This window comes from Candidatus Pseudothioglobus sp. Uisw_050_01 (assembly GCF_048085775.1).
Taxonomy (GTDB): Bacteria; Pseudomonadota; Gammaproteobacteria; order PS1; family Pseudothioglobaceae; genus Pseudothioglobus.
In genome coordinates this window covers 806,099-921,441 of record NZ_CP159804.1, presented here as the reverse complement: position 1 = coordinate 921,441, position 115,343 = coordinate 806,099, and the positions used below count along the sequence as shown (strand labels likewise).

Genomic DNA, 115,343 nt, shown 5'->3' with positions numbered 1-115,343 from the left:
TAGATAGTGGCTCGATAACTCTAGCCATTGGCCTCTTAGAAAGGGATTTATCGCCGCAAAGCTCAGAATCAAAGTCTTGAGCACTTAGAAGTCCAGACATTAAGCGAATAGACGTTCCAGAATTTCCTAAATTCAATGGTTTTGTGGGTTCTTTTAGTCCGTGCATTCCAACACCATTAATAATTACATTTGACCCTCGTCTATCAATCTGAACGCCCATTTCCTTAAAAGAGTTTAAAGTTGCAAGGCTGTCTTCTCCTTGAAGAAACCCAGATACCTTAGTTATTCCAGTTGCAATCGACCCAAGCATTATAGATCTGTGAGATATTGATTTATCACCAGGGACTTTAATAGACCCCTTTAGTGGTCTAGATTGTGAGGTTACAAAGCTAGCCATTGGTTAAATTACCCTATCCATGAATCACGAGTCTTTTTAGCACTAGTAAACAACAAATCTAATTCATCGCTATTTTCATTTTCAATCGCATCAACAAGGGAGTTCAATGTTTTTTGGTAGCCTCTGATGTGATCAATAATTTGATCTTTGTTTTGAATGCAGATATCTCTCCACATAACAGCATCACCCGAGGCTATCCTAGAAAAGTCTTTAAAGCCACCTGCAGCATATATTGATGCGCTAGGATTTTTACTAATTAGATAATTAACAAGAGAGAAAGCAAGCATATGGGGCAAGTGTGAGGTCATTCCAAGTAGTTCATCATGAGATTCAGGACTCATAAAATCAACATCTGCACCAGTACCCTCCCACATCTTCTGAATGAGATTTATTGAATCTGGGCTGCTAGTCTCAAGAGGCGTAATAATAACTTTCCTATTATTAAATAAATTGGATTCACTTGCTTCAAAACCACTTTTTTCCTTACCTGCAATTGGGTGTGCTGGAATAAAGTAACTTGAATAATCTCCTAGTGTCTGGCTCACTATTGAGGCAATATTAGTTTTAGTACTGCCAACATCAGAAATTACTATTTTGCTAGTTAGAAAAGGTTTTATTTCACTTAGAATCTCTTGAAAAGAGCCTACAGGGGTAGCAATAATTACAATATCTGAATCATTTATCGCATCTTTTAAGTTGGTTGAAAATTGATCAATAACGTTTGCTTTTTGAGCTTCTTCTAAGCGATTTAAGTCTCTCCCAAAGCCAAAGACTACTTTTGCTAAATTGTTCTCTTTTATTGCTTTGGCTAAAGAGCCTCCAATTAAGCCCACTCCAATTATTGTAATTTTATTAATCATAAAACTTTTTTTAATGCAATAAGCAGGTGATCGTTTTCATTTGAGGTTCCAATTGAAATTCTTAAATAACCTTTCATTTCAACTGGGCGCACAATAACGCCTTCTTTAAGGAGGTCATTGAAGATATTCATAGCATTATTAAATTCAACAGCAATAAAGTTAGCATGAGACGGAATGTAGTTGAGTTTCAAAGAGTCAAATCCACTCGTTAGCTGCTCATAACCATTAGTGTTTATTTCTACTGAGTCATTTAAATGCTTATCATCTGAAAGCGCTGCAATAGCGGCAACTTGAGCAGTATAGTTAACATTAAACGGCTCTCTTACGCGATTTATGAAATCTGCAATTAAAGGGCTACATACTGAGTAACCAACCCTCAGACCCGCTAAGCCATAAGCCTTAGAAAAGGAGCGAGTAATGATTAAGTTATCAAATTCCTTAAGCCACTCAATTGCAAGATCATCAACATTCAAGTACTCAAAATATGCCTGATCCAATACCACTGGGACATTATTAGGTACCTTTTGTAAGAAGGCATAAAGCTCATCATCACTTAAAAGAGTGCCCGTTGGGTTATTCGGATTTGCAACGAAAATAAGTTTTGTATTTTCACTTATTAAACTTAACATTGAATTTAAATCATGTCCATAATTCTTAGCTGGAGAAACTTTTGCAGTGGCTCCCAGGGCCTGAGTTACCAAAGGGTAAACAACAAAAGCATACTGAGAGAAAATTACCTCATCAGTTTTTTTGGATACAAATACTCTTGCAATGAGCTCTAAAAGCTCATTTGAACCATTACCTAATGAAATCATGTCTGGCATTACTGAAAGCTTTTCAGCGATAGCTTTTTTTAGCTCAAAGCAGTTACCATCAGGATAGCGATTAATACTTGATAAAGAGTTAAAAACGGCTTCTTTTACTGTTGCGCTAACGCCTAATGGGTTTTCATTTGAAGCAAGCTTTGTAATATTTTTAAGTCCCAATTCCCGAGCAAGCTCATCTATAGGCTTCCCACCTTGGTATGGACTCAATCCAAGGATTGACTCACAGGCATTCATAAAACTGCTACAGGATAAGAGCCTAAAATATCTAATTTAGAGACGCGTGATTTGACCTCTTGAATGGCTTTTTGAACATTTTTTTCGCTCTGATGCCCTTCTATGTCAATGAAGAACAAATATTCCCACTTTACTCCAGGTATTGGATGCCTCGCTAGCTGAAGCATGTTAATGTTATTGGCTTTGAATGGCTCCAATAAATCGAATAAAGCGCCTGACTCATGCTTTGTGACAACTAGGAGAGAAGTTTTATCGTTAACGCCAGCTGGAACTTCATCTTTACCAATAACAATAAAGCGAGTTACGTTGCCAGCATTGTCCTCTATATTTTTAGCAACCCTTTCAAGGCCATAAATATTAAGAGCAACCTTAGATGCAATTGCCGCAGCATTTGGCTCATCCTTTACCATTCTTGCGCCTAATGCATTTGATGCAACAGGCCTTAACTCAGTATGAGGATAGTGATTAGAGAGCCATCGATGACATTGGTCAAGTGCTTGTTGATGCGCGTAAATAATTTTAATTTCTTGAGACTGGTCTTGCATCATTAGGTGATGGGCAACTGCAATTTCTACTTCACCACAAATATTTAAATCATGACTATAGAGCATATCAAGAGACGTACCAATAACTCCATTTGAGGAGTTTTCTATTGGCACAACTCCATACTGCGCATTATCTGTCTCAACTTGATGAAAAATTTCATCAACTGTTCCGCAGTCCAGCGGAGACACTCCATGGCCAAAATGTTTAAGTGCTGCTTCTTGAGTAAACGTTCCCTCAGGACCTAAAAAGGCTATTTTTAGGGGCTGCTCAAGCGCCAAGCAGGCCGACATAATTTCTCTAAAAATAAGGGCAATATCCTTATCTTTAAGAAGGCTTTTGTTTCTTTGGATTACTTTACTTAATACCTCTGCTTCCCGCTCAGGTCTATAAAAAGCTGTTTGTGCATTCGATTCCTGTTTTACAAGTGCAACCTTAGCAGCTAAGTCCGCGCGCTGGGATATTAGAAGCTGAATTTTTTGATCCAGATCGTCGATATCATTTCTTAAATTTTCAAGTGAGTCACTTTTCATAATACAAGTTAAAAGATATTCCTTAGGGGGTATTTTACCTAAGACTATTCGGACATCAAAGTATTGTTTTTATTAAGTAATAAGAAAATAAAAAATAGTTATTGCAGTTTTATAAAAAATCGCTATAATTCAAAAACAATTTGCAATATGGAAGTTGGTTTAAATCCAACACTGCCCTCGCAACGGTAATTCTGATAAGGATAAGTCCGATACATAGCAAGTTTAGTTTTACTAAAAGCTACGATGGGTGGTGAGTTAATGTATTACATATCTTGTAATTCTTTTCTCTAAATCCCTCTTTTTATATATAAATTAAGGGGTCATAATGTTTTTTAAAAATCTAATTTTTGCTGCCTCAATGTCAGCAATCATAATCTCTAATCCAGCAAATGCAGTTATTGGGCCAATTAAAATTACTTTAAATCCAACAGAAATTTCATCGAATTACTTTAATGAGGATGACACTTCAGCGCCATTTGCATCTGAAATTTATACTGAAGATGATATTAAAAATTCCAAGTCAACTAACATCTATGATTTTTTAACTCAAAATACCTCTTTATCTCTTGCTCCATCAAGTGGAAATAGATTTTCTCAAAAGATTTCAGCACGTGGTTATGGCCTTACTGTAGGCTCTCATAACTTAGTTGTTACTCTCAATGGGAGAAGGCTCAATAATATCGATACCAGTGGCCCATCAATAAATATAATAAATATTAATGATGTTGAAAAAATTGAAATTACAAAGGGAAGTGGCTCAGTAGTTTATGGTGACAGTGCAATGGCAGGTGCAATTCATGTCTTTACTAAAAAGAACTTAGAAACTAAGGTATCTGTTGCAATGGGAAGTTCCGGCTTAGTTCAGACTTCTGCATCAGTTGGAATCAATGAAGAAAAAATTGATTTAAATTTGTCGATAGATAGGCTAAAACTTGGAGGTTACAGTGCTGCAGGTCCTGATGGCAATAAAGACAAAGGCAAACAAACTAACTCAAATATTAGTGTTAGATATACTACAGATGCTGGAACTGAAATCCAATTAGACTATCAAACAAACAAGTCAGATAATAGATACCCTAATGCTTTAACAAAAGCACAGTATGATGCAGACCCCTCTCAAAATGGAAACACTTCAAGAAACTATACACTTAGGGAGGTTGATTCGAATACAGCTACTTACTCCATTAAACGAGCTCTTACTGATAGCTTAACTCTTTCAAGAAGTACTTCGATCCTAAACAAAGATTCTCAAAATACATACTACTATTCAACAGGACCTAATAAATTAATCTATGATTCTATAAGTACGGACTATATTTTGAGCTATAAAAAAGGTGGCTTAAAAATTGATAGTGGTTTTACATCTTTTGATGGGTCACGAACTGCACCTGAAGCTACTACATATGTTCCAGCAAATACTACTTCAAAAATAAATACAGGTCTTTTTTCACAAATTCAGCTTACCAATAAAGATACAACATACTCTTTTGGAGCTCGCAAAGAGCTTGTAGAGTACGAATATAACCCTATTATAAAATCAACAACAGCTGGTAACTGGCTTCAGAGGTTTGATAAGCATCATTTAGAAGCATTTGATTTAGGTTTTAATACAAAACTAAATAAAAATACTGCAATTTTCTCAAACTATAATCAAGCCTTTCAAGCTCCATTAATTGATAGATTTTTTAATTATGATGGGGTATGGAATGGATTCATGAGTCCCTCTACAAGTAAAACTATAAATATAGGGGTAAACCACCTTACTGATAAATCCAAGACTAAAGTAACTTTGTATAGATCAAATATCAGTAATGAAATGTTCTACAATAACTCAACTGTTAAAAATACTAATTTAGATAAATCTCATAAGCAAGGACTTGAATTGCAAAACTTATTTGTAGTCAGTCCTAAGTGGTCAACTAATGTTAACTATGCCTATACAAATGCAATAATAGATAAAGAGGCAGATAATTCAGCATTTAATGGTAAAACCAATCCAATGACATCTAAGCATAATATTACTGCTTCAGTTATCTATGGTTTTAATGATAAAGCCAACATGACTTTAACACAAAAATATCGAAGTAAAGCCTTTGTAGAGGAGGACTATTTAAATACAAGCTCTCAAAAACAACAAGCTTATAATTCAACAAACTTTAACTTTTCTTATAACCCAAATGATGATCTTGAGTTTAAGTTTGATGTTGAGAATTTATTCAAAAATAGTTATGGTACTTGGGTTAGAGCTGATGCTATTTATCCAGGTAATTCTTCTAGAAACATAAAAGCGGAACTTTCTTATAAGTTCTAATATAGTATGATGATTTAAGGATATGAGCGATAAAACTTACAAAAATCGTATGCAGCGTAAGAAAGAGCATATTGATTCTAGAATCGAAGAGGCTAATATTGATAAAGGAATCATTGTTCTTTTGACTGGAAACGGTAAAGGCAAATCATCCTCAGCGATGGGAATGATTTGCAGAGCTCTTGGTTATGAAATGAAGGTTGCTCTCGTGCGTTTTTTAAAGGGTGAACAGCAGACAGGCGAAGATCTTTTTCTTGATAGTAACCCTAATGTTGTATCTGCCCATATGGAGAGTGGCTTTACTTGGAATACTCAAGACCAAGAGCTTGATAAAAAATTAGCTAATGAAACATGGTTAGAAGCTGAAAAGTTTCTAGCTGATTCAGAAATTAATCTTGTGGTTCTAGATGAAATAACCTACATGATTAATTACAAGTATCTTGATGAAAGATCAATCCTTAAGGCGCTTAGTAATAGGCCAGAGGGACAGCATGTTGTTATTACGGGAAGAGCTGCCAGTGAGGGCATTATTGAGGCCTCTGATACTGTAAGTGAAGTCAAAGATGTTAAGCACGCTTTTAGAGCTAATGTTAGAGCTCAAAAAGGCATAGATCTATAAAAGACTAACTGTTTTCTAATAAATACTGAATTGCTTGGTATAGATACCCAACCGTTACAACCTTCATTCCTTTAATCGGTTTTTTAGGCGCATTCCCTTTTGGAATAATTGCAACTTCAAAACCCTGCTTTTGAGCTTCTGATAACCTTTCCATTGAGTTATAGACTGGGCGAACCTCTCCAGTAAGGCCAACTTCTCCGAAAGCAATCCATTTACTTGGAATCACTTTATCTCTTAAACTTGAAACGATTGCAAGCATTACAACTAAATCCGAGGCAGTTTCACTAACCTTGATACCACCAACTACATTTATAAATACATCCTGATCAAATGTTGCAATTCCAGAGTGCTTATGAAGAATTGCCAGTTGGAGTGATAATCTATTTTGATCAAGCCCTACGCTGACTCTTTTTGGAGTTCCATTGGCTTGGTCCACTAACGCCTGTATCTCAACCAGTAAAGGTCTTGTAGCCTCTCTTGTAACCATTACCATTGAGCCAGAAGAAGGATTTTCTTGGTTCGATAGAAAAATTGAAGATGGGTTGCTGACTTGTTGAAGTCCCTTCTCACCCATTGCAAAGACGCTGATTTCATTTACAGCGCCAAACCTATTTTTAACGGCTCTGATTATTCTATAACGACCACCAGCATCCCCCTCAAAATATAAAACAGCGTCAACCATATGCTCTAAAATTCTTGGGCCTGCAAGCGCACCACCCTTTGTAACATGACCAATCATCAAAAGTATTGTGTTAGTTTGTTTGGCGTATTGAGTAAGCTGAGCAGCACAGTCTCTTACCTGTGTGACAGATCCAGGTGCAGAATTTGAAAGGTCGGTAACCATGGTTTGAATGGAGTCAATAACAATAACCTTAGGTCTTGTGTCTTTTGAAATCTTTATTATTTTCTCTAGATGGGTTTCACCTATAAATAGTATATCTTCCTTAATTCCTAGTCTAATAGCCCTATCACTAACCTGCTCAGCTGACTCTTCACCGCTGACATACAAAGTTGTACTTGACGCATTAATAGCTGCTATTGCCTGTAATATCAATGTTGACTTACCAATACCAGGGTCACCACCAATAAGAACTACAGAGCCATCTACTAATCCACCACCAAGCGTGCGATCAAGTTCACTGAGGCCTGTTGAGAGGCGATGATTATTTTGTGATTTAATTTCAGATAGGTTTTGAACCTTAGATGAAGGGAGGTCTTTGAGACTTTCAGGTTTAGAGGAGGTTGCCTGTGATATTACTACCTCTTCAAGTGTGTTCCATTCTTTACAATCTAAGCATTGACCTGCCCATTGATGATGCGAGGAGCCACATTCTCTGCAAACAAACTCAATTTTAGTTTTTGCCATCCTAGAATTATTTATTCATTAATTTATCAATTTCACTTTTAAAAGCTTCAATGTCTTGGAATTGACGATAAACTGAAGCAAATCTTATATATGCAACTTCATCGAGAGCCCTCAGTTCTTCCATTACCCACTCTCCAAGCATTGAAGAAGGAACCTCTCTGTCATTTTGAGCCATCAGTTTTCGTTGAATTTTTTGAATTGCAGTTTCAATTTTTGAAATTTCAACGGGCCGTTTTTCGAGAGCTTTTAGTAATCCAGAGCGAAGCTTATCTTCGCTAAATGATTGCCTGGATTCATCACTTTTAATGAGTCTTGGTAAATTTAAATCAACTGTTTCACGAGTAGAGTGTCTTTCACCACAAGCGATGCATTCCCTTCTTCGGCGGACTTGAGAGCCATCATCAAGTAATCTAGTATCTAGGACCTTGGTGTCATCAGATTGACAAAAAGGACATCTCATAGCGGTTACTTATAAACTGGAAATCTAGAACAAAGCTCTCCAACCTTTGCTCTTACTTCATCAATAACAGATTGATTTTCTAAATCATCACAAATGTCACAAATCCAGTTGGTGATGTCTTTGCACTCAGATTCACCAAAACCTCTTGTTGTTCCCGCAGGAGTTCCAACACGTATACCGCTGGTTACAAAAGGTGATTGAGGATCATTTGGAACGGAGTTCATATTTACTGTAATGTGTGCTTCACCTAGCGCATTATTAACTGCTTTTCCTGTTAGCCCTTGCTCTATAAAGCTTACTAAGAAAACATGATTATCGGTGCCGCCTGAAACAACGTCATAGCCTCTTTCAAGGAAAACGCTTGCCATGGCTCTAGCATTAATAACGACTTGTTTTTGATACGCTTTAAAGTCATCACTCATAGCTTCTTTAAAGGCAATCGCTTTAGCTGCAATGATGTGCATTAATGGACCACCCTGTATTCCTGGGAATATAGCAGAGTTAAGTTTTTTTTCAATTTCTGGATTTGCTCTAGCAACAATTAAGCCGCCACGTGGACCTCTCAAGGTTTTATGCGTCGTTGTAGTGCACACATCAGCAAATTCAATAGGTGATGGATAGTCACCCGTTGCTACTAAACCTGCAACATGAGCCATATCAACAAGAAGGTAAGCTCCTACCATGTCAGCGATTTCTCTAAAGCGAGCCCAATCAACAATCCTTGAGTATGCTGAAAAGCCAGCAATTACCATTTTTGGTTTATGGTCTAACGCTAAACGCTCAACTTGGTCGTAATCAATCTCACCAGTGGACTCATCTAGGCCATATTGAATAGCATTAAAATTTTTACCTGAAAAAGAAGGCGCAGCGCCATGCGTTAAGTGACCACCATGCGCCAGACTCATTCCCAATATAGTATCGCCTGGAACCAAAAGCGCTTGAAAGACTGCAGCATTTGCAGTTGAGCCAGAATGTGGCTGCACATTTGCATAGGCAGCTCCAAACAATTCTTTTGCTCTACTTATAGCTAAGGTTTCTGCAACATCGACGTGCTCACAGCCGCCGTAATATCGCTTACCAGGATAACCCTCAGCATATTTATTGGTCATTTGACAGCCCTGTGCAAACATGACATTCGGCGAAGTATAGTTTTCAGATGCGATTAATTCAATGTGCGCTTCCTGTCTTGCATTTTCAGCATTTATTGCATTTGCAATCTCAGGATCAACATCATTTAATGTTAGGTTTTTATCAAACATAATAGCTCCATAAAAGGAATCTTAAAACGTTAATTTTAACCACTTTATTTAGTAATATCCAAACTAAATTATTCTTTTTTTTTTAAAGATTATAGTATGTTTTTTATATAGCTTTATTATTTGAAATTAAGTTCAATTCTTGAGTAAATCATTGATATTTCTCAGTGGTAAAATTACCTTTTATATTTATTTTTTTAAACAATGAATGTGCTAGTTTTAGGTGCTGGAATTATTGGCACAACTTCCGCCTATTTCCTTGCTAAACAAGGACATAATGTTACTGTTATCGACAGGCAAAAGAGTGTGGCTATGGAAACAAGTCATGCTAACGCAGGTCAGCTATCGTATGCATTTTCATCACCTTGGGCAACACCAAGCTTACCACTGAGTTTGATTAAGTGGACTCTTGGCGGAACATCACCATTGGTTGTTAATCCAAACGTTAGCCTTGAAACGATTAAGTTTATGTATCGAACGTATAAAAATTGCAACTCTAATAGCTATGAAATTAATAAAAGCCGCATGCTTAGAATTGCAAACTATTCTCAAAAAACTTTAATCGATTTAGAGAGTGAATTTGATGTTAATTATGAGCAAAGAAAACAAGGATCACTTCAGTTATTTTGGAGTCCTAAGGATCTTGAAAAAGCAAAACAAGATATGGCAATCCTAAAGAAATTTAAGATTCAATATGAAGTGCTTGATGCACAAGGGTGTGTAGAGGCTGAGCCTGGACTTCAATATATTAGAAATAAACTTTATGGCGGCCTCCGATTCATCAATGATTACACAGGAAATTGTTATTTATTTACCAGTGAATTGTATAAAAAATGTCTAGAAATGGGCGTTAAATTTGAATTTAATACTCATATTGAATCTATTCAAATTAATAACAATAAAGTTTCTTCAGTTAAAACAAATCACGGTGAATTAACCGCAGATAATTATTCAGTTTCGCTTGGTAGTCACTCACCCAAAATTCTCTCCAGTGTGGGCATTGATATTCCTGTTTATCCAGTTAAAGGTTACTCCATTACCCTTCCAGTATTAAATGATACAGATGCCCCTCAGTCAACGATAATGGATGATAAGAATAAAGTTGGTATTACCAGACTGGGAAATACTATAAGAGTTGCTGGAATTGCACATTTGACAGACTATAATTCAAGTCTCAGGGAAAAGTCACTTCATTCTTTAAAAAAAGGCCTCAATAATCTTTTCCCTCATGCGGCAAAAGAAACTAATGATATTAACTTTTGGACAGGCTTTAGGCCTAGCACTCCTGACTCAACTCCTATTATTGGTGCAACGCCTTACTCAAACTTATATTTAAATACTGGTCATGGAACTCTAGGATGGACAATGTCTCTAGGCTCTGGCAAACTATTAGCAAACATAGTTTCGGGCAATGAGCCTGAAATATCATTAGAAGGAATTGACATGAGTCGCTACAAGTACTCTAATAAGACGAATTTAAATTATGGCTAGAAAGTGCACTGCAGTTATAAATCTTAGCGCAATTAAACAAAACTATCTTTATGCTAAATCCTTATCTGCTAACTCCTATGCAATTGCAGTTGTTAAGGCTAACGCCTATGGTCATGGCGCTGTTAAGGTTGCTAAATATCTAGAAGATTGTGCTGATTTTTTTGGCGTTGCGTGCATTGAAGAGGCTATTGAATTAAGGGCTTCTGGATTAAGCAAAACCCCGGTCTTGCTGATGGAAGGTATTTTTGAGTTATCGGAGCTTACCTTGGCAATTAAAAATAACTTAACAATAACAGTATGCAGTCCACTTCAACTTGAGTGGATTCTTAATGTCACAATAAATAAAAAGATTGATGTTTTTATTAAGCACGACTCTGGAATGGGAAGGCTTGGCTTTCAAGGTGCTCAATTTAAGGAGGCTATTAGCTCTCTAGAAAAAAGTAATAACATTAATAAGATAACCCTGATGACACATTTTTCTAGTGCTGACAACCTAGAGAGTAAGTCGACTTCAGAGCAAGTTATTGATTTTGAAAATGCTAGTGGTAATCATAATTATTCATTATCTTTAGCTAACTCGGCTGCTATTTTGGCCTGGGAATCAACTCATAAAGATTACACTCGTCCAGGTATTATGCTTTATGGCTCTTCTCCATTTAAAGATACATTACATCAAAAAAAGTTAGCTCCTGTGATGACTCTATCTTCTTCACTGATCTCTGTAAAAAGCTTTAAAGCAGGCCAATCAATTGGCTATGGTGAGCGCTTTATTTGCAAGAAAGATACACTGATAGGCGTTGTGGCTATTGGGTATGCAGATGGCTATCCCCGAAGCGCTAAAGATGGAACCCCTGTGTTCATTAATGGCTTGAGATGCTCAGTAGCAGGAAGAGTTTCGATGGACATGATGACCATTGATTTAAGTAATGCTTTAAATCCTCAAGTTGGCGATCGAGTTGAGCTCTTTGGTGAAAATATTCCTGTAGATGAGCTTGCAGAATGCTGCAATACCATTTCTTATGAAATATTTAGTAAAATTACCAATAGAGTTTATAAAACTTACGTCCAATAATTTTTCAATACTAATATAATGCATTTAATTCATTATTTTATTTCTTAAAAACCATGCTTTCACTTACCCAAATAAACACATTTAATAAAGATGGATACCTAGTAGTGGAAGATTTTATTAATCAAGAACAAAGAGAGCTTTTAATGAAGCGCGCTGAAAAACTTATTGATGATTTTCAGCCACCCTCTTCACATTCAGTTTTTACAACTGATGAACAGGAAAGAACGAGTGATGAATATTTTTTAAGTTCTGGGGATCAAATTCGATTTTTTTTTGAAGAAAAGGCAATCGATGACAATGGAAACTTTACCGTTCCCAAACAAAAATCTATTAATAAGATAGGCCATGCGCAGCATGAATTAGACCCTGTCTATAAAAAAGTAATCAATGAGCTTAATTTACCAGAAATTGGCTTACAGCTTGGAATCAAAAAACCTAGAAAGCTACAATCCATGCACATTTTTAAGCAGCCTAGTATTGGTGGGGAGGTTGGACTTCACCAAGATTCAACATTCTTATACACAAGCCCAATGAGCTGTATCGGTTTTTGGGTAGCCCTTGAGGATGCAAATAAAGAAAATGGCTGTTTACAAGCAATTACTGGAGGACACTCAATTCCACTTAAAAAACGCTTTAAATTGTCTTCTGGTGGAGGTACTGAGTTTGAAATTTTAGATGACAGTCCTTTTCCTGATAACGAGTTAGACATGCTTGAGGTTAAGGCTGGCACTCTAATTATCTTGCATGGTCAGCTTCCTCATTATAGTGCTGCAAATACATCAGAGCGATCTCGACAAGCGTTTAGCCTTCATTTAGTGGATCAAGATTGCCACTATGCAAAAGATAACTGGCTACAGTCTGAATTTTAAATTTAACGCCTAGATAAAACTTATGAATGATAGAAAAACAATTGATGTTCACAATCTTGAATTTATCCCATTTGATCGTTATGGCTCTCCCGTTCCAAAAATGAGTTGGCATATTATCAGTTATGACCAAGTATCAGGGCAAGGAAGCTATGTCTTAAAAATGGAGCCAGGCGCACAAACTGTCCCGCATACGCATATGGGTTTCGAGGAGTTTTTCATTGTGGAAGGAGAACTAATTGACTCAGACGGAGCAGTCTTTAATAAAGGTGAATTTGTTTCTTTTAAGCCTAGGAGTCAGCACTCTTCTTATTCTGAAAAAGGCGCCTTAATTATCGTTTTTCAAAGAGGTTTAAATATACCTTTGAAGGAGAAATAAATGCCAGTTGAAATTAGGAAAACGCTTTTACACGTTGAAAAAACTCTTATTGAAGGTAACAAAAAAGCAGACAAACCGCTTACTTTAATAGCAGCGATTGCTGTTATAAAAAATCCTTGGGTTGACCTGCAAAATGCCGGTAAATTTACAGAAGACCTCAAGCCAGGAATTCTAGATGTTGCGCCAGAGCTTGGTGAAATATTAACCGCCATGATTATTAAGGAAGCTGGCTCAGGTGATAAAGTAGAAGGGTATGGTAAATCAGCCGTAGTAGGACTTAAGGGTGAAATTGAGCATGCTTCTGCCATTATCCATACACTTCGATTTGGCAATTACTATCGTGAAGCTGTTGGAGCTCAATCTTACTTATCATTTTGCAATACAAGGGGCGGTGCAAATGCGCCAATCATGATTCCTTTAATGGATAAAAATGATGCCGGACGGCGCTCTCATTACTTGACAATTCAGCTCGCTATACCTGACGCTCCGGCAGATGATGAGTTGGTCATCGCGCTAGGCGCTTCAATCGGCGGTAGACCGCATCATAGAATAGGTGACCGCTATCAAGATTTGAAAGACTTAGGTCATGACGTAGACAACCCTGCAAACGTATAGACAAGAATTTATTAGCTTTCTGAATCTGATTGAGATTCTATAGCTTCCTCTGCAATCACTTCCATTGCAACCATACTTGGTCTTTGCGCCATAACTTGGAAGTCTGATTGATCCGACTCGTCAACATCTTCATTAATAAACATCATAACAAACACTGTTACCCCAATTACCAAGTGAACTAGGCTTAAGTACAATAAGAAGCCAATGCTATCAAATAAATTCAGGAAATAACTCATCGTGAAAGGTCCTAATGCCGCAAAGACACTAAAAACAAAAACAATTGTCCCGCTAGCACTGACCATTTGACTTGGCTTTAAGCGGTCATTAGTTTGAGCAACACCAAGTGAATAGAGTGGTAATGTGCTTGCACCAATCAATCCATTTAAAACTAAGAAAGTAGTTTTAGAAAAATCAAACATTACAAGAAGTACACAAACCCCTATAACTATTGAGCAGCAAAGTAGAATTACCTTTCTTCGATCAATCTTGTCAGATAACCAGCCAAGTGGCCACTGTGATAAGGCGCCAAAACCAATAAAAAGAGTCATAAAAAGTGCGGTCTCAGAAATACTTAAACCCGACTGAATTGCGTAAATTGTTCCAACACCAAAGAAGCCTGCAGAAGCGAGCCCAGAGATACCAATCGTTGCAACCCCTGAAGGTGAGGCTTTCCATAATGCCTTAAAACCTAAGGGTTCCTGCATCTCAACTTCAGGAGCTTTTATTTCAGTTAAAAGAATTGGGATTAGGGAGACTGAAAGCAAGATAGAGGCAAGTAGAAATAAATTTACACCTGCTGGGCTATCAATCACAAATAAGCCCTGACCCATTGCAAGGCCGCCCCAAACAACCATCATATGAATTGAAAATAGTTGCCCACGATTTTCATTAGAAGAAATTGAGTTGAGCCATCCCTCAACAATTATCATGATTCCAGCAACACAAAAACCTGACAAAAACCGAGCAACAAACCAGACGGGTGGCTCAATAAATAATAACTGTATTAGAATTGCAGTTGAGGCGATTGAAGCAAAAGCGGCGTAAGTTCGAATTTGGCCAGTCTTTTTGATTTGACCAGGAGATATCAAAGAGCTTGCAAAAGCGCCCAAAAAATAACCCGACATTACTAGGCCGGTTGTAAGAACAGAAAAACCTTCATAATCTGCCCTCCAGCTACTTAAAGTTCCCTGTAAGCCATTTCCCAAGCTAATAAATAATATTCCTAGGAATAATGGCCATATAGCGCGCATAACGATAGTCAACATAACAATTTCAGTTCCATTAGGGTATAAAAAAATCATTGATAAAAAAGAAACAGTTTATCATGACACTTTTTTTATAAAAAATGGATTTTAATGTATTTTTGCAGAGTGTTTTCACAATTATGGTAAAAAGTTTAAATGATTGATATTTCTGAAAAAATATGGACTATCTATATTCTTGAGTGCGGCGACAAAACACTCTATTGCGGAATTACAAATAATATAGAAAATCGTCTTAAACAGCACAATGGTGAAATTAAAGGTGGCGCTAAATACACCAGATCAAGACAGCCATTAGAATTAGTCTATCAAGAGAGTGCTATATCAAGAAGTGAAGCTTTAAAGAGAGAAATTGTAATTAAAAAAATGACAAGGAAAACTAAAACAGCTTTAATTCATTTAAATAAATCAAACTGAAGTTATTCTTGCAATATAGACAGATCGTTTAAGACCATCTGTGAGTGCGTTTTAGGATCTACTGATAAGTAAATTTTAGATAGTAACCCTTCAGGATTAATAATAAAGGTATTTCGCTTTGCGCTCTTAAAGCCAATAAAGCTATTAAGAGAGTCATAAGATTTTGCAACTATGCCCTCTTCATCTGAGAGCAGTGAAAAAGGTAAATTATTTTTGTCAGAAAAGCGTTTGTGAGATTCGACACTATCAAGACTTACACCAAATACAACAGACTTACTTGCAATAATCCTTTTAACCGCATCTCTAAAGTCACATGCCTGAGTGGTGCAGCCAGGCGTGTCATCTTTAGGATAAAAATAAAGAATTACCCATTTACCCTTATAGTCCGTCAATTGATGACTTTGACTATTCTGATCATCAAGAATAAAGTTTGGCGCTTTATCGCCTAATTCCAACGATGCATAAGAAGTGGAATAAAATGCTAATAAAAAAGATACAAGAAAAACTTTTTTGATAGATTTTATGAACATTATGAAATAGCCTTTGAATTTAGGTTGATTTTAATTAAAAAAAATAGATTTATTTATTTTTCTTAGAGTTACTTATAGCGCTTTGATACCATTTCATTGCTTTTAATAATTGCTTTTCATTGATATTATTCCTCTTACAATAAGATTTAGCAATATTTGCTAAGGATGGCTTTAAAGATAATTGTTTCTGTGTTTGATTCATAGTTAATCCAAGAAAAATGCTTTAGTTGACCGATAAGGAGTGACCTGTCAACTAAAGCGGATACCTCTTATGCCAAACGGAGAGAGAATGACAAAAGTTTTGAGGTTCTTTAAAAAACTTAAAATTCGTAAACATTGCCTTTAGCTATTAGAGACTTGCATAATGCTTATGTATAATCCATTAACAAATGAAGAGATTATTAGCATTATGTTTAGTTGCAATTTAAAGGGGTTGTAATTGCAACGGCTCTAATAAACTAAAAACAATATGCATATAATAATCACTACGTCAAACTTTCAAATGTTTAATAAATGGAGTTTTGATGAAGACTTTATGAAGTTTCTTTCAATTTTTTTGTTTTAAACTACAATAACTTTTTTATTAGAAATTATTATCACAAATGCAAACCATCTTAATAGTTGAGGACGATAAAACAATTGCTGAGAGTATTGCTTTTATCCTTGAGCAAGACTCTTTTAATTGCAAGTGGTTTGACAATGGTCAAGACGCGCTTGATTATATAAACAATAACGAAGTTGACCTAATTCTTCTTGACGTTGGTTTGCCTGATATGAGTGGATTTGACGTTCTTAGGAAGGTGCGTGAAAAATACAGCTTACCTGTTATTATTATTTCAGCAAGGGATGATGAGTCGGATCAGGTTCTTGGTCTTGAAGGTCTTGGAGCTAACGCTTACGTAACTAAACCATTAAGCCCAAGACTTGTTGTTGCTCATGTTCGTGCTCAGCTAAGAACCGGAAAATCAAACACTACTGCTGGAAGCTCAAAGTTTGGTATTAATCATGCTATGCAAAGAGTAGTTTTTAATGATACTGAGCTAACGCTTACTCCAGCAGAATTTAAAATTTTATCTCACCTTGTTAAAAACCCAAACAGAGTTCACTCCAGAGAGTTTTTAATGAGCATTATTTGGGACAGGCCACATGGCTCTGACATTAAAACAATTAATACTCATATTAAATCAATTCGCAAGAGGCTTCATGAGGTTGAGGAAAACAGCGATTTTATTGAAACCCATAGAGGAATTGGATATAGCCTAATTGAATGAGACACTTTAAGCTCAACATTGGTACCAAACTCTTTCTTCTCTACTTCATTATAAGTTCAACTTTACTTTGGGTCTTTGCTCATAGAACCGCCCTTGAATCAGCAAAATCAGTCATGGTTGAGGTTTCAAGCCTAATGAGCAGAGTAGCCTCTCAAAACAACAAAGATGGTGAAATTGATTTAGAAACCTTTGAAAGTTTGATTGTCAACTATTTACGCTCTCAAAGAAACACAATAGATCCCAACAGTAATCAAAAACTTGAAAACCTTGCAATCTATGTTACTGACAAGAATGGCCTCCTTGTATTAGATTCTAGAGGACTTATACTCGGCAAGGACATGAGAGCTCATAATGAAGTTAATTCAGCCCTAAGTGGTGGTCAAGACATCACCAGTGTTGCTGTTGAGAATGTTCCTGGGCCCAAAAAAGCTAGAGGAGTTGTCATTGATTACTTATACCAGTCAAGGTTTCTTAACGCTTCAAATCCAATTTATGGAAACAACGGTGAAATCCTAGGTGCGGTAGTTGTTGTAGCGCCTTTAATGGATTTATTAGATCAAAACTATCTCTTACAATTTATCTTTTATATTTTTCTAATTTCATTAATTTTTGGTGCTTTAGGTAGTTACAGGATTTCCAGAAATATCAGGCGCATAGAAAAATATACCACCAGTCTTTTTAGTGGTGAAGATGTGGTTGCTCCTGATCTTAACAATCAATTCAATAAACTTGCAAAAACTATTGAAAATGCACGAGCCGAGGTTGAGCTTAAGGACGATGTTGAGCAGTATATTGATACTCTGGCGCATGAATTAAGAACGCCTATAACAGGAATTCAGCTTACTGCTGAAAACTTACTCACGCCAATGAGTGACGAGCAAAGAAAAAGGTTCATTGAAAACATATTGGATTCAAATAAGCATATGGATCTTCTGGTTAATAGATTGCTCGATCTATCAAGAATTGAAAGACGGGAAACGCTTAAGGCCATTGAGCCACTGAACATTTTGCAGATCGTTAATAACGTTTTAAAGGCGCCTAGCCGCTCAAAAAATATCTCAGATAAAGATTTAAATATAGTTCTTGAGATCAACAATAAATCTCTAATTAAGGCTGAAAAAATATTACTAGAGCAAGCTATTGGAAATATTGTAAATAACGCTTTAGACTTTAGTCCAAAATCAGGAACAATTACGATTAAGTCCTCTGAAACTAATGCCGCCATTTCAATTATCGTTCTTGATGATGGGCCAGGAATACCACCTCATGTTCTCAGTAAGTTGTTTACTCGGTTTTTTTCTGTCTCTAGGCCAGATACAGGTGCTCGAGGAAACGGCCTAGGGCTTCGATTTGTTCGAAAAATAATGCAGCTTCATGGCGGCGAGGTAACCCTTCAGAACCGTTTTATTCAGCAAGGAGCAGAGGCAAAACTCAGGTTTCCTACTAATATTATGTAGCCTAGCTTATAGGTTTAGGCTTTCTGCTTAGTTTTTTACTCCAAAATTCGCGTTTTTTTGCCTGATTTGGTTTTTTTTGTTCATCTCTTTGGCCGTCACTATTTTTAGCAGTACTGCCCTGAGAATCATTTTTGTTTCTAGCTCTATTACGATTTCTATTTCTTCCTTGGGGCTTTTGATTACTTGGTTTCTTTGGTTTTTTGGATCTTACCGGAAGCAGTTCGCGCGACTTTGGAAGATCATGATTTGGCACAAAGCCATCAATTAACTCACGTTCTAGCTCTTTTTGAATGAGGCGCTCAATATCAAATAATTGTTTGGCTTCGTCTGCACTGACCAAAGAAATTGCTTCGCCGCCTCTTCCCGCCCTTCCAGTTCGGCCAATTCTATGGACATAGTCCTCTGGGACGCTCGGTAAGTCAAAATTAATCACGTGTGGGAGTTGATCAATATCAATGCCGCGCGCTGCAATATCAGTAGCCACAAGGACTCTCACTTTTCCAGCCTTAAAATCAGCTAATGCACGAGTTCTAGCACCCTGACTTTTGTTTCCATGAATTGCAGTTGCACTGATGTTTTTCTTTTCTAGGTTAGTAGCAATTCTATTAGCGCCATGCTTAGTTCTACTAAATACGAGAACTTGTTGCCACTCTCCCTTGTTGATTAAATGGGTTAAAAGTGCGGTTTTGCTAGACTTGTCTACTGGACAAATCCAGTGCTTTATTGCCTCAACTGTAGAGTTCCTGGGCGTAACCGAAATCTCAGCTGGTTCATGGACAAGACCCTTTGCAAGTCTGCGGATGTCCTCAGAAAAAGTTGCTGAAAACATTAATGTTTGGCGTTTTTTTGGTAATAATTTAATAATTCTTTTAATGTCATGAATAAACCCCATGTCAAGCATACGATCAGCTTCATCCAAAACCAATATCTCTAATTCATTAAAATTGACAGCATTTTGAGAATGAAGGTCGAGAAGTCTTCCAGGAGTTGCAACTAATATGTCAACCCCCTTTCGAAGCTTTTGCATTTGAGGGCCAATACCAACGCCTCCAAAAACGACTGTTGAGTTCAACGGCAGGTTCTGACCATAAGTTTTAACACTTTCAAGGATTTGTGCAGCAAGCTCTCGGGTTGGCGTTAATATAAGAGTGCGAGTGTGATTTGATGATGGTCTTTTACCATCTGAAAGGATTTGTAATATTGGCAGGGTAAAACCTGCAGTCTTTCCTGTACCGGTCTGAGCAGCAGCCATTAAGTCTTTTCCCTCTAAAACAATGGGGATAGATTTTTCCTGAATTGGCGTAGCGTCAGAGTAGCCTTGCGCTTCAATAGCATCAAGAAGTTGTGGTAATAGTCCTAGCGTTGAAAAATTCATCTGGTAGCATCAAAAAAAATATGGGTGTATTTTACGGGCTTAGTTGAGCCATAACTTGTAATCTCAAATATGAATGGAAATGCTAAGCAAAAAAGAAGACTATGTTTTACATTGAACCTTATGCTATTTAGTTATAATAAAATTGTATTTTCTTGCTCTAGACAAAGGTAATTTATATGGTATTATTCGCGAGTTTTGTAACGAAATTTAATCAACTATGAAAATAATTATTCCTATCAAGCGAGTCCTTGATCCCTATACGCAAGCCCGAGTTAACAAGCAAACTGAGCAAGTTGATCTTACCAATGCAAAGATGGCTATGAATCCTTTTTGTGAGATTGCAGTTGAAGAGGCCTTAACTCTAAAAGAAAGTGGCGCTGCAACCGAAACTATTGCGGTTAGTATTGGTACTGATAAAACTGTAGATACTCTTAGAACAGCTCTTGCAATGGGCGTTGATCGTGCAATCTTTATTAAAACTGAATCTGAACTTGATTTACAGCCGTTACATGTTGGTAAAATTTTGGCTAATATTATTAAGCGCGAAGAAGCCGAACTCATCATAATGGGTAAGCAAGCAGTTGATAATGATAATAACCAAACGGGTCAAATTCTATCAGGCCTTTTGGACTATTCTTTGGGTACTTTTATATCGCAATTCGATCTTAGCTCAGATGCCAGTAGTGTTGAAGTTAGTCGTGAAATTGATTCAGGAATTGAAACTAGAAAGCTTAATCTCCCAGCAATTGTAACGGTAGACTTAAGGCTAAATGAGCCTAGATATGCTTCACTCCCTAATATTATGAAGGCCAGATCCAAGCCCCTTGAGACAATTGAGCTAGATAGCCTTGGAATTGATACATCCCCGCGCATTAAAGTTATCAGTGTTGTGGAGTCAGGAACTAAAGATAGGGCCTCCAAGCAGATCAGTTCTGCTGAAGAGTTATTTTCAGAATTAAATCAAATGGGAGTTCTGTAATGTCAGCACTTATATTAATTGAACTCAACGGATCAGAAGTAAATGCATGTAGCAGAGCGGCTATTACTGCAGCCTCACAGCTTTCGGATAGCATTGACGCGCTGGTTCTAACGAACGACGCGTCAAACTCAGCATCTGTATCCAAGTTAGCTGGAATCAACTCAGTCAAAATGATTGTTGATGATGCGCTTGAGAATGCTAATGTAGAGGTAGCGAGCAAGCTAATTGCAGACGCAATGAGCGGGTATAAATATCTCGTTTCAGGCTCTTCAACTTACAGTAAAAATATTTTACCGCGCGTTGGTGCCCTTCTAGATGTTCAGCCAATATCAGACGTCTGTGAAATTAAGTCAAACAATACATTTGTGAGGCCCTTATACGCTGGAAACATAATGGCAACAGTAGAGTCTTCAGATGATACAATTATCATGACAGTTAGAGCAACTGCGTTTGAACATTCAGGCGATGGAGGTTCTGCTGAAGTTGAAGTATTGTCATCAACAATACCCGAGTCAAACTCAACCTTTATTTCACTCCAAGAATCTCAATCTGAACGCCCTGAGTTAACAACAGCAGCAAGAATTGTCTCTGGTGGTCGCGGACTTGGATCCAAAGAGAATTTTGCTCTGATTGAGCAATTAGCAGATAAACTTGATGCAGCAGTTGGCGCTTCAAGAGCTGCCGTAGATGCAGGCTTTATCTCTAACGATTATCAAGTTGGTCAAACTGGAAAAGTAGTTGCGCCTCAGCTATACTTAGCTGTAGGAATATCTGGCGCAATTCAACATCTTGCCGGCATGAAGGACTCACAGGTCATCGTTGTTATTAATAATGATCCTGATGCACCTATGTCTAGAATGGCAGATTTGGTATGGCAGACAGATCTATTTGGCGCTTTAAAAGAATTAAACGAATATCAAGTCTAGGAAGCTAGTTAATGGAAAGAGAGTCAATTGAATATGATGTAGTTGTTGTTGGTGGGGGTCCATCTGGACTAGCATCTGCTTGCAAACTCAAACAACTCAATCCTAATCTGTCGGTATGCCTACTTGAAAAAGGCGCCGAAATCGGCTCACACATTCTTTCTGGAGCAGTATTCGAGCCTAAAACCCTCTTTGATTTATTTCCAGAAGATGCCAAGGACTGCCCAACACTTAAGACCCCTGTAGCCAAAGACGATCTATACTGGCTTACTAACAATAACAAAAGTATAAAAATACCTTCTTGGTTAATGCCAAAAAGCCTTCACAACAAAGGAAATTACATAATATCACTTGGTGAGTTATGTCAATGGATCTCTGAGAAAGCAATGGAGCTTGGCGTTGATATCTTTCCAGGCTTTCCTGCCCAAAAATACCTTACTGATGAAAGTGGAAGAGTTATTGGTATTGCAACGGGTGATATGGGAATTGACAAAGAGGGAAATCAAAAAGGCACCTATACTCCTGGAATGGACATACTTGCTAAGCAGACAATTTTTGCAGAAGGTGCAAGAGGTCACCTAGGTAAGAAGTTGATAAAAGAGTTTAATCTTGATAAGGGAAGAACTCCTCAACATTTTGCTATAGGCTTCAAAGAAGTATGGGAAGTTGATAATGATAAGCATAGTCCCGGTGATGTTGTACATAGTATGGGATGGCCTCTTAAAGGTGGAACGTCTGGTGGTGGATTCCTCTATCACTTTGACGACAACAGAATCGCCGTTGGCTTAATTGTTGATCTCAATTATAGTAATCCAAGTCATAGCCCTTTTCAAGAATTCCAGCAATTTAAACAGCATCCATCCATTAAGCAATATCTTGAATCTGGCAAACGAGTTTCTTATGGTGCACGAGCAATCACCAAAGGCGGCATTAACTCCCTTGTAAAAATGGAGTTTGATGGAGGCATGATTGTTGGCTGTGATGCTGGAACTTTGAACCCAAGTAAGATTAAAGGTAGTCACTGTGCACTCCAATCTGGAATATTAGCCGCTGAGTATATTAATAAAGTGCTTTTAGAAGAAAACTGTGATTTTGATGACTTATTTAAAAGCAGCGCCCTTTACAAAGAGCTCTATGAATCTAGAAACTTTAGTGCCGCTATGCACAAATTTGGTTTTTATCTTGGCGCAGCTTATAACTTTATTGAATCAAATATTTTTCGAAATAAACTTCCGTTCACTATTAAAGATGAAAATAGGGATTGCGACTCATTAAGCCTTAGCAAGTCTTCGTCTATAAAAAAATATCCGGCTCCAGATAACATTTTGAGTTTTGATATTACCTCTTCTTTATTCTTGTCTGGAACGAATCATGAGGAAGACCAACCTGTTCATTTAAAGCTTACAGATGCGTCAATCCCCTTAGCTCACAATAAAAAACTCTATGATGAGCCAGCTCAGAGGTATTGCCCTGCAGGTGTCTATGAAATAATTGAAAAAGATGGTGAAGATTATTTCCAAATTAATGCGCAAAACTGCCTTCACTGCAAGACCTGCGACATTAAAGATCCTTCACAAAATATTAACTGGGTGCCTCCTGAAGGCGGTGGCGGGCCAAATTATATTGGAATGTAAGTTTAACTACATTGATTTGCAGTAATTACCACAGTGTTAACTATCTCATCCACGCTACAACCCCTAGATAAGTCATTAACTGGTTTTGCCAGCCCCTGAAGAATTGGGCCAATTGCTTTGGCTCCTGAAAATCTCTGAACCAGTTTATAGCCAATGTTTGCAGCATCAAGGTTTGGAAAAATTAAGACATTTGCAGGTGGTATAAATGAAGCCTCAGGATATTTAATTTTTAAGACCTCGTTATCTAGAGCAGCGTCAAGCTGAATGTTTCCAATTATTTGAGCACCTGCAAGCTTAGACTTTAAGTTATCAGTTGCATCTTTAACTTTATCAATCTCCGAGTGATTGGCACTTTGATTTGTTGAAAATGAAAGCATAGCCATCTTAGGCTCTTCCTTTAAAAACAATTTTGCCGCTTCATAGGCACTTTGGGCTATTTCTACAAGCTCTTCAGAGTTGGGATTAATATTCATTGCACAATCTGAAAAAATCATATTTTCACCATACATTTTGTGATTCTGATCAAACGCCATCAGAAATAAACTCGATACTAGTTTACTGCCTTTAGAAACGCCAATAATTCGAAGTGCATTACTAAGAACCTCTTGGCTTGGAGTTATAGCACCCGTGACAACGCCATCAACATCGCCCCTATGAAGGGCAATCATTGCAAATACAGTTGGGTTTGATATCATTTCAAGAGCAATCTCTAAAGTAACACCCTTGTGCTTTCTTATCTCAAACAAGGTTTGGGCATACTTGGCCTTCAAATCTTCGTTTTCACGGTTAATTGTTTCTATACCCAGAGAATGGTCTGAATTTATGTCAAAAAGCACAATTTGAGCAATTTTTTGACTCGAAAGAATTTGAGCCGCCTCTAAGACTCTAGAGTCACTAGATTCGGGTAATAAGATTCGTGGAAATTTAGCTTTAGCTTTGCTGGATAAATCTTCTAATAGCGCCATCATATTGCCTTAATTAAGTTCATCATAGTTTACCCGAAAATGCCTTAATTCAATTAAGGCTTAAACTCTAAAACTTAATACTCAATTAGGTATGACTATAGTGACTTGCGATTTTAAGACGTTGAATTTTTCCAGATGGACCTTTAGGTAATGGCTTATCAACAAAAATTATTTGACTAGGCGTCTTATATTCTCCAAGATCTGCTGTACAAAGTGCAAGTAATTCTTCCTCATTAACAAATAAATTATCTTTCAAAAAAACACAAGCTGAAATTTCTTCACCATAGTTTTCATCTTTTATGCCAAATGTACATGCCTCCAATACGGCATTATGTTTATAAAGCGTGTCATCAATCTCTCTAGGTGATATGTTTTCTCCACCTTTAATAATTAACTCCTTCTTTCTGCCAGTTATAAAAAAGAAACCATCCTCATCTTCAACACCAAGGTCGCCAGTCAAAAAATAACCATCTTTATTAAAAGCCTCTGCTGTTGCCTCTTCGTTCTTAAAATACTCTAAAAGAACGTTATCGCCTTTGATAACTAGTTCACCAATGTTTCCAAAAGCTAGGTAATTTCCAGAATCATCTATAATTTTAACTTCATTGCCATAAGGCCTTCCTGCAGAGCCATGCTTATATTGATCCATAGGATTTGAAAGGATTTGAGCTGACGTTTCAGTGAGGCCCATTGTTTCAATAATTTTAACATTAAATACTTTTTCAAACTTTTTATGGACTTCAGGAGAAAGAGGTGCTGATGCAGACCTACCAAAGCGTAGATTTTTAAGATTCAATGAACTAATATCAAAATTGTCATTAAGTAAATAATTAATAATCGTAGGAACAACACTAAACCAAGTGCATTTATATTTGTCAATAATATTCCAAAAATTAGTAACACTAAACTTGCTAACAATAACAACGCAGCTATTACTTACTAGGGCGCTTGCAATGGACACCATTTCAGCGTTAATATGGTAAAGAGGCAGCACGCAAAAAGATACATCATCTTTATTAATTTCATGCGCTAAAGCGGTATTTTTACCTCCAGCTAAAACATTTTTATGGGAAAGAAGAACCCCTTTTGGTACGCCAGTTGTTCCTGATGTGTATATCAATACTGCTGGCGCATCTGACAATAAAGTCTTAGTACTTGGATTAACAATTTTATGGTTATTAATTTCTAAGTCATTCGCTTTTTCATGGCAAGTTACTTGGACATTTGAGGCTTCAAGAATATCACTGAACTTATCAATATAGATCTTAGAGGCTAGTATTAGCTTGCACTCTGAGTGTTCTATTGTGTACTTAATTTGTTTAGCTCCTGCCAACACATTTAATGGCACAATTGTTATGCCGTGATACATTGCCGCAATAAAAAGAAGTGAAGATGCATAGCCGTTATCAAGCATAAACCCAACTTTATCACGCGTATGAATATTGTTTTTCTGAAAAAAGATACCTAGCTTCAAAATATCTTTTTTAAGCTGACCATATGAAATATGAAGGTCTAAATCTGCATCAATCAAATAGTTTTTATTTGGCGTAGTTTCTGCAAATTGATCAACCAGCTCTGGAATAGTAGAAGGCGTTAATGAATATTTTTCCCAGTAACTAAAAAAGATATCATCTTCCGAGGGCTCATTAACCTTAATGGTTTTAACTATTTTGGTTATATTTAGGTAGTGCTTATAATTTAAGTTTTCATCTGTAATATTATTACCCCATGTTCCGCAGCCCATTGATAATGAAAATGGAAGCCCATTATCAAAGTTACCACCAGTTGCAAAACAATGCGCTTGATTTACTATAACTCTACAAACAGGCAACTCATTTCCAAGTCTAAGAATATTATCTTTATTTTCACTATGTATACTGCAAGAATGTCCCTTGCCTTGATTGTCAAGAATGGTAGTAGTAATTTCAACGGCATGATCAAAATTTTTGGCTCTATAAACTGCCAAAACGGGTGAGAGTTTTTCCATTGAAAATGGGTAATCATTGCCAACATTTTCTTCTTCAACCATAAGAAACTTAGAATTCATATGTTTATCGTTAAGCCCTGCTAAAGAAGCAATTTCATTAGATTTTTTTGCAATTATATTTCGGTTTATGACGCCTTTTTTACTCCACATGTTTTTTTCAAGGACGGCTTTTTCCTTTGAATTTAACAATGAGCCACCCTCTTTTTCAAGGGATTTAATTAGTGCCTCATATACACTATCTAGAACAATAATACTGTTCTCTGAAGAGCAACTTGTTGCATTATCAAAAGTCTTTGAAGTCATAATTTTGTGAGATGCATCATTTAAATTAGCGCTATCATCTACTATGGCAGGAACGTTACCAACTCCAACACCAAACGTTGGGGTGCCACTTTGTAATGCTCTTTGTATATTATTTTGTGATCCAGTTGCCACAATTAAATCAACAAGTTTTGATAATTCGCTCGTATCATCTTTGCTGATTGGTTCAGGCAATGATTGAACGATATTTTTAGGTGCTCCAATACGCTGAAGGGCTTTTTGCATTAGCTCAACTACACTAGTGCAAACCAATGCACCTTTTGGTGATGGTGCCAATATGACTGCATTTCTGCATTTAAGTGCATTAATTACTTTATTTAAAGGGGTTGCAATAGGGTTTGTTGAGGGCACAATTGCGCCAACCACGCCAACTGGCCTTGCAATCTCAGTTAGGCCTTTTTTAATATCTTGATTTATAACTCCAACGGTTTTGACACCTTTTAGATCTCTGAGGAGTCCAATAGTTTTTCTTCGATTTTTTCTCATCTTGTCTTCAACATTTCCAAGACCAGTATGTTTTACTGCCATCTCAGAAAGTTTTTGATTATTTTCAGGCTGAATTACTTCCCAGGCAACTGCCAGAATTAATTCATCAATCTGCTCTTGAGAATAATCATTAATAATAGATTGTGCTTTTCTTGCCTCAATGACAATACTTGCTATTGATGATTTTTGTTTAATAGTCATTACTTATTTATATGAATTATAAGAATTTACTGGAGAGCTTTAATAGTCCTCCAGTAAAAAATATTTCAGCAAATTTTACTTTACTTGAGACCCGCTAGGAGCTCAGTAAGATATGCCTGTCTTTCATTCCACATGGCGATGACTTCGTCTCTAGACATCACTCTTGATGGCGAGTTAGTAGACTTCATTTTTCCTTGTGTTTTCTTTTCATTAAACATTGCAGGAACTTTGCTCGCAAGGTAATCCACAACATCTTGAGGTGTTCCAGAAGGGACCATTAACCCACGGAAGTTAACACTTGAATCGTCAACATCAACACCGCTTTCCATAAGCGTAGGAACGTCTGGCAAGTAGTCATGTCTCGTTAAGTCAGCAACAGCTAATATCTTTAGATCAGCTGCACTTCTTGCAGAGTCAGATAGATTATTAAAGCCAGCAACTGTCTCTCCAGCTTTAACCATTCTTAGAGCATCTACTCCACCCGAAGCAGGAATATAAGTTAGATTTGCACCAGATGCTTTTGCGAACTGCAAGAAAGCGATGTGGTGTCCAACAAATTTTCCAGCGCCACTAATTGTAACAGCGCCTGGATTTGCTTCAGCGTGAGCAAGCAACTCTCCTACCGTGTTAAATGGACTATCTTTACCAACAATCAAGACTGCAGGATCTGCACCCCAATTTCCAATTGGCTCAAGGTTATTGATATTGTACTTAGTATCAAATACAATTGACTGCGCTATAAAGTGTGGAACATTATAAGCACCAAGCATATAGCCGTCTTGTGAAGCTTCACTTGCAAACCAATTCCAACCTGTTCTTCCTCCAGCACCTGGCTTATTTAGGATATAGATTGGCTGGCCAATAAGGTCCGCCTTTCCTGAGGCTAATGTTGCAATTCTAGCTTGGAAATCTGTTGCTCCACCAGGTCCATAAGCTACCATTACGCCAATTGGCTTTTCAGGATAATCAGCCTGAGCTGGCAATAACATCATCGATGCTACAGCTAACAAGGCCACTTTAGTTATATTAATAATTTTCATTTTTTCTCCTTTTTTATTAAAACAAACCTTCTGGTGTATGAACTTTTAAAAGAAGTGTAAACAATCCATATAGTGCAAAAGTAAACATAAATGCGACACCCAATTTTATGAGTAACACACGCCAAAAGTCTTTTGATTCCATAGGCTTGGTGTAGTACATTACAAGCGTAAAGAATACGATCATTGAGGCTAAGTAGAAGCCCAGTATTTTTAGTAGTAAGATAAATGCTGAAGCGATTGCTATGCCTGGCATTAAATCTTTAAAATTAGTTGATTTGTCAGCCTCACCCTTCTCAAACCAAAGCATTATCGTTAAGATAGCAATAGTTGCTGATATAAGCCTTGGAAATAGATAGTTCTCTGAATCACCTAAAATAAATGATGAATAAACTAGAAAGGCACCAACTAGTGTAACAATAACAGTTGATAGTTTGACTTGACTATTCATGCTTTAATTTTTTTAGATTTTCGACTGGAATATACTCCATACACAATCGAAGCAATACAAAGCGATATTAGAACAATATTGATTGTTCCTGATGTAAAGTGTTGAAAAGAGCTTCCCTTAGCATTTCCTATAAGGTTACCGAGTAGAAATTTTTCCTCTGTCATTGTTCCCAGTATTAAACCTAATACAACTGGAACTGGACTGAATCCAGCTTTACTTCCAAAATACATCAGAGTTCCTAATATAAACATAATCAAAACATCAGAATAGTTATTTTGGATACTATAAGTTCCAAATACAGCAAGTAATAAAATTCCAACTGCCATATAGTTATCAGGCACTTTCATAATCCATTTACTATGTCTACTAAGAAATAAACCAATAATCAACATTAGAATTTGTGCGATTATTAGTGAATCAATAAAAGTCCATATAACTTCAGGATTTTTAGTAAATATATCGTGGCCTGGGAATATCCCATGAATTAATAATCCACCAAGAAGAACTGCAGCAGTAGGACTACCTGGAATACTTAAAGTAAGAAGTGGAATTAGAGAGGGGCCAACCATAGAATTGTTAGCACTTTCAGCAGCAATAATTGCTTCAGGCTCGCCTTTTCCATAGTTCTCCCTATTTGCGCTTACCTTTTTAGATTGGTCATAAGCAACAATACCTGCAATCTGACCACCTGCACCTGGAATAATTCCAATTACCGAGCCAATAATAGATCCAATCGATAAAGCTTTAAGTTTGCTAAAAACAAGTTTAAAAGATTGGGTTAATGTTGAATCACCTGTTGCCGAAAAAACTTGGTTCTTTTTAGCGTAAAAATTCTCTAAAAGATTCCAGACTTGAGGCATTGCAAATAAACCGATTAACCCAACAACAATATGAACTCCACTTTCAAGATGATCTGTAAAAACAAATCTTTCAACTGCATTTGTAGGGTGCTCTCCAATTGTTGCAAGCATTAATCCAAATAGTCCTGATAACAAGCCTTTAATGACTGATTTTGAGTCCAGAGTTGCAATAATTGTGATACCTAGAATTGCCACCCAAAACATTTCTGTAGACATAAACTTTAATGACAATGCAGCAAGTGGTGGAGTAAAAAATATGAGAATAAATACTCCAAAAATACCACCAACAAATGAGCTAATAAAGCAGTAATGTAAGGCATTCTTAGCTTTACCGTTCTGCGCCATTTTATGACCATCCAATGCAGTTGCAATGTTTGCAGGGGCTCCAGGAACGTTGACTAGTATTGCGCTAATTGCACCTCCAGCAACGGTTGCTGTGTACATAGCGCCAAGTAATATAAGCCCACTTTCGGGTTTCATATGAAATGTAAATGGGATAAGAAGTGCCACAGACATTGTTGGACTTAGCCCTGGAAGTGCCCCAAGGATAATACCAGCAAAAGTCCCTCCTACCAGAAGAGCAATATGATAAACAGTGAAGACATTATCAAAGTAGTTTAAAAATTCCATTATGTAGCCAATTTAATAAAAACATATATTTATTCATATATATGTCTAATGAAACTCATATATATGTGTAAAACATCGTACACGGCACATATATAAAAGTCAACAAAAAATATTTAATGCTAAAAAGTACAAAACTAAATGAGTATACTGATTGCTCTATTGTCATCACAATTTAACAAAAAGTTAGTCTTATTAAAATGAATAAAAAGCTATACCAAACTGTTATAGATTATATAAATAGTCAAATAAACAGTGGTGACCTGACCATTGGTGATTTAATTCCATCTGAGTCGCAACTTTCAAAATTACTTAACGTAAGCATTGGTACTGTCAGAAAAGCTATTGATAAACTTGAACACAATAAAGTTCTTTACCGTCATCATGGCAAGGGAACTTATATATCTGACTATGGATTTGATAACAGTATTTTTAATTTCTTTAGTTATGGAAACCAGACTGGATCATCAATTCGAATTTACAAAACTACCCCTATTAGAAAAAAAGTTAAAGCGACCTCTGAGATCTCATTTCAATTAGGTATAAATCAGGGTGATGATGTTATTTATTTAGAAAGAAGGGGATATATTGATAAAAAAAATCCTATAATTATTGAAAAATCTTGGTGGGTTGCTGACGTTGTAGAAGGGCTTCAAAAACCTTCACTTCATATACCTGACCTTCTTTATGCTGTTATTTTTAAAGAATTTGATACTCAAATTAACTCCTCTGAAGAAGTTTTGACTGCAGGCATTGCAGATGATGAAACTGCAAAAATTCTTCATATCAATAAAGGTGATCCAGTTGTAATATTAAATCGTCACTCCTATGCAAAAGATAAAGGGCTAGTTGAGTTCCGAATTACAACAGGAAGAGCGGATATGTTCAGCTACACTACTACAATTGGAACACCTCAGACTTAATTTAATCTAGCTACCTAGTTTTTTTTTGCCATTTAATCAGCTTCCAGTTAAACTTATCAACTATGTCTAATGACTTCAGAAAAGAACGTTCGGATCTTGCAGCAGCTTTTCGCTGGGCTGCAAGGCTTAATATGCATGAAGCTGTAGCAAATCATTTTAGTTTGGCAGTTTCAGAAGATGGCTCAAAATTTCTTCTAAATCCTATTGGAATGCACTTCTCACAGATTTGTGCAAGTGACCTTATTCTTGTTGATTCAAATGATGAATCTATAATGTCTAAGCCTAATGCTCCTGATCCAACTGCTTGGGCAATACACGGCGCTTTGCATAGAAATAATCCTCAAGCAAGGTGTATTCTTCATGTCCATCCTAAGTACGCAACAATTTTATCCTGCTTAGAGGATAAAACTATGAAGCCGATTGATCAAAATACTATGCGCTTTTATGAAAAAGTATCTATAGATTATGAATATAGCGGCATGGGTCTTGGTGAAGAAGCAGAGAGATTAAGCACCATATTAGGGGATAACTCGGTAATGTTAATGGGTAACCATGGCGTTCTAACTGCTGCAAAAACAGTTGCCAAAGCATTTGATGACCTTTTTTATTTTGAGAGATCCTGTGAAACACTCATTGGTGCTTACCAAACAGGCAAAGCATTGCACCAAGTGTCACACAAGATTGCCACAAAAACTGCCGCGCAATGGCAAAAATATGACGCATCAGACATGCATTTTGATGCTTTAAAAAGAATTTTAGATAAAGAAGAAGCAGACTATAAAAATTAGATTTGCCTAGTAGTATTTTTTTTTGATAAGGAGCTCCAATGCCAAGTAACAATATCTCATTAGACGTCGATTACGTCAAAGCGCAATTCCCAGCTTTTAGTGACCCTAAAAGTTCGAAATGGTCATTCTTTGAAAATGCGGGAGGAAGCTACGTTCCGACTAACGTTATAGAACACTTAAACCACTTTATGACATCTACCAAAGTACAGCCCTATGCTGAATTTGATACGTCTGCCATTGCTGGTGACAATATGGACCAGGCCACAAAGCTGTTTGCTGAGATGATTAATGCAAAAACTGATGAAATAATTATAGGTGGCTCAACAACAATGAATATGTATGTCCTTTCTAATGCAATGAGAAGCCTCCTTAAGCCAGGTGATGAGGTCATCGTTACAAACCAAGACCATGAGGCAAACGTTGGCGCATGGCGAAGGCTAGCAGAGCATGGAATGATTATTAAAGAATGGCAAATCAATCCAGAAACAGCTGAACTTAACATTGATGATTTAAAAGCCCTCTTATCAGAGAAAACTAGAATAGTAGCTGTTACCCATTGCTCTAACATTGTTGGCTCGATAAATGATCTTAAGTCGATTGCAAAATTGGTTCATGAGTATGATGCTTATATTGTTGGTGATGGCGTATCTTATGCGCCGCATGGCTTTCCAGATGTAAAGGACTTAGATGTCGATTTTTACGCATTTAGTCTCTACAAGACGTTTGGCCCACACCTTGGCCTTCTTTATGGAAAAAAAGACATTCTAAATAAGCTACCTAATCAAAATCACGAATTTCTTGAAGGAGATGTTCCATACACACTTAATCCAGGTGGGCCAAACCATGAAGAATTGTCTTGTTTAATAGGCGTTTATGAGTACTTCAACAACTTATATGAACATCACTTCCCTGGCCAAGATGCTTCAACTAGAGGAAAAATTGAAGCTGTTAATGAACTGATTGCTAAGCATGAGATGGAAATAGCAAACCCGTTGCTGGATTATATTAACACTCGAGATGACATCAATCTTATAGGAAAAACCAAAATAAGTAACAAAGACAGAGCACCTACAATTGCCTTCACTATGAATAATAAATCTTCCAAAGAATTAAGTAGCGATCTGGTTCAGAAAGGCATAGCTACTCGAAACGATAACTTTTATGCATGGCGCTGTTTAAAGGCACTTGGAATTGATACGGATGATGGCGTTGTTAGGACGAGTATGGTTCACTACAACACCCATGAGGATGTTAGCAACCTGATCAACGCTTTAAAAACCATTTAAAGAAAGCTATTAGCCTCTTTTTGGTAGTTTAATAATGATTGAGTACCCTTTAAATTATTACACACTTGTGTATGCGCATCTAGCAACAATTCTGCCTGCATTTGCAATTGGAACCTATATGATGATTAGGCGAAAAGGCTCTACTCAGCATAAATTTCTTGGAAAAATCTACTTACTATTGATGCTTACAACTGCATCTATTGCGCTATTTATTCCAGCATTTGCTGGTCCAAGATTGCTTTTAAATCATTTTGGGCTTATACATTTATTATGTGTATTGACGATCTATACCTGTCCAGCAGCCTATATTGCAATAAAAAAAGGTGAAACAAAAAAACATCGTTATTTAATGATTTATCTTTATGTTGGTGGATTAATAATTGCAGGATTTTTTACGCTAATGCCTGGGCGCTTTCTAGGAGAGTTGTTATTTAACAGTAAGCTTTTAAGCTAATGTTAATCCTAAGTGATGCATAATTATATTTCTTCATGTAAAGTTGGAAACATTTTGCCATCCAAATCATCACCATTTTGATACCCATTTGCCTCCATCATTGCTCTTTCTTCTTGGGCCCAATCACCTCGATATTCAATCATAGAGCCCTCTTTAGCCATTCTTAAGGTGTATCGATGAATATCTTTTTTTGGCGTTACTTGATTTAAGCTTCCGTGGAGCGTACGCATATCAAAAAAGATGCAATCTCCCAGTTCAAGGTCCCACTGAAGAAATTCATAATCATCTTTATTATTAAGAATATCTGGCGTAATATCATAAGTTTTACCATTGACAATGCCAGCCTCTCCATCTACAAGATGTCCTTCATTGAATCGCGTTCTAATGAACAGCTTATCCCAAAGATGGGAGCCTTTAATCCAAGCAATCCCCTCTTCCTTTGATACAGGTTCTAGTGGAAGCCAAAGAACACACATTGAGCCCTCAAAATCAAAGTAGGAGATGTCGTGATGAAATGGAGCGCCAGACTTTGATCCCGCTTCTCTAAAAAACCAGTTGTCCATTACTAAGTTTATTTTTTTAGCTTCCAAGAGCTCGGATGCTATTTTTGCAGTTGGTGAGTTAAAAACGAAGTCTTTAAAGTCCTTATAAAGATTCCAGGTCCAGAAATCTTCAAAGTAACCAGGTGCATTTATATCTTTGGTGTGCCTTTCAAACCTTGGACTGGGGTTTTTGATATCTTCATCAATACCTCTTCTTAGCTTGTCTAGCCATTGTTTATCAAATTTACCTTTTATTAAGACTGCACCATCACGCTTAAAATGTTTAATTTCTTCTGGAGCAAGTAAACTTTTCATAGAGATGAGTGTTCTAAATTATTAATAAATAAAACCCCTAGTATTACTAATACTAGGGGTCATTGGAATAGCTTTAAAATGCTTTTAAATCGCGCAGCTCATATCATTACCACAGCACATTGGTGATTTTATTTTTCCGTGACCATTTGGACACTCAGAGATTTGAACTTCACCGCCATCATCAAGCTTAAGTAAGCCATCTACAAGTGGCTCATCACATTTAGCGCAGGTTGCATTAACGCCCATTCCACAATTACTACATTCATAAGTTGCCATAATTTTCTCCGATTTAATTAATTAATATAGTAACAGAATTACATTAAATTATCCTTAATTTATTAAGCATAATTTTTATTATTTTTATCTAAAAGGTATATTATTATAAGCTCTATGAAAAAAATACTTTTATTCCTATTTGTATCTTTCTTTTTTGTCAGCTTCTCTTTTGCTGGAGGTGATGATAGAGACCAAGTGCTTCCCTTAAACTCTCTGAATGAGGTGACAGATGAAAGTCCAAAATTTCTTCAAGAAGATGAGTCAGTTGAGGTGCAGATTAATGAAAATATAGAAGAAGTTATAGAAGCAGTACCCATCAAGAAAGAGCCTGCGCTAAGCACTCAAACTAGTTACGAGAGTGTAACAATGAATAAAACCGTTGCTTCTATTAAAAAGTATTTCAGGTCGGACCAGGGAATCCTTGTACTATTGATACTTTTTTTTGTATCAATAATTCTATTGTTTAATTTTTTCGTAAGAGAAAAAGAGTAACTAATCCTTCTTTGAAAAATGCACCGCAATTTTTGCCGCTAGGTCTGCATTATTTTTAATCAACTTGATGTTGGCATCTAAGCTTTTACCTTTAGTAATTTCATTAACTTTTGATAACAAATAAGGCGTTATTTTTTTGCCTGTAATATTTTCATTATCAGCCTCAATAATAGCTAGATTTATTGCCTCATTCATTACGCTTGATTCAAGTTCAAATGCAATTGGAATAGGGTTTGTGACTAATACACCTCCATCAATAGAGAGATCCCATTTGGTTTTAAGTATGCCTGCAATATCAGTTGCTGCATCAATTCTGTAGTCAACATTAAAGCCAGATTTTGTGGAGTAAAAAGCTGGCATCTCAGAAGTTTTATAGCCTATAACAGGAACGCCTTTGGTTTCAAGATACTCAAGAGTTAACCCAATATCAAGTATAGACTTTACCCCAGCACACACAACACAAACGTTTGTTCTTGAAAGCTCATCAAGATCTGCAGAGATATCAAGCGTTGTTTCAGCGCCTCTATGAACCCCTCCTATTCCGCCTGTTGCAAATACCGCTATATTTGCAAGTTTTGCAATAATCATTGTTGACGCAACTGTTGTTGAGCCAGATAATTGCTGAGAAACAGCAACAGCAAGATCCCTCCTGGAGATCTTTTTAATCTCGTCATTCGTTGCTAATAATTCAATTTCTTTTTCAGTAAGACCTATTTTTAAGCGCCCTTTAATAATTGCAATCGTTGCTGGAACGGCATTATTTGATCGAACAGTTTCTTCAACCATTAACGCAGTCTCTACATTTTTAGGATAAGGCATCCCGTGAGAGATAATAGTGGACTCGAGCGCAACAATTGGCAGGTTATTTTTTAGTGCATTTTCAACGTCTGGGTGAAAATCTAAATAATCATTCAGCTTCATTGCTCTGTTCCTTTAATAATAGTGCTACATTTTCTACTGATAACTGATCACTGATAGTATTTTTACTCTTTAATGCTATCAACGCAGCAGCTGATGCATATTTTACTGTTTCTTTAATGCCATTTAAATTTAAAAAACCATAAACCATTCCAGCCACAAAAGCATCTCCCGCTCCATTTGCACTGACTACATCTATCTTTTTTTGATTAAACATCCCATAATCTTTTCCGTCATAATAAAACACACCCTCGTCACCCAGAGTAATAAAGATTTGTTTGCAGCCCTTTTCAAACATGTTTTTTGCAGCGCTATGCATAGAGCTTTGATCTGTAATTTTAACGCCAGTAATTAGCTCAGACTCTAACCTGTTCGGCTTAACGGTATGAAATTTACCAATAAGGTGCGTTATCTTTGATGCCTTTGCAATCGATACTGTATCTAAAAACAGGGGAATATGGCTAAATTCTTCAGTTACATACTCAATGACATCAACTGGGATGTTTGTATCAATTACAATCAAAGAGCTTTGATTTAAGACATCTTTGTGGCTTCTAATGTCATCAATTGACATCTCATTAATAATTCTCATGTCTGAGATTGACACCAGCATATCGTTATTATCATCCAGAACCGACAGGTATTGACTGGTTGGCAATGTGGGATGCCTATTTATGTATGAAGTGTCGACATTCGCCTTTTGAGTGGACTCAATTAAAAAATTTCCCAGAGCATCAGATCCGACATATGAAAATATTTTTGTTGGTATACCGAGCCTAGACATGTTCTCAGCAATATTTCTTCCAACGCCTCCTGAAGACATTGATATTTCACCTGGGTTTGAATCTTTTAATAAAAGCGGGTTATCACTAGACCCCTGAAGATCAATATTGGCCCCCCCAATTACAAAGACATAGTGCTTTTGTTTGGGTGTCATGTTTTCAATAGACTATTTTTTATTTTTTTAATCCAGTTAATTAAGTCTAAGTTTAAAGAATAAAGGCAAGGAAGAAGTATCAAAGTAACAAAAGTACCAAATAGTAAGCCGTACCCTAGCGCCATAACCATTGGCTGCAAGAATGCGTCTTTACCTCCAAAACCATAGATAAGCGGCAACACACCTGCGAGCGTTGTAAGGGTCGTTAATATTACTGCCCTTAGTCGGTCTTTAGCGCCCATCGCAATCCACTGGATTGAAGAACTTTCTTTGTCTTGACTTTGCTTAATAAAATTAAGGTGGCTGATCATTACTAAAGAATCATTTACCACAACTCCCACTAGTGCTAAGACCCCTAATAAAACAAAAAAACTAAATGGCTCAGAGTGAAAGAAGAAAGCCCAAACTACACCAATCAAAGCAAAAGGAATACTAAGAATAACTAACAACGGCTGAGAGTATGAATTAAAAAGAAGTGCTATTAACATGAATATACCAAAGACAGCAAACCCTAGTGCCAAAGTAAAATCACTTAAAGCCTCTTTTGCTTCAAATGAGCTCCCCCCTTCTATTGCACGAACTTCAGGAAAATTATTAATCAAATCAAGCTCCTCAAGTGCTCTTTTTGAGACAGATTGAGCGGTGGTTACTGAGTCTTCAACTGCCGCACTTACCTTAACAACTCGCTCACCATTCAAGTGCTTATAGTTTGGATCACCTGGAGTCTCAACCACACTTGCAAATTGAGACATTGGGATCATCCTTCCCTGATTATTCCTGATAGAGGTTTCTGTAATATAGTCATCAGAATAATTGCTATCACCAAGATACATTTTGACGCTTAGCTTGGTGTTATTAAAATCAACATCAGAAACGTCCATCCCAGAATATATGGTTCTTAAGTGGCTATATACCTGCTGGTATTGAATTCCTAACCCTGCCATTGACTCATAATCCAACAAGACTTCAATTCGATTTTTACTCAAATCGTCATCACGATCAATGTCGCTGACTCCGTCGTAACTACTAAGAATTTTTTCAAGCTGGTCAACAGCGGCCTGACGCTGAACATCATTACTTCCAATTAGACTTAACTCGATATCTAAAGCTCCACCCGGGCCACCTCTATTTGTTCTAAAGTTAATCCTTGAAACCCCTTCAATATCCTTGGTTTCTTCTTTAAGGATCTCAATAATTTCTTTAGCAGAGATTGCGCGATCATTCGCTGGCGTCAAGGTAATGGCAATCGATGCTCGATTAGAGGCTCTTGAACCAATTGTGCTCGTAAAAAAGTCTAGGTTTGAACCCACCTTATCCATAATAATATTATCAATTTTAATGATGGACTGCTCAGTTGTTTCAACGGGAGTTCCAAGTGGCGTTTGAATGCGCATATTTATCGAGTTTGTGCCGCTCGATGGCCACTGAATATAAGTAATTTCCTTCATGCCAACATAGGCACTGAATGCAAGAAGCGCAATAAAAAGACTTAAAACTATAAAGCGCCACCTAAGGATTACAACTAGCACTTTTTCAAACCATCTTTCGACAGGCTTAAACCATGTTTTTTGTTTGCTGACTTTATTACCAGACATGTGCGCAGGCAGAGCGATACTCACTTCAAGAAATGAGAACGTTAAAGCGCAGATAACAGTAATAGGTAATATGTATATAAATTTACCGGTCGTTCCACTCATTATTAAAACGGTTGATATTGCAAGGATTGTAGTTAATATAGTCGTAACAACAGGCATGATTACCCTTTTAAAGCCATCAACAATATTTTGATAGACATCACCCCCCTTTTCTTTATAGTGGTGAATACTTTCAGCAATGATAATGCTGTCATCCACAACTAAGCCCAAGACTAAGACCATTCCAATTAATGAGATTAAGTTAATTGTTTCGCCTACAAAGCCAAGAAAAGCAACCGTCCCTAAAAGAGTCACAGGAATACTTATAGCAACCCAGAATGCAGTCTTAAAAGATAAAAATAAGCCTAAAACAACCATAATTAAGGCTAGCCCTACTAAGGCATTGTTAGTTACAATATTTAATCGGTTAGATACTGGCTTTGATCTGTCATCAGTAACAATTAAATTGATATTTGAAGGGTATGATTCTTTAAGTACATCCAAAGTCTCTCTTACTTTTTCAATGGTTCTAATAACGTCTGCTTTTTCTGTTTTTGTAACCTTGAGGACGAAGCCCTTAGTCCCATTAATTCGAGTAATTGTATTGAAACCAATTTCACCTTCATCAATTGAGGCAATGTCCTTTAATAGAATTGTTGGCCCATCATAGCTGGACTTTACAACAACGTCCTCTAAAGACTCTTTGTCTTGATATTCAGAGATAATAACGATATTTTTTTGATTTCTTCCTTGATTATTATCACCAATAGCAGAGCGTATATTTTGATCAGCGATGGCGCTCCTTACCTGATCAAAAGAGAGTTGGTATTGTAAAAGCTTTTCTGGATTAACTCTGATTTGTACCTCTCTTTCAGAATCTCCACCAATATTAATGTTCGCAATGCCATCAATTAAAGAAAGATTTTTCTCAATATTATTAGCAATGGCTTTAGCAGTCTCGACATTGATGTCATCTCCACCGATTACTATTGTAAGGATTGGCCACTCAGTACTTGTCCTGTCAACTACTAATGGGTCATTAGCGTCTTCTGGCAAGTCTTCAATTTCATTGACCGCCTCAGAAATGCTAGCCTTCACCTCTTGGATATCATCAACATCCTCATCAATTTCAATATTTATACGAGATGTCCCTTCAGATGAAGTAGATGTCAGCTCTTTGATTCCATAAATTCCCTTTATTTTGCTCTCAATTACGTTAGTAATATTCTTCTCAACATCTCTCGGAGAGGCGCTTGGGTAAGAAGTATTTATTGAGAGCCGATCAAATTCAATAACCGGGTAAGTATCACGCTGAATTTTTTGGAGCGTCATAAAGCCTAATACGACAATTGACAACGTAAATAATAGTGCGAGTTTTTTTTGACGTACAAGGAAATTTAAAAACGAATCCATAATTTTCTCTTACTTTAACTTCAACAAAATATTATATAGATGGTACGTAAAGAAATAGTGAAGACTTGGTGAACTTATAATCCGTTTTTTTTATACATTTTTTAGTGAATAAAATCAATAATTTATGACTTGATGCTTTAAAATTTGATAGCTATTAATTAACTAAAATTAAGCATAAATGAAAAGCATGTTTGTAATTCTAGGAAACCAACTCTTTGAGCCCAAATTACTTCAAGAGCTGGGCTGTAATGAGGTCTTTATGGCAGAAGACTTTGATCTTTGCAGCTATGAAAAACATCACAAACTCAAGCTTTACTTGTTTCTATGTGCAATACGTGAGTACAAAGAAGAGCTAGAATCTTTGGGCATCTCTGTTGGATACTTTGCCTTAAATGATCGAATTGAAAATCAATCTTATCTAGAGTGTCTTGTTGATTACGTTTTGGATAATGAAATAGAACAGGTAAATGTATTTGAAATTGAAGACAAGGCCTTTGAAACTAAATTATTTAAAGGCTTAACTAAGAGCAATGTTAAGTTTAAAGTTCACCAATCACCAATGTTTATGTTTTCTAGGGAAGAGCTTTATTCACTAATGAAGGATAAAAAAGCCCTTAGAATGGGAAATTTCTATCAGCACGCAAGGAAAAAATTCAATATTTTGATGGAGGAAAACAACAAGCCTTTGGGTGGTAAATGGTCCTTTGATGCAGAAAATCGAAAAAAAATTCCTGCTAATACTTTGATTCCTGATCTGCCAAATAATAAGCAATCGTTACACCATGATGAAGTTTGTAGCCTCATTATGCAGCATTTTAATGACCACCCTGGAAGCCTTGATAATCCATGGTTTCCTGTTAATCGACGTGACGCTGAGAGTCAATTTGAAGATTTTTTAAAGCAGAGAATGACTAATTTTGGTATTTATGAAGACGCAATGCTAGAAGGCAAAAACTTTTTGTTTCATAGCTGCATCAGCGCCTCAATGAATATAGGACTTTTGTCTCCTCAAAAAGTTATTCAAACCCTACTAGATAGCGCTGATACTTATCAAATCCCCATGAACTCATTGGAAGGCTTTATAAGGCAAGTCTTAGGTTGGCGTGAGTTTATCAGAGGCGTATATCAAACAAAAGGTGACTACCAATTAAATAAAAACTATTGGGGACATACGGGCAAGTTAACTTCAAGCTGGTACGAAGGCTCAACTGGAATAGCGCCTTTAGATGATTCTATCATTACTGCAATACAAGATGGATACAACCATCACATACCTAGACTTATGGTCATAAGCAACCTGATGAATCTTTGCGAAATTGATCCCAAAGAAATATACAGGTGGTTTATGGAAATGTATATTGACTCTTCCGAGTGGGTTATGGTTCCAAATGTGTTCGGAATGGCAACCTATTCTGATGGCGGCCTAATGTCAACCAAGCCTTACACTTGTGGTTCAAATTACCTACTTAAAATGAGTAACTACAAAAAAGGTGAATGGTGCAATACAGTTGACGGACTTTACTGGAGGTTTATCCAAAAGAATAGAAAGTTTTATGAATCTAACCCCAGATTATCCCTTCAACCCAAACTATTAGACAGAATGTCACAAGAAAGAAAAGAGCTGATCTTTGGCGAGGCAGAAAAATTTATTAAGGCCCATACTCAATGAAATTAGAGAAGATTTGTAAAACTTGCAATAAGCCTTTCACCTGGAGAAAAAAATGGCGTAAAGACTGGGAGAGCGTCCTCTATTGCAGTGAAAGGTGTCGAAGAAATAAGTTGTAGTAAATTCGGTCTATTAACAAAAAGCTAAAAAAAAGCCCTCAATGAAGAGGGCTTTTTATGAACTTATGTAAAGTTATGCTTACTTCTTCTTGCTGCCAGCTGCGCTTGATTGCACTGCAACATTCCAAATAATTAAACCAAATAAGATTTTGTTAACAAAATCTGCAAGGTTGTAAACAATGTTTAAAGTTCCAGCATCTACACTTCCCATCATATATCCGAAGACATATCCAAGAGGATAAATAGCCCAGCCTACTAAAACAATAATTCTAAGAGCATTGAATGCAGACTTTACGCTTGCATTTGCCTCAGCTGCTTTACTAGCCTCACCACCGAAGATTTCCCAGATGATTATAGCCCAACCTATCATGCCCACGACAAACCCGACAGAAGCGGATACTAAATGCGCCTCACCTGCGAATCCACCAATCAGCATTACCATAGTTCCAGCTAATAGTCTCCAGAAAGAATTAGTTGACACTGAAGCGCCGACTGCTTTCAAGATGATGAAAAATTCAATCATTAATAATGGGACAGTAATTAACCAATCAATATATCTGTATACAATTGGAGAATCAGGAGCTCCTGCGATAACCGAAGCTACCCAGTAGTCTCTCATATAATAGTAGTGAATTGCAGCAACCAACGTTACCAATCCTGCAACTGTCATTGACAGTCTCCACTCTTTATTTACTGCCATACCTTCATAAAAGAAAAATACTGTAGCAGCAACCATCGCCACAGACACTATCCAGAATGAAACGCCAACAAAATCGCCAGCTTGTAAAAATAAACTCATATCGTCCATAAGAACTCCCTAAATATATTAAATTAACAATAATAATAACTAATCATTAGCTATTGCGGAAAAATATACCTTAAAAACAATATTAAATACCCATTAATTTATAATATATTTTTTTAAACCCTTATACAATAGGTCATTTTGACACATTACTTAAATTGCATAAAAAATAAGGATGGATAAAAAAAGGCCCAATTAAGGGCCTTTTTAGATTACTTTATTTGCGTAATTCGATTATCAGTGAAACCTGAGTAACCTGGATTTGCCTTAATATAATCAACAACAACATCGGCTAGATCTGGACCGAAGTCATAGATATCTGTTGCAGACCTGAACATTTTATAACCATCACCACCAGCACGAATAAAGTTATTAGAAACCATACCGTATGTACCGTATAGATTGAGTGCACTAAAAGACCCATTACTCTCTTGGATTTCAATTGAAGTCACCCTTTCATTAGCAGGTTTTGACGCATCGAATGAGAAACGCATTCCAGAAACCTGAGGGAATCGGCCCGAACCATCCTCAACCTGGCTCACGCCATTTTCAATCGCTGCAAGTAACTGCTTACCCGTAACCTTGAAGGTTGACATTGTGTTTTGGAAAGGAAGGATAGTCATTATCTCACCAAGTGTAACCTGCCCAGCATCAAGAGAGGCTCGAATGCCTCCTGAGTTTGCAAGAGCAATCGAATAACCTTTTTCCATTCCTGCCGCTCTCATTGCGTCCGTTATCATATTACCCATATCACATTCTTGAACTCGGCATACAGCTCTATCGCCATTTAAAGAGCTAGAAACGTTTCCAACTAGAGTTTCTTTAAGATCTGTTATTGGCTTCTCTAATTCATCTAAGCGAGCAACTATTTGACTATTCTCATTGACAGAGCCGTCAATCGTAATTGGCTCACCTGTTGCAGAGATAACCTCACCTTCATCATCAAAGACAACTGAGAGCTCACCTAAGTATTTACCATAGGCATAAGCTTGTACAATTTGAGTGCCATTAACAACGGTTGGATAAGGTCCTTTTGCTCTATCGCTAATGTTTGATAGATAAGCATTATCATGACCACCAACAATCACGTCAATACCTGTTGTGTTGGCTGCAATTTCTTTATCAATTTCGTATGAAGAATGTGACATAAGTATGATTATGCCAACTCCAGCTGCTGTCAAAGAATCGACCTCGGCTTGCGCAGCAGTAATAGCATCCGTGAATATAATATTATCACCAGGACTCGAAATATCAACAACGTCCTCTGTAACAAGGCCTATAAGTCCAATTTTATGACCACTTCTCTCTATGACCGTTGATTTTTGTAGCTTGCCCTTAAGTTCTGGCTCCATATCAACATTTGCATTTGCCATAAGCACTGGAAAGTTAACCGCATCCATAAATGCTCTTAAGGTTTCTGGGCCATCATCAAACTCATGGTTTCCAACAGTCATTCCATCGTAACCAAGTTTATTCATCATTTCTGCTGCAACCTTACCCTTATAAAGGTTATAGAAAAGAGTCCCTTGGAACTGATCACCGCCATCTAAAAGTACTGTATTTTCATGTCTTGAGCGTGCATCCTCAATTGCTGTAATTAGACGAGCGGAGCCGCCAAAACATTTTCCTTCAGCATTATTCTCAGCAGAGCAATTATTATCGTACTTACTGATAGGCCTAAAACGAGCATGAAAATCATTTGTATGAAGTATTGTTAAGTTAAGAACCTTGTGACTTGCAGCTATTGACGATTGGCTAAAGAAGCCTAATGTAACAAAAAAGCTCAAAAGCACACCTGGAATTATTTTTTGCAAACCTATTGAATGCATTTTGTATAAGTGTTTCAAAATTACTCTCCCCTGTAATTAAAAAAATAGTTGAGGTTATATTGTAATCCTATTTAATATATTGTTTATCAAAATATTTATTATGGGTAGACTCATGCTCCAATGTAATTCAAAATAACAATGTATTATTTAAAAGTCAATTAAAGCAATTAACGATGAAAAACAGCGAGAAAATTGAAAATAAACTAATAAAAAATCTAAAGCTATGCTCTTTACCACTTCCTCATAGAAGGAGCCTCCCTTTTGAATTCTATTGGCAGAATTCTATTTATATACAAGAAAAAAAACGTATTTTTACAGATCAATGGTTGGGGTTAGGTCGGGCAGATAGATTGATGCTTCCGGGTGAATATGAAGCATTAGAGTTATGCGGTCAAGCACTTTTATTGATTCGCGATCAAGATAAAGCTTTACGGTTATATGCAAATACCTGTAGACATCGCGGCGCTAAGTTGTTAGAGGGTAACGGACAATGCCAAGCAATTAGTTGTCCTTTTCATGGCTGGACATATTCACAAGATGGAGTCCTCATTCACGCCAAAGAGATGGATAAAAATCCAAATTTTGATTTCTCAGAACACTCACTGATTGAGTATGACCTAAAAGAAGTAGAAGGCTTTTTGTTTGCTTTTATTGGGAGTGAGTCCACAAATTTAGAGAATCAGTTAGGCGATTTTGCAAAACTTCATAAACCTTGGGCATTGAACGATCTTGTGACAACAAGGCGTCAAGCCTTTGAAGTGCAGTGCAATTGGAAGGCATTTTTAGATGTTTTTAATGAATACTACCACCTGAATAACGTGCACCCAACCAGCATCGATAATCTTTATTGGAAGCCTGAAGAGTCAGACATTACATTGGGCGACTATGCGAGTCAGTTTGGACTTACCTCTGGAACTGGCGCCCTACTTGAAGTTCAACAACTCAGCGCTTTACCAAAAATGATGAGTTTAACTGAGCCATGGAGCCTTGGAGCTCGGTATAGCTGGATTTTTCCAAATATGACTTTTGCAGCCAGCCAAGAGGCGATCTGGGTTTATGAGGCCACTCCAATCAGTTCAGAGCGCTGCCAAATACGTCAAAGCATTTGTTTTCCAAAAAGTACAACAGAGCTACCTGATTTTAACGAAAAGTCTCAGGCCTATTATCAGCGCCTTGATGACGCCATGTCTGAGGACATTATTGCTCTAGAGAATCAACATAAAGGGCTTCGAAATTCACCATCACTGCAGGGTCAATTTTCTCCTCTAATGGAAGAAAACGTTGCCTCATTTTGTAACTGGTATGCGACTAGGATGATTTAGATACGATACAAGTTTTTATTAATTAACAACTCTGAAGTACTTGAGTTAAATTAAAAACATATAGTAAAAGTTATTGGTGGTAAAAAGTAGTTTTAATAGGCTTCAAATCAAAAATGAAATACAGAGATTTTTCAGATACTGGATGGAAAACATCAGAAATTGGCCTAGGTTGTTGGGCAATCGGCTCTGAGTGGGGAGAAGTATCACCTAAAGATGCAAGAGAAGTGTTAAAAACCTCTCTTGACAATGGGGTAAACTTTTTTGATACTGCAGATGTTTATGGGGATGGAAGAAGTGAAAAGTTTGTTGGTGAGCTTATAAATTCCACATCAGAAAGAATATTTGTTGCGACAAAATCTGGAAGGCGCCTAAACCCCCATTCTCCTGAAGGGTACAACTTTAAAAACATTGAAAAATTTATTGATAGATCTCTAATCAACTTAAGGGTAGATTGTATTGACCTGCTTCAATTACATTGCCCTCCAAGCGAAATCTGCCCCAAAAAAGAAACCTATGAAATGATGGATGAGTTTGTTAAGCTCGGAAAAATAGCCAACTATGGGGTTAGCGTTGAAAAAGTCTCCGAGGCGATGGATGCAATACAATTTCCGAACGTGAAAAGTATACAAATTATATTCAATATATTTAGACAGAAACCTGCTGAAATATTTTTTAAAGAGGCCGCAAGGAGAGGCGTTGGAATTATTGCAAGAGTACCTCTAGCAAGTGGTCTTTTGACTGGAAAAATGAATTTAAGATCAAAATTTCCTTCAAATGATCATCGAAACTACAATATTAATGGTGATGCTTTTGATGTTGGTGAGACTTTCTCTGGGGTAAGCTTCAAGAAAGGACTAGAAGCTGTTGAAAGACTAAAAAGCTTAATTCCAGATAATTATTCATTAACAGACTTGGCTTTAAAGTGGATTTTAATGCACGATGAAGTTAGCGTTGTTATCCCAGGAGCAAAAAACAAATCACAGGCCCTAATGAACCTAAAAGCATCAGATCTTAAAGAAATCTCATCTTTACTGCCTACTATTAATGCTGTTTATGATGATCTGATTAAGGCTGATATTCATAGCCGTTGGTAATTTTTACTCAATAAGACAAGCGTTAAAAATTTACTAAACAACAAATGGATCTCTGTTATGCCAATTAAAGACAAGTTCGTCATGTCAGAGTGGTTTATTTAACTACTGAGTCTCCTTCTATAGCGTTATCTTCCTTCATTAGGATTGGCCTTCCATCTGGAGTACTTAAGGGAATAATTTTTCCGTTGTAGCGAGCACAAAGCGTTGGGCTATTTTGCTTTTTATTTCCCAAATTTACCTCTAAATCCACCAAAACCAATTCAGCATCTAAAACCTCTAAAACCTTCATATTCTCTCCTTTGTTAGATGAAGTCCGTTGAAACAGCGAGAACTGCAATACCAAGTAAAGCGACAGTTTGTAAGACCATAAGTGCGATTGATTTTCCGCCTAGCTCCATCATCGACTTAAGTGATGTGGAAACGCCAAGCCCTGCAATAGCGAACACTAAAAACCATTGCGAGACGTCCGCAAGAAACCCCGTTAACATTTGAGGTATGAATCCGATGCTATTTACAATCAAGCATAAGGCAAAGCCAAGGGCAAACCATGGGAATGCTTTAGGGCTAATAGTACCAAGCTCATCATCACCCTTTAATAAAAGCGCAATAATAATAACAATGAACGGTAGCATTGAAATTCTCAGTAGCTTAATAAAGGTAGCTACATCACCAGTCTCATTAGACACAGCATAGCCAGCGCCGACTACCTGCGCAACATCGTGGATGGTTGCGCCAATAAGGATACCAATCTCAACGTCACTGAAGCCCCCTACTGAAAACAAAATAGGATAGGCTATCATCGCAAAGGTTGAGAGCGCTGTTACGCAGACAACGACAAATAAAGTATCACGATGCCTATCTTTCCAATTAGGTAGCACGGAAGCAACAGCGAGCGCAGCAGCTGCGCCGCAAATTGAAACAGCGCACGCGGTTAAAAGTCCAAAAAGATAACGCCTACCCATCAACTTCGCGATGAACCAACTAATTGCAATCGATGAAAGCACAAGAATTGGAACAAGTAAAAGTACATTCGCACCAAGACCTAAAATTTGATCAAGCGTAACTCTGAAGCCTAATAATGCAACACCAAAGCGAAGAATTTTTTTACTTGAGAATTCTATACCTTGAGCACATCGCTCATCGGTTGCTAGAAAGTTAAAGGCAATACCAATTAGGAGTGCAAAGAGCATCACTGGGGCTTTGTAGTGAAGGCTTAGAAATCCTGCTGCTGCGGCTATTGTCCCAACAACAATTAGGCCAGGGAAGAGCCCATTAAGTCGATCTTGTAATTTAATAATCAAGGAATTCATTTAGAAAGGTATTTAAGGTAATTGATACGGCGAGTCATTTTAAATCAATATAGATCTAAAGTGGCGCTATGGTTTTTTAATTAATCACATAGCAATTGAATATTAACTCTCTTCTTTCAAAGCCTTATCCAGTCTACTTAGTGAGCCCGGATTCCAGTCAGAATTATGAATGTCTGACTCTTCAGACCTTGCGTTTGTGGCCATTATTGCTTTTTCTTGCAATGATAATTTCTTTTTCTTCTTGGTTTTTAGTTCTTCATTCTGTTTTTTCATAGTTCTATCCGCTAGTTGAAGTAAAGCCATTAGCCATCAATTGTACTCTTTTTGATGTTTGTTGTATTTCATGTTTTTATTCTTAATAGAATGTGTTCAAATTAACATAGAGTTATATTTTTTAGTTTTTTATCATTGGATGAAATCAAATGGCCTACGTAGTAACCGATGGATGTATCAAATGTAAGCACCTAGATTGCGTTGAGGTGTGCCCGGTAGATTGTTTTTACGAAGGTGAAAATACACTAGTCATTAACCCGGATGAGTGCATTGATTGTGATGTCTGCGTTCCAGAGTGTCCAGTTGAAGCTATATTACCTGATACTGATCCTGTTGGCGTTAAATGGTTAGAGTTCAATAGAAAATACAGCACAGAGATGAATTGGCCAGTTATTACTGAAAATAGTGGTCCAGATCCTGAGCATGAAAAATATCATCCGGATAATTTTCCAGATGGAAAGATGCATCTATTTTCTGAAAAGCCCGGGAAAGGTGATTAATTATGTTTGGACAAGACAAATCTTTGCTCTCTTTTGTATTTATGGGGTAGATTAAACCATAATATTTTTAAGTTTATCGCTCTAATAATCTTCAATTTATTCAACTAAAATTCATTTATCAAAAACATCTTTGTTTTCCTATTCACTCAGATTGGTATAACGAATTTCTAATTTAATTAAACTGGGTCAACTATTATCATATATATGTAAACATATATATCTTTTATTAATAAAATGTTATAATATGTAAATATAAAAAAATGAAATGTAGTGCCAGTTATGAAATTTAATATTTGGTAATGTATTTACAAAGTTTTAATAAGGTGAAAGGCCGCGTCACACAAGGACGAAAATTATGAAAATTGGAGCTCTTAAAGAAACCTCTTCAGGTGAACAGCGTGTTGCCTTAACTCCAGATAGTGCAATTAAGCTAAAAAAGCTTGGTCATGAGTGCCTGGTAGAATTGGGTGCTGGTATTTCAGCTGGCTTTATTGATAAGCAATATGAAGATGTAGGCGTTGAGATCTGCAAATCTGGTGAAGCACTTATAAAGGCAAGTGATGTAATTGTTAAGGTTCAGCCACCAAGTGAATCTGAAATCAAAAGACTTTCATCCTCCAAGACACTAATCTCTTTTTTCTATCCAAGCGCCAATGAAGTGTTAATGGAAATGGCTAAAGCTAAAGAGGCTAGAGTTATTGCTATGGATATGGTGCCGCGCATTAGTCGCGCCCAAAAAATGGATGCATTATCTTCTATGGCCAATATTTCCGGCTACCGCGCAGTGATTGAGGCGGGTAACAACTTTGGCCGCTTTTTTACTGGACAGATGACAGCAGCCGGTAAAGTACCCCCAGCAAAGGTCTTAGTAGTTGGCGCCGGTGTTGCTGGACTCGCAGCAATTGGCACCTCTACCTCTCTTGGTGCTATCACCTATGCATTTGACGTTCGCCCAGAAGTTGCCGAGCAGGTAGAGTCTATGGGCGCTGAATTTGTTTTCTTAGATTTTGAAGATGAACAGAACAATAGCACCTCAACTGGAGGTTACGCTGCTGTATCTTCGCCTGAATTTACTAACGCTCAATTAGTCAAGTTCCGAGAGATTGCGCCTGATATGGATATTGTGATTACTACCGCTTTGATTCCTAATCGAGAAGCGCCTGAGCTTTGGACTAAGGATATGGTTGCCAGTATGAAACCTGGCTCAGTCGTAGTAGATCTGGCTGCTGAAAAGGGTGGAAATTGCAAGCTTACTGTTATAGATGAGCGCATTGTTACAGATAATGGCGTAATTATTATTGGTTATACAGATTTTCCAAGCCGGATGGCCGCTCAGGCGAGTACTCTTTATGCCAGTAATATTCGCCACATGATTGATGACTTGACTCCCAACAAAGACGGAGTGATAGTTCATGATATGGAGGATGACGTTATCCGCGGCGCAACGGTCGTTCATAATGGAGAGATTACTTTTCCTCCTCCACCTCCAAAAGTACAGGCTATTGCCGCTATTCAAAAAGCAAGGGTTCCAGATAAAACCCCTGAAGAGGTTCGAGCTGATGAGGTTGTAGCCTTTAAAAAACAGACTAAAAACCAAGTTATATTACTTTTTGTTGGAGGCGCATTGTTATTCTTAGTTGGAAGCTATGCACCAGCAAGTTTTATGCAGCACTTTATTGTTTTTATCTTATCTGTTTTTGTTGGTTTTCAAGTGATTTGGAATGTTAGCCACTCTCTTCATACGCCATTGATGGCTGTGACCAATGCGATTTCATCAATCATAATATTGGGAGCAATACTTCAGATAAATTCATCCAGCTCTATAGTCATGGTTCTTGCTGCGATATCAGTGTTTTTTGCGGGCATTAATATATTTGGTGGCTTCCTTGTAACGAGGCGCATGCTTGCCATGTTCCAGAAATCTTAATGAGGCTGGCGTCATGGAAATAGGCTTTACTTCTGCTGTTTACGTTCTTGCAGCGGTGTTATTTATTCTATCACTTGGCGGGCTGTCTGGTCAGGAAAGCGCAAAGCGCGCGGTCTGGTATGGTATTACTGGAATGGCCTTAGCTGTATCTGCCACCCTACTAGGTCCTGGATTAGGGCATTGGTGGCTCTCACTGGCTCTGATTGCAGCGGGTGGCTTGATAGGTTACCTTTTAGCGTCAAAAGTGGGAATGACTGAAATGCCAGAGTTAGTTGCTGGTATGCATGCTTTGGTTGGGCTTGCCGCGGTATTTGTGGGCTTTAACACTCATTTTGAACTGGTTAATATTGCCTCTATGGATGATACTGCCAAGAAAATGCTTGAAGGGTTTTCAGGGCTACTTGCTAAAAAGTCAGTTGTAGAGATCAACATTCTTCGTGTTGAGACAGCTTTGGGTATCTGGATTGGTGCTGTTACTTTTACAGGCTCAGTGATTGCTTATAGCAAGTTAGCAGGCAGAGTAACTTCAGAAGCTATCAAGCTTCCTGGGGGTCACTTTCTTAATGCAACTGCAGCTATAGTGTCAGTATTGTCTGTAGCTTGGTATTTAAATTCTGGTGAGTTATTGTCGATGATCATTCTGATGGTCATGGCTTTATTTATCGGTTATCACCTTATCATGGGTATTGGTGGTGCAGACATGCCGGTAGTGGTATCGATGCTGAATTCATATTCAGGTTGGGCTGCTGCTGCGATTGGATTTAGTCTTGGTAATGACCTTTTGATTGTTGTTGGAGCTTTAGTAGGATCATCAGGCGCTATTTTATCCTACATCATGTGTAAAGCTATGAATCGGTCCTTTGTGAGCGTAATCCTTGGTGGCTTTGGTGGTTCATCTGGCCCTCAAATGGAGATTAATGGAGAGCAGGTCGCTATTGATGTAGACGGTGTTGCCTCTGTATTAAATGAAGCTGAAAGTATTATAATAATCCCAGGTTACGGTATGGCTGTTGCCCAAGCTCAACAATCAGTGTCTGAATTAGCGCGTAAGTTAATAGCTCAGGGAAAAAATGTTCGCTTTGCAATCCATCCAGTAGCTGGTCGCTTGCCAGGTCATATGAATGTTCTTCTAGCAGAGGCACGGGTACCTTATGACATCGTTATGGAGATGGAGGAGATTAATGATGACTTCCCAGATACCGATGTGGCTATTGTAATTGGATCTAATGACATTGTGAATCCAGCTGCTCAAGAAGACCCAAACAGCCCAATTGCAGGCATGCCTGTATTAGAATGCTGGAAGGCTAAACAAGTATTTGTCTCCAAACGGGGTCAGGGAACAGGATATTCTGGCATCGAAAATCCATTATTCTTTAAGGAGAATGCAAGAATGTTCTACGGGGATGCAAAAGAATCTATTGATAAACTCTTACCACTTATAGACTAATTAAATAAGAACTATTTACAATCTAGAATTTGAGAATCAACTAAACGTCTATAGCCCCTTTCTATAAAATGATATATCAATTATTGATATAAATTCTACTCACTAATATTTTTTTAAACAACTAAGGATTGTATTGTGAAAGCATTAGTTAAAAGCCACTCAGAGAAAGGGATTTGGCTTGAAGACGTACCCATGCCAGAGGTAAGCAGTAACGATGTGCTCGTCAAAGTTCAGAAAACTGCAATTTGTGGTACTGACATACATATTTATAATTGGGATGCATGGGCAAAAAAAACCATATCTGTGCCAATGACAACAGGCCATGAATTTGCTGGAGTTATAGCTGAGTTAGGTGAAAGTGTTGTTGGATTAAAGGTTGGTGATCTGGTTTCTGCTGAGGGTCATATAGTTTGCAATCGATGCCGTAACTGCCTAGGTGGACGCAAACACCTGTGTCCTAATACTGTTGGGATTGGAGTTAATCGAAACGGATCTTTTGCAGAGTATGTATCGGTTCCAGCAGAAAATGTATTTAAACCAAGTGTCAAAATTTCAGCAGACTTACTAGCCTGTTTCGACCCTTATGGGAATGCAGTTCATACCGCGCTTTCATTTGATATGGTAGGAGAGGATATTTTAATAACTGGCGCAGGTCCAATTGGAATTATGGCTGCAATGGTTGCTGCTCACAGTGGTGCTCGTAATATAGTAATTACTGATTTAAATGAATACCGCCTTAATTTAGTTAAAAAAATCTTACCGAAAGTAATCACTGTTAATGTTGAAAAAAATCAAATTACGAAAGAATTAATGGAAAGTTTAGGTATTTTTGAAGGCTTTGATGTTGGCTTTGAAATGTCAGGCTCACCTCAGGCATTTGGGGAGATGCTTAATAAAATGATTAATGGCGGCAAGGTAGCAATGCTAGCCATCATGCCTTCGGGTTCTGGTATTGATTGGGACTTGGTTGTATTCAAAGGGCTACATATAAAAGGTATTTATGGTCGTGAGATTTTTGAGACTTGGTATAAAGGTTCTATGATGGTACAAAGTGGGCTCCCACTTGAAAAAATTATTACCCACCATTACCACTACACTGACTTCCAGCAGGGTTTTGATGTAATGTGTTCAGGCCAATCTGGCAAAGTCATCCTCAATTGGGAAGATTAATTTAAGGAATTTTAATGAGTTTTAAAAGTGCAAAAGCGAGCTTAGAAAAAGATTTAAATGCCATTAAAGAGGCAAGTTTATGGAAAACTGAACGTGTCATTGCATCTGATCAAAAAAACCAAATTACACTTGAAGGTGGCACTGAAGTGATCAACATGTGCGCGAACAATTATCTTGGTTTAGCAAACCATTCTGAGGTAATTCAAGCAGCTAAAGATAGTTTTAGTGACTGGGGTTTTGGCTTGTCATCTGTCCGCTTTATTTGCGGTACTCAGAGCATCCATAAAAAACTTGAACACAAGGTTAGTGAATTTCTTGGCCTGGAAGATACGATTCTCTACGCAGCTTGTTTTGATGCCAATACAGGACTCTTTGAAACAATTTTATCTAAGGATGATGCGGTTATATCTGACGAACTCAACCATGCTTCAATCATTGATGGTGTTCGTCTTTGTAAGGCCGCTCGATTTCGTTATAAGCACAATGATATGACTGATCTTGAGGCAAAACTAATTGAAGCTAAAGAGAGTGGAGCTAGACGTATTCTAATTACAACTGACGGTGTTTTTTCAATGGATGGCACTATTGCGCAGCTCGATAAAATATGTGATTTGGCTGATAAGTATGATGCTATGGTCCATCATGATGACTGTCATGCAACTGGCTTTATAGGAAAGACTGGTCGTGGAGTTCATGAATATTGTGATGTGATGGACCGTGTTGATATTATTACTGGAACCTTTGGCAAAGCGCTTGGTGGTGGCTCGGGTGGTTTCACCTCAGGTCGTCAAGAAATCATTGATATGTTGAGGCAAGGCTCCAGACCCTATTTATTTTCAAATACTGTTGCGCCTTCTATATGTGCAGCCTCTATAAAAGTATTAGAGATGCTTTCAAACTCTACAGAACTAAGAGATCATCTAGAAAAGAATACGAATTACTTTCGTCAAGGTATGCAAGAGGCAGGCTTTAATGTAGATGATGGTATTCATCCAATTGTTCCAGTCATGTTAGGTGACGCTAAATTAGCACAAAAGATGTCAGTCAAACTTCTAGAAAAGGGGATTTATGCAATTGGTTTTTTCTTTCCTGTGGTGCCAAAAGGCAAAGCAAGAATCAGAGTACAAATATCAGCGGGACATACTAAAGGTGATTTAGATAAAGCAATTGAAGCTTTTTCCTCAACCTATAAGGATTTATCGGATTAAAGAAAATAATTAATCGAAACATAAAAAAAATGGTGAAGGGAAAGGGATTCTACTAATCACCTGCAGCTCTTCTATTTGAAGATATACTAATTATCGATATAAATTCTACTCACCAATCTACTTACAATTAAATATATTCTCCCTCCACCAATTTTGTTAATATCTAATATTTGGATTTAGGCGCCAATATTTACCATAACATGTCTGATGTTTGTATAGTCTTCCAACGAATATATAGATAAATCTTTTCCATAACCTGATGACTTGACGCCACCATGTGGCATTTCAGAAGCTAACATGAAATGTGTATTGACCCAAGTACAACCATACTGAAGCCTAGCAGCAGTTGCCATCCCTTTTGTAATATTTTGAGTCCAAACTGATGATGCTAATCCATATGGAGAATCATTTGCCCATCCAATAGCATCTTCGACATCAGAAAATGGTGTCACAGAAACTACTGGACCAAAAACTTCTTTTTGAACAATTTCATCATCATGGTTAGCTCCAGCAACGACTGTCGGTAGATAAAAATTACCTACACCATCTTTAGCATGTCCACCTGTTGTAATCTCTATATTGTCAACTAATTTAGCCTTTTCAATAAATCCAGAAACTCTATTTAAATGTTCAGCAGTAATTAAAGGAGGTATGTCATTTTTACTATCATCATCATTACCATAACCAATAGTATTTACTGCTTGAGTTAATTTAGATACAACTTTATCATATATTTTTTTATCAACAAACATCCTACAAGCAGCAGTGCAATCTTGACCTGCATTGTAATATCCAAAGTCCTTTATACCTTCTATTAGTAGATCAATATCAGCATCATCAAAGACAATAACTGGAGCCTTTCCACCTAATTCTAGATGTGTTTTTTTAATACTATGGCTTGCAGCTTCTAAGATTTTTTTACCAGTACTAACGTCACCAGTTAATGAAATCATTTGCACATCTGGATTATGAATAAGCGCTGATCCTACAGTTTCTCCAATTCCATAGATAACATTTACCACACCTTTTGGAAAAACTTCCGCCAAAATATCAACTATGAATAGAGTAGTTAATGGTGTTTGCTCAGAAGGCTTAAGTACGACAGTATTACCCGTGGCTAACGCTGGAGCTAATTTCCATGCTGCCATCATTAATGGATAGTTCCAGGGAGCAATTGAACCAATAACACCGATAGGGTCTCTTCGAATCATACTGGTAAAACCCTCTAAATACTCGCCGGCAGCAGAGCCCTGCATTGTCCGACATGCAGCTGCATTAAATCTAAATACGTCAGCAACTCCAGGAATTTCATCATTTAAAACTAGATGATATGGCTTTCCACAGTTTAATGACTCTATTCTTGCAATCTCTTCAGCTTTTTGCTCAATCATATCTGCAACTTTAAGAAGCATACCAGACCTTTCAGCAGGGGTGGTTCGTGACCATGAAGTAAAGGCAGCCTTTGCTGACTGAACTGCTAAATTAACCTGCTCAATAGATGATTGAGGTATTTCAGTTATTATCTCAGAATTAAATGGGTTAATTATTTTCTCACTAGGCCCTTCGCCCAAAACAAGTTCGTTATTAATTAGTTGTTTTATTTTCATAATGACTCCTTTGTGTAATAGGTTATTTTGTTGATCCTTCAGATTCTGAAGTTTTACTTGCTACATAGCTTGCAAAGACAATAGGAATAAACGTGATAAGCATTATAAAAACTGCTACTACATTAGTAATTGGTCGTTGCCTTGGTCTTATTAATTCAGAAAACATCCATATTGGCAGTGTTGTTTGTTGTCCAGCAGTGAAGGTGGTTACAATAACCTCATCAAAAGACAAAGCAAAAGCCAGCATGCCTCCTGCTAGAATAGCTGTACCCATATTAGGGAGAATAACATAGAAAAATGTTTGTAGGTTATTTGCTCCAAGGTCCATCGATGCCTGTATTAAGTTTGGAGAAGTTCTTCTTAGCCGCGCAACTACATTATTGTAGACCACAACCATACAGAAAGTGGCGTGTCCGATTATGATAGTCCAGGTACTAAATGGGACTCCCAAAACTCCAAATGTACTTCTTAGAGATATACCAGTAATTATCCCTGGCAGAGCTATAGGTAAAATAATCAAAATAGTTATTGAACTTTTACCAAAGAAAGAAGTTTTATAGAGAGCTCCAGCAGCTAATGTTCCTAGAATTATTGCGAGAAAAGTAGAGATAATTGCTATCTGCATAGATAATGCAACTGCATCCCATATATCTTGCCTATTTAATACCACCTCAAACCATTTAAGGGTATAGCCAGGAGGCGGAAATTGATAGGACTTATCCTCAGTAGTGAATGCATATAGAATAATTAATAGAAGAGGAATATGCAAGAATAAAAGTCCAGCAATAGCCCCAAATTGAAGCCCTAGACCTGCCTTATTAAGCCTATTAATTGATCCTTTTCTAAAGAGCATTAAATGCCCCCATTTTTTTGGCAAGGTATATATAAATTATCATAACCACAATTGGTACCAGTGAAAAAGCAGCAGCTAGAGGTATGTTTCCAGCTGTACCTTGATGGGTATAAACTGCTTGTCCAATAAAAAATTTGGACGTTCCAATAATATATGGAATTATGTAGTCACCCAGTGTTAGAGAAAAGGTAAAAATCGAGCCAGCAATTATTCCTGGAAGTGCAAGTGGCAGGATCACCTTATAAAAAGTTTGCCTTTTATTAGCTCCTAAATCATATGAAGCATTAATCAACGAATTTGGAACCCTCTCTAAAGATGCTTGGATTGGTAAAATCATAAATGGCAGCCATATATAAGTAAATACTAAAAACATTCCAATATATGAAATTGATAATGAGGGTCCCCCTATTAATGGAATAGAGAGAATATTATCAAGTAGCCATTCAAGATGCAGCCTCTCAAAGAACCAGTTGATTATTCCTTCCTTAGCTAAAATGAGCTTCCAGGAATAAACTCTAACAAGATAGCTTGACCATAGAGGAAGCATAATAGCAATGAAAAGAAATATTTTGACTTTTGGAGATGTAAATTTAGCCATGTAGTATGCAATTGGAAATCCAATAATTGCTGAACCAATGGTGACACAAGTTGCTAAACCAACAGTTCTAATAAGAATATCTATATTTGCAGGTGAACTAAAAAGCTCGATAAGAGTTTTAAAGCTAAACTCATAAACGATCTGTCCGGTAAAACCATCTAAATGAAAAAAAGAATGGCCTAAAAAAATTAATAGTGAGCCAAGATAGACAACTCCCAACCAAAGAAGAGGAACTATAAGAAAGGATAAAAAAATAAAATTTTTATTTCTGTAAGTAAAATTAGAAAAAGAGTCTAAAAGTTTATTCATTTAAAGTTGTAATGTCGGTTTTTTTCCAAGCAATCGTATGTTTTATATTAATGTCATATTTCTGATTAATATTGCCCTCTAGTGACTTAAACACACTAAGTTTACAATCATTATCAATTGCGTAGGTCATCTTCAGGTGAGAGCCTTGAAACTGGCAGTCAGCTAAAGTCCCATTGGTGATGAAGTATTGCTTCTTATCTATAGCAGCAAGATCTTTTTTTGTCTCCATAATAATGATATTTTCAGGTCTAACGGAGAATGCCTTGTCGAGACCAAAAATCTTCATAGCTGAATCTTTATTAAATATTGAAGTAGTTCCAATAAATTCTGCTACAAATGAATTAATTGGCTTGCTGTAGATATTTGCTGGCGTATCAATTTGTTCAATCTTACCATTGTTAAAAACAGCAATTCTATCACTCATACTTAGCGCCTCTTGTTGGTCATGAGTTACATATATAAAAGTTATTTTGAATTGCCTCTGAATATTTTTTAATTCAACCTGCATTTTTTCTCTGAGTTTAAGGTCTAAGGCACCAAGAGGTTCATCCAGTAACAAAATTTTAGGTTTATTAATAAGAGATCTAGCTAATGCGACTCTTTGTCTTTGGCCACCAGAGAGTTCACTTGGTTTGCGTAAATCGTAACCCGTTAGATTTACAATTTCAAGAATTTCATCTATCTTACGATCCATAGGTGAGCCTTTCATTTTCTGAACTTTAAGGCTATAACCAACGTTCTGTCGAACGTTCATATGAGGGAAAAGTGCATAATCTTGGAATACAGTATTAACATGCCTTTTGAAAGGTGGGATGTTTGTAACATCTTCTTCAAAAATAGAGACATTACCATTGTCTGGTGCTTCGAATCCAGCTATAACTTTAAGACATGTAGTCTTTCCAGAGCCAGATGGCCCTAATAAGGAAAAGAATTCACCATCACTCACAGTTAAATCTATATTATCAAGCGCCTTAATAAGACCATATGATTTATTGATGTTTTTTAAATTTAAAGCTTTTAACATAATGCATTTAAAAAAAAAGGGGGAGTGAACCCCCCCTTTTTTTTCTTATTAAGTTATATATTTATTATCTACCGCCAAGAACAGCGATATAGTCAGTAACCCATCTGTAGTATGGAACACAAACTTCCTGAGTTTTGCATGAAGCAACAGGAGTTTTCCAAAACATAATTTTATCAAAGTTGTCTATACCATTGATCTTACAGCCTTCAGGCCCAAGTAAATCAGAACCAACACATTTTGAAGGAACTACTGGAACCGCTCCAAACCATGCTGCTAGATCACTCTGAAGGTTAGAGCTCAACTGATGCTCCATCCATAGATAGGCACAATTAAGGTTTTTAGCTTCGGCGTGAACCATTGTTGTATCTGCCCAACCTGTCGCACCTTCTTTAGGAATTGTACTAGCAATTGGAACATTTGGCTTTAAAAGGTTAACCTGGAATGGCCAAGAACCTGATGCAACAAAGCCTTCATTTGTGAAGTCATCCATTTGCATAAAAGCATCATGCCAATACCTACCAACTAACTCTCTTTGTTGGCGTAACAAGTTAAGTGAAGCTTGATATTGATCTTCAGTTAACTCATAAGGATCTTTAATGCCAAGCTCTGGATTGTGATACATTAAGTACATTGCAGCATCTGCTATATGGATAGGTCCATCAAAAGCCTGAACTCTATTTTTATTGCTCTTACCATCCGCAAGTGTCTGCTCTTCCCAGACAACATTCCAGCTATCTGGAACTTCATCTCCAAAAGCGTCTGTATTGTACATTAATACATTTGAACCCCATGCATAGGGCGTACCATAATGTTTGCCATCCACAGTATGCCATACTGCATCTTGAAGCCTTTTATCTATAGTGTTCCAGCTTGGAATAAGATCTGTATTTATTTCTTGAACAGTTTTTCCTGCTATCATTCTAAGACTAGCATCTCCAGATGCCGTAACTATATCAAACCCACCCTGATTCATTAATGCAACCATTTCATCAGAGGTTCCAGCTGTTTTAACATTTACGTTACAACCAGTAGATTTTTCATATGTAGTTACCCAGTCAAAAGCCTCATTAGTATCTCCTCTTTCAATATACCCAGCCCATGCCACAATATTAAGTTCCCCTTCAGGTGAGCCTAATTGACTTATAGGGGCAGCGCCTATGGAGCTTGAGCCTACGGCCAAAAATGCGCCCATCATTAAGTTAAATATTTTCATAGTTTCTCCTTTGTTTTTTACATTAATCATAGCTGAAATTGCAACTATGATAAATTGAATATACACTAATAAATGAAGTGTTCAAACACTTCATTTCAAGATAGTAATATTTAAATTTCAATTTGAACTATAAAGAAACTTCCAAATAATTTTTTATAATTTTTACATTTAATAATAGATTTATACTAGCTTATATATTCAAACTTTGAAGGCATTCCTCCTACTGAACTCGACTAACTATTAATAATAGCTGCTCTCTCACATCAAACGAAGTTTGGACTTTAGTCTCAGTTAACATATAATCCTATTATGAAAAAACTACCCCTACTTCTGCTCTCACTATTCTTTCTTAATTCCCCTGCAGTTCTTGCAGTCCATTTTGCAAATTTCGAAGTTGTAGATATAAGCCTTGGGGACAGCCTGCTAGAATTTATGAGTGAAGATGAAATACTTGATGGGATTGAGAAATACAAAGATTTAAATAGATATTCTTATCTCAATGAACCAAATAAATTCTTGGAAATCATAGTACCGACAGAGAAAAATATATATGACAAAGCCTCAGTTTTTATTAAGAACACTATACCAAACAACTATACGATATATGCTATCAGAGGTTACAAGGATTACATAGAGGACTTTGATGCCTGCATTAAACAAAGAGATACAATTGCAAAAATCATAACCGGTATGTTTACAGATTTAAAAACTGCTAAATCAATAGAAGAAAATAACCAAGGCATTAATGATTATTTCACTCTTAATGATTTAAACGCAACTATTGATATTTATTGTCAAGACCTTAAAGAAACTTATAGACTTAAAAACGGTTTTACTGAAGGTCTTGTTTTCGCTATTCATAATGAAGAGTTTCGCGAATGGCGACTAAATTACAAGTAAATCAGCAATGGTGACAGAGTAAGTATGGTGGAGGGAGAGGGATTCGAACCCTCGATACCGTGAGGTATACACGCTTTCCAAGCGGGCGCGATCGACCACTCTGCCACCCCTCCTAAACTTTTGGTATTTTATACCTTTGAGGACTCTATCATTGCCTCTAATTGCTCATCTTCAATACGCGTCATGAGCGGTTTAAATTTATTGATATGATGACTTGTCAGTGGGCTTTTAATGTCTTCCCAGTTCAGTGAGTCGATATTAAGGAACTCTTCTGAGCTCTTAGCCATCTCTGGAAGCACAGGCTTAAGATACGTCATCAAAACTCTAAACAGGTTAATCGCTAGAGACGTTACCTCGTGTACCTCTTGCGCCTTGCCCTCTTCTTTCGCAAGTTGCCATGGCTTTTTCTCATCAATGTACTGATTCGCCTTGTCCGCAAGCTTCATAATTGAGCGCATAGCGTGTCCAAAGTTTCTCGCCTCATAATGTGCTGCAATTTCTGGGCCAGCGGCTACAAACTCATCGTAGAGCTCCTGCTCGATGCATGCAGCAGACAGTTCTTTGTCATACCTCTTAACAACGAACGAAGCACTTCTTGAGGCGATGTTAACGACCTTACCCACAATGTCAGAATTCACGCGCTGCTTAAAGTCTTCAAGGTTTAAGTCAATATCATCAATCTTAGAAGATAACTTATAGGCATAGTAATAACGAAGACACTCAGGATTAAGGGTCTCTAAGTAAGTCCTTGCCTGAATAAAGGTTCCACGTGACTTACTCATCTTCTGACCATTGACCGATAGAAAGCCATGAGCAAAGATTGCGTTCGGCGTTCTAAAATTTGAGCCCATTAATGTGGCCGGCCAAAATAGTGCGTGGAAGTAAACAATGTCCTTTCCAATGAAGTGATAAAGCTCAGTATCCGAGCCTTTAGCAAAGAAGTCATCAAACTCAAGATCACTATTGTCACAAAGCTTTTTAAAGCTCGCCATGTAGCCAATAGGCGCATCAAGCCAGACATAGAAATACTTGTCCTCAGTTCCTGGAATTTGAAAGCCAAAGTAAGGTTTGTCTCTAGAAATATCCCACTGCTGAAGGCCTTGCTCAAACCATTCTGCTAATTTATTGCTGACCTCGTCTTGGAGATGTCCAGCATTAGTCCATTCCTTTAATTGCTTTTCAAACTGAGGAAGGTCAAAGAAATAGTGCTCAGACTCTTTTTCAATTGGGACCGCACCCGAGACAACCGACCTAGCATTCTTAAGCTCTGTTGTTGAATAAGTTGCACCGCATACCTCACAGTTATCACCGTACTGATCCTCAGCGCCACACTTAGGACACTCACCTTTAATAAAACGGTCTGGCAGAAACATTTCTTTTTCAGGATCATAAGCCTGAGATATAACGCGGGTCTTAATAAAGCCTGAATCTTTTAGGCGAGAATAGATCAGCTCTGAGTAATGGCGGTTCTCCTCAGAGTGCGTCGAGTGAAACTGACTGAAGTTAACATTAAAATCTTTAAAGTCTGTCTGGTGACGCTCACTCACCCCTGCAATTAATTCTTCAGGATCAATTCCCATCTCATCTGCCTTGAGCATAATCGGAGTTCCATGGGCATCGTCCGCACACACATAATGACACTCATTACCCTGCATTTTTTGAAACCGAACCCAGATATCTGTCTGAATGTATTCAAGCAAGTGCCCTAAATGAATCTCACCGTTGGCATAAGGCAGAGCTGAAGTAACAAGTATTCTACGTTTGGTCATAATTTGTTATCAATAATCCCAATATTATTAAGGATTCCTAAGATAGTTGTACGATAAAATAGCGCTATTTTACCGACTGAGGTCACCAAATTGACAAATTTAACTGAAGACTCAATACAAAAAATTCTTAGTACTGTTATCGATGTTCATACAGGCTTAGATCTTGTTTCATCTGAAAACGTTAAAAATATCTCTATTGACGATGAGATAGTGAACGTTGAATTGCTACTTAAATACCCTGCGATTAACTACCATGAAGACCTTAAAGGTTCAGTTGAAGAAGCACTCTCAAAGGAAGGCGTTAATTACTCAAATATTTCTATCAAGTCAAAAATAGCGGCTTATGCGGTTCAAGGCGGAGTACCTGCGCTGCCAGGCGTTAAAAATATTATTGCTGTTGCCTCAGGCAAGGGCGGCGTTGGAAAGTCAACGACTGCTGTTAATATTGCTCTCTCTCTTCAGTCTGAAGGTGCAAACGTGGCGCTGCTCGATGCGGACATTTATGGCCCCTCTCAGCCGCGCATGCTAGGCGTTAAAGATCTTAGGCCCGAAGAGTCTAAAGACGGCAACATGAAGCCAGTACTGGCGCATGGCATTCAGGCAATGTCTATTGGGTTTTTAGTTGAAGAAGCCTCTCCTATGGTATGGCGCGGCCCGATGGTAACTCAGGCTTTAGAGCAGCTTTTAAAGAACACAGAATGGGAAGATGTGGACTACATGATTGTCGATCTTCCGCCAGGAACCGGTGACACTCAGCTGACGCTTTCTCAAAAGATTCCTGTGAGCGGAGCGGTCATTGTTACGACGCCTCAAGACATTGCTCTTATCGACGCTCAGAAAGGTTTAGCGATGTTCGAAAAAGTAAACATTCCAATACTAGGTATCGTTGAAAACATGTCGATTCATATTTGCTCAAACTGCAATCACGCTGAAGAGATTTTTGGTAATGGCGGCGGCGAGCGAATGGCGGCTACCTCTAAAACAAAGTTTCTTGGAGCGCTTCCACTTAAACTAGAAATCAGAACTGATGTTGACGAAGGTACTCCGAGTGTTGCTAAAGATCCAGAGAGTAAAGTCTCAATGATGTATCAGGAAATTGCAAGGAATGTTGCTGCGACATTGTCGCTTCAAAGCGAGTCAATAGGAGCTTTTCCAAAGATTACAATTGAGTAAGAGGTTATAAATTAACTAACCTCTCACTTTATTGGGAGAGGTTAGTGACAAGCCTTATTAAACTTCTTTAAGCGCCAGTAATTATAGGGCCAAGGCGCTAAAAAACCGACTAAAAGCATTAAAGGGATCGCAAAATAATTTAGGCCCAAGACGCCGCCTGTAAAAACTAGGTCTGTAAACATCATCGCAACTTCCATCATCAGCATTGAAATAAAAGACATCCCTAGCGCCGTTTTTAAGGCGTTTGCAAAATCAAAATTTGACCTGATAAGAATGATCGTCTCCAAGATGACACTGGTTATTAGGCCATTAATTAGAGGTAGCGCTGCAAATAAGTACCAAACAGTACTATAAAGAACGAGGTCACTCGTGATGCCAGAGTAGCTGAAATAGGCCAATGTCGCAAATTCACCAGTAGCGCAGCCAATGAGGCACCACTTTGTATTATTGGCACTTTTTGACCACGTATGCTTACAAGCCCAAAAACCGTCATTAATTTTATCTAAAAACATAAGTACCCTCTTTTTTAAAGTTTAGTGATTTTCTGACACCTGATTAATCGTGTACCTTGGTATTTCAATAACTAAGTCTTCCTCTGAAACAACAGCCTGACAAGATAATCTTGAGTCAGGATCAAGCCCCCAGGCTTTATCGAGTAGGTCATCTTCGATTTCATCAGACTCTTCGATTGAGTCAAAACCCTCTCGAACGTATATATGACATGTTGTGCAGGCGTTCGACATTTCACAGGCATGCTCAATTTCAATGCCGTTGTCAAGCAAAGCTCTGCAAACACTCGTTCCAGTATTTGTTTCAATAACAATGCCCTCAGGGCAAAATTCTTCATTTGGCAGGATAATTAATTGAGGCATAGTGATAGTTTATAGTTATTAGTTAAATTCATCAATTTTATGACCTTTCATCGCGCTCATTATTGACTTGTTCATTCTCATCTCAACAAATTTTGAGCTAACCTTTTCAAGATCTAGGGTTGCATTTTTTATGAGGGCAACATCATCAGACTCTATTATTGATGATAAATAGTCTCTTGATTGAAGGATGCTTTTAAGCATCGCTTCATCTAAAAGAACTTTATCAGCCTCTAAGGCTGAATCAATGGCCTCTATTGTCCTTGTTGCGTCAATTTTCTGCTCTTGAAGCTGCCTTAAGATAATATCTTCTTGGGCAAATACAACGGAGTCCTTAAGCATCTTTTCCATATCGGAGTCACTAAGGCCAAATGAAGGCTTAATAGCTATTTCAGATTTAACGCCAGAAGTTTCCTCTTTAGCTGAAACGGATAACAAGCCATCTGCGTCCACTTGAAATTCAACTAGAATGCGAGCTCTGCCGGCAACCATTGGAGGGATTTCTTTTAATTCGAAACGTCCGAGTGACCTGCAATCTTTTGTAAGCTCGCGCTCACCCTGAAATACATGAATACTCATTCCAGTCTGACCATCTTTGTAGGTCGTAAACTCTTGAGCCCTAGTGATTGGTATCGTGGTATTTCTATGAATCACCTTCTCCACCAGTCCGCCCATAGTCTCTAGACCTAAAGAAAGAGGCAGAACATCTAACAGTAATACGTCGTCTCTACTTTTATTGCCGACTAATATGTTTGCCTGAATTGCAGCGCCCTTGGCAACAACCTCATCAGGGTTAATAGAGCACAAAACAGGCCTATTAAAGACCTCTCCAACTCGCTCTCTTATTGAGCTCATTCGAGTTGAGCCACCAACCATAATAACCTCTTTAACGTCAGATATATTAACGTCAGCATCTCTCAAGGCTCGCTTTGTTAGAAGTAACGTTCTTTTGATTAGAGTCTCACTCATATCATCAAAATGAGACTTTGTAATCTTATAGAACTGGCCATCAATAGAAAATTCAGCAGCCTCATTAACTGATAGTTCTTCTTTTGCTGACTTTGAGAGTTTTCTAACTGTTTGAATTTGCGAAGCAGTTAAGTTAGTCAGATTTAGTGAATGGGTGCAGTCTTCAAATATTAAGTTATCAAAATCGTCACCGCCCAGACTTGAATCTCCGCCCGTTGAAAGTACTTCAAAAACACCTTTAGAGAAATTTAGTATTGATATATCAAACGTGCCACCACCGAGATCATAAACCGCATGAATACCCTCTTCGCCTGACTCCAAACCGTAGGCAATTGCAGCCGCTGTTGGCTCATTAAGAAGCCTTAAGACATTTATTCCTGCAAGTTTGGCTGAGTCCTTAGTAGACTGTCTCTGCGCGTCATTGAAGTATGCAGGGACTGTAATTACCGCACCTTTTAGCTCACCGCCAAGAGCCCCTTCGGCGCGAGTCTTTAAGGTAGAAAGAATTTTTGCTGAAATTTCAATAGCTGAGAGACTGCCAATTACAGTTTTAAATAAAACGCTACCTTTATGATCTTCAAAATCATAGGGTAAATTTTTAATTTCTTTTGCTTCACTATAACCAATTCCCATAAAACGCTTTATTGATAGAATTGTGTTTGTTGGGTCTTTTATTGCAAAATCAAGCGCTTCATTGCCAACAATAAGGTCCTTAGAGCCGCAATAAACGACTGATGGAAGGATTGCCCTATCGTTTTGATCTAAAACTAGTTTCGTCTCACCGCTCATTACGCTCGCTACTAGTGAGTTGGTTGTACCTAAATCAATGCCGCAAGCTAAATTATGGTGGTGTGGCGCAGTTGATTGGCCTGGCTCTGAAATTTGTAATAACGCCATAAATCAGATCCTTAGAGCAGTTCGTCCATTAATTTATTAGCTTCTTTATAGAGCTGATCATAAAACTTGAGTTCTCGAACATTCATTTTGATATCCATGAGGTCACTCTTAATCTCAAAAGCCTTATAAATTGACTCTGTATTCTCTTCGATATGAAGATCAACTCGCTCCAAAAAGTTCTCTAAGCCAAGGCTATCTCGATCTTCCTCAATTACCTCAAGCTCTTCACGTAAGTCAATTTGAGAAATCAAAAAATCATGATTCATTACTGTATCTCTCTCATCAAATGGATCTAAACCCTGCATCTTAAGTAGATAACTTGCACGATTTAATGGGGTTTTAAGAGATGTAAATGCTGTATTTAAAAGTGATGTATTCTGAAGGGCCTGAAGTTTTTCAGACTCACTCTTTGTGGCATATTTATCCGGGTGAAACCTGGATATTTCTTTTCGATAAGAAGATTTGAGCTGATCATCATCTATAAAGAATGATGTTTCAAGATCAAATAACTCAAAATAATTTTGCATTAGGGTTTTACCTTGAGAACTAACGAAAGCGTATTAAACAGTAAAAGATTCGCCACAACCACATTCAGCTTTCGAATTTGGATTGTTAAACTCAAAACCTTCGTTTAGGCCTTCTTTTTGGTAATCAACTTCAGTACCATCTATATAAATTAAGCTTTTAGCATCAACAATAACTTTAACGCCTTTGTCATCAAACAGAGTGTCATCGTCATTAACTGCATCAACAAATTCCATGTTGTAGCCAAGACCAGAGCAGCCTGTAGTTTGAACAGAGAGCCTTACGCCAACACCTGTGCCTCGATTAGCTAAATAATCGCTCATTCTCTCTGCCGCTTTTTCAGTTAACGTTATTGCCATAATTATTAGCTAGCCTTACTCTTCAGATCATTAATGGCTGCTTTTATTGCATCTTCAGCCAGAACTGAACAATGAATCTTTACGGGAGGTAGCTCTAACTCTTCTACAATTTCAGTATTTTTAATCTGAGCTGCTTCATCCAACGTCTTTCCTTTAACCCACTCTGTTAAAAGAGATGATGAGGCAATTGCTGAGCCGCACCCATACGTTTTAAATTTAGCTTCTTCGATTACACCTTCATCATTTATTTGAATTTGCAATCTCATGACGTCGCCGCAAGCAGGAGCTCCAACCATTCCTGTTCCTACATTTGCAGCATCCTTATCTAAAACCCCAACATTACGTGGGTTTTCATAGTGATCCATTACTTTTTTACCATATGCCATAAATTACTCCGAATTTAAGTTTAATTTTACTCTATACCGTTATATTTTATTGATTTAAACACTTAGCCTACTTAATGCGCAGCCCATTCAACCGTACTTAAATCAACCCCATCCTTAAACATATCCCATAGAGGCGATAAATCCCTTAATTTTTGAACTTTTTCACGAACCAGTGTAATTGCATCATCGACATCTTTTTCAGTTGTATATCGACCAACACTGAAACGAATTGAACTGTGTGCCAGCTCATCAGTAAGCCCTAAAGCTCGGAGCACATAAGAAGGCTCTAAGCTTGATGAAGTGCAAGCAGAGCCAGAAGACACCGCTACATCAGAAATCGCCATCATTAGAGATTCACCTTCAACATAGTTAAAACTTATATTCAAATTTCCTGAAATTCTTTGGTCTAGGTCACCATTAACAACAACCTCCTCCATGTCAGAAAAACCAGCAAGCAATCTATCACGAAGTTTTTGAACTCTTTCGCCTTCATCTTTCATTTCAGCCTTAGCAATTGCAAATGCTTCACCAATACCAACAATTTGATGGGTAGCTAACGTGCCAGATCGCATTCCGCGCTCATGACCACCACCATGCATCTGAGCCTCAAGTCTGACTCTTGGCTTACGAGACACATAAAGCGCTCCCATACCCTTAGGCCCATATATCTTATGCGCTGAAAAGCTCATTAAATCAACCGGAAGTGACTCTAAATTGATCTCTAACTTACCAACTGATTGAGCAGCATCAACATGGAAAAACACCTTATTTTCTCTACAAATATCACCAATAGCTTGTAAATCTTGAATAACACCAATCTCATTATTAACATGCATAATTGAGGCAAGAATTGTATCCTCTCTTATTGTTTTCTTAAAAACATCCATATCTAACAAGCCATTTGGCAATGGATCTAAGTAAGTAACTTCAAAACCCTCTCTTTCTAGTTGGCGGCATGTATCTAAGACCGCTTTATGTTCAGTTTTTAGGGTAATAATATGCTTACCACGCTTTTCATAAAAGTGCGCAATACCTTTGATTGCTAAATTGTTTGACTCAGTCGCGCCTGAAGTCCAGACAATCTCTCTTGGATCAGCCCCTACTAGATCAGCTACTTGTGAGCGCGCCTCATCGACCGCTTTTTCAGCCTGCCATCCATAAAAATGAGAGCGTGAAGCTGGATTCCCAAAGTCACCTTCCATTGTTAAGAATTTAGCCATTTTTTTAGCAACACGAGCATCTACTGGAGTAGTAGATGAATAGTCCATATAAGTTGGAGTTAGCATTATTTATATTCCTTAATTATTAATGTAATTGTATATCTTGATTAATTTTATAATCATCAATGACCTGTTGAAGATTTCTCGTACTCAGAAACCCTCTTATTTGGTCACTTACCTCACACCACAAGTGATGTGACAAACACTGCTTACCCCTTAAGCAATCTTTTGAGCCATGACAGCGACGTAAATCTATGTTCTCATCAACAGCTTCAATAATTTGTGTAAGAGTAACGTCCACAGCGTTAACATTTAAAAGGTAACCGCCTCCTGGACCTCGAACACTTTTAACCAATGATGCTTTTCTTAGTTTAGCAAAGAGCTGCTCTAAGTAAGAAAGTGAGATATTTTGCCTTTGAGAAATCATATCCAGTGTAACAGGTTTAGCTGACTCATTAGATGCAAGATCAAGCATTGCAGTTACTGCGTATCTTCCTTTAGTAGTTAGTTGCATAACATTATTAGTTTATTAAAAAATTCAAAGAAATTATACTAGTAACCTATGAAAATAGTCAAGTATTAAATTCACTCAACAATTACTTATTTTCAACAATTTATGAGTCTTCTTTTATGGGCTTAGAATCAACAGGCAGATTGGCTATTTTCTTGTCGATTTCAGCCAAGCGCTCAATAATAGAATCTACAGCTTGAATAGTTGGGTCATTAGAGCGGCCACTTGAGCTTGCAGCGTAAGAGTCAAACGTATCGCTCTCGCTAGCCTTCTTAACAACGACGCGTCCTGGGATGCCAACTACAGTGTCATTGTCATCAACTGACCTTACTACAACTGAATTTGAACCAACACGAACATTAAGGCCCAGCGTAATTGGGCCTAGAATTTTTGCACCCGCCCCAATAACTACGCCGTCTTTTAATGTGGGATGGCGCTTCTCTTTATCCCAGGAGGTTCCACCGAGCGTAACTCCATGGTACATCATGCAGTCATCTCCGATCTCAGCAGTTTCACCAATAACAACGCCCATGCCATGGTCAATAAAAAAGCGTCTCCCAATGACAGCGCCAGGATGGATTTCAATGCCAGTAAACCAGCGAGCAAAAGTAGAAATAAAGCGCGCAAGCCAGAAGAGTTTATAACCCCATAATAAATGGGTTAAGCGATAAATAATTACAGCCTGAACCCCTGAATAACAGGTAAGTATTTCAAATACATTTCTTGCCGCTGGGTCGCGGTCAAAAACGCTTTTTACATCTTCAAAAATTCTCATAGATAAATTATACCATTATTGATAATGACAAGATTTTTGTGACAATAAAATAACAATTACTTAGATTGAGTTAATTAGCTGTATGAATGCGTTGCTTTAAATCGTTTATAACTCCACATATACTGCTCTGGCATCTTTCTAATTAAATCCTCAACACAGCGGTTCATAGATGCAACGTGGTCTTCTAAAGTATCACCATTTAAATTAAGTTCAACAGGCTCAAGATTTAACTCATAACCCCTTCCTTTAGGAAGTCTTTTGGCCCAAAACATTAATACCTGCAGATCATTCTTATTTGCAATTTTAGCAAGCAAGGTCATTGTGTTAGCTTCTTTATTAAAAAATGGAGACATAATGCCTCCTTCCTCTCCTGGGTCTTGATCAGGTAACATCCCAATAAGCTCCCTATTTTTTAATGCGCGCTGAATCTTTAAGATTCCAGATTTATCAGCACTAGCCATAGTCAAGTTACCTTTATTTCTGCGCTTAAATAAATAATCATTTTGTTTTTGACTTCTTAGTGGTTTATACATAAACGTCACTTTTCTTGTATTAGCAAGAACCCTACCTGTTAGCTCCCAGCATCCAATATGAGGTACCAGTAGAATAGTTTTTTTTTGATTGTCTAAATAATGCTCACCATTAAAATCACAAACATAGTTCACATTTTTTGAAAAACTTTGATTCCAAATTAAACCAGATTCGGTTAAATTTTTGCCTGTATGAATTAATGCACTTTTAACAAGAGACTTTTGGTCTTTAAGGCTAAGCTCAGGAAAACAAATTTCAACATTTTGGACTGAAACTTTTTTTGCTTCAGAGCCAAAAATATATAGTAATTTACCTATTAATGCCCCAAATATATGATTAATCTTCAGAGGCAAAATAGAGCATAAAGACAAAAACAGGCGAATCATTTTTATTGATACAATTGATCGATTGCTGCTTTGTAATCAATAACTATTTTTTGGTAGGTACCAGCTGCTTGCAGATAAGTCAAGTTTGCAAGGTTGGCATTTCTTTTTGCCGCAATAACTAGTGATTTTTGACCACGAGCCTCACCAAACTTAATCTGCTCCTCAATAACCATTTCTTCAGCTAAAGAGCCCTGCTCTAAATAAAGCACGACAAGTTCAGATAATAAGTCAACTTGTGCAAGCAGGTAATTAATTTGTTGAACATTTGTAATCTCAGCCTCTTTCTTTTTAGCACCCACATTATTAATGCTAACTTCTGTGCGCTCAACATCTATTAGCTCTTTTCTAGAGCCTAATGGATATGAGATATCAACTCCAATATTCCAGGAGTAATCCCTATTACCAAAACTGCCAAAATACTTATCATTTTCACCCAATGAGGACAGGCCTAAATTTAAATTAACGCTCGGCATAGTCTTATCTTCAAAAGTTACTAGCTGCCTTTGAAATCTAGCTTTATCAAAGTCAAATTTTTGAATTAATCTTGAATCTTTAACAAAAGAGTCAGGATCAATTTTGATTAAACTATGAACTTCAAATAAATCAAGATCAACAATCATATCTGACTCTTTTAAGCCTATTAGGTTAGCGAGCTCTCTTCTTTCGATAATTAATTCTTTACTTGACTGAAGTAATTGCTGTTTAGCTTTAACATATGAATCTTTTTGTTGGATTAAAACTGACTTATCAATCAGCGAGTTTTCATATTTTTCTTCATCCAAATCAAGTTGCTGCTTTGATAAATCAAGTGAAGTCTGATGGTTTTTTACAATTTCTTGTTTGAGGGCTAAATCGATAAATTTAGAGAGCTTAGATGCCAAGAACGTCTCAGCCTGCTCTTCAAGACTTACTTGCTTTGCCATTAAATCTAACGAAGCTAAATCAGGAGCAAGGCGATCATTTAAACCACCTTTGTTTTGAAGCAACGGGCGGACATAATCAAGTGTCAAGAGGTTTGAATGAGAGGCATTGCTGTCTTTATCACTTCGAATTAATGAATGCTTTAAATTAACACTAGCACCTGAGTCTTCAACTTTTCTATTTGCAGAAACCTCATATTTAGTTGTATACAGATCATCATATAGAGTTGAGGTATCTTCACCGCCAGAGAATGATTCACTAGCACCGGCCTTTATATTCCAGTCCGAGTAAGTTAAAGATGCTTTTTGATCCAATAGGCTTGTTTTTTCAGATAGAGATAGCTGAATAAAATAAGGATGTGTTTCAACTAACCTTTCACTGAATTCGTTTAGGGTTATTGAATTTACATTTGATGATATTAACAAAAATACTGAAAGACTAGCTCTCTTTAACATCGTATCCCCTTTGTCTGTTCAAAACAATTAACATAAAAAAGTATCATTTTAGAGTAACAAATAAATATTTTAGTGAAGTTTTGATGAATTTTATGCAAAAAATAAAATATAAAACCTATAGAACTTCAATAATTTCATAAATCACTTCATTAAGTTTTTTTCCATTGGTATTAATAATGACTGAAGCAACCTCTTTATATAATGAATCCCTAGCTTCTAAAATATCACTAATCGTTTTTCTCCGATTGTTACTTTTTTCAAGCAGAGGCCGAGTTTTTGACTTTGCGGTCCTTCTAAGAATTTGATCAACGGATGATGAAAGATAAACCACTGTACCTGCTTTCTTTATCATGTCACGATTTTCCTTAAGAATTACAGCGCCGCCTCCAGTTGCCAAAACTATATTGGGCGTAACACATAATTTTTTTATTACATCAGACTCTCGAGCCCTAAAGCCTTTTTCACCTTCAACATCAAATATATGATCAATGCTTACGCCTGTTGTATCAATAATTTCATGATCTGAGTCAAAAAAATCGAGACTTAACTTTTCTGATAAACGGCGTCCAATAGTTGTCTTACCTGAGCCCATTGGGCCAATTAGAATAATATTTTTTATTTTTGATTGCATTTTTTCAAAGGAAAAAATTTTATTTATCTAACTGATAATTAGCGCCGCAATATGGGCATTTTGATTTTCCTTCTTCCGAAAACGAAAGAAACACTTTAGGGTGCATATTCCATGTCTTTTCATCTTTTGGCGGACAATGGAAAGGGATTTCATTTTTATAAACTAGTGTAGAAGTAGAGTCAGGATGATTTAGTTTTTTCAAGAACATCTCCCACTCTCAATCCAATATTTATATTCCTCATTGCGCCCATGAACGCAATCAAAATATAAAGCTTGAAGCTTCTCAGTAATTAGGCCTCGAGATCCAATTCCTATTTGGTTTCCATCAAGATCTCTTATTGGTGTAACCTCTGCTGCAGTTCCTGTAAAGAATGCCTCATCAGAATTATAGATGTCATCACAAGAAATTTTCTTTTCAGTAATCTTATAACCCAAAGATTTTGCTAAAGTAAAAATAGTATCTCGAGTTATTCCTGGTAAAGCAGAAGTTAAATGAGGGGTATAGAGAACTTCATCTTTAATTACAAAAATATTTTCACCACTACCTTCAGAAACAAAGCCATCAACATCAAGCATTAAGGCCTCATCAAAGCCATGATCTTGGGCTTCTTTAAGGGCCATCATTGAATTAATATAGTTACCATTCATCTTTGCCCCACTTAAAGAGGGATGAGCATGATGCCTAATATAAGAAGAGGTTCGAATTCGAATGCCTTTTTTCATGTTGTCTTCACCTAAATAAGAGCCCCACTCCCAAGCAGCTATCATTACGTGAACCTTTAAATTGTCGGCCCTTAAGCCCATACCTTCTGAACCATAAAAACACATGGGCCTAATATAGGCAGAGTTTAGGTTATTTTTTGTAACAACCTCTCTTTGAGCTTGGTTTAGAATATCCACATCAAAAGGGATACTCATTCCAAGAATCCGAGCTGAATTAAATAAGCGCTCAGTGTGCTTTTCAAGTTTAAATATTGCAGGTCCATCCGATGTTTCATAAGCGCGAACACCTTCAAAAGCGCCCATACCATAATGCAAGGTATGTGTTAGGACGTGAACTTTTGCTTCACGCCAATCAACCCACTCTCCATCCATCCAGATGAATCCATCTCTGTCTTCCATTGTCATCATAAAAAACCTTAATTTTTAAAAATTAAACTATATATATTTGATATTTATCACGAAATTATACCCAGCAATTTATGAAATTTTCAATATCTAATATATGTTAAATCACTAGGTATAATTAGATCTGAAAACTTTTTCCCTTCTAAATTAAAAAAAATGGAATTCAACTTATTTACCTTTATTTTTTTATTTGCAATATCAGTGTCTGTTTTATCATTACTTTGGCTTAATTTTAGACAAGATAAAGCAATAAATAACTCTTTTAATGCTGTTCCAGAAGGCTTTAGTGAGTCCATTAAGCTTGAAGATCATCAAAAAGCGGGCAACTACACCAAAGCAAAGCTTCTTTTAAATCATTTTGAAATCATTTTTTCTACTGTTGTGCTTCTTATTTGGACGCTTGGTGGGGCTATGGATTCACTTGATTCATATTGGAGCCAAAGAATTTTAGATCCTGTTTTAGTGGGGACAGTTTTTGTTCTTAGCATCATGTTAATTGCAAGCCTAATTGACCTCCCCTTCAGCATCTATCGCACCTTTGTTCTTGAACAAAAATTTGGATTTAACCGGATGACTATTAAAACTTTTGTAGGGGATCTATTTAAAGAGATCTTATTAACTTTAATTTTAATGCTTCCTCTGATCTATGCAATTTTATTTCTTATGAATATTGAAGCTATTGGGAATTACTGGTGGATTTATGTTTGGGTAATTATTAGTGGATTTTCACTAATAATGATGTGGGTTTATCCTTCTTATATAGCGCCAATTTTTAATAAATTTAATCCACTAGACAATGAGAGCCTTAAAAGTAGAATTACAAGTCTACTTACTCGAACAGGATTTGGGAGTGATGGTATTTATGTTATGGATGGATCTAAAAGATCGTCTCATGGAAACGCATACTTCACAGGAATTGGTAAAAATAAAAGAATCGTGTTCTTTGATACACTTCTCAAAGGTATGGAAGATAAAGAAATTGAAGCGATCCTAGCACATGAACTGGGACACTTTCATCATAAGCATACGCAAAAAAGGATGGCAAGTACTTTTATATTTAGTTTTGCTAGTCTTGCTTTGTTAGGTTTCCTAATAAATCAAGCTTGGTTTTATAATGGACTTGGAGTATCTGAGCCATCATCTCATGCTGCGCTTGTTCTTTTCGCTTTGGCACTTCCAGTCTTTAGTTTTTTCATTACGCCTTTCAGTAACCTTGCATCTAGAAAGCATGAGTTTCAAGCAGATGCTTTCGCAGCAGGTCATACAGACGCAAATGACTTAATTTCATCTCTAATTAAACTTTATAAAGAAAATTCATCGTCATTATCTCCAGATAAGTACTACTCAGCCTTTCATGATTCACACCCAAGTGCAGTTCTCAGAATTGAGCGCCTACAATTATAAATTGATCATTTAATGGCCCTTACTAGAAGACAACAGTGGCGAATTGATAAGGTTCAATCTGAAAAAATTGCCCGGTCAAATAAAGCATCTATTAAAGCAGAGTCAAATGTAGACAATAATGAGGCTGGGCATAAGGGTATAGTTATTACAAGGTATGGTCAGCGGCAACTTGTTGAGCTTAAAAGTGGTGAAATTTTTCAGGCAGTCAGTCGTCAAAATATTGGATTTTCTGTCGCAGGAGACCAGGTTCTACTTCAGACAACAAAAGAAGGCGAAGGAATAGTAACAGCAATATTCCCAAGGAAAACAGAACTAAAGAGGCAAGAGCGCCTAATAGCTGCCAATATTGATCAGCTTTGGCTTATTGTTGCTATTGAGCCCCACTATCAGTTTGAGCTTATTGATCGTTACCTTGTAATTGCAGAAGACTCCAATCTATCAATTAACATTGTTGTTAATAAAATTGAACTTTCAAAAAATAGTGAGCAACTAGAAAGTGACTTTTCAAACTACCAAGAGCTTGGGTATGACGTCCACTTTTTAAGTGTAAAAAATGAAACAAACCTGAAAGAATTCAAAACAAAGCTTGTTAATAAATCGCATATTTTTCTCGGTCAGTCTGGCGTTGGAAAATCATCACTCGTTAATTCATTAATCCCAGATTTAGAACTTAGAGTGAATGAAATTTCTAGTAAGAGTAAGCTTGGCAAGCATACCACGACAAATACAACACTTTATCATATTCCTAGTGGCGGTGACTTAATTGACTCCCCAGGAATACGAGAGTTTCAACTCGATAACCTTTCTGAAAAACAAATAGTTAATGGCTTTAGAGAATTTAAATCACTAGCCGGTGAGTGCAGGTTTAGAAACTGTCACCATATTAATGAGCCAGGATGTGTTGTTAAAGAGGCTGTTGAATTAGGAGAAATACACCCTAATCGCTACGAAAGTTATCTTAACATCCTTCCTTAACTATTTTTTTTGGAAGAAAACCACCCTTTCTGAAATAAAATAAACCTCAATACTCAAATAGCTTGCTAAGAAACTTAGCGACTTTTTAGTAAAAAAGCCTATATGAGATGGGTCATTCTTGTAATACCATGAGCTAAAGTCAATTTGAGGGGTTAATATTTGGGTCATTACAGCAAGGTGACCTTGATTATTAAGCATTTCAATAAGTCTACTTATCTCTGAAATAGGCTCACTCAAGTGCTCCATGACTTCAGTAGCAGTAATAAAGTCATACTTTTTCTCAAATACAGAAATATCATTAGCATAGAACTTGTCATAAAGATCCACAGAGTGTCCACATTCTTCAAGCATAAGAGAAAGCGTTGGACCAGGACCTGAGCCGAAATCAAGGCCATTTGATTTTTGTTGAATCCTTTCTAAAAGGGGCACTAATAATTGGGATAAGAAGTGTCGATAACGATGATCATTAGGATCATTATTATGGGTATCGTATCTTGATTTTTCCTCAGCATCTGAGAGGTGATACATTTTTGGAACAAAAACAAAATCACAACCTAAACAGCGTAAATATTCGCGAAACTTCTCTTTATAGAATTTAGAGCTATTAGTTGTCTTACAAAGCGGACAAGCAATCTTATTAATCACTTTAGTCCGCTAAGAGTCATATTTATTTAGTGGGAGTGTCCGCCAGCAGAGTGAGCATGTCCATGAGAAACCTCCTCTTCCAATGCATCTCTAACGTCTTCAATAGAGACTGAGAAGTGAAGAGTTTCTCCAGCCAAAGGATGGTTTGCATCAACAGTAATCTTTTCATCATCCAGCTTAATAACAGTCACAACAAAAGGGTTTCCATCTTGGTCTTGAGATTGGAGCTGCATCCCAATAGTTACCTCATCAATTCCTTGTAGGGCAGTTCTTGGAATTTCTTGAATTGCATCATCCATTTTAAGGCCATAACCCTCTTCAGGCTCAATAGAAACCTCAACCTTATCGCCTTTCTTAGAACCCTCTAAAGCTGTCTCTAATCCTGGAATTATGTTTCCATGACCCTGTAAAAAGTCCATAGTTTCTTTGCCTTCAGACGAATCAATAACGTCTCCCGTATCATTCTTAAGGGTGTAATGCATTGAAACGACTTTATCTTTAGTTACTTTCATATCTTCTCCAAAATTTAATACAAAAAAAAGACCCTCCAAGATGGAAAGTCTAAAAGTAATTCTTTGTTACAGGGTGAATCTCAATATTATATTTTATCATATACCAAAGAAACTTCAGGCTAAAGCATTAAAAAATCTTACTAAGTAAGGTCATCCATAGCGCTTTTAATATCTGGATAATCAAAAATGAAGCCTTCCTCAAGTATTTTTTTTGGGATAACAGATATACTCTCTGTCAATATTTGTGAGCCACTTCCAAAAAGTAGTTTTAACTGCCATTCCCAAAGCGGCACTAAAAATGGTCTTTTTAAAGCACTAGCAAGAGCTTTACCCAATACCTTTTGAGGAATAGGTTCTGGCGCAGTAATGTTATATACACCCTTGGCTTGTGGATTATTTAAAATAAAATTAACAGCTCTTACAAGATCTGTTATGTGAATCCAAGAAAAACATTGGTTTCCACTTGCAATTGGACCGCCTAATCCAAAAAAATAAGGCCAATAAAGCTTCATAAAAGCGCCTCCACTTCTTGAAAGAACAACCCCAAATCTTAAAATTATAGTGTCTTCTGAGATTGACTTTGCAGCGCTCTCCCATGCCACAGAAAGCTCAGTAAGATAACCCTCGCCTCTTAAGCCATTCTCAGAGTGAGGATTACTGCAATCTGACTCAGGATAAAAACTAACCCCTGAAGCGCACATAACCTTTGGCTTGGTTGTCATCATACTTATTGCTTTTGAGAGCATTTGAGTACTATCAACCCTACTCTCCCATACCTCTTTTAGATGCTTTTTAGTCCATCGCTTTGCAATAGTTGATCCAGATAATTGAATAACAAGATCACTATCTTTTAATGACAATGACAAAGTATCTAAGGATTTGAAAACGCTTCTATTTAAGCACTGAACTTCATGACTAGCTGAAAGATTTTTTGCAAGCGCATTACCAATTAATCCCGAACCACCAAAGATGACAATCTTCATTTTATTACATCCACCCTACTGCATTTTTTAGTAAAAGCTGTGTTAGAAATTCAATGTGGTCTTTTCTGTCATTAAGCGCTGGAATATAGCCAAATTTTTCACCACCTGACTCCATAAAGTAATCATGATTTTCTTCACTAATCTCTTCAATCGTTTCAAGACAATCTGCAGAAAAACCAGGACAGATAACTTGAACATTTTTCACGCCTTTGGCTGGAAGTGCCTTTAATGTTTTATCAGTATATTCCTTCATCCATTCGCCAGCCCCTAGTCTAGATTGAAATGTCATAGTATATTCATTAGGCTTTAAATTTAACTTAGAGGCCAAAAGAAACGTAGTTTTGCAGCACTGACACGGGTAGTTATCTCCCTTATCAAAGTAGCGCTTAGGTATTCCGTGGTATGACATTAAAAGGAGATCGGGCTTACCATGAGCTGCTTGATATTCTTTAACACTATTAGCTAAAGCTTCAATATATAAATCTTCTTTACTGTAGCTACTAATAAACCTTAAGTCAGGAACGTTTCGCCAGTTCATTAACTCTCTAGCAGCTGCATCAAAAACTGAACCGGTTGATGCCCCAGCATATTGAGGATATAAGGGTAAGATGATAATATTATTACATCCTTGAGCCTCAAGCTCATTTAGTGCAGAGCCCATTGATGGATTTCCATAGCTCATACCTAAAGAAACAGCAAACTTACCAGGTGCAAGTTTTTCAAGCTCAATTGCTATTGCATTTTTTTGTTTTTTTGCAATTGATAGAAGCGGTGATCCTTTTCCATGAGTATCCCAAACAGTTTGATAGGCCTTCGCTGATTTTCTTGGTCTTAAGTTAAGAATTATCCCATTTAATATAATTTTCCAAATCCAGCGAGGAGGAGGAGGCTCAATAACCCTTGTATCTGATAAAAACTGGCGTAAATAAGGCTTAACTGCCTTCTTCGTAGGTGCATCAGGAGTTCCCAAATTAGACAAAAGAATCCCAATTTTTGCCTCACTTGCAGATTCGTGTATTGAAGTACATTGATACAATTTAGTCTCTCAAATTTATTTTTTCAAGGTGATAAGATACCCTATAAAGTACCTTTCACTGTAAAACATGTTATCTATATCTATTGTGGTTATTTACTTATTATGGCTTTCATTATTATATAAAAAATATGCATATATTATTACTAGTCGCTCACGGAAGCAGAAGAGAAGAATCAAACATTGAGATTGCATCTTTATCTAAAAAAATTTCGACATTAGAACCGAAAGAATTTGATAAAGTAATGCCAGCCTTTTTGGAGTTCGCATCACCCTCTATTACAGAAGCAATTAAAGAGTGCACTGAAGTAGGCGCAACTAAAGTAACAATATTACCGTACTTTTTATCTGCTGGCGTTCACATCACGCGAGACATACCCAATGAAATTAGTGAGGCCTCTCAAAACAATCCAGATCTTGACATTCAAATTGCAAATTACTTTGGATCAAGAGATGAAATTGCTGAAATTCTAATGAAGACTGCTCTAGATATTAAATAAGCTTGATTTTTTTTATGCACCAAGTCTGCTATATAAATCTTAGTCTTTAAAGCCTTTTTGCATCCAGTAGTTATTGATTTCGTAAACGGTGCCAATGAGACCCATGTTTTTCTTTTTAGACAGGTACACCGGAATATCTTCAAGAACTGGCTGGAGTCTTCCTTTACTCTCAAAGCTTTTTTGAAAGTCACTCTCAATAAATAAATCTATAAAATTTCTAACCAAGTCGCTTGTAATATAAACACCGCCTAAGGCGCCAACTGTTAACGCCATACTCCCGGCAACTGAGCCAAAAATTTTACAAAACATTTGAATCGTTTCATCAGCAATTGGGTCAGCTCCAGCATTAACTGCAGCGGCAGTTATCTCAGAGGGTGTTGTATATATTCTGTCTTTACCATTGATTTGGCAAAGCGCCACATACAGATTCATAATTCCAGGGCCAGATAGAATCCTCTCTACGGCAACATGGCCAAACTTTTTAGCGAGTAACGTTAATATTTCATATTCAATACTAGTGTTTGGTGCAAAATCAGAGTGACCACCTTCACCTGCAATTGGAAGCCAGCCCGAAGGAGACATGATTAACCCACAAACCCCTAGCCCCGTTCCTGGGCCTATAACCAACCTTAATTTTTCTGGTTCAACAATACCTTTATTTAAAGTAATAACTTCGCTATCAGTAAGAGTTGTGGTTGCAAATGCTTGGGCTGTAAAATCATTAATCCATTTGATGGTCACTCCATTTAAAGTTTTAGCGACATCTGACTTGTTTATAGTCCAGTGGTTATTAGCAAGCTTAAAAACATCTAAATGAACCGTACCAGCAGTAGCAAAGCATGCTGAAAGAATGTCAAGCTCTAAAAACGAAGATATGTAAAAACTGATTGCGCTCTGAATGTTATCAAAATCTTCACATTTAAGGCTCTGGATGTTTTTGATGTCTGACGAGCCAGGAGCCACAAGAGCAAACCTTGCATTAGTTGCGCCTATATCTCCTACTAAATTATAAGTTTGAGGGTTAATGGTTCCTCTCTCCATCAAAGATACAAACCATATATAAATCTATTTCACCAGTATTATGAACACGATGAAAAACGCCATCTTCAATTAAAACCATTTCACCGCCTTGAATATTAATCCTTTTATCATCAAGCTCCATAGTTCCACTTCCACTCATAATCATATAAACCTCTTCTTTTCCAGCATGGCTATGGCCATTTGTTGATTTCCCTGGATGAAGGGTTGTTGAACTAACAACTAAATTTTTAAGGAAAGTATTGTCCTTAAGAATATAAGTCTCATTATCTTTAACAACTTCGCCGTCAATATTATTAATTTTCATATGTATATTTTAAGTGATTCTAAAAGTACAATATTATCCATTGCTTTTAAAGAAATAAAGTGCTTAACATAAGATAAATCAGCATAAAAAAATTTAAGGACTCCAGTAAATACTTAGTCCATTTTCTAAAAAAGCATAGATTGGCATTTTGCTTGAGTCTTTATACTTCATTGCACTTTCTAGAGTATGAAGCTTACTGGAGCCATTCAAATGAAGAAAAATATTTTTGGAATCAGCAATCACTTTAGCAGTAAGGCATATACGCTGATAAGGCGCAGTTTTAGGATAAGTTAAAACTAACATATTTGGATTATTTAAATCCATCGCATCAGAAAGCTCTTCTGAGCAGGGAAAAAGAGAGGCAGTATGACCATCAGGACCCATGCCTAAAACGACAACGTCAAAAGGAAGTGTGATATTTTTTAACAGTTCTTCACTATTTTTTTGGCCATCTTGAACTGTTTTAGAGTCATTTTTTAGCGGAATAAAATTGACTTTAGACGCCTTGTTTTTTATAAGATGTGTTCTTACGAGTAATTCATTACTATCTGCACTCTTAGGATCAACCCAACGCTCATCAGCAAGTGTTAAATCTACTTTTGTCCAATTTATATTCAATAATGAAAGTTCATTAAAAAGTGGTATTGGTGTGCTCCCTCCAGAAACAGCAATACTTGCATGACCTTTTTTTCTGATCTCTTCAATTAGAATCTCCCCAATACTTTGACATAAATCTGAAGCCAAAGATTCACTATTATTTGCACTATAGAAGCCAACAGAATCTGGCAAATAATGAGTTTTACTTCTCCTCATGCCAATTATGTCCATTGTTTTGAATGAGTAATTCACTTTCTTTTGGGCCATCAGTGCCTGCAGGATAGAAATAAAGCTCTTGCTTTGATTTTTTGTGAGCTTCTAGAGCGTTATCACACCACTGCCAGGCAAGCTCAACCTCCTCTTTGCAGAGAAATAAACTCTGATTGCCATTGAGAATATCCATTAAGAGACTTTGATAGCCGCTTGGAATATTGAGTAACTTTTGAGTTTTTATAAAGTCTAAGCTCATAGGATCAGACCTTAAAGTTGAGTGTTTATCAACACCATGAGGCTTAGTAAAAACTTGTAAAGAAATGCTTTCAGTAGGATGAAGGCTAATAATTAAGGTATTTCCTTTCAAACTTTCACGATCTTGATCAAAAATATAGTGACCATCTGACTTAAAATGAATAACAATTTGCGTCGTTTTACTTTTCATTCTTTTGCCAGTTCTTAAGTAGAAAGGAACATCTTTCCATCGCCAATTTTGTATTTCTGCTTTTATGCTCACAAAAGTTTCAGTGTCACTTTGTTCATCTGAACCCAATTCATTTAAATAACCAGCTTTATTATCTCCAGCAGTGTATTGCCCTGATACAAAATTTGATTTAATATTATCTTGATTTAGTGGTTTTAAAGCTTCTAAGACTTTAACCTTCTCTGAGCGAATGCTTTGGTTACTTAGCTCATTGGGTGGCTCCATTGTAATCAAGCAAAGCAACTGCAATAGGTGACTTTGAACCATGTCCCTTAACTGACCCATTCCATCAAAATAACCCCAACGATCCTCAATTCCAACAGACTCTGCGGCAGTAATTTCTACGTAATCAACACTCTTACTATTCCATTGGCTTGAAAATAGAGAATTTGCAAATCTTAAAGCAATAAGATTTTGAACTGTCTCTTTACCCAGATAGTGATCAATTCTATAAATTTGTGACTCATCAAAATACTTTAAAAGCTTGGCATTTATTTCCTTAGAAGACTCAAGATCATATCCAATAGGTTTCTCAACAATAATTCTGCATGAACTGGTTATTATTTGTTCGCTATTTAGCCCATCAAATACAACTTCAAAAAGGTTTGGAGAAATGGCTAAATAGTATGCAACTGGTTTACTCCATTCATTAATTTTTGAACTTAACTCTTGATAATTATTTGAACTTTGAAGATCACAACAACAGTAATCAAAGCGACTTATAAGCTTAGAAATAATATTGGCATCTAAATACTCAGCAGAAACATAAGTAGTAAGGGCATCTTTTACTTTTTCATGAAATTGAGGCTTTGTAAGTACCTGCCTGCCAACGCCTAAAATTTGTAAACCATCATTAAGCATATCATCACGCTCTAGATAGTACCAAGCTGGTATAAGCTTTCGAACAGATAGATCTCCTAATGCTCCAAAAAGAACAAAGCTATCAATTTTTATAACTGAATCAGACATTATATTTACCCTTTTTGAATCCACTCAGTATGAAAAAATTCACCTTTTTTTCCATCTAAGCGCTCATAGGTATGAGCCCCAAAATAATCACGCTGAGCTTGTAGCAGATTTGCTGGCAGTCTATCGCTCCTATATCCATCAAAATAAGACAAAGAAGATGTCATTGCAGGAATTGGGATACCACTAGATATTGCAATCGAAACTACCTGGCGCCATCCAGATTGCGATTTATTTATAACATTATTAAAAAACGGATCTAATAACAAGTTTTTAATCTCAGAATCGTTATCATAAGCATCTTTAATTTTAGTTAGGAAAGCTGATCGAATTATACAGCCTCCTCTCCACATTAGTGCAATTCCCCCATAGTTAAGATTCCAGTTAAATTTTTTTGCAGCGTTTGCGAGAAGAGTATAGCCTTGAGCATATGAAACTATTTTTGAGGCATATAACGCATCATGAAGATCATTTATAACCTGCTCTTTATTGCCACTAAAATTTATAGAAGGGCCTTTAAGTTTTTTCGAAGCTTTGACTCTTTCATCTTTAAGTGAAGAAAGGTATCTTGCAAATACAGCTTCGCCAATTAAAGTCAATGACGAGCCAAGCTCCAAGGCAACAGCCGCAGTCCACTTTCCAGTCCCTTTCTCACCTGCAGAATCAAGAATATTATCAACTAAATAAGTACCATCTTTTTCTTTGAATTTAAGAATGTCTGCAGTAATTTCGATCAGATAACTACTAAGCTCACCCTCATTCCACTGTTTGAATACTTGATGCATTTCATCGTTCGACATATCCAAGACATCTTTCATGATTTGATAAGCTTCACAAATAAGCTGCATATCACCATACTCAATGCCGTTATGGACCATTTTTACAAAGTGGCCAGAGCCATCCTCTCCTATCCAGTCACAACAAGGCTCGTTACCATCAACCTTGGCTGATATTGTTTGAAATATACCTCTTACTTCAGGCCAAGCAGATACTGAGCCTCCTGGCATGATTGAAGGGCCCTTTAGAGCACCCTCTTCACCTCCAGAGACGCCAGCACCAATAAACTGAAAGCCCTTGTCTTCTAGCTCTTTAGTTCTTCTGATAGTGTCGGGGTAATGAGAGTTGCCACCATCAATAATGATGTCGCCTTTGTCGATAAGAGGAATAAGTTTATTAATATAATCATCAACAACAGTGCCCGCAACGACCATTAGCATAATTTTACGAGGCTTTTCAATTGAACTTACAAACTCCTCAAGATTAGCGAAACCAATAATATTATTACTCTTTGATCTATTATTGATTAAATTATCTATTTGTGGAGTTGTGCGATTGTGCACAGAGACTCTGTAGCCATTACTCTCAATGTTTAAAGCAAGACTTGAGCCCATTACACCTAAACCTATTAGGCCAATATCCGAATGCAGTTTATTCATAAAGTCGCTAAAAAATATTTAAAGTAGAATGCAAAAACTTTCTAAATTTTAAACTATGAGATTTTTTAATTTGTGTCAAAGTGTTACAATTTATTACCTTTAAGGTTATATTTATACGCAATATTTAGACTATTTCTAAGCCAATAATCCTTGTTTCCGAGCCTTTAAAAACTCCTGGAACTTAATGGCACTTTGCTTGAGCGTTCTTTTTTGAGTTTCATAGTCAACATAGACAATACCAAAACGCATTTTGTAGCCCTCTGCCCACTCAAAATTATCCATAAGGCTCCATGCAAAATAACCTCTAATATCAACTCCTTTGTTAATTGCTTGATCAACCATAGACAAGTGATTTTGGTAATAACGATAACGCTGCTCATCATCAACCACCCCATCAATTAAGTGGTCATCTACTGCAGCTCCATTTTCAGTAATATAAATCGGTGGCAAGTTGTATGTTTCATGAAGATCCGTTAACAATTTAAGAAGCGCATTTGGATGAACCTCCCAACCAATATGTGTTCGCTCTACTTCATCTAAATCAACATTTTGATAGTGAGAATTTTTTTGATTCATTAGCTTTTGTAGCTGCTCTGCCTTGGTGTCCTCAACAGAAACATCATTGAACTCTTGAATGCGAAGTTCTGCTCGCTCGAGTTTTTTCAAAATAGTATCAGAAACCTTTCCTTGTCTACCACTCTCAACCATACTTCGGGAGTAAAAATTGACCCCCAAGAAGTCAATTTCTTCACTAATAATAGCCATATCATCATCTTCAATAGTCGGCATTACATCAATAAAATGCTGAAACACAGATTCAGGATATTTACCTTCCATAATTGGCTTAATAAACCAATGGGAATGCTCATCATCTGCAAACTTTGCAGCCTCAATAGCGGAATCATCGACAGGGTAATTAGGAGTAAAGTTTAGTACAATTCCATGCTTAGAGTTTGCAGCATTTTTTCTTAATATCGGCATAGCCAAGCCATGAGCCAACAGCAAATTATGGCAAGCCAAAAAACCAGATTTATCGCCTACAATACCTGGGGCATGGATTCCATAACGATAACCATGATAAGCGCTACACCATGGCTCATTCAAGGTAACGTAAAAATCAATTCTATCGCCAAAATAGGAACTCACAACTTCCACATACTCAGCAAATTTAGTTGACATTTCTCTGTTTAACCAGCCACCCTCATCCTCTAGATATTGAGGTAAATCCCAATGATAAAGAGTAGCCATTATTTTAATATTTTTTTCTTCTAAGGCGCTGATTAACCTATCATAAAAGTCAAGCCCTTTTTGGTTAACACTTCCATCAAGTTTTATAATACGAGGCCATGCAATTGAAAGTCTATAAGCATCAACTTCTAAGGATGAAATTAGGTCAACGTCTTGCTGATATAAGTTGTAATGATTGCAAGCAACATCGCCATTATGTTGCTTATAAACTTTACCTGGTGTGGCGCAAAAAGTATCCCAAATTGAAGTGCAGCGCTCGTCAACATTTGTTGCGCCTTCAATTTGATAAGATGCAGTTGCAACACCAAAAAGGAATTTAGGGTCATTTAGTTGCGAATCTTTAGGAAATTTATACATAAATATCAACCTATATAATATTAAAAAATTATTTACAGCCTATCTTCGCTCTCAAAGTCAAAGATAGAAATGTGAAGAGGATCAAAACCTAAGTTAATTTTTTCGCCTATATTGATAACTTTATTTCCGTCAACAGTAAATCGAAATTCATGACCATTAAAATGTGACCAAACAAGTGTATCAGCGCCCATAGGCTCAATAACCTCAACGACTACATCAAAATTAACAGGCATACTTTTAATGCCATCATTAACCACTATATTTTCGGGCCTTACTCCTAGCCATACAGGCCTTTTGTCCTCAACAATTGTTTGAAAATTATAGCCATCTAATTCAAATAAAGTATCGTCAATTTGAAAGCTTACATTGTCCTTATTATTAATCTTTCCTTGAAGGAAATTCATACCTGGAGAGCCAATAAACTCAGCAACATATTTATTAATAGGAAAATTATAAATATTTTTTGGGTCATCCAATTGTAAGACCAACCCGTCCCTCATAATTGCTATACGATTTGCCAGTGTCATTGCTTCAATTTGATCATGAGTTACATAAATCATCGTATTATTTAATTTTTGATGAAGCCTTTTAATCTCGACTCTTAATTCTGTTCTTAATTTAGCATCTAGGTTAGATAAAGGTTCGTCGAATAAAAAAACGTCAACGTCTCTTACTAAAGCTCGCCCTATTGCTACTCGTTGACGCTGACCTCCAGAAAGTGCTGCAGGCTTACGCTTTAAAAGATCCTCAATTTGAAGGATCTCTGAAGCATTCTTGACTCGTCTATTAATCTCATCTTTAGCAAGTTTTGCATTTTTTAAGCTAAACGAAAGATTACCTTCAACCGTCATTTGCGGATAAAGCGCATAGGATTGGAATACCATACCAATACCTCTCTGCGCTGGCTCAAGCCAAGTAACATTTTGCTCATTGATAAAAATCTGACCATCCGTAACATCCAGCAAACCTGCGATGCAGTTAAGCAAAGTTGATTTACCACAACCTGAAGCGCCTAAGAGAACTAAAAACTCTCCTTTTTCAATCGTTAAATTAAGGTCTTTAAGAACCTTAATATCACCAAAATTTAGTGAAAGATTTTTAATTTCTATGCTATTCATTTTTTAATTATCCTTTTTTTTTAACCTTTAACGGCGCCTGCAGCAATGCCGCGCACGAAGAGCTTTCCTGAAATAAAGTAGATAGCCAAAGGCACCAGACCGGTCAATAAGGTAGCGGCCATATTTACGTTATATTCTTTAACCCCTTGAACTGAATTCACAATATTATTTAGCTGAACAGTCATTGGATAATTTTCTGGTTTTGTATAGATCACACCAAATAGAAAGTCATTCCAAATTCCTGTCACCTGCAACACAATAGCGACGGCAAAAATTGGCAGCGACATCGGCATCATTACTCGGAAATATATCCCCCAAAACCCAGCCCCATCAACCCTAGCTGCTTTAAAAAGCTCTTCGGGAATGGTAGTGAAATAATTACGAAATAATAGCGTTAAAATAGGCATTCCAAAAATAGTGTGAATAAGAATTAAGCCAGGTAATTTTGTATAAAGCCCCAAATCACGCAGCAGTATTACAAGTGGATAAATCATAATCTGATAAGGAATAAATGCGCCAAATATTAAGATAGTAAAAAACAGATTGGCCCCCTTAAAGCGCCAGTTTGCCAAAGCGTAACCATTAATTGATGCAATTACTATTGATACAAAAACTGAAGGAATAGTTATCTTTACTGAATTCCAAAAACCTCTAGATAGTCCGTCACAATTAAGACCAGTACAAGCCTGCGCCCATGCCTTTACCCAGGGCTCAAAAGTAACCTCAATTGGAGGTGAAAAGATATTACCTAGACGAATTTCTGGCATCCCTTTTAAAGAAGTTACAATCATCACATAGAGTGGAACTAAGTAATATATGGCAACAAATATAAGCGTCCCATAAAGAATAATATTTCTTCGACTTAGCATCTTGCGTGGTTTTGGCCCTCTAGGGCCATCTGTGATTTTGCCATCTGATGAATTAGGCATTTTTACGTCTCCCAAATTCCAAATATGTAAATGGAATTAATACAATTAAAACAGAAACTAACATCATGGTTGAGGCAGCAAAGCCTTGAGCTAGATTTTGTGCGCCAAACATGTAGTCGTATACATATTTTGCAGGGACCTCTGAAGAAATTCCTGGTCCACCTGAAGTCTGTGCAACAACCAAGTCGTATACCTTAATAATCCCAGCAGCAATGATAACAAGTGTTGTAATAAAAACTGGGCGCATCATTGGAATAACGATTTGAATATACGTTTTCCACATTGGAATACCGTCAATTCTTGCTGCCTTCCATATTTCTTGATCAATACCGCGAAGACCAGCCAACATAAGGCACATGATAAAACCTGTACCCTGCCAAAGCCCCGCTGCTAGAATTCCATAGATAACAATATCCATATTGTAAAGTGGGTTAAACACAAATGAATCAAACCCTAACGATCGAACAATTTTTTGAACGCCATAATCTGGGTTTAAAATCCATTGCCATACTAGTCCTGTAACAATAAAACTAAGAGCAAATGGGTATAAAAAGATAGTTCTAAAAGTATTTTCAAATCTTGTTTTTTGATCCAATAATGCCGCTAACATAAAGCCAATAACTAGGGAAAAAATTAAAGAGCAAGCGCCATAAATAGCTAAATTCTCTATAGACATGTACCAGCGATCAGAGTTCCAAAGTCGTTCGTATTGTGCAAGTCCAATAAACTCACTTTTTGGAAGCATGCGGCTATTCGTAAACGAATGATAAACCGTCCACAAGGTTGCTATAACGAAAACGCCAACGGCAGTAAACACCATAGGTAATGCTGCAATTTTGCTAGACAAATTATGAACAAGGGAGCGCTCAATAAATCCTGGACGGTCTAATTTAGAATCTCTGGATCCAACGATAAACAATATCAAGGCGAATAAAATAAATACAACTGTCGCAAATAAAGCAAAAGGCTCAAACGTATTCCAAATCTTTCGATACTCCTTAAGCGCTGGAAACACTAACTGAGTGCTTTTTTGAGCAAATGACCAAAGCGCTGTTGAGAATGTTGCTGCAATAAGCCAACCCACTGCTCGGTTGCGAAGTCGATTCGTAATAATATCAAATTTACCTGCTTTAAATCCAATCCAAATTACTAAAAGGAGGGATACAAATAATATTAGAAACTGAAGACTTTGAAGCAATTGAGGCTTAATACCAACAGTAGTCATGATTAATAATGCAAAGGCCAACATAATTGAACCAATAAGTAATCTTTCAGGATGGACTTTTGTAAGCATAGTTATTAATATAATTTACACGAAAAACGGTTAAAAAAAATTATTAGAAACTAGGGTTATTAAATAAAGAACTGCCGAGCCCCTAGTTAAGCTCGGCAGCTTTTTTTATTTAATGCTTAGTCAGCACTTGCAATGATCTTAGCATATTTAGCTTGAGCATCCTCAGCACTCATATACAAATCACTCCAAAATGTTGTCATCAGTTCATTAATCTGATTGCTTGTATCAGGTGAAAGAAGAATATCTCCTGAAGGCAGAACATTTCCACCAGCAAGAATCTTCAAACCTTTCTGCATACAATCATTCGCAGTTGACATATCAATGTCACCACGGATTGGTAGCGAACCTTTCTTCAGGTTAAAAGCGACTTGAACAGCTGGAGATACAAGAAGTGCAGCAAGCTCTTTTTGAGCTGCTTCGACATCCGCATCATCCTGAACTGGGAAGTAAAAAGCGTCTCCTCCAGTGTCCAGTATTTCACGATTTCCTAAACCAGGAAGACATGAATAATCAGTTCCAGCAACTGAGCCAGCTACACTAAACTCACCTTGCGCCCAGTCTCCATGAATTTGACCACCTGCTTTACCAGTTATTACTAGATTAGTAGCCATATTCCAGTCACCAACGTTTGATCCAATAGCCATTTTACGAGCATCATCAAAAGCCTTCCATACACGAGCATATTCAGAACCACCCGCAACTGTAGAGTCTTTATCGCGATTAACTGCATACCAAGCATCTTCACTAACTAGTGCTGTAGCTAATACACCAAAAGTTAGGCCAGTTTGCCATCCCTGCTGACCTTGGGCCAAAGGAACAATTCCATTAGCACGAAGTGCAGGACCTGCAGCCACAAACTCATCCCAGTTTGATGGAACAGCTACACCAGAACTTTCATAAGCTTCGTGACTTAGCCACAACCATTGAGCTGAGTGAATGTTCACAGGCGCACAATAAACACGACCATCAACAGTACATGCGTCTAGTAAATTGCTTGGATAGATAACATTTCTCCAGTTATTTTCTGAAGCAACATCAGTTAAATCCAAAAGTAGGCCAGCTTCAATTAATTCTTCAGCTTGACGTCCATGGTTAAGTTGAGTAGCTCCCATTGGCTCACCACCAATGATTCTACTGATAATAATAGGTCTTGCAACACCGCCTGAACCGGCAATCGCTCCATCAACCCATTTGTTACCAGTTGCATCAAAAGCTTTAGCAAGCTCTGCAACAGCATTCGCCTCTCCACCTGATGTCCACCAGTGTGTAACTTCTAGTTCAGTTGCTGATGCTACATTGACGACACCTGTTATAAGTGCAGTTGCAACAAGAGCTGACCTTTTTATCATTTTTCTCATAGTCTCTCTCCTAATTTTAGTTAAAATACAAAAAAAATTCCATAAGATAGTAAATAATGGAACCGGTTCCAATTATAAATAAATAAATTAATTAGTTATGTGTCAAAGTGTGTCAAATTGTAATGTTTAATATCAAAGTTTAATTTATAAAATAGCTTACAATTAACTGTAAAATAGGATTTATCGATAAACTATGAGTTATTATGGCAACAATTAGAGATGTAGCAAGGCTAGCCGGTGTTGGAATTGGAACTGTTTCCAGAGTACTGTCTGAAAATGGATCTGTTTCTCAAAAAACCCTCGCAAAAGTTAATGATGCTATGACCACACTTAATTTCACACCCAACAGCTCGGCGCGGGCATTATCCTCAAAAAAATATAACACAATTGGTATTTGGGGCACTGAAACTTCTGGTGAGCTTGACAGGAAAACTCTTATAAAAATTGAACACGAGCTTGAGCCATTTAATATCAAAATAATTGTTACCGATGGTGATAAAAAATCTACGAAAAACAATACTCATAATAGCCCTCAAACAACACACAGAAAATCTATTGAAAATATTTTTAGAAGCGGTTGTGATGGCTTAATCATATGGGGATCTGACATTCCAGATCTTGAGATTATTCAAATTGAAAATGAATACCCTAACATCGTCCTACTAAATAATAAAATTGACCTTTTGCCAAATAAATGCTTTACTTTTGACCATTATCAGGCAGGTTATTTTGCAGCTCAAAATTTAATTGATAATGGTCATACAAAAATTGCATGCATTACTGGTTGGCTTGATACTGATGATGGAAATCTAAGGCATCAAGGTTTTTTAGATGCCCTTAAAGATAATAATATTGACATCCCAAACACTCTAATTTTTGAGGGAAATTACACTTTCCGGAAGGGTTATGAAGGCGCATTACATTTATTAAATCAAAAAACTCCCTTTACTGCTATTTTTTGTGGAAATGATCAATCTGCGATGGCAGCAATTTCAGCATGTACAAAAAAAGGATTTAATGTGCCAAATGATATTTCAATTATGGGTTACGATGATATGAATATCGCATCCTATACCTTACCCCCATTAAGTACTATTCAAATGCCTTTTCAGAAAATGGCTGTTTCTGCAACTAGACGTCTATTAAATTTATGCTATAACTTAGATCTTGAAGTTAATTATGATTTTCCAATTAAACTAATTAACAGAGAGAGTGTCAGAAATTTAAAGGATTAAGTCTAATCCCAAGGATACAACGATTCGTTAGATTCAAGATTTGGCACGAGTCTTTGGTTCCTTTGCAAACCAAAAATTTGCTCCATATCACTTTCATCAAGATTAAAGTCATAAATGTTGCTATTCTCTTTCAATCTTCCTAGATTTGCAGTCTTTGGGATTGCAACTGCATTTTGCTGAACAATCCACCTTAATGCAATTTGTGCAGGAGTTTTGCTATATTTTTCTGATAAATTAATAATTACATCATCTTTGGCAACATCACCACGGCATATTGGGCAATAAGCAACTGGAATAATACCTAAGCTCTTCATTGTATCAAAAAGTTTAGATTGTGAGAGAAATGGGTGATACTCTACCTGATTGCAAAAGAGGTCATTAAAGCCAAAATTTACACATTCTTTTAATAAATTAGAATTGAAATTTGCAACGCCAATTTCTGTAGCTTTTTGACTATCTTTAATTTCATAAATTATTTCAAGCATATCACCTAAATTTGTTTCAAATTTTGGCCAATGTATTAATAATAAATCAACATAATCAGTCTTTAAATCTACAAGACTCTTTTCAAAGGTTTTAATAATATTCTTATTTAATAACTCAAGCCCAAATCCCCCAGAAGGAGTCCAGCTAATAGTATTAATTTTTGTTGCTAAAAACAGCTCACTTCTATCAACTCTCGAGTCGATAATTCCAGTGCCCACTTCAGATTCATTTTCATACATTGCTGCAGCGTCGATATGACGATAACCTAAATCCAATGCCTCTGAGACAACTCTTGAGCATTCACTTTTTTTAAGATCCCAAGTTCCCAAACCTAAAGATGGAATATCAGTACCAAATTTTGAGAGTTTTTCATACATAATCTTATCTAATTCGATCTTCAGTTTCACTATCAAAGAAAACAGTTTGAGATAAATCAAAAGTTAATTTAACTTTCTCACCACCTAAAACTTTAGAGTTTCCATTCAGCCGTGCAACTATTTGTTTTTCACCAAGCTCAACCACAGCAAAAGTATCTGAGCCTGCTGGCTCAACAACATCGACAACTACCTCTCTTTCTACTGAGTTCTTATTCAAGGATGGATCAAGGTCATTTATTGATTCTGGTCGAATACCACAAATAACAGTTTTATCAATATATTGCTCAATATCGTTTATTCCATGAATTGGCAAACAAATAGTTTCACCTTTACTATTTTTCATTTCAAATTCTATATTTTTTTTATTTTTAGCAATTCTTCCTTCTATCAAATTCATTGCAGGAGCGCCCATAAAATTTGCAACAAACATATTATTTGGGTTATTGTATATTTCATATGGCGTATCAAATTGCTGAATACATCCATCTTTTAAAACAGCAATTTTTGTAGCCAAAGTCATGGCCTCAATTTGATCATGAGTAACATAAATAATTGTCGAACCGAGTCTTTTATGAAGACGTTTAATTTCTGTTCTCATATCAATCCGAAGCTTAGCATCAAGGTTTGAAAGTGGCTCATCAAATAAAAAAACCTCAGGCTCACGAACAATAGCACGCCCCATTGCTACGCGCTGTCTTTGGCCTCCAGATAATTGACCTGGCTTACGATTGAGTAACTCACTAATTTGAAGCGTTTCAGCAACTTTATTAACTGCTTGTTCTCTTTCAGGTTTTTTTACGCCCTTCATTTCCATTCCAAAACTAATGTTCTGCGAAACAGTCATATTTGGGTATAAGGCATAAGATTGAAAAACCATAGCAATATTACGCTTTGAAGGGTGAAGTCCAGCAACAGAATTCTCTCCAATCTCAATTTCACCACTTGTTATCTCTTCTAGTCCAGCGATAGTATTAAGGAGCGTTGATTTGCCGCAACCTGACGGGCCAACTAAAACCAAAAAACCTCCATCTTCAATAAAAAGGTTTATCCCCTTTAATACCTCGACTGAGCCATAACTCTTATGTAAATTAGTGATTTTTACTGTTGCCATATTTCTAACCTTTAGCTGATAATTATAAATAAACGAATAAATTAACCTTTGACAGCTCCTGCCATCAGACCTCTAACAAAATATCGCCCAGAGACGATATAAACTACTAATGTTGGAAGAGCAGCTAGAATTGCCCCTGCAAAATGTACGTTGTATTCTTTAACCCCTTGAGAAGAATTAACAAGGTTATTTAGAGCCACAGTCATTGGTATTGAGTCAAAGTCTGCAAAAGAAGCGCCAAATAAAAAATCATTCCAAATGTTGGTAAACTGCCAGATCACAGTGACCACTATAATTGGACCTGAGCTTGGAAGTAAAACACGCCAAAAAATTCTAAAGAATCCAGCCCCATCGATTTGTGCAGCCTTTATTATTTCAGTAGGGAATGCTGCATAATAATTTCTAAAAAATAAAGTTGTAAAACCTAGCCCATAAACCAAGTGAACAAATACTAATCCTGACGTTGTTCCGGCCATTCCTAAAATACCCAGCATTTTTGCCATCGGAATCAACACAATTTGAAATGGGATAAAGCACGATAACAAAAGTAGCCCAAAAACAACTCCATGTCCTTTAAATTGCCATTTAGTCAAAACATAGCCATTCATGGCGCCTAGTATTGCAGTTAACATTACTGCTGGTATGACCATAGAAATTGAATTCCAAAAATAAGGCTTAAGCCCACTAGGATCAACACCAATTTGGGCGGTTGACCAGGCTGATCGCCATGGTTCTAGGGTCCACACTTCAGGAAGATTAAGCATTCCTCCAGAGCGAATTTCCTCTAATGGCTTCAAGGAGTTTGTAAGCATTACATACAAGGGAAGCAAATAATAAATTGCAAATATTATCAATATTAGATAAATAAATATTCGAGAGACTTTGATGCTATCCTTTTTACTTTTAGAATGATTTAAGGTCATGATGACTTCTCACTTCTTAGCTCACTATATAGATAAGGAATAATGATAGAAAAAATCATAAGAAGCATAATCATTGCAGAAGTCGCTCCAATACCCATCTGATTCCTAGAAAAGGTGTAAGAATACATAAATGTTGCTGGCACCTCAGTCGCCCTTCCAGGGCCACCATTTGTTAAAGCAATAACCAAATCGTATGCTTTAATAGATAAATGCGCGAGTATTACAAAAGCTGATAAAAATGCTGGTCGGAGCAAGGGAATAATTATACGTCTATACATACGAAAACCGGACGCTCCATCAATTTGAGCAGCCTTCATTATCTCACCATCAATGCCTCTTAATCCAGCAAGAAACATTGCCATAACAAAGCCCGAGCTTTGCCATACTGCAGCAATAACTACTGTATAAATTGCAAAGGTTCGATTTTTAATCCAGTCGAATTCAAAACTCTCCCACCCCCACTGATGCATAATATGCTCAAGACCTATCCCAGGGTCTAAAAACCACTTCCATGCAGTTCCAGTAACAATAAAAGATAACGCCATTGGATAAAGAAAAATAGGTCGAAGCAGGCCTTCTGCTCTAATTTTTTGATCTAATAAAATAGCTAAGAAAAGACCAAGTACTGTGCAGATTAATATATATAAAATTCCAAAAATTGCCAGATTGTTTACTGCAATTTTCCAATGCCTTAGTCCAAAAAGTTTAGTATAGTTGCCCCAACCCATGTACTCGTAAGTTGGCAGCATACGCGAATCTGTAAGCGACAAATATCCTGTGTAAATAATAAATCCATACACAAAAACAAGAATGAGAAAAAAACTTGGCGCTAGAACAATTTTAGGTAGTAAAAGTTGGAGATAATTTTTCATTTAATACAATTCTAATCAAAAAAATAGTTGGCGAACTATAAATTCGCCAACTATAAATAAACAAATTTAATAAAGATCTAAAACAAGTTTAGATAATATTTAATTTATCTAGCTGCTGCAACTGCTGCAACCATTTCTTCTGCAGCTTCTTCAGCTGAAAACTCACCATTAAAGTGAGCTGAAACAACATCAACAATTGCTGATTGAATCGCAGGACGGACAGTGTGACCGTGCGCCATTGAACCAAACAAGCTTCCAGCTGCGTTAGCTGCTGCTAGATCTGCCATACCTTTCTTTCCGCAATGATCAAACATCATGTCAGGAACATCAGTACGCGCAGGCACTGAACCCTTAACAACGTTAAATGCTGATTGGAAAACAGGGTTCATTACAGAAGAAGCCATAGCTTCTTGTGCAGCTGAACTTCCAGCACCACTGAACATAGCAAACTGATCAGAGTTGAAAGTTACAGAACCTTGAGTTCCTGGGAAGCGAACACATACAAAGTCAGAACCTGGCTTTTGACCCGCTTTAAGGAATTCACCTTTAGCCCAGTCACCCATCATTTGCATACCAGCTTCGCCATTGATTACCATAGCCGAAGCTAGGTTCCAATCACGACCTGAGAAGTTGTCATCAACGTATGAACGAAGAGTTGCCATTCTGTTGAATGCTTCTACCATTAATGGACCACCAAGAGCGTCTTCATTTAAATCAATCAAAGCTGACTTATAAAAACCGTTTCCTAGGCTTAGCGCAACACCATCAAAGATAGTTGCATCTTGCCATGCTTGACCACCATGTGCTAATGGAGTAATTCCGTTTGCTTTCATAGCATCAAGAACAGAAACTAACTCTTCCCATGTAGTTGGAGCATTTCCACCAGTTGCGTCAAGAGCAGACTTGCTGATCCATACCCAGTTAGTAGAGTGAACATTTACAGGAGCTGCTACCCAGTCACCATTGTGCTTAGAAAAAGCTTGAAGTGCTGATGGAACAACCGCATCCCAACCTTCAGAAGCAGCTAGGTCATTTAAGTTAGCTAGTTTGCCTTGATCACCCCAATCTTGAATAGCATATCCAAGCATTTGAACTGCAGTTGGCGCGTTACCAGCTGTAACACGAGCCTTAAGCGTAGTCATAGCAGCATCACCACCACCACCAGCTATAGGCATATCTTTCCAGCCAATTCCTTTACCTGCTAGATCATCTTTTAATACACCAACAGCTGCAGCTTCACCACCAGAAGTCCACCAATGTAGAACTTCTACGTCGTCAGCAAAAGCCTGAGATGCACTAAATGAAAGAACTAAGCTGGCTGCTACACTTTTTACAAAGTATTTGTTTACCATTTTTGTTTCTCCTTATTACAAAAAAAAATATTTAGAGTGTTGAATCAACACAAAAAATAGACCATAAATTCTAAATAACTTTTTGTTAAATATCTAGAACTAGACACGCACTATAGTTATCCTTTTTTTGAGTGTCAATCGTTTGATACAATTTGTAATACTTTGTTACAAAGAGAAATAATTAAATCAAAAATTTAATAAAATATATAGATATACTGTTACAAATATTTAATATGTAATATCATGATGGAACAAATTAAGCAGTCAATAATTACTAGTAAAAAACTTCTAATAGAACAATATAATGTCAAAAAAAGTTTCAATATCGCCCAATCAAATATTAAAAAAGAAGTTGATATTATTCTTGAGTTACAGCACAAAGAAATTCCAGTAATTCCAGAAATTGATTTTCAGTCGATTGTTAATGGAAATATTTCAAGCTCTGATATTGCAAACTTAAAACAAAGAGGATCTGTAATTATTCGTAATGTTTTTGATAAGCAGCAGGCAAGTGAATGGAATGATGAAATAGGTGAATATATTACATCTAATGATTACTTTACTAAGTCAATTGATAGACAAGGTATGGATAATTATTTTTCACAATTAAAGTCAGGAGCGCCACAAATCTTTGGACTTTATTGGTCAAGGCCTCAGATGCTTGCAAGACAATCCCAATCAATGGCAATTACTAAAAAATTCCTAAACTCAATGTGGGATGTCTCGAGCCCAAATGGAGATGAGTTTGATCCAAATAACGATTATATGTATGCTGATAGAATTCGTCGACGCGAGCCTGGCGATGAAACCTTAGGATTATCTCCCCATATTGATGGCGGCTCATTTGAACGTTGGACTGATCCAGCATTTCAAAAAGTATACCACTCTGTATTTAATGGCGAACTAGATTCTTATGACCCCTGGAAAGCAGCATTTAGAACTCACACAAAGGAATACAAATCTCCTGCAGTTTGTTCAATGTTTAGAACATTTCAAGGGTGGACTGCGCTTACTTCACAAGGGCCATCTGATGGAACTCTGTCTCTTATTCCAATTGCTAACAGTATGGGGTATCTTTTGTTACGTGCCTTACAAGATGACATCCCTTCTGATAATCTTTGTGATGCCACGCCAGGAAGACCGCTCTTAATATCATCCGATTATCACAAAGATCTATTATCTGGCTTGGTAACAATTCAGGAGGTGAATCCTGGAGATACAGTCTGGTGGCACCCTGATTTAACTCACTCAGTGGCTGATAAGCACACAGGAAAAGATTACTCAAATGTAATGTTTATAGGAGCTTCGCCAAAATGTGCTAAAAATTTAGACTATACAAAGCGACAAACTGAAAACTTTTTACTTGGCAAAAGTCCTCCTGATTTTGCTTCTGAAGACTACGAAGTAGACTTTAAAGGAAGGTTCTCTATTGATCAGTTGACTGACTTAGGTCGAACTCAAATGGCACTCTAGAGGAGTGATGATGTTTAATTGGCGAATCATCAGACAGATCAATTAAAAAACTGTACCAAGATAAATATTTTTTGCCTGCTTTACTGCCTAAACAAAAAACATAGCTACCCGTCATTAAAAAAATATTTCCAGGTAACTCCTTGGATATAGCATCTTCAACATTAATCTCTACAGAAGCACCTCCATTAAAAGCAACTTCAAAATAACCTTTGATCTCATTATTACTTGCTAAAAGTTTTGGTAGAAAGGTCGGTAAAAGAGTTGCATTATTATGATATAAGCTCAAAATGCCTTTCATATCAGCATTATTAAAACAGTCTGCCCATTGCTCAATTATATTTTCAGGTGTCATAAATATATAAATCTTAATAAATTAATTAAGTATTTTAAACAAGGTTTCTTAGATTATTTTTAAAATTTCGTAGCAAGCACCCATTGTGTGATAATCCGTTTTTCCGGCTGGACTTTTAAGGTCATCATATTTCTTATTATTTGAATCTAAAATGCGAAACCACGCGCCATATTTATGATCAATCATATGTTTCCAGCTGTAACTCCAGATTCGATCATACCACTCCCAATAATAATCATCGCCTGTTCGATTAGCTAATACTGCAGCTGCAGCGATAGACTCTGCTTGAACCCAAAAATATTTATCTTTATCACAAATATCTCCATTTGGTGAAAACCCATAAAATAAACCTTCTGACTCTGCATCCCAACCCATCTCAATTGCGTCATCAAACAATTCTTGTGCTCTAGGAAGCAACCAATCCTCTTTAACATACCTCTCAAGAATTAACAATAATTTTGCCCACTCGGTAAGATGACCAACTTGGAAGCCCCAAGGGCGAAATAGATCATCAGGACGATCTTTATTATAAACCCAGTTAATTTCCCAGTTACTGTCGTAATGTTCCCAAATTAAGCCTTCTGCGAGACTAGCTTGCCTAATACATATATTTTTTGCAATGATAAGCGCTCGATCTAAATATTTTTGACTACCTGTCGCTTCAAAAGCCATAATAAGGGCTTCACAGGAATGCATATTTGTATTTTGCCCACGATAACTAGAAACTACTTGCCAATCAGCAGAAATTTCATCAGAATAAAGTTCATGCTCTTTTGACCAAAAATGTTTTTCCATTACATCAAAAGTTTCATCAATGAAATCTTTGGCCTCTAAAATGCCCGCCCTAAGTGCGGTTGAATATGCGAGCAACACAAATGCGAAACCATAACAATAATTAGTAGAATCCTGAACGTCTTTTCCCTTTAGAATCCAAGCATAACTTCCAGTTTTTGTATTTAAATGAAACTGTCTTAAATATTCGATTCCATGCCTTATCACATCTTTATATTCATCATTATCAAGCTCAATTGAAGCCATTGAATAATTAAATATAAAACGGGTGCTGCTAACCAAGTGCCTTGTATCATAATCATAAACACTTCCATCATCACGAAAGTGCTGAAAAAAACCACCATTTTCATTATCAATACAACGAGGGTGATAAAACCTCATAATCGATTTAATATGACTAATTAAAAATTCTTTATCTTTAAATGTTGGATTACTCTTTAAATTCATAAATTGGGAAAGTAAATTTCGACAATTAGTCCGCCACCAGTGCGATCTTTAAGTTCAAGCTCACCGCCATGGATATTTGCAATATTACGAGCAATACCCATCCCTAAGCCAGAATGCTCATCATTGAGTTTATGCTCTAAGCGGTAATATGGCTTAAAGACATTTTCTTTATCTTTATCACTCAAGCCTGGCCCTCTATCTTTAATCTGAATAAAGATACCTGTTTTCTTTTTTTGACCGGTAACCTCAACTCCTTTGCCATAACTAAGTGCATTATTAATTAAATTTGAGAATAAGCGCTCAATAGCTAAAGCCCTTCCTTTCATGACAATGTTTTCTTTAATATTCATCTTAATAGGCAAGCCAAGGATTTCTTCTTTTTTTAAGATTGCAGTTAGCATAGTTGTAATGTTAACTTTACTAGTATTTTCATGTTCAGCGCCATCAGTCATAATTTGAAGGCTTCCTTTCACCATGGTTTCAAGGTAATCTAAGTCTCCAATTAAATCTTCTTTTATTGATCCATCTTCAATGCTTTCTACTCTAAGGCGTGCTCTAGTTAAAGGTGTTTTTAAGTCATGAGAGATTGCTGCAAATGATCGCTCTCTGTCAGCAATAAATTTTTGAATCCGCTTAGCCATAGAGTTAAAGGCGCGGATAGTAGCCACCATTTCTTTAGAACCAGTTTCATCAAGCTGTCTAGGAAATCGCCCTTTACCTAATAAATCTGCTTGATGGGCTAATAATTGAAGGGGAGATACGAGCCAACGAACAAATAAGAAGGTGATTAAAAGCATCGTAACCGAAACTGCTGCTGAGGTAAAAATACGCTCACCATTGATCCAGTCAAAACTGAGTAATAACTCTCCTTGTGGAATTATTGTTGCCAAATACATCCACTCATTTTGCTGTTTTAACCTAAATTGAATTATGGCAATGGGACTCTCTTCCCTCGGAGCAATCAGACCTAAGCTTTTCCATATTGGCGCAAGAGAGACTATTAATTGATTGTTGGTGAGACCCTCACCAGGACCATTAGGCGTTGTAATTTTAGTATTGCTAAAGCTTACAAATCTAATATTCAAATCTTCAACTTGACCAATTTGAGAATACAAAGTTTTTTCCAAGTTACTACGAACCAACTCTGAAAATTCAGAACTTGCAATTGAATTAGATTGGACATAGTCCTTATTGACAGAGACAAAAAATTCAGCGCCAAAATCTAAAAATGTGCCGCCATTTTGTCTCAGTTGAGTCAAGGTTTGTTGTCGGTATTGGTTTGGAAGTTTTTCAAAAAAACCAACTGCTTGAGCAATTTGTGAGCCTAAATTTTGAGAAACTTCAGTCATTTTTTCTTTTTCTGATGACTTTAGCTGTTCAACCCAAAGCCATGTTCCTAGCACCTGTGCTACAAGTATTCCAATAAATAGGACAGAAGTCATCCTGGCTACAACAGTTTTTGGCATCAAAGAACTTAAGGTAGAAGCTTTTATATTCAACTTTTTAAAAGGAGAACATACCCCTTGCCTCTTACGCTTTGAATGATTTCACCATCAAAGTGATTGCTAAGTTTATGACGCAGCCTACTTACAATTGTGTCGATTGATCGGTCCAATGGATCTATCTTCCTGCCATGAAGAAGTTCGCCTATTTCATCTCTACTTAAGACCTCACCTATCTGTTTATGAAAAACACAAAGTAGGTCAAACTCTGTTCCAGTTAAATCAAGCTGCTTACCATCTACAAATGCACTTCTTGCAGCAAAATTCATTACTATATGGTTATCTACATCTTCTTCCTTTACTTCCGAGCGTCTCAAGAGAGCCTTAATTCTTGCTAAAAGTTCTCTTGGGTTAAAGGGTTTACCCATATAGTCATCAGAGCCTAACTCTAAACCTAATATGCGATCTAAATCATCACTAGCGGCAGTAAGCATAATAATTGGAACGTTAGACTTTTGCCTCAATCTTCTACAAACTTCAAGGCCATCAATCCCGGGCAGACCAAGATCTAAAACCACTAAACTAAATTTTGATTCGTCACTTGCTAAGAAAGACTCTCCATCAGAAAAAGCTTCAACTTTAAATCCATTTTTTATTAAATATTGATCTAATAATTTAAGAATTTCTGGATCATCATCAATAATTGCAAGTTGTTTCATTCCTCAACATTATTCAGCAAAAAAAGGATTCATTATAGACAATGAGCATATTTATGCAATTTCAGTAAAAAAAAATGACCTTTGAGCCTTAAATTATTAATAATTCACTCCAGCTTGTTGTATACCTATTTGATCGAAAATTAGCTCTTGGGAGCCACCTATTATTGCCCACCTCACTGGCATACTTAACTGACTCATTAAATCTTTTATTAGCACTCTTTATAGCATTAGATTTTTGACGAGCTAATACCTGTGGTTGACTATTTTGAGTTATTGAAAAAAGATCTTGCTGTCGGTAGTTTTTGGTTAAGTTACTCAATACTACCCCTCCTTTATTAAAAGAATAACCAGGCTTATAGATAAGTCTTAATATTTGAGATGCCAATGGAATAATTTGCGATTCATCCTCAATGGCAATTGGCATTCCTACAGTTTTTGATAGATGCACGCAGGGTGTATTTTTTTTATGGGGATTGGTGTAAATAAAGACAGTCATAGTTGTCATTGCAAGCTTATGATTATTAAGCTTATTGACAGCCTTTCTAGTAAGAGCAGTTAAAGCTTGATTTAATTCATCAAAGTCGCTTAAATCAATACCAAAAGAGCGAGAGGAGACAATCTGCTGCCTTGTTGGAGGAATCAACTCGATAGGAATACACGATTTACCACGAAGCTCTTGATAAATCTTTTTTCCATTAACGCCTAAAAGAGTTTCAATAACGCCAATATCTGCCTGATAAAAGTCATAACTTGTATTAATTCCAATATGGTTAAGCTTTTTAGCGCTTTGTCTGCCTATTCCCCATAAATCACCTACTTCGACCGATTGCAGTAATTTGCAGTATCTTTCATGAGGAAGGTCATCTATATCAAAAACGCCATTAAATTTTGAATACTTTTTAGCAATGCGATTAGCAAGTTTTGCTAGAAGTTTAGTACTGCCCATACCAATACACACTGGAACCCCCGTCCAATTTTTAACTTGGACTCTTAGAGACTGCATGTGATCTATTAAATTAAGAGGGAGACCTGCTAAATCTATAAAACTCTCGTCAATAGAGTACACCTCTTGGATAGGAGAAAATTGACCAATAACCTTCATTACTCTAGACGACATATCTCCATACAAAGGATAGTTTGAAGACTTGACTACAACGCCCCTATTAGCAATCAAATTCCTTACTTTAAAGTAAGGAGCTCCCATTTTAATGCCTAGTGCTTTAGCCTCATTAGAACGAGCAATAATGCAGCCGTCATTATTAGAAAGAACAACGATTGGTTTGCCTTCTAGTTTTGGCTCAAAAACTCTTTCACAAGAAGCATAGAAGTTATTACAGTCGACTAACGCGAACTTAGCTCGGTTATTCATACTGATGTATAACTGATGTCACAACTCCCCATATAATAAGCTCGTCAGTACCTCCAATTTTGATGTCTTCAAAATCAGGGTTTTCAGCTTTAAGTGTTATGTTTCCTTTGTATTTATGTAGGCGCTTAACAGTGAACTCACCATCAACAACTGCAATAACTATCTTTCCACTTTTAGCGCTTAAAGATTTGTCAACGATTAGTATATCACCCTGCTGGATACCAGCACCTAGCATTGAGTCTCCTTGCGCTTTAACAAAGAAAGTAGCCTCTTTATGATGGATAAGATGTGTATTTAAATCAAGTGCATCCTCCAAATGATCATCTGCTGGAGATGGAAACCCTGCCTGCACTCGAGAGGTAAAAATTGGAATCGAAAGCTCCGTTGGATTGTCTTTAGTTAAAAAGACTTCTACCTTAGATTTAACTTGAGATTTATAAACTTCAATCGTAGGAATAAGCGAATCTACAAGACTTATAGGCACCCTAATAACCTTGGTCTCCTCTTTAAAGCTACCTGAGTTTTTTTTACGGCCAGCACCCTTTCGCGCGCCTCCATGACTGGGTATATTCATAACTAACTTGATTTATGTAACAATATTCAAGTTGGAATTATAAATTAACTAATAGTGCAAGTCAATAATGATATTAATAAAAAGTTATGCGTTAGCTAATTGACGTAATTTTTTTGCTGCACCGCTATGGCGACTGATTAATTCAGACTCATCTTTTCCAATAATCTTTCCATCTACAACCTTCCACTGACCCGCAATCATAACCCTATCTGATTTTTGAGCACCACAAAGAAGTAAAGCAGCTAAAGAGTCATGACTACCCGAGAATCTTAGCTCATCCAGCTTAAATAATGCCATGTCCGCCTGCTTACCAATCGAAATCTCACCAATATCATTTCTACCTAAAAGTGCTGCTGAACCTTTGGTTGCCCAATCATATGCCTTTTGATGGGTAATCTTTGAAGCGCCATAACGTAAGCGCTGCAAGTACATTGCTTGTCTGAGTTCAGCAATCATATTGGATCCATCATTAGATGCAGAGCCATCAACGCCAAGTCCAATAATAGAGCCAGCCTCTTCAAGTTCAAGACTATGGCAAATACCAGAAGCCAGCATCATATTAGAGCTCGGACAGTGACAAATACCAACTCCAGATTGACCTAGTTTCTTTATCTCTTCTTTATTAAAGTGTATGCCATGAGCTAGCCAGGTACGATCTGATAACCACCCTACACTTTCAAGGTAATCTACCGTCCTTAAGCCGAACTTCTCTAAACAAAAATTTTCCTCATCTATCGTCTCTGCTAGGTGCGTGTGCAAACGAACGTCATAATGCTGTGCAAGCGCTGCAGTCTCTATCATCAGGTCAGTAGTCACAGAGAAAGGTGAGCAAGGAGCTAGCGCAATCTGAGTCATTGCGCCTTCTTGACTGTCGTGATATGTTTTAATTAGTCGCTCACTATCACTTAGTATCTGCTCTTTAGTTTGAACAACAGATTGCGGTGGAAGGCCACCATCTTTTTCTCCAAGACTCATAGAGCCTCTCGTTAAAACAACACGCATACCGAGCTTTTGAGCCTCTTCAGCCTGTATATCTATAGCATTTTCAAGTTGGCTTGGAAACAAGTAATGATGATCACTCGCGGTAGTGCAGCCAGAAAGAAGAAGTTCAGACAGAGCGAGCTCCGTTGAAACAGCGAGCATCTCTGGTTGAATATGTGCCCAGACCTTATAGAGACTCTTGAGCCATGGAAAAAGCTCTTTATTTAGAGCCTCAGGATAAGCGCGAGTAAGGGTTTGATAAAAGTGATGATGCGTATTAATCAATCCAGGAAGAACAACACTATCACTAGCATCATAGATTTCATCAAAACTCGACACAGGTGAGCCCCCTAAAGGAACTAATTCAATAATTTTTTGATCTTTAATGACAACCCCGCCATCACTATTTTCTGCAAAAATAGCCAAGGGATTTTTAATCCAAATTGAAGTTTGATTAATGCTAGTCATTTCAACGCTAGATGCTTAATAATTTCTTGATGATACACAATGAAATGAAGAGTTCTATTGAAAATGAAGACAATAATAAAGGTATTCTTAACTTTAAGAAAAAGGTAACTTTAAAGTGTAAAATACCTATGACTCTGTTTATCAAGGGCACAGATTGAAAATATGTCTATATAAACAATCAAAGAATCTGTAACTATTGTTAGAAAATAAACATAGCTTTATTAATTATTTAGGAGAAAAATATGGGAATGCCAGGACCATTCGAACTGATTATTATTTTAGTTATTGTGTTACTCATTTTTGGCGGCAAACGTCTTAAAAATATTGGTAATGAAGTTGGAGGCGCAATTAAAGGCTTCAAGTCATCTATGAAAGATACTGATGCTGAAAAGAAAGAAGATATTATTGAAGCTAAAGTTGAAGCTGATGATGAAAGCTCTGACAAAAAATCCTAAAAACCAGTTTTTTATGAAGCGATATGTTTGATTTTGGTTTCTGGGAGATTGCCATTATTGGCGTTATTACGCTTATCGTAGTGGGCCCTGAAAGATTGCCTGCACTGGCAAGAAAAGCTGGCCTATTTGCGGGCAAACTTAATAAGTTCCTCAGCAAAGTTAAAGCAGATATAAACGAAGAGCTAAAGACAGATGAGCTTAAAGAGCACCTTTCTATGGATGATGAAAAATCAATAATCTCTGACATTACCAATGAAGCCAAATCAAGTGCTGACCTTTTTAATCAAAATGATGCTCAGCAGGATGATTCAAAGTTATGACTATAGATAATGAGGCATCTGAAAAACTACCCTTAGTCCAACATTTAATTGAACTTAGGCGATCACTTCTTCATTCAGTTACTGCAATAGTTATTTTTTTCTTAATATTATTCCCATTTGCTGATGAAATATACACCTTCATAGCGGCGCCAATTGTTCAAGCAATACCAGGCTCCAATCTAATTGCAATTGGTGTAATCTCTCCTTTTTTAACGCCCTTAAAGATGTCATTGATACTGGCCATCTATATTGCAATGCCCTACTTGCTGTATCAGCTATGGATGTTTATAGCCCCAGCGCTCTATCGCAATGAGAAAAGGCTAGTGCTGCCTTTGGTCATCTCATCAACAATACTATTTTATGTTGGCCTTCTGTTCTCTTTTTATATTGTATTTCCAGTTATATTTAACTTCTTAGCGAGTGTTGGCCCTGAATCAGTTAACTTTGCCCCTGATATTCAGTACTATCTTGATTTTATCTTGAAAGTCTCATTCGCCTTTGGAGCTGCCTTTGAAGTCCCAATTGTGACAATCCTTCTTATTGTTTTTGGAGCGACTACTGCTGAAAAACTCAAAAAAAATCGCCCTTACATCTTCATTGGCGCCTTTGTAGTTGGAATGGTATTAACTCCTCCAGATATGATCTCGCAATTTCTAATTGCAATCCCTATTTGGCTCCTATTTGAAGCTGGCTTATTTTTTTCCTCTTTCTTTAAAGTCCGTAAAAATAATACAGAGAAGAGTACTATAAGAAATCAATCCAAGGACTGGTCTGATAAGTCACATAATGAGATGATGGATGATATTGAAATTGAGATGAACAGCAAAGTAATTGGTAAGGAAGAAAAAGATAACTAGTATTACTAATCAGAAATATACGTTTGCAACAAGTTAGAAAGCTCTTTCTTTCGACTATCTTCAGCAAAACTTGCATCAATACTATTGTTAATAAGGCTAATTGCCTGGTCTCTTGAAAGCTCTAGACTGTCATAAAGTGCAAGGAAATTTTCTGTCATGTACCCTCCAAAGTAAGAAGGGTCATCTGAGTTAACCGTTACGCACACTCCTAAGTCAAGCATATCAAGTATTGTATGGCTTGCCATATTATCAAAAACTCTAAGCTTTACATTTGATAGTGGGCAGATAGTTAAGGGCATTTGAGACTCAATCAAACGAAGCATTAGGTCAGGATCATCGATTGCTCTTATCCCATGATCAATTCTTTGAACATTTAAAACGTCCAAAGAGCTCCAAATATAACTAGCGGGACCCTCTTCCCCTGCATGGGCAACTAATTTATAACCCATACCTTTTGCTTTGGTGAAAACATTAATAAATTTTTCCGGTGGGTTTCCCATCTCCGCGCTATCTAAACCAACACCATAAATAACATCGGTAAATTGCTCTGAAGATTTTAAAGTTTCAATTGCACTTTCCTCGCTAAGGTGTCTTAAGAAACACATAATCAATCTAGAGGTTATACCAAGCTTCCCCTTTCCATCAGCTAGCGCCTCTGCAATGCCGCTTACTATAGTTTCAAAAGGAACGCCTCTTACAGTGTGCGTTTGAGGGTCAAAAAACGGCTCTATATGCATCACATTCTGCTGCTTACACATCAATAAGTAAGCCCATGTCAGGTCATAAAAATCTTGCTTATGGAGCAAAACCTCAGCGCCCTGATAATAAATATCTAGAAAATCTTGAAGATTTGAAAATTGATATGCTTTTTTTACCTCGTTGACACTATTAAAAGGCAATTGGATTGAATTTCTCTTTGCCAGCTTAAATAATAGTTCTGGCTCCAATGTACCTTCTATATGAAGATGAAGTTCAATTTTTGGAAGACCATTCAGCCACTTGTGAGAAATCTCTGACATAATTTTTTTCTAAAAAAAATCGCACCCTAAGCAAAGCCTAGGACGCGATTAGTAATATTACTTAATAAACCTTTATTAGTTAGGGTACTTAGCGTCAATACCTTCTACATAAAAGTCCATTGTAAGTAGGTCAGGAAAGTTAGGTGGAGTTTCACCTTCTGCTAACCATGCACTACCATCTTGCTTATTAATTGGACCTGTAAATGGATGAATCGCGCCCATTGACAAATCAATAATTGCTTTTGAAGCCTCATTTCTAACTTCAAAAGGCATTGAATTATTCATAGGGGCAAACTTAACCATTCCTGAATCAACTCCATGGAAGACATCAGTTGAAGTCCAAGTGCCATCTTTAACAGCCTGAACACGCTCTAAGTAGTAAGGACCCCAATCATCAATAATTCCAGTTAATTGAGCATTTTTACCCCACTCACGCATGTTTGAAGCTTGGCCAAAAGCATAGACACCTTTCTCTTCAGCAACTGTCATAGGAGCAGTTGAATCAGTATGTTGCATTAGAATGTCCGCACCTTGAGCTATAAGAGCATTGGCAGCATCAGCTTCTTTACCTGGATCGTACCAAGAATAAACCCAAACGATCTTGATTTCAATATCAGGATTTACCGACTTAGCAGCTAGATAGGCAGAGTTAATTCCTCTGATTACTTCAGGGATTGGAAAAGATGCAATATAACCAATAACATTAGTCTCTGTCATTCTTCCAGCAATCTTACCAATGACGTGTCTACCTTCATAAAATCTCGCAGAATAAGTAGAAATATTATCAGTAGGACGCATATAGCCCGTTGCGTGTTCAAATTTAACATCTGGATAACGCGCCGCAACCTTTACTGTTGGGTTCATGTAACCAAATGATGTTGTAAAAATAATATCATTTTTTCTGGCAAGACTCGTAATAACACGCTCTGAATCTGAGTTTTCCTCAACACTCTCAACAGTAGTAATGATTACGTCATCGCCCATCATTTCTTTTACGTATTTTGCGCCTTGATCATGTGCAAAAGTCCACCCATGGTCTCCTGTTGGGCCAATATATACAAAAGCAGCTTTAACAGGATCAGCATAAACATTACTAGTAAATGCTAAAACTACACTTAATATCGAGAGCTTCACAACACTCGACAAACTTCGATTAGACATACTTATTCTCCTTTAAGTTATTTAACAATTTTCTTACTTTTTTACTTCTTACAAAACTTTATTCATCAAACTAAGTTGTTGAATGAAATATTCTACCCAAACAATTAGGAACTGTGCGATTTGTTTTATTTTTTAATCTCATCCTAAGACTAACAAGAATAACAATGGTTGCTAAGTAAGGAAGCATTGATAGATATTGCGCACTCACATTGATGTTTAATCCTTGAGCATGAATCTGCAGAATAGTTATTCCTCCAAATAAAATTGCTCCAAATATAATCCTAAAGGGCTGCCATGAAGCGAAGACAACAAGACCTAAAGCGATCCAACCTCTTCCAGCAGTCATGCCTTCTCCCCATATAGGAACTTGAACGAGTGATAAAAATGCACCTCCAATTCCAGCCATAGCACCGCCAAATAAAATAGCCATCACTCTGTATCGAACAACGTTATGACCAATAGCATGGGCCGCATCATGATTGTCACCAATGGCGCGTAATATTAAACCCTGCTTAGTCCTAAATAAAAACCACCAAACCAAGTAAACCATAAAAAATGACAAATAAACGAGAGGATTAAACGAAAAAAGTAAAGGTCCTAAATAAGGAATATCAGATAAATATGGAATTGGAACTGCCGTGATGAGTTGAATTGTTTCCTCTGTATAACCTCTTCCTGCAAAAGCAGCAAAACCCAAGCCAAAAAGAGTTAGAGCAAGCCCAGTTGCAACCTGATTTGTAAGCAAAAATTGAGTCAAAAAAGCAAAAATGGATGCTATGGCCATCCCCCCAAGCATTGCAGCAAGAACAGCTAAATAAGGGTTTTGAGTATGAGACATAACAACAAAGCCTAGGAGCGCTCCAACAATCATCATGCCTTCAACTCCTAAGTTTAGAACACCTGAGCGCTCTACTAATAATTCACCAATAGCTGCAAAAATAAGAGGCACTGAGGCAATACTTATTCCAATAATGATGTTAATAAATAGACTTTCATTCATAATCTTTAGTTTTTAGTTTTAAAAAGTACAACTTTATATTTAATTAATATATCGCAAGCCAAGAAGTAAAACAAAAGCATGCCTTGAAAAATTTGCGTTATCGAGCTTGGTAAATTGTATTCAATTTGCACATTTTCACCGCCAACATAACTAAGCGCAATTAGTAGCGCTGAAAATAAAACTCCAATAGGATGGAGTCTAGCCAAGAATGCGACAATGATTGCAGTAAAGCCATAAAATGCGGGCAATCCCGGAGTTAGCTGCCCAGCAGGGCCGGCCGCCTCAAAGAGTCCTGCAAGACCTGCAAGTCCGCCCGATATAAGCAGTGAATACCAAACAGTTTTATTGTCATCAAATCCAGCAAATTTTGCAGCACGAGGTGCACTACCTGAAATTTTTATTTGCATACCAAACATATGCTTTTTAATTCCAAACCAAGCAACAAGTGAGAGAATAATTGCGACAATCAAGCCAATATGCAATCGAGTCCCTTCCCAAATTATAGGCAGCATAGCGCTATCATGAAAAATCCTACTTTCTGGAAAATTAAAGCCCGATGGGTTTCGAAGCGGTCCTTGAAGCATTGCACTTAAAAACAAAACGGCAACATAGGTCAACATTAAAGTTACTAGGATTTCATTGACCTGGTACTTAATTCGAAGAAAGGCTGCAATGCCCGCATAAAACATACCTCCTAGAATACCCGCTATCGTCATCAATGGAAGCAACCAAAAAGCCTCAACATTATAAAAATATAACCCTACGGCGCTGCCTGCAATTCCTCCCATAACGAATTGGCCTTCTGCACCAATATTCCAAATACCCGCTCTAAATCCAATTGACAAGCCAAGACCGATAATCATCAAAGGTGCTGCCTTAACGAGCAGCTCTGAAAAATAGTAAGAATCAATTAAAGGCTCTACAAATAAGGTGAAGAAGACGCTTGAGACTGGAATATCAACCAAAACAAAAATAAATATTAAATAAGCAGATAGAGCAGTAAGCGTTAGAGCCAATAGAGGTGATAACAGAACCATTGCTGTAGAATTCTCAACTCTTGGAATAAGTCTAATCATTGGGTTTTTCCTCCAACCATGAGCTGAGAAATCTTCTCTAACCCTTTACTCTTCATGTCCACAGCATCAGAAAGCTTTCCTTCAGATAGGACATGGATTTTGTCACACAAACTTAATATTTCATCTAAATCCTGAGAGATAATCAATATAGCTGAGCCTTTATTAGCCAATTCAATCAAAGCCTGATGAATATTGTTAGCAGAGCCCGCATCGACCCCCCAAGTAGGCTGAGCAACAATTAATAATTCTGGATTTTGAATAAGCTCTCTTCCAACCATAAACTTTTGTAGGTTTCCTCCAGAAAGCGATTTGGCTAACATTTTGCTCGAAGGTGTTTGCACATCAAAGGTATCGATAACATTTTTTGAATGAGTTGCAACTTTTTTCCAGTCAATGACATCATTGCTCGTCATTTCAGTTGAATCTGGTCTACTTAGTAGCATATTTTCATCTAACGACATATCTGGAACTGCGCCGTGCCCAAGTCTCTCTTCAGGAACAAAGAACATAGAGAGCTGTCTTCTTTCATGCGAGTTTAGAGTGCCAATATCTTGACCATTAAAATTCAAAGTTGTTTTGGGTGACGAAATTTCACCAATAAGCAGCTCCATTAACTCATCTTGGCCATTTCCAGCAACGCCTGCTATACCAACAATACTCCCCTTGTTGATTTTTAAAGCGATATTGTCAAGATTAACTCCATAAATATCATCACTCTTTCGACTTAAATTATCGATTGAGAAAATATTTTCACCAAAAGCTATATTGGCTCTGGCGAGTTCGGTTAGTTTTTTTCCAATCATCATTTCCGCAAGTTCTTTTTGGCTGTGCTCCTGAGGTATACAGCTTTGAACTAATTTACCATCTCTTAAGATTGTTGCTTCACTGCATATTTCACGGACTTCTTCAAGCTTATGAGAAATATATAAGATAGCGCATCCATCTGCTGCAAGTTTTTTAAGAGTTACAAATAGATCAGATACTTCTTGAGGCGTCAAGACTGAAGTAGGCTCATCCATAATAAGTAACTTTGGGTTTTGCATTAGGCAGCGAATAATTTCAACGCGTTGGCGCGCACCAACCGACAGATCACCAACAACTTGTTGTGGGTTAATATCTAAGCCATATTGCTTTGAGTACTTAATTATTTGCTCAGAAAAATTATCATTTAGACCTACACTATCAAGTCCGAGAATTATATTTTCTTCAACAGTTAACGATTCAAACAGTGAAAAATGTTGAAAGACCATTGCTATTCCATTTTCTCGAGCTTGAAAAGGGCTTTTAGGACTATATTCATTATTAGCCCACTTCATTTCACCACTATCTGGTGATAACGAGCCATATATAATTTTAACTAGAGTTGACTTGCCAGCACCATTTTCACCAAGCAAAGCATGGATACTTGAATCCTTAATTCTAAGCGAAACATTATCATTAGCCTTTAAATCTCCATAAGACTTAGTAATATTGGATACTTCTAATTGATATTTCATACAGATTCAGGATGTCTTTTATGTTCTATAAAGTTAATTAAATCCATTGCAATAGTTACGGCAATTGCAGCAGGTGATTTTAAGAATTTTTGCTTATCTCCTATTGGACAGATAAATTTATTAATCACTTCCTCAGAAAAATTCTTTTGATGAAAACGATCTCTAAATTTTTTCCCCTTAATTTCTGAACCAATCATACCCAAATAACTGAAGTTATTTTGAGTAATCATTTTTTCACAAATCTCGAAATCAATTTGATGGCTGTATGTAATTACAAGACAATAGCTACTGTCTGGCAAGTCAGGAATGCTCTGAACAAAGTC

General features: G+C 37.0%; 115 protein-coding genes, 1 tRNA gene and 1 riboswitch (2 of these 117 running past the window's edge). Of the genes, 37 read left to right on the top strand and 79 right to left on the bottom strand.

Features of this window, described 5'->3' with window-relative positions:
- The 4 genes in view from aroA to pheA are tightly spaced (at most 8 nt apart) and all read right to left on the bottom strand, a layout consistent with a single transcriptional unit that may run on beyond the window.
- Positions 1-397, bottom strand: the 5' portion of a protein-coding gene (gene aroA / locus ABXT51_RS04595) for a 3-phosphoshikimate 1-carboxyvinyltransferase (RefSeq protein WP_416693998.1). Its footprint begins 908 nt before the window's first position; only the first 397 of its 1,305 coding nucleotides appear in the window; it begins with the start codon at positions 395-397; its stop codon lies off the left edge, out of view.
- A gap of 8 nt (positions 398-405) precedes the next feature.
- Positions 406-1,257, bottom strand: a complete 852-nt coding sequence (locus ABXT51_RS04590) for a prephenate dehydrogenase (RefSeq protein ID WP_416693996.1) — start codon at positions 1,255-1,257, stop codon at positions 406-408.
- A complete protein-coding gene (gene hisC / locus ABXT51_RS04585) occupies positions 1,254-2,318 on the bottom strand; it encodes a histidinol-phosphate transaminase (RefSeq protein ID WP_416693994.1) in 1,065 nt (354 codons plus the stop codon). Before hisC ends, ABXT51_RS04590 begins: the two co-directional genes overlap by 4 nt.
- Positions 2,315-3,394, bottom strand: coding sequence for a prephenate dehydratase (gene pheA / locus ABXT51_RS04580; RefSeq protein ID WP_416650684.1), 1,080 nt, complete (start codon positions 3,392-3,394; stop codon positions 2,315-2,317). Before pheA ends, hisC begins: the two co-directional genes overlap by 4 nt.
- A gap of 103 nt (positions 3,395-3,497) precedes the next feature.
- Positions 3,498-3,630, top strand: a riboswitch (cobalamin riboswitch).
- 89 nt (positions 3,631-3,719) lie between these two features.
- Between pheA and ABXT51_RS04575 the strand changes: the two genes are divergently transcribed.
- Together ABXT51_RS04575 and cobO are read left to right on the top strand one after the other, a co-directional pair.
- Entirely contained in the window at positions 3,720-5,705 is a 1,986-nt protein-coding gene (locus tag ABXT51_RS04575; RefSeq protein WP_416693992.1) for a TonB-dependent receptor, read from the top strand.
- A gap of 22 nt (positions 5,706-5,727) precedes the next feature.
- Positions 5,728-6,321 (top strand): cob(I)yrinic acid a,c-diamide adenosyltransferase, encoded by a 594-nt coding sequence (cobO, locus tag ABXT51_RS04570; RefSeq protein WP_416693990.1) that lies wholly within the window; start codon positions 5,728-5,730, stop codon positions 6,319-6,321.
- A gap of 4 nt (positions 6,322-6,325) precedes the next feature.
- Here the strand turns inward: cobO and radA are convergent, their stop codons facing one another.
- The 3 genes from radA to glyA are packed head-to-tail and all read right to left on the bottom strand — an operon-like array spanning position 6,326 to position 9,406.
- Positions 6,326-7,687 carry a DNA repair protein RadA gene (gene radA, locus ABXT51_RS04565; protein ID WP_416693988.1) on the bottom strand — a complete coding sequence of 454 codons (1,362 nt, stop codon included), beginning with the start codon at positions 7,685-7,687 and terminating at the stop codon, positions 6,326-6,328.
- A gap of 7 nt (positions 7,688-7,694) precedes the next feature.
- Positions 7,695-8,147, bottom strand: a complete 453-nt coding sequence (gene nrdR / locus ABXT51_RS04560; protein ID WP_271558716.1) for a transcriptional regulator NrdR — start codon at positions 8,145-8,147, stop codon at positions 7,695-7,697.
- Positions 8,148-8,152: 5 nt separating this feature from the next.
- Complete coding sequence (gene glyA / locus ABXT51_RS04555; protein WP_416693986.1) at positions 8,153-9,406, bottom strand: serine hydroxymethyltransferase; 1,254 nt, start codon at positions 9,404-9,406, stop codon at positions 8,153-8,155.
- 201 nt (positions 9,407-9,607) lie between these two features.
- On the opposite strand from glyA, the gene ABXT51_RS04550 reads away from it, so the two are divergent.
- Genes ABXT51_RS04550 through ABXT51_RS04530 form a run of 5 tightly spaced genes read left to right on the top strand, consistent with a single transcriptional unit; the run spans position 9,608 to position 13,826 of the window.
- Complete coding sequence (locus ABXT51_RS04550; protein WP_416693984.1) at positions 9,608-10,894, top strand: D-amino acid dehydrogenase; 1,287 nt, start codon at positions 9,608-9,610, stop codon at positions 10,892-10,894.
- Entirely contained in the window at positions 10,887-11,966 is a 1,080-nt protein-coding gene (alr, locus tag ABXT51_RS04545; RefSeq protein WP_416693982.1) for an alanine racemase, read from the top strand. The genes ABXT51_RS04550 and alr overlap by 8 nt, the downstream gene beginning before the upstream one ends.
- Positions 11,967-12,019: 53 nt before the next feature.
- Positions 12,020-12,835, top strand: coding sequence for a phytanoyl-CoA dioxygenase family protein (locus ABXT51_RS04540; protein ID WP_416693980.1), 816 nt, complete (start codon positions 12,020-12,022; stop codon positions 12,833-12,835).
- 22 nt (positions 12,836-12,857) lie between these two features.
- A complete protein-coding gene (locus ABXT51_RS04535) occupies positions 12,858-13,211 on the top strand; it encodes a cupin domain-containing protein (RefSeq protein ID WP_416693978.1) in 354 nt (117 codons plus the stop codon).
- Positions 13,212-13,826, top strand: a complete 615-nt coding sequence (locus ABXT51_RS04530) for an amino acid synthesis family protein (protein WP_416693976.1) — start codon at positions 13,212-13,214, stop codon at positions 13,824-13,826.
- 11 nt (positions 13,827-13,837) lie between these two features.
- On the opposite strand, the gene ABXT51_RS04525 is transcribed toward ABXT51_RS04530, so the two are convergent.
- Complete coding sequence (locus ABXT51_RS04525; RefSeq protein WP_416693974.1) at positions 13,838-15,127, bottom strand: MFS transporter; 1,290 nt, start codon at positions 15,125-15,127, stop codon at positions 13,838-13,840.
- Positions 15,128-15,226: 99 nt separating this feature from the next.
- Here ABXT51_RS04525 and ABXT51_RS04520 point away from each other — a divergent pair, with 99 nt between their 5' ends.
- Positions 15,227-15,505 (top strand): GIY-YIG nuclease family protein, encoded by a 279-nt coding sequence (locus tag ABXT51_RS04520; protein WP_271537782.1) that lies wholly within the window; start codon positions 15,227-15,229, stop codon positions 15,503-15,505.
- Positions 15,506-15,507: 2 nt separating this feature from the next.
- On the opposite strand, the gene ABXT51_RS04515 is transcribed toward ABXT51_RS04520, so the two are convergent.
- Positions 15,508-16,035, bottom strand: coding sequence for a peroxiredoxin (locus tag ABXT51_RS04515; RefSeq protein ID WP_416677016.1), 528 nt, complete (start codon positions 16,033-16,035; stop codon positions 15,508-15,510).
- 49 nt (positions 16,036-16,084) lie between these two features.
- A complete protein-coding gene (locus tag ABXT51_RS04510) occupies positions 16,085-16,237 on the bottom strand; it encodes a hypothetical protein (RefSeq protein ID WP_416693972.1) in 153 nt (50 codons plus the stop codon).
- A 400-nt stretch (positions 16,238-16,637) separates the two neighbouring features.
- Here ABXT51_RS04510 and ABXT51_RS04505 point away from each other — a divergent pair, with 400 nt between their 5' ends.
- Both ABXT51_RS04505 and ABXT51_RS04500 read left to right on the top strand, forming a co-directional pair.
- Positions 16,638-17,306, top strand: coding sequence for a response regulator (locus ABXT51_RS04505; protein ID WP_416693970.1), 669 nt, complete (start codon positions 16,638-16,640; stop codon positions 17,304-17,306).
- Positions 17,303-18,763, top strand: coding sequence for an ATP-binding protein (locus ABXT51_RS04500; protein ID WP_416693968.1), 1,461 nt, complete (start codon positions 17,303-17,305; stop codon positions 18,761-18,763). The genes ABXT51_RS04505 and ABXT51_RS04500 overlap by 4 nt, the downstream gene beginning before the upstream one ends.
- Position 18,764: 1 nt before the next feature.
- On the opposite strand, the gene ABXT51_RS04495 is transcribed toward ABXT51_RS04500, so the two are convergent.
- The gene (locus tag ABXT51_RS04495) at positions 18,765-20,138 is read right to left on the bottom strand and encodes a DEAD/DEAH box helicase (protein ID WP_416693967.1); all 1,374 of its coding nucleotides are present in this window, start codon (positions 20,136-20,138) and stop codon (positions 18,765-18,767) included.
- Between the two features lie 217 nt (positions 20,139-20,355).
- On the opposite strand from ABXT51_RS04495, the gene ABXT51_RS04490 reads away from it, so the two are divergent.
- From ABXT51_RS04490 to ABXT51_RS04480, 3 genes are read left to right on the top strand one after another with little or no spacing between them, the layout of a single operon-like run.
- Positions 20,356-21,117 carry an electron transfer flavoprotein subunit beta/FixA family protein gene (locus tag ABXT51_RS04490; RefSeq protein ID WP_416650648.1) on the top strand — a complete coding sequence of 254 codons (762 nt, stop codon included), beginning with the start codon at positions 20,356-20,358 and terminating at the stop codon, positions 21,115-21,117.
- Positions 21,117-22,043, top strand: a complete 927-nt coding sequence (locus tag ABXT51_RS04485) for an electron transfer flavoprotein subunit alpha/FixB family protein (RefSeq protein ID WP_416686093.1) — start codon at positions 21,117-21,119, stop codon at positions 22,041-22,043. Before ABXT51_RS04490 ends, ABXT51_RS04485 begins: the two co-directional genes overlap by 1 nt.
- Before the next feature lie 11 nt (positions 22,044-22,054).
- Positions 22,055-23,674: an electron transfer flavoprotein-ubiquinone oxidoreductase gene (locus ABXT51_RS04480; protein WP_416693965.1), complete on the top strand. Its 1,620-nt coding sequence runs from the start codon at positions 22,055-22,057 to the stop codon at positions 23,672-23,674.
- A 2-nt stretch (positions 23,675-23,676) separates the two neighbouring features.
- Here ABXT51_RS04480 and pta read toward each other — a convergent pair whose 3' ends face one another.
- The 5 genes from pta to ABXT51_RS04455 all read right to left on the bottom strand — a co-directional run bounded on the left by pta (position 23,677) and on the right by ABXT51_RS04455 (position 30,612).
- Positions 23,677-24,642 (bottom strand): phosphate acetyltransferase, encoded by a 966-nt coding sequence (gene pta, locus ABXT51_RS04475; RefSeq protein WP_416693963.1) that lies wholly within the window; start codon positions 24,640-24,642, stop codon positions 23,677-23,679.
- Between the two features lie 82 nt (positions 24,643-24,724).
- Complete coding sequence (sauS, locus tag ABXT51_RS04470) at positions 24,725-27,634, bottom strand: acylating sulfoacetaldehyde dehydrogenase (protein ID WP_416693961.1); 2,910 nt, start codon at positions 27,632-27,634, stop codon at positions 24,725-24,727.
- An 80-nt stretch (positions 27,635-27,714) separates the two neighbouring features.
- Positions 27,715-28,674, bottom strand: a complete 960-nt coding sequence (locus tag ABXT51_RS04465; RefSeq protein ID WP_416693959.1) for a Bug family tripartite tricarboxylate transporter substrate binding protein — start codon at positions 28,672-28,674, stop codon at positions 27,715-27,717.
- Positions 28,675-28,690: 16 nt separating this feature from the next.
- Positions 28,691-29,122, bottom strand: coding sequence for a tripartite tricarboxylate transporter TctB family protein (locus ABXT51_RS04460; RefSeq protein ID WP_416693957.1), 432 nt, complete (start codon positions 29,120-29,122; stop codon positions 28,691-28,693).
- Entirely contained in the window at positions 29,119-30,612 is a 1,494-nt protein-coding gene (locus tag ABXT51_RS04455; protein ID WP_416693955.1) for a tripartite tricarboxylate transporter permease, read from the bottom strand. Before ABXT51_RS04455 ends, ABXT51_RS04460 begins: the two co-directional genes overlap by 4 nt.
- 197 nt (positions 30,613-30,809) lie before the next feature.
- Here ABXT51_RS04455 and ABXT51_RS04450 point away from each other — a divergent pair, with 197 nt between their 5' ends.
- The 4 genes from ABXT51_RS04450 (at position 30,810) to ABXT51_RS04435 (ending at position 34,060) form a co-directional block, all read left to right on the top strand.
- The gene (locus tag ABXT51_RS04450) at positions 30,810-31,532 is read left to right on the top strand and encodes a GntR family transcriptional regulator (RefSeq protein WP_416693953.1); all 723 of its coding nucleotides are present in this window, start codon (positions 30,810-30,812) and stop codon (positions 31,530-31,532) included.
- 62 nt (positions 31,533-31,594) lie between these two features.
- Positions 31,595-32,320 carry a class II aldolase and adducin N-terminal domain-containing protein gene (locus ABXT51_RS04445; protein WP_416693951.1) on the top strand — a complete coding sequence of 242 codons (726 nt, stop codon included), beginning with the start codon at positions 31,595-31,597 and terminating at the stop codon, positions 32,318-32,320.
- 38 nt (positions 32,321-32,358) lie between these two features.
- Positions 32,359-33,606 (top strand): aminotransferase class V-fold PLP-dependent enzyme, encoded by a 1,248-nt coding sequence (locus tag ABXT51_RS04440; RefSeq protein ID WP_416693949.1) that lies wholly within the window; start codon positions 32,359-32,361, stop codon positions 33,604-33,606.
- A gap of 34 nt (positions 33,607-33,640) precedes the next feature.
- Positions 33,641-34,060, top strand: coding sequence for a DUF2306 domain-containing protein (locus tag ABXT51_RS04435; RefSeq protein ID WP_416693947.1), 420 nt, complete (start codon positions 33,641-33,643; stop codon positions 34,058-34,060).
- A 23-nt stretch (positions 34,061-34,083) separates the two neighbouring features.
- Here ABXT51_RS04435 and ABXT51_RS04430 read toward each other — a convergent pair whose 3' ends face one another.
- Entirely contained in the window at positions 34,084-34,917 is an 834-nt protein-coding gene (locus ABXT51_RS04430; RefSeq protein WP_416693945.1) for a phytanoyl-CoA dioxygenase family protein, read from the bottom strand.
- An 84-nt stretch (positions 34,918-35,001) separates the two neighbouring features.
- Positions 35,002-35,193 (bottom strand): hypothetical protein, encoded by a 192-nt coding sequence (locus ABXT51_RS04425; RefSeq protein ID WP_416677006.1) that lies wholly within the window; start codon positions 35,191-35,193, stop codon positions 35,002-35,004.
- Positions 35,194-35,307: 114 nt separating this feature from the next.
- Here ABXT51_RS04425 and ABXT51_RS04420 point away from each other — a divergent pair, with 114 nt between their 5' ends.
- On the top strand, positions 35,308-35,685 hold the full coding sequence (locus ABXT51_RS04420) for a hypothetical protein (protein WP_416696285.1): 378 nt from the start codon (positions 35,308-35,310) through the stop codon (positions 35,683-35,685).
- Here ABXT51_RS04420 and ABXT51_RS04415 read toward each other — a convergent pair whose 3' ends face one another.
- The 3 genes from ABXT51_RS04415 to ABXT51_RS04405 are packed head-to-tail and all read right to left on the bottom strand — an operon-like array spanning position 35,686 to position 40,587.
- A complete protein-coding gene (locus ABXT51_RS04415; RefSeq protein WP_416696284.1) occupies positions 35,686-36,606 on the bottom strand; it encodes a pseudouridine-5'-phosphate glycosidase in 921 nt (306 codons plus the stop codon).
- On the bottom strand, positions 36,593-37,540 hold the full coding sequence (locus tag ABXT51_RS04410; protein WP_416696283.1) for a carbohydrate kinase family protein: 948 nt from the start codon (positions 37,538-37,540) through the stop codon (positions 36,593-36,595). The genes ABXT51_RS04415 and ABXT51_RS04410 overlap by 14 nt, the downstream gene beginning before the upstream one ends.
- Complete coding sequence (locus ABXT51_RS04405; RefSeq protein ID WP_416696282.1) at positions 37,537-40,587, bottom strand: efflux RND transporter permease subunit; 3,051 nt, start codon at positions 40,585-40,587, stop codon at positions 37,537-37,539. The genes ABXT51_RS04410 and ABXT51_RS04405 overlap by 4 nt, the downstream gene beginning before the upstream one ends.
- Positions 40,588-40,765: 178 nt before the next feature.
- On the opposite strand from ABXT51_RS04405, the gene ABXT51_RS04400 reads away from it, so the two are divergent.
- Positions 40,766-42,256 carry a cryptochrome/photolyase family protein gene (locus ABXT51_RS04400; protein WP_416696281.1) on the top strand — a complete coding sequence of 497 codons (1,491 nt, stop codon included), beginning with the start codon at positions 40,766-40,768 and terminating at the stop codon, positions 42,254-42,256.
- On the top strand, positions 42,253-42,372 hold the full coding sequence (locus ABXT51_RS04395; protein WP_416653500.1) for a DUF2256 domain-containing protein: 120 nt from the start codon (positions 42,253-42,255) through the stop codon (positions 42,370-42,372). Before ABXT51_RS04400 ends, ABXT51_RS04395 begins: the two co-directional genes overlap by 4 nt.
- Positions 42,373-42,451: 79 nt before the next feature.
- On the opposite strand, the gene ABXT51_RS04390 is transcribed toward ABXT51_RS04395, so the two are convergent.
- Positions 42,452-43,171: a bacteriorhodopsin gene (locus ABXT51_RS04390; protein ID WP_416679552.1), complete on the bottom strand. Its 720-nt coding sequence runs from the start codon at positions 43,169-43,171 to the stop codon at positions 42,452-42,454.
- A 218-nt stretch (positions 43,172-43,389) separates the two neighbouring features.
- Entirely contained in the window at positions 43,390-45,006 is a 1,617-nt protein-coding gene (locus tag ABXT51_RS04385; protein ID WP_416696299.1) for a bifunctional metallophosphatase/5'-nucleotidase, read from the bottom strand.
- A gap of 173 nt (positions 45,007-45,179) precedes the next feature.
- On the opposite strand from ABXT51_RS04385, the gene ABXT51_RS04380 reads away from it, so the two are divergent.
- Positions 45,180-46,328 carry an aromatic ring-hydroxylating oxygenase subunit alpha gene (locus tag ABXT51_RS04380; RefSeq protein ID WP_416696280.1) on the top strand — a complete coding sequence of 383 codons (1,149 nt, stop codon included), beginning with the start codon at positions 45,180-45,182 and terminating at the stop codon, positions 46,326-46,328.
- A gap of 113 nt (positions 46,329-46,441) precedes the next feature.
- The gene (locus ABXT51_RS04375; protein WP_416696279.1) at positions 46,442-47,422 is read left to right on the top strand and encodes an aldo/keto reductase; all 981 of its coding nucleotides are present in this window, start codon (positions 46,442-46,444) and stop codon (positions 47,420-47,422) included.
- 94 nt (positions 47,423-47,516) lie between these two features.
- Here ABXT51_RS04375 and ABXT51_RS04370 read toward each other — a convergent pair whose 3' ends face one another.
- From ABXT51_RS04370 to ABXT51_RS04360, 3 genes are all read right to left on the bottom strand, one after another.
- Entirely contained in the window at positions 47,517-47,711 is a 195-nt protein-coding gene (locus ABXT51_RS04370; protein WP_416696278.1) for a hypothetical protein, read from the bottom strand.
- Between the two features lie 13 nt (positions 47,712-47,724).
- Entirely contained in the window at positions 47,725-48,732 is a 1,008-nt protein-coding gene (locus ABXT51_RS04365; RefSeq protein WP_416696277.1) for a YeiH family protein, read from the bottom strand.
- A gap of 102 nt (positions 48,733-48,834) precedes the next feature.
- The gene (locus tag ABXT51_RS04360) at positions 48,835-49,005 is read right to left on the bottom strand and encodes a hypothetical protein (protein WP_416696276.1); all 171 of its coding nucleotides are present in this window, start codon (positions 49,003-49,005) and stop codon (positions 48,835-48,837) included.
- Positions 49,006-49,154: 149 nt separating this feature from the next.
- Between ABXT51_RS04360 and fdxA the strand changes: the two genes are divergently transcribed.
- The 5 genes from fdxA (at position 49,155) to kbl (ending at position 55,257) form a co-directional block, all read left to right on the top strand.
- On the top strand, positions 49,155-49,505 hold the full coding sequence (gene fdxA / locus ABXT51_RS04355) for a ferredoxin FdxA (RefSeq protein WP_416696275.1): 351 nt from the start codon (positions 49,155-49,157) through the stop codon (positions 49,503-49,505).
- 355 nt (positions 49,506-49,860) lie between these two features.
- The gene (locus tag ABXT51_RS04350; RefSeq protein WP_416696274.1) at positions 49,861-51,432 is read left to right on the top strand and encodes a Re/Si-specific NAD(P)(+) transhydrogenase subunit alpha; all 1,572 of its coding nucleotides are present in this window, start codon (positions 49,861-49,863) and stop codon (positions 51,430-51,432) included.
- 13 nt (positions 51,433-51,445) lie between these two features.
- Complete coding sequence (locus ABXT51_RS04345; protein WP_416679548.1) at positions 51,446-52,879, top strand: NAD(P)(+) transhydrogenase (Re/Si-specific) subunit beta; 1,434 nt, start codon at positions 51,446-51,448, stop codon at positions 52,877-52,879.
- 135 nt (positions 52,880-53,014) lie between these two features.
- Positions 53,015-54,049 (top strand): L-threonine 3-dehydrogenase, encoded by a 1,035-nt coding sequence (gene tdh, locus ABXT51_RS04340; RefSeq protein ID WP_416696273.1) that lies wholly within the window; start codon positions 53,015-53,017, stop codon positions 54,047-54,049.
- A gap of 14 nt (positions 54,050-54,063) precedes the next feature.
- A complete protein-coding gene (gene kbl, locus ABXT51_RS04335; RefSeq protein ID WP_416696272.1) occupies positions 54,064-55,257 on the top strand; it encodes a glycine C-acetyltransferase in 1,194 nt (397 codons plus the stop codon).
- A gap of 176 nt (positions 55,258-55,433) precedes the next feature.
- Here the strand turns inward: kbl and ABXT51_RS04330 are convergent, their stop codons facing one another.
- The 5 genes from ABXT51_RS04330 to ABXT51_RS04310 form a co-directional block, all read right to left on the bottom strand.
- Positions 55,434-56,864, bottom strand: a complete 1,431-nt coding sequence (locus ABXT51_RS04330; protein WP_416676992.1) for a gamma-aminobutyraldehyde dehydrogenase — start codon at positions 56,862-56,864, stop codon at positions 55,434-55,436.
- A 22-nt stretch (positions 56,865-56,886) separates the two neighbouring features.
- Positions 56,887-57,717 carry an ABC transporter permease gene (locus ABXT51_RS04325; protein WP_416696271.1) on the bottom strand — a complete coding sequence of 277 codons (831 nt, stop codon included), beginning with the start codon at positions 57,715-57,717 and terminating at the stop codon, positions 56,887-56,889.
- Positions 57,707-58,624 carry an ABC transporter permease gene (locus ABXT51_RS04320; RefSeq protein WP_416676990.1) on the bottom strand — a complete coding sequence of 306 codons (918 nt, stop codon included), beginning with the start codon at positions 58,622-58,624 and terminating at the stop codon, positions 57,707-57,709. The genes ABXT51_RS04325 and ABXT51_RS04320 overlap by 11 nt, the downstream gene beginning before the upstream one ends.
- Positions 58,617-59,648 (bottom strand): ABC transporter ATP-binding protein, encoded by a 1,032-nt coding sequence (locus ABXT51_RS04315; RefSeq protein WP_416696270.1) that lies wholly within the window; start codon positions 59,646-59,648, stop codon positions 58,617-58,619. The genes ABXT51_RS04320 and ABXT51_RS04315 overlap by 8 nt, the downstream gene beginning before the upstream one ends.
- A gap of 64 nt (positions 59,649-59,712) precedes the next feature.
- Complete coding sequence (locus tag ABXT51_RS04310; protein ID WP_416696269.1) at positions 59,713-60,861, bottom strand: ABC transporter substrate-binding protein; 1,149 nt, start codon at positions 60,859-60,861, stop codon at positions 59,713-59,715.
- A gap of 309 nt (positions 60,862-61,170) precedes the next feature.
- Between ABXT51_RS04310 and ABXT51_RS04305 the strand changes: the two genes are divergently transcribed.
- Positions 61,171-61,761, top strand: coding sequence for a hypothetical protein (locus tag ABXT51_RS04305; RefSeq protein ID WP_416696268.1), 591 nt, complete (start codon positions 61,171-61,173; stop codon positions 61,759-61,761).
- Between the two features lie 25 nt (positions 61,762-61,786).
- On the opposite strand, the gene ABXT51_RS04300 is transcribed toward ABXT51_RS04305, so the two are convergent.
- Both ABXT51_RS04300 and metG read right to left on the bottom strand, forming a co-directional pair.
- Positions 61,787-61,874 (bottom strand) — tRNA-Ser (locus tag ABXT51_RS04300).
- Positions 61,875-61,889: 15 nt separating this feature from the next.
- Positions 61,890-63,530 carry a methionine--tRNA ligase gene (gene metG / locus ABXT51_RS04295; protein ID WP_416696267.1) on the bottom strand — a complete coding sequence of 547 codons (1,641 nt, stop codon included), beginning with the start codon at positions 63,528-63,530 and terminating at the stop codon, positions 61,890-61,892.
- A gap of 90 nt (positions 63,531-63,620) precedes the next feature.
- On the opposite strand from metG, the gene apbC reads away from it, so the two are divergent.
- Positions 63,621-64,703, top strand: coding sequence for an iron-sulfur cluster carrier protein ApbC (apbC, locus tag ABXT51_RS04290; protein WP_416696266.1), 1,083 nt, complete (start codon positions 63,621-63,623; stop codon positions 64,701-64,703).
- A 41-nt stretch (positions 64,704-64,744) separates the two neighbouring features.
- Here apbC and ABXT51_RS04285 read toward each other — a convergent pair whose 3' ends face one another.
- The 14 genes from ABXT51_RS04285 to ABXT51_RS04220 all read right to left on the bottom strand — a co-directional run bounded on the left by ABXT51_RS04285 (position 64,745) and on the right by ABXT51_RS04220 (position 75,266).
- Entirely contained in the window at positions 64,745-65,215 is a 471-nt protein-coding gene (locus tag ABXT51_RS04285; protein ID WP_416696265.1) for a DUF4396 domain-containing protein, read from the bottom strand.
- 21 nt (positions 65,216-65,236) lie between these two features.
- Positions 65,237-65,575 (bottom strand): ISC system 2Fe-2S type ferredoxin, encoded by a 339-nt coding sequence (gene fdx / locus ABXT51_RS04280; protein WP_416696264.1) that lies wholly within the window; start codon positions 65,573-65,575, stop codon positions 65,237-65,239.
- An 18-nt stretch (positions 65,576-65,593) separates the two neighbouring features.
- On the bottom strand, positions 65,594-67,438 hold the full coding sequence (gene hscA / locus ABXT51_RS04275) for a Fe-S protein assembly chaperone HscA (protein WP_416696263.1): 1,845 nt from the start codon (positions 67,436-67,438) through the stop codon (positions 65,594-65,596).
- A gap of 11 nt (positions 67,439-67,449) precedes the next feature.
- On the bottom strand, positions 67,450-67,965 hold the full coding sequence (gene hscB / locus ABXT51_RS04270) for a Fe-S protein assembly co-chaperone HscB (protein ID WP_416696262.1): 516 nt from the start codon (positions 67,963-67,965) through the stop codon (positions 67,450-67,452).
- Positions 67,966-67,998: 33 nt separating this feature from the next.
- Positions 67,999-68,322: an iron-sulfur cluster assembly protein IscA gene (gene iscA, locus ABXT51_RS04265; protein ID WP_271541741.1), complete on the bottom strand. Its 324-nt coding sequence runs from the start codon at positions 68,320-68,322 to the stop codon at positions 67,999-68,001.
- 5 nt (positions 68,323-68,327) lie between these two features.
- A complete protein-coding gene (iscU, locus tag ABXT51_RS04260) occupies positions 68,328-68,708 on the bottom strand; it encodes a Fe-S cluster assembly scaffold IscU (protein WP_271541743.1) in 381 nt (126 codons plus the stop codon).
- Positions 68,709-68,779: 71 nt separating this feature from the next.
- On the bottom strand, positions 68,780-69,994 hold the full coding sequence (locus ABXT51_RS04255; protein WP_416696261.1) for an IscS subfamily cysteine desulfurase: 1,215 nt from the start codon (positions 69,992-69,994) through the stop codon (positions 68,780-68,782).
- A 19-nt stretch (positions 69,995-70,013) separates the two neighbouring features.
- The gene (locus ABXT51_RS04250) at positions 70,014-70,442 is read right to left on the bottom strand and encodes an Rrf2 family transcriptional regulator (RefSeq protein ID WP_271541747.1); all 429 of its coding nucleotides are present in this window, start codon (positions 70,440-70,442) and stop codon (positions 70,014-70,016) included.
- 100 nt (positions 70,443-70,542) lie between these two features.
- Entirely contained in the window at positions 70,543-71,214 is a 672-nt protein-coding gene (cysE, locus tag ABXT51_RS04245) for a serine O-acetyltransferase (protein WP_416696260.1), read from the bottom strand.
- A gap of 74 nt (positions 71,215-71,288) precedes the next feature.
- Positions 71,289-72,131, bottom strand: a complete 843-nt coding sequence (locus ABXT51_RS04240; protein WP_416696259.1) for a lysophospholipid acyltransferase family protein — start codon at positions 72,129-72,131, stop codon at positions 71,289-71,291.
- Between the two features lie 2 nt (positions 72,132-72,133).
- Positions 72,134-73,507 carry a TolC family protein gene (locus ABXT51_RS04235; RefSeq protein WP_416696258.1) on the bottom strand — a complete coding sequence of 458 codons (1,374 nt, stop codon included), beginning with the start codon at positions 73,505-73,507 and terminating at the stop codon, positions 72,134-72,136.
- A gap of 115 nt (positions 73,508-73,622) precedes the next feature.
- A complete protein-coding gene (locus ABXT51_RS04230; RefSeq protein ID WP_416696257.1) occupies positions 73,623-74,138 on the bottom strand; it encodes a shikimate kinase in 516 nt (171 codons plus the stop codon).
- Positions 74,139-74,157: 19 nt separating this feature from the next.
- Positions 74,158-74,346, bottom strand: a complete 189-nt coding sequence (locus ABXT51_RS04225) for a zinc-finger domain-containing protein (protein WP_416696256.1) — start codon at positions 74,344-74,346, stop codon at positions 74,158-74,160.
- Positions 74,337-75,266 carry a branched-chain amino acid transaminase gene (locus ABXT51_RS04220; protein ID WP_416696298.1) on the bottom strand — a complete coding sequence of 310 codons (930 nt, stop codon included), beginning with the start codon at positions 75,264-75,266 and terminating at the stop codon, positions 74,337-74,339. The genes ABXT51_RS04225 and ABXT51_RS04220 overlap by 10 nt, the downstream gene beginning before the upstream one ends.
- 156 nt (positions 75,267-75,422) lie before the next feature.
- Between ABXT51_RS04220 and ABXT51_RS04215 the strand changes: the two genes are divergently transcribed.
- Both ABXT51_RS04215 and rsgA read left to right on the top strand, forming a co-directional pair.
- Positions 75,423-76,670: a M48 family metallopeptidase gene (locus tag ABXT51_RS04215; RefSeq protein WP_416696255.1), complete on the top strand. Its 1,248-nt coding sequence runs from the start codon at positions 75,423-75,425 to the stop codon at positions 76,668-76,670.
- A gap of 12 nt (positions 76,671-76,682) precedes the next feature.
- A complete protein-coding gene (gene rsgA, locus ABXT51_RS04210) occupies positions 76,683-77,645 on the top strand; it encodes a ribosome small subunit-dependent GTPase A (protein ID WP_416696254.1) in 963 nt (320 codons plus the stop codon).
- Here rsgA and ABXT51_RS04205 read toward each other — a convergent pair whose 3' ends face one another.
- From ABXT51_RS04205 to hemH, 4 genes are all read right to left on the bottom strand, one after another.
- Positions 77,646-78,290: a class I SAM-dependent methyltransferase gene (locus ABXT51_RS04205; protein ID WP_416696253.1), complete on the bottom strand. Its 645-nt coding sequence runs from the start codon at positions 78,288-78,290 to the stop codon at positions 77,646-77,648.
- A 26-nt stretch (positions 78,291-78,316) separates the two neighbouring features.
- Positions 78,317-78,802, bottom strand: a complete 486-nt coding sequence (locus tag ABXT51_RS04200; RefSeq protein ID WP_416696252.1) for an FKBP-type peptidyl-prolyl cis-trans isomerase — start codon at positions 78,800-78,802, stop codon at positions 78,317-78,319.
- 140 nt (positions 78,803-78,942) lie between these two features.
- Positions 78,943-79,785: a TIGR01777 family oxidoreductase gene (locus ABXT51_RS04195; protein WP_416696251.1), complete on the bottom strand. Its 843-nt coding sequence runs from the start codon at positions 79,783-79,785 to the stop codon at positions 78,943-78,945.
- Positions 79,786-79,789: 4 nt separating this feature from the next.
- Positions 79,790-80,821 carry a ferrochelatase gene (gene hemH, locus ABXT51_RS04190; protein WP_416696250.1) on the bottom strand — a complete coding sequence of 344 codons (1,032 nt, stop codon included), beginning with the start codon at positions 80,819-80,821 and terminating at the stop codon, positions 79,790-79,792.
- A gap of 128 nt (positions 80,822-80,949) precedes the next feature.
- Between hemH and ABXT51_RS04185 the strand changes: the two genes are divergently transcribed.
- A complete protein-coding gene (locus tag ABXT51_RS04185) occupies positions 80,950-81,318 on the top strand; it encodes a sirohydrochlorin chelatase (protein ID WP_416696249.1) in 369 nt (122 codons plus the stop codon).
- A gap of 39 nt (positions 81,319-81,357) precedes the next feature.
- On the opposite strand, the gene glk is transcribed toward ABXT51_RS04185, so the two are convergent.
- The 10 genes from glk to ABXT51_RS04135 all read right to left on the bottom strand — a co-directional run bounded on the left by glk (position 81,358) and on the right by ABXT51_RS04135 (position 92,663).
- On the bottom strand, positions 81,358-82,359 hold the full coding sequence (gene glk / locus ABXT51_RS04180) for a glucokinase (protein WP_416696248.1): 1,002 nt from the start codon (positions 82,357-82,359) through the stop codon (positions 81,358-81,360).
- A complete protein-coding gene (locus tag ABXT51_RS04175; RefSeq protein WP_416696247.1) occupies positions 82,340-82,663 on the bottom strand; it encodes a cupin domain-containing protein in 324 nt (107 codons plus the stop codon). Before ABXT51_RS04175 ends, glk begins: the two co-directional genes overlap by 20 nt.
- A gap of 93 nt (positions 82,664-82,756) precedes the next feature.
- On the bottom strand, positions 82,757-83,476 hold the full coding sequence (gene pgl, locus ABXT51_RS04170) for a 6-phosphogluconolactonase (RefSeq protein WP_416696246.1): 720 nt from the start codon (positions 83,474-83,476) through the stop codon (positions 82,757-82,759).
- Positions 83,463-84,926 carry a glucose-6-phosphate dehydrogenase gene (gene zwf, locus ABXT51_RS04165; RefSeq protein WP_416696245.1) on the bottom strand — a complete coding sequence of 488 codons (1,464 nt, stop codon included), beginning with the start codon at positions 84,924-84,926 and terminating at the stop codon, positions 83,463-83,465. Before zwf ends, pgl begins: the two co-directional genes overlap by 14 nt.
- 5 nt (positions 84,927-84,931) lie before the next feature.
- Entirely contained in the window at positions 84,932-86,359 is a 1,428-nt protein-coding gene (gene gnd / locus ABXT51_RS04160) for a decarboxylating NADP(+)-dependent phosphogluconate dehydrogenase (protein WP_416696244.1), read from the bottom strand.
- Positions 86,360-86,494: 135 nt separating this feature from the next.
- Positions 86,495-87,964: a family 1 glycosylhydrolase gene (locus ABXT51_RS04155; RefSeq protein WP_416696243.1), complete on the bottom strand. Its 1,470-nt coding sequence runs from the start codon at positions 87,962-87,964 to the stop codon at positions 86,495-86,497.
- Between the two features lie 32 nt (positions 87,965-87,996).
- Entirely contained in the window at positions 87,997-89,082 is a 1,086-nt protein-coding gene (locus ABXT51_RS04150; protein ID WP_416696242.1) for an ABC transporter ATP-binding protein, read from the bottom strand.
- Between the two features lie 20 nt (positions 89,083-89,102).
- A complete protein-coding gene (locus ABXT51_RS04145; RefSeq protein ID WP_416696241.1) occupies positions 89,103-90,011 on the bottom strand; it encodes a carbohydrate ABC transporter permease in 909 nt (302 codons plus the stop codon).
- The gene (locus ABXT51_RS04140; protein WP_416696297.1) at positions 90,004-90,831 is read right to left on the bottom strand and encodes a carbohydrate ABC transporter permease; all 828 of its coding nucleotides are present in this window, start codon (positions 90,829-90,831) and stop codon (positions 90,004-90,006) included. The genes ABXT51_RS04145 and ABXT51_RS04140 overlap by 8 nt, the downstream gene beginning before the upstream one ends.
- 590 nt (positions 90,832-91,421) lie before the next feature.
- The gene (locus ABXT51_RS04135) at positions 91,422-92,663 is read right to left on the bottom strand and encodes an ABC transporter substrate-binding protein (protein ID WP_416696240.1); all 1,242 of its coding nucleotides are present in this window, start codon (positions 92,661-92,663) and stop codon (positions 91,422-91,424) included.
- Between the two features lie 203 nt (positions 92,664-92,866).
- On the opposite strand from ABXT51_RS04135, the gene ABXT51_RS04130 reads away from it, so the two are divergent.
- Entirely contained in the window at positions 92,867-93,898 is a 1,032-nt protein-coding gene (locus ABXT51_RS04130) for a LacI family DNA-binding transcriptional regulator (RefSeq protein ID WP_416696239.1), read from the top strand.
- Positions 93,899-93,900: 2 nt separating this feature from the next.
- Here the strand turns inward: ABXT51_RS04130 and ABXT51_RS04125 are convergent, their stop codons facing one another.
- From ABXT51_RS04125 to ABXT51_RS04105, 5 genes are all read right to left on the bottom strand, one after another.
- Positions 93,901-94,791, bottom strand: coding sequence for an aldo/keto reductase (locus ABXT51_RS04125; protein ID WP_416696238.1), 891 nt, complete (start codon positions 94,789-94,791; stop codon positions 93,901-93,903).
- Positions 94,766-95,872, bottom strand: a complete 1,107-nt coding sequence (locus tag ABXT51_RS04120; protein ID WP_416696237.1) for an ABC transporter ATP-binding protein — start codon at positions 95,870-95,872, stop codon at positions 94,766-94,768. The genes ABXT51_RS04125 and ABXT51_RS04120 overlap by 26 nt, the downstream gene beginning before the upstream one ends.
- A gap of 41 nt (positions 95,873-95,913) precedes the next feature.
- Positions 95,914-96,795, bottom strand: a complete 882-nt coding sequence (locus ABXT51_RS04115; protein ID WP_416696236.1) for a carbohydrate ABC transporter permease — start codon at positions 96,793-96,795, stop codon at positions 95,914-95,916.
- On the bottom strand, positions 96,792-97,667 hold the full coding sequence (locus tag ABXT51_RS04110; protein WP_416653442.1) for a carbohydrate ABC transporter permease: 876 nt from the start codon (positions 97,665-97,667) through the stop codon (positions 96,792-96,794). The genes ABXT51_RS04115 and ABXT51_RS04110 overlap by 4 nt, the downstream gene beginning before the upstream one ends.
- 104 nt (positions 97,668-97,771) lie before the next feature.
- The gene (locus ABXT51_RS04105; RefSeq protein WP_416688265.1) at positions 97,772-99,019 is read right to left on the bottom strand and encodes an ABC transporter substrate-binding protein; all 1,248 of its coding nucleotides are present in this window, start codon (positions 99,017-99,019) and stop codon (positions 97,772-97,774) included.
- A 243-nt stretch (positions 99,020-99,262) separates the two neighbouring features.
- Between ABXT51_RS04105 and ABXT51_RS04100 the strand changes: the two genes are divergently transcribed.
- Positions 99,263-100,492: a YbiU family protein gene (locus ABXT51_RS04100; RefSeq protein WP_416696235.1), complete on the top strand. Its 1,230-nt coding sequence runs from the start codon at positions 99,263-99,265 to the stop codon at positions 100,490-100,492.
- Here the strand turns inward: ABXT51_RS04100 and ABXT51_RS04095 are convergent.
- From ABXT51_RS04095 to ABXT51_RS04065, 7 genes are all read right to left on the bottom strand, one after another.
- On the bottom strand, positions 100,446-100,844 hold the full coding sequence (locus ABXT51_RS04095) for a hypothetical protein (protein ID WP_416696234.1): 399 nt from the start codon (positions 100,842-100,844) through the stop codon (positions 100,446-100,448). The genes ABXT51_RS04100 and ABXT51_RS04095 overlap by 47 nt on opposite strands.
- 48 nt (positions 100,845-100,892) lie before the next feature.
- Positions 100,893-102,083, bottom strand: coding sequence for an AGE family epimerase/isomerase (locus ABXT51_RS04090; protein ID WP_416696233.1), 1,191 nt, complete (start codon positions 102,081-102,083; stop codon positions 100,893-100,895).
- Positions 102,080-103,549 carry an ATP-binding protein gene (locus tag ABXT51_RS04085; RefSeq protein WP_416696232.1) on the bottom strand — a complete coding sequence of 490 codons (1,470 nt, stop codon included), beginning with the start codon at positions 103,547-103,549 and terminating at the stop codon, positions 102,080-102,082. Before ABXT51_RS04085 ends, ABXT51_RS04090 begins: the two co-directional genes overlap by 4 nt.
- Before the next feature lie 29 nt (positions 103,550-103,578).
- Complete coding sequence (locus tag ABXT51_RS04080) at positions 103,579-104,244, bottom strand: response regulator transcription factor (protein ID WP_416653430.1); 666 nt, start codon at positions 104,242-104,244, stop codon at positions 103,579-103,581.
- Positions 104,245-104,332: 88 nt separating this feature from the next.
- Entirely contained in the window at positions 104,333-105,613 is a 1,281-nt protein-coding gene (locus tag ABXT51_RS04075; protein ID WP_416696231.1) for a Y-family DNA polymerase, read from the bottom strand.
- Positions 105,606-106,187, bottom strand: coding sequence for a LexA family protein (locus ABXT51_RS04070; protein WP_416653426.1), 582 nt, complete (start codon positions 106,185-106,187; stop codon positions 105,606-105,608). Before ABXT51_RS04070 ends, ABXT51_RS04075 begins: the two co-directional genes overlap by 8 nt.
- A gap of 84 nt (positions 106,188-106,271) precedes the next feature.
- Entirely contained in the window at positions 106,272-107,636 is a 1,365-nt protein-coding gene (locus tag ABXT51_RS04065) for an 8-oxoguanine deaminase (RefSeq protein WP_416696230.1), read from the bottom strand.
- A 242-nt stretch (positions 107,637-107,878) separates the two neighbouring features.
- Between ABXT51_RS04065 and tatA the strand changes: the two genes are divergently transcribed.
- Genes tatA through tatC form a run of 3 tightly spaced genes read left to right on the top strand, consistent with a single transcriptional unit; the run spans position 107,879 to position 109,268 of the window.
- Entirely contained in the window at positions 107,879-108,091 is a 213-nt protein-coding gene (gene tatA / locus ABXT51_RS04060) for a twin-arginine translocase TatA/TatE family subunit (RefSeq protein ID WP_416679406.1), read from the top strand.
- A 23-nt stretch (positions 108,092-108,114) separates the two neighbouring features.
- The gene (gene tatB, locus ABXT51_RS04055; RefSeq protein ID WP_416696229.1) at positions 108,115-108,411 is read left to right on the top strand and encodes a Sec-independent protein translocase protein TatB; all 297 of its coding nucleotides are present in this window, start codon (positions 108,115-108,117) and stop codon (positions 108,409-108,411) included.
- Positions 108,408-109,268 (top strand): twin-arginine translocase subunit TatC, encoded by an 861-nt coding sequence (gene tatC / locus ABXT51_RS04050; protein ID WP_416696228.1) that lies wholly within the window; start codon positions 108,408-108,410, stop codon positions 109,266-109,268. Before tatB ends, tatC begins: the two co-directional genes overlap by 4 nt.
- A 5-nt stretch (positions 109,269-109,273) precedes the next feature.
- Here tatC and ABXT51_RS04045 read toward each other — a convergent pair whose 3' ends face one another.
- The 6 genes from ABXT51_RS04045 to ABXT51_RS04020 form a co-directional block, all read right to left on the bottom strand.
- Positions 109,274-110,287 carry an adenosine deaminase gene (locus tag ABXT51_RS04045; protein ID WP_416696227.1) on the bottom strand — a complete coding sequence of 338 codons (1,014 nt, stop codon included), beginning with the start codon at positions 110,285-110,287 and terminating at the stop codon, positions 109,274-109,276.
- A gap of 75 nt (positions 110,288-110,362) precedes the next feature.
- The gene (locus tag ABXT51_RS04040) at positions 110,363-111,448 is read right to left on the bottom strand and encodes a BMP family ABC transporter substrate-binding protein (RefSeq protein WP_416696226.1); all 1,086 of its coding nucleotides are present in this window, start codon (positions 111,446-111,448) and stop codon (positions 110,363-110,365) included.
- 70 nt (positions 111,449-111,518) lie between these two features.
- Positions 111,519-112,448, bottom strand: coding sequence for an ABC transporter permease (locus ABXT51_RS04035; protein ID WP_416696225.1), 930 nt, complete (start codon positions 112,446-112,448; stop codon positions 111,519-111,521).
- 5 nt (positions 112,449-112,453) lie between these two features.
- The gene (locus tag ABXT51_RS04030; RefSeq protein WP_416696224.1) at positions 112,454-113,524 is read right to left on the bottom strand and encodes an ABC transporter permease; all 1,071 of its coding nucleotides are present in this window, start codon (positions 113,522-113,524) and stop codon (positions 112,454-112,456) included.
- On the bottom strand, positions 113,521-115,020 hold the full coding sequence (locus ABXT51_RS04025) for an ABC transporter ATP-binding protein (protein WP_416696223.1): 1,500 nt from the start codon (positions 115,018-115,020) through the stop codon (positions 113,521-113,523). The genes ABXT51_RS04030 and ABXT51_RS04025 overlap by 4 nt, the downstream gene beginning before the upstream one ends.
- Positions 115,017-115,343, bottom strand: partial view of an XdhC family protein gene (locus ABXT51_RS04020; RefSeq protein WP_416688233.1) — the final stretch only. Its footprint extends 756 nt past the window's final position; only the last 327 of its 1,083 coding nucleotides appear in the window; its start codon lies off the right edge, out of view — the gene reads right to left on this strand; the stop codon is at positions 115,017-115,019. The genes ABXT51_RS04025 and ABXT51_RS04020 overlap by 4 nt, the downstream gene beginning before the upstream one ends.

Bases quoted from the DNA above. Each gene is read 5' to 3' on its own strand.
- ABXT51_RS04410 (WP_416696283.1), bottom strand. From the start codon at position 37,540: ATGACACCCAAACAAAAGCACTATGTCTTTGTAATTGGGGGGGCCAAT.
- ABXT51_RS04460 (WP_416693957.1), bottom strand. From the start codon at position 29,122: ATGAATAGTCAAGTCAAACTATCAACTGTTATTGTTACACTAGTTGGT.
- fdx (WP_416696264.1), bottom strand. From the start codon at position 65,575: ATGCCTCAATTAATTATCCTGCCAAATGAAGAATTTTGCCCTGAGGGC.
- pta (WP_416693963.1), bottom strand. From the start codon at position 24,642: ATGATGGCGCTATTAGAAGATTTATCCAGCAAAGCTAAAGCTAAATTT.
- ABXT51_RS04390 (WP_416679552.1), bottom strand. From the start codon at position 43,171: ATGAGTTTATTTTTACAAGCTGGCGATTTTGTTGGCGTTTCATTCTGG.
- ABXT51_RS04320 (WP_416676990.1), bottom strand. From the start codon at position 58,624: ATGAATAAACTTTTAGACTCTTTTTCTAATTTTACTTACAGAAATAAA.
- ABXT51_RS04195 (WP_416696251.1), bottom strand. From the start codon at position 79,785: ATGAAGATTGTCATCTTTGGTGGTTCGGGATTAATTGGTAATGCGCTT.
- ABXT51_RS04535 (WP_416693978.1), top strand. From the start codon at position 12,858: ATGAATGATAGAAAAACAATTGATGTTCACAATCTTGAATTTATCCCA.
- ABXT51_RS04485 (WP_416686093.1), top strand. From the start codon at position 21,117: ATGTCAGCACTTATATTAATTGAACTCAACGGATCAGAAGTAAATGCA.
- ABXT51_RS04175 (WP_416696247.1), bottom strand. From the start codon at position 82,663: ATGAAAATTAATAATATTGACGGCGAAGTTGTTAAAGATAATGAGACT.
- ABXT51_RS04065 (WP_416696230.1), bottom strand. From the start codon at position 107,636: ATGACTAGCATTAATCAAACTTCAATTTGGATTAAAAATCCCTTGGCT.
- ABXT51_RS04365 (WP_416696277.1), bottom strand. From the start codon at position 48,732: ATGAATTCCTTGATTATTAAATTACAAGATCGACTTAATGGGCTCTTC.
- ABXT51_RS04440 (WP_416693949.1), top strand. From the start codon at position 32,359: ATGCCAAGTAACAATATCTCATTAGACGTCGATTACGTCAAAGCGCAA.
- ABXT51_RS04385 (WP_416696299.1), bottom strand. From the start codon at position 45,006: ATGCATTCAATAGGTTTGCAAAAAATAATTCCAGGTGTGCTTTTGAGC.
- ABXT51_RS04415 (WP_416696284.1), bottom strand. From the start codon at position 36,606: ATGAAGCTGAATGATTATTTAGATTTTCACCCAGACGTTGAAAATGCA.
- ABXT51_RS04220 (WP_416696298.1), bottom strand. From the start codon at position 75,266: ATGACAATGGAAGACAGAGATGGATTCATCTGGATGGATGGAGAGTGG.
- ABXT51_RS04495 (WP_416693967.1), bottom strand. From the start codon at position 20,138: ATGAATTTTTCAACGCTAGGACTATTACCACAACTTCTTGATGCTATT.
- pheA (WP_416650684.1), bottom strand. From the start codon at position 3,394: ATGAAAAGTGACTCACTTGAAAATTTAAGAAATGATATCGACGATCTG.
- ABXT51_RS04145 (WP_416696241.1), bottom strand. From the start codon at position 90,011: ATGCCTAATTCATCAGATGGCAAAATCACAGATGGCCCTAGAGGGCCA.
- ABXT51_RS04155 (WP_416696243.1), bottom strand. From the start codon at position 87,964: ATGTATAAATTTCCTAAAGATTCGCAACTAAATGACCCTAAATTCCTT.
- rsgA (WP_416696254.1), top strand. From the start codon at position 76,683: ATGGCCCTTACTAGAAGACAACAGTGGCGAATTGATAAGGTTCAATCT.
- ABXT51_RS04505 (WP_416693970.1), top strand. From the start codon at position 16,638: ATGCAAACCATCTTAATAGTTGAGGACGATAAAACAATTGCTGAGAGT.
- ABXT51_RS04370 (WP_416696278.1), bottom strand. From the start codon at position 47,711: ATGAAGGTTTTAGAGGTTTTAGATGCTGAATTGGTTTTGGTGGATTTA.
- ABXT51_RS04375 (WP_416696279.1), top strand. From the start codon at position 46,442: ATGAAATACAGAGATTTTTCAGATACTGGATGGAAAACATCAGAAATT.
- ABXT51_RS04250 (WP_271541747.1), bottom strand. From the start codon at position 70,442: ATGCAACTAACTACTAAAGGAAGATACGCAGTAACTGCAATGCTTGAT.
- ABXT51_RS04435 (WP_416693947.1), top strand. From the start codon at position 33,641: ATGATTGAGTACCCTTTAAATTATTACACACTTGTGTATGCGCATCTA.
- ABXT51_RS04490 (WP_416650648.1), top strand. From the start codon at position 20,356: ATGAAAATAATTATTCCTATCAAGCGAGTCCTTGATCCCTATACGCAA.
- tatA (WP_416679406.1), top strand. From the start codon at position 107,879: ATGGGAATGCCAGGACCATTCGAACTGATTATTATTTTAGTTATTGTG.
- ABXT51_RS04480 (WP_416693965.1), top strand. From the start codon at position 22,055: ATGGAAAGAGAGTCAATTGAATATGATGTAGTTGTTGTTGGTGGGGGT.
- ABXT51_RS04070 (WP_416653426.1), bottom strand. From the start codon at position 106,187: ATGAATATACCCAGTCATGGAGGCGCGCGAAAGGGTGCTGGCCGTAAA.
- ABXT51_RS04515 (WP_416677016.1), bottom strand. From the start codon at position 16,035: ATGTTCATAAAATCTATCAAAAAAGTTTTTCTTGTATCTTTTTTATTA.
- iscA (WP_271541741.1), bottom strand. From the start codon at position 68,322: ATGGCAATAACGTTAACTGAAAAAGCGGCAGAGAGAATGAGCGATTAT.
- glyA (WP_416693986.1), bottom strand. From the start codon at position 9,406: ATGTTTGATAAAAACCTAACATTAAATGATGTTGATCCTGAGATTGCA.
- ABXT51_RS04465 (WP_416693959.1), bottom strand. From the start codon at position 28,674: ATGAAAATTATTAATATAACTAAAGTGGCCTTGTTAGCTGTAGCATCG.
- ABXT51_RS04445 (WP_416693951.1), top strand. From the start codon at position 31,595: ATGTCTAATGACTTCAGAAAAGAACGTTCGGATCTTGCAGCAGCTTTT.
- ABXT51_RS04305 (WP_416696268.1), top strand. From the start codon at position 61,171: ATGAAAAAACTACCCCTACTTCTGCTCTCACTATTCTTTCTTAATTCC.
- ABXT51_RS04450 (WP_416693953.1), top strand. From the start codon at position 30,810: ATGAATAAAAAGCTATACCAAACTGTTATAGATTATATAAATAGTCAA.
- ABXT51_RS04500 (WP_416693968.1), top strand. From the start codon at position 17,303: ATGAGACACTTTAAGCTCAACATTGGTACCAAACTCTTTCTTCTCTAC.
- ABXT51_RS04575 (WP_416693992.1), top strand. From the start codon at position 3,720: ATGTTTTTTAAAAATCTAATTTTTGCTGCCTCAATGTCAGCAATCATA.
- hscB (WP_416696262.1), bottom strand. From the start codon at position 67,965: ATGCAAAATTATTTTGAGTTATTTGATCTTGAAACATCATTCTTTATA.
- metG (WP_416696267.1), bottom strand. From the start codon at position 63,530: ATGACCAAACGTAGAATACTTGTTACTTCAGCTCTGCCTTATGCCAAC.
- tatB (WP_416696229.1), top strand. From the start codon at position 108,115: ATGTTTGATTTTGGTTTCTGGGAGATTGCCATTATTGGCGTTATTACG.
- ABXT51_RS04040 (WP_416696226.1), bottom strand. From the start codon at position 111,448: ATGTCTAATCGAAGTTTGTCGAGTGTTGTGAAGCTCTCGATATTAAGT.
- ABXT51_RS04090 (WP_416696233.1), bottom strand. From the start codon at position 102,083: ATGAATTTAAAGAGTAATCCAACATTTAAAGATAAAGAATTTTTAATT.
- ABXT51_RS04035 (WP_416696225.1), bottom strand. From the start codon at position 112,448: ATGAATGAAAGTCTATTTATTAACATCATTATTGGAATAAGTATTGCC.
- ABXT51_RS04200 (WP_416696252.1), bottom strand. From the start codon at position 78,802: ATGAAAGTAACTAAAGATAAAGTCGTTTCAATGCATTACACCCTTAAG.
- ABXT51_RS04510 (WP_416693972.1), bottom strand. From the start codon at position 16,237: ATGAATCAAACACAGAAACAATTATCTTTAAAGCCATCCTTAGCAAAT.
- iscU (WP_271541743.1), bottom strand. From the start codon at position 68,708: ATGGCATATGGTAAAAAAGTAATGGATCACTATGAAAACCCACGTAAT.
- ABXT51_RS04080 (WP_416653430.1), bottom strand. From the start codon at position 104,244: ATGAAACAACTTGCAATTATTGATGATGATCCAGAAATTCTTAAATTA.
- ABXT51_RS04455 (WP_416693955.1), bottom strand. From the start codon at position 30,612: ATGGAATTTTTAAACTACTTTGATAATGTCTTCACTGTTTATCATATT.
- tatC (WP_416696228.1), top strand. From the start codon at position 108,408: ATGACTATAGATAATGAGGCATCTGAAAAACTACCCTTAGTCCAACAT.
- ABXT51_RS04240 (WP_416696259.1), bottom strand. From the start codon at position 72,131: ATGATTCGCCTGTTTTTGTCTTTATGCTCTATTTTGCCTCTGAAGATT.
- ABXT51_RS04255 (WP_416696261.1), bottom strand. From the start codon at position 69,994: ATGCTAACTCCAACTTATATGGACTATTCATCTACTACTCCAGTAGAT.
- ABXT51_RS04405 (WP_416696282.1), bottom strand. From the start codon at position 40,587: ATGGATTCGTTTTTAAATTTCCTTGTACGTCAAAAAAAACTCGCACTA.
- ABXT51_RS04075 (WP_416696231.1), bottom strand. From the start codon at position 105,613: ATGAATAACCGAGCTAAGTTCGCGTTAGTCGACTGTAATAACTTCTAT.
- nrdR (WP_271558716.1), bottom strand. From the start codon at position 8,147: ATGAGATGTCCTTTTTGTCAATCTGATGACACCAAGGTCCTAGATACT.
- ABXT51_RS04345 (WP_416679548.1), top strand. From the start codon at position 51,446: ATGGAAATAGGCTTTACTTCTGCTGTTTACGTTCTTGCAGCGGTGTTA.
- glk (WP_416696248.1), bottom strand. From the start codon at position 82,359: ATGGAGAGAGGAACCATTAACCCTCAAACTTATAATTTAGTAGGAGAT.
- ABXT51_RS04325 (WP_416696271.1), bottom strand. From the start codon at position 57,717: ATGCTCTTTAGAAAAGGATCAATTAATAGGCTTAATAAGGCAGGTCTA.
- ABXT51_RS04085 (WP_416696232.1), bottom strand. From the start codon at position 103,549: ATGCCAAAAACTGTTGTAGCCAGGATGACTTCTGTCCTATTTATTGGA.
- ABXT51_RS04315 (WP_416696270.1), bottom strand. From the start codon at position 59,648: ATGTTAAAAGCTTTAAATTTAAAAAACATCAATAAATCATATGGTCTT.
- ABXT51_RS04045 (WP_416696227.1), bottom strand. From the start codon at position 110,287: ATGTCAGAGATTTCTCACAAGTGGCTGAATGGTCTTCCAAAAATTGAA.
- ABXT51_RS04550 (WP_416693984.1), top strand. From the start codon at position 9,608: ATGAATGTGCTAGTTTTAGGTGCTGGAATTATTGGCACAACTTCCGCC.
- ABXT51_RS04025 (WP_416696223.1), bottom strand. From the start codon at position 115,020: ATGAAATATCAATTAGAAGTATCCAATATTACTAAGTCTTATGGAGAT.
- cobO (WP_416693990.1), top strand. From the start codon at position 5,728: ATGAGCGATAAAACTTACAAAAATCGTATGCAGCGTAAGAAAGAGCAT.
- ABXT51_RS04420 (WP_416696285.1), top strand. From the start codon at position 35,308: ATGAAAAAAATACTTTTATTCCTATTTGTATCTTTCTTTTTTGTCAGC.
- ABXT51_RS04430 (WP_416693945.1), bottom strand. From the start codon at position 34,917: ATGAAAAGTTTACTTGCTCCAGAAGAAATTAAACATTTTAAGCGTGAT.
- ABXT51_RS04330 (WP_416676992.1), bottom strand. From the start codon at position 56,864: ATGAAAATAAAACAACTAATTAATAACGAACTTGTTTTGGGCGAAGGG.
- ABXT51_RS04310 (WP_416696269.1), bottom strand. From the start codon at position 60,861: ATGAAAATATTTAACTTAATGATGGGCGCATTTTTGGCCGTAGGCTCA.
- ABXT51_RS04285 (WP_416696265.1), bottom strand. From the start codon at position 65,215: ATGTTTTTAGATAAAATTAATGACGGTTTTTGGGCTTGTAAGCATACG.
- ABXT51_RS04135 (WP_416696240.1), bottom strand. From the start codon at position 92,663: ATGAGAAAAATGATAAAAAGGTCAGCTCTTGTTGCAACTGCACTTATA.
- ABXT51_RS04590 (WP_416693996.1), bottom strand. From the start codon at position 1,257: ATGATTAATAAAATTACAATAATTGGAGTGGGCTTAATTGGAGGCTCT.
- ABXT51_RS04130 (WP_416696239.1), top strand. From the start codon at position 92,867: ATGGCAACAATTAGAGATGTAGCAAGGCTAGCCGGTGTTGGAATTGGA.
- ABXT51_RS04100 (WP_416696235.1), top strand. From the start codon at position 99,263: ATGATGGAACAAATTAAGCAGTCAATAATTACTAGTAAAAAACTTCTA.
- ABXT51_RS04095 (WP_416696234.1), bottom strand. From the start codon at position 100,844: ATGACACCTGAAAATATAATTGAGCAATGGGCAGACTGTTTTAATAAT.
- alr (WP_416693982.1), top strand. From the start codon at position 10,887: ATGGCTAGAAAGTGCACTGCAGTTATAAATCTTAGCGCAATTAAACAA.
- ABXT51_RS04230 (WP_416696257.1), bottom strand. From the start codon at position 74,138: ATGCAATCAAAAATAAAAAATATTATTCTAATTGGCCCAATGGGCTCA.
- ABXT51_RS04110 (WP_416653442.1), bottom strand. From the start codon at position 97,667: ATGAAAAATTATCTCCAACTTTTACTACCTAAAATTGTTCTAGCGCCA.
- ABXT51_RS04540 (WP_416693980.1), top strand. From the start codon at position 12,020: ATGCTTTCACTTACCCAAATAAACACATTTAATAAAGATGGATACCTA.
- fdxA (WP_416696275.1), top strand. From the start codon at position 49,155: ATGGCCTACGTAGTAACCGATGGATGTATCAAATGTAAGCACCTAGAT.
- ABXT51_RS04115 (WP_416696236.1), bottom strand. From the start codon at position 96,795: ATGACCTTAAATCATTCTAAAAGTAAAAAGGATAGCATCAAAGTCTCT.
- ABXT51_RS04215 (WP_416696255.1), top strand. From the start codon at position 75,423: ATGGAATTCAACTTATTTACCTTTATTTTTTTATTTGCAATATCAGTG.
- ABXT51_RS04225 (WP_416696256.1), bottom strand. From the start codon at position 74,346: ATGTTCTTGAAAAAACTAAATCATCCTGACTCTACTTCTACACTAGTT.
- hscA (WP_416696263.1), bottom strand. From the start codon at position 67,438: ATGGCGTTATTACAAATTTCAGAGCCAGGCCAATCAACTGCGCCACAC.
- ABXT51_RS04350 (WP_416696274.1), top strand. From the start codon at position 49,861: ATGAAAATTGGAGCTCTTAAAGAAACCTCTTCAGGTGAACAGCGTGTT.
- ABXT51_RS04105 (WP_416688265.1), bottom strand. From the start codon at position 99,019: ATGGTAAACAAATACTTTGTAAAAAGTGTAGCAGCCAGCTTAGTTCTT.
- pgl (WP_416696246.1), bottom strand. From the start codon at position 83,476: ATGAGGAGAAGTAAAACTCATTATTTGCCAGATTCTGTTGGCTTCTAT.
- ABXT51_RS04030 (WP_416696224.1), bottom strand. From the start codon at position 113,524: ATGATTAGACTTATTCCAAGAGTTGAGAATTCTACAGCAATGGTTCTG.
- ABXT51_RS04360 (WP_416696276.1), bottom strand. From the start codon at position 49,005: ATGAAAAAACAGAATGAAGAACTAAAAACCAAGAAGAAAAAGAAATTA.
- hisC (WP_416693994.1), bottom strand. From the start codon at position 2,318: ATGAATGCCTGTGAGTCAATCCTTGGATTGAGTCCATACCAAGGTGGG.
- ABXT51_RS04530 (WP_416693976.1), top strand. From the start codon at position 13,212: ATGCCAGTTGAAATTAGGAAAACGCTTTTACACGTTGAAAAAACTCTT.
- kbl (WP_416696272.1), top strand. From the start codon at position 54,064: ATGAGTTTTAAAAGTGCAAAAGCGAGCTTAGAAAAAGATTTAAATGCC.
- ABXT51_RS04120 (WP_416696237.1), bottom strand. From the start codon at position 95,872: ATGGCAACAGTAAAAATCACTAATTTACATAAGAGTTATGGCTCAGTC.
- ABXT51_RS04520 (WP_271537782.1), top strand. From the start codon at position 15,227: ATGATTGATATTTCTGAAAAAATATGGACTATCTATATTCTTGAGTGC.
- ABXT51_RS04150 (WP_416696242.1), bottom strand. From the start codon at position 89,082: ATGAATAGCATAGAAATTAAAAATCTTTCACTAAATTTTGGTGATATT.
- ABXT51_RS04185 (WP_416696249.1), top strand. From the start codon at position 80,950: ATGCATATATTATTACTAGTCGCTCACGGAAGCAGAAGAGAAGAATCA.
- ABXT51_RS04525 (WP_416693974.1), bottom strand. From the start codon at position 15,127: ATGATTTTTTTATACCCTAATGGAACTGAAATTGTTATGTTGACTATC.
- ABXT51_RS04425 (WP_416677006.1), bottom strand. From the start codon at position 35,193: ATGGCAACTTATGAATGTAGTAATTGTGGAATGGGCGTTAATGCAACC.
- radA (WP_416693988.1), bottom strand. From the start codon at position 7,687: ATGGCAAAAACTAAAATTGAGTTTGTTTGCAGAGAATGTGGCTCCTCG.
- ABXT51_RS04235 (WP_416696258.1), bottom strand. From the start codon at position 73,507: ATGTTAAAGAGAGCTAGTCTTTCAGTATTTTTGTTAATATCATCAAAT.
- ABXT51_RS04140 (WP_416696297.1), bottom strand. From the start codon at position 90,831: ATGGTGTTTACTGCCGTTGGCGTTTTCGTTATAGCAACCTTGTGGACG.
- zwf (WP_416696245.1), bottom strand. From the start codon at position 84,926: ATGTCTGATTCAGTTATAAAAATTGATAGCTTTGTTCTTTTTGGAGCA.
- gnd (WP_416696244.1), bottom strand. From the start codon at position 86,359: ATGAATAAACTGCATTCGGATATTGGCCTAATAGGTTTAGGTGTAATG.
- ABXT51_RS04400 (WP_416696281.1), top strand. From the start codon at position 40,766: ATGAAAAGCATGTTTGTAATTCTAGGAAACCAACTCTTTGAGCCCAAA.
- sauS (WP_416693961.1), bottom strand. From the start codon at position 27,634: ATGACTATTAAACAAAAATCATCAATAGCAAGTATTGTCATTGAGGCA.
- cysE (WP_416696260.1), bottom strand. From the start codon at position 71,214: ATGAGAATTTTTGAAGATGTAAAAAGCGTTTTTGACCGCGACCCAGCG.
- ABXT51_RS04380 (WP_416696280.1), top strand. From the start codon at position 45,180: ATGAAAAACAGCGAGAAAATTGAAAATAAACTAATAAAAAATCTAAAG.
- ABXT51_RS04395 (WP_416653500.1), top strand. From the start codon at position 42,253: ATGAAATTAGAGAAGATTTGTAAAACTTGCAATAAGCCTTTCACCTGG.